97 protein-coding genes, 3 tRNA genes, 1 pseudogene and 1 riboswitch (2 of these 102 cut by a window edge) are annotated in these 114899 nt (G+C 66.5%); of the genes and pseudogenes, 28 read left to right on the forward strand and 73 right to left on the reverse strand.

The features are described 5' to 3' along the window. Together ACIP90_RS06455 and dxr are read right to left on the reverse strand one after the other, a co-directional pair. Window positions 1–46: the start of a M50 family metallopeptidase gene (locus ACIP90_RS06455; RefSeq protein WP_400577859.1), read on the reverse strand. The gene continues 1286 nt to the left of window position 1, outside the view; the window shows 46 of its 1332 coding nt (coding positions 1–46); its start codon is at window positions 44–46; the stop codon falls past the left edge of the window. Window positions 47–64: 18 nt separating this feature from the next. After that, the gene (gene dxr / locus ACIP90_RS06460; RefSeq protein WP_400577860.1) at window positions 65–1243 is read right to left on the reverse strand and encodes a 1-deoxy-D-xylulose-5-phosphate reductoisomerase; all 1179 of its coding nucleotides are present in this window, start codon (window positions 1241–1243) and stop codon (window positions 65–67) included. Between the two features lie 141 nt (window positions 1244–1384). Here dxr and ACIP90_RS06465 point away from each other — a divergent pair, with 141 nt between their 5' ends. Next, the gene (locus tag ACIP90_RS06465) at window positions 1385–2863 is read left to right on the forward strand and encodes a lipase maturation factor family protein (protein WP_400577862.1); all 1479 of its coding nucleotides are present in this window, start codon (window positions 1385–1387) and stop codon (window positions 2861–2863) included. A gap of 21 nt (window positions 2864–2884) precedes the next feature. Here ACIP90_RS06465 and ACIP90_RS06470 read toward each other — a convergent pair whose 3' ends face one another. Genes ACIP90_RS06470 through ACIP90_RS06500 form a run of 7 tightly spaced genes read right to left on the reverse strand, consistent with a single transcriptional unit; the run spans window position 2885 to window position 10888 of the window. Further along, window positions 2885–3724 carry an HpcH/HpaI aldolase/citrate lyase family protein gene (locus ACIP90_RS06470; protein ID WP_400577863.1) on the reverse strand — a complete coding sequence of 280 codons (840 nt, stop codon included), beginning with the start codon at window positions 3722–3724 and terminating at the stop codon, window positions 2885–2887. Window positions 3725–3728: 4 nt separating this feature from the next. Next, window positions 3729–4301, reverse strand: a complete 573-nt coding sequence (locus ACIP90_RS06475) for a MaoC family dehydratase (protein ID WP_400577865.1) — start codon at window positions 4299–4301, stop codon at window positions 3729–3731. Next, window positions 4298–5047 carry a CoA transferase subunit B gene (locus tag ACIP90_RS06480; protein ID WP_400577868.1) on the reverse strand — a complete coding sequence of 250 codons (750 nt, stop codon included), beginning with the start codon at window positions 5045–5047 and terminating at the stop codon, window positions 4298–4300. The genes ACIP90_RS06475 and ACIP90_RS06480 overlap by 4 nt, the downstream gene beginning before the upstream one ends. Window positions 5048–5049: 2 nt before the next feature. Beyond that, on the reverse strand, window positions 5050–5847 hold the full coding sequence (locus ACIP90_RS06485) for a CoA transferase subunit A (RefSeq protein WP_400578306.1): 798 nt from the start codon (window positions 5845–5847) through the stop codon (window positions 5050–5052). Between the two features lie 43 nt (window positions 5848–5890). After that, window positions 5891–7066 carry an acyl-CoA dehydrogenase family protein gene (locus ACIP90_RS06490; protein ID WP_400577869.1) on the reverse strand — a complete coding sequence of 392 codons (1176 nt, stop codon included), beginning with the start codon at window positions 7064–7066 and terminating at the stop codon, window positions 5891–5893. Between the two features lie 2 nt (window positions 7067–7068). Beyond that, window positions 7069–9273, reverse strand: coding sequence for a biotin carboxylase N-terminal domain-containing protein (locus ACIP90_RS06495; RefSeq protein ID WP_400577872.1), 2205 nt, complete (start codon window positions 9271–9273; stop codon window positions 7069–7071). A gap of 7 nt (window positions 9274–9280) precedes the next feature. Then, entirely contained in the window at window positions 9281–10888 is a 1608-nt protein-coding gene (locus ACIP90_RS06500) for a carboxyl transferase domain-containing protein (RefSeq protein ID WP_400577873.1), read from the reverse strand. 149 nt (window positions 10889–11037) lie between these two features. Here ACIP90_RS06500 and ACIP90_RS06505 point away from each other — a divergent pair, with 149 nt between their 5' ends. Continuing rightward, entirely contained in the window at window positions 11038–11727 is a 690-nt protein-coding gene (locus ACIP90_RS06505; protein ID WP_400577875.1) for a TetR/AcrR family transcriptional regulator, read from the forward strand. Window positions 11728–11892: 165 nt separating this feature from the next. Here the strand turns inward: ACIP90_RS06505 and ACIP90_RS06510 are convergent, their stop codons facing one another. The 3 genes from ACIP90_RS06510 to pdhA are packed head-to-tail and all read right to left on the reverse strand — an operon-like array spanning window position 11893 to window position 15520. Continuing rightward, window positions 11893–13335 carry a dihydrolipoamide acetyltransferase family protein gene (locus ACIP90_RS06510; RefSeq protein ID WP_400577877.1) on the reverse strand — a complete coding sequence of 481 codons (1443 nt, stop codon included), beginning with the start codon at window positions 13333–13335 and terminating at the stop codon, window positions 11893–11895. Beyond that, window positions 13332–14342, reverse strand: coding sequence for an alpha-ketoacid dehydrogenase subunit beta (locus ACIP90_RS06515; RefSeq protein ID WP_400577879.1), 1011 nt, complete (start codon window positions 14340–14342; stop codon window positions 13332–13334). The genes ACIP90_RS06510 and ACIP90_RS06515 overlap by 4 nt, the downstream gene beginning before the upstream one ends. Then, the gene (pdhA, locus tag ACIP90_RS06520) at window positions 14342–15520 is read right to left on the reverse strand and encodes a pyruvate dehydrogenase (acetyl-transferring) E1 component subunit alpha (RefSeq protein WP_400577880.1); all 1179 of its coding nucleotides are present in this window, start codon (window positions 15518–15520) and stop codon (window positions 14342–14344) included. The genes ACIP90_RS06515 and pdhA overlap by 1 nt, the downstream gene beginning before the upstream one ends. A 196-nt stretch (window positions 15521–15716) precedes the next feature. On the opposite strand from pdhA, the gene ACIP90_RS06525 reads away from it, so the two are divergent. Both ACIP90_RS06525 and ACIP90_RS06530 read left to right on the forward strand, forming a co-directional pair. Further along, a complete protein-coding gene (locus tag ACIP90_RS06525) occupies window positions 15717–16190 on the forward strand; it encodes an Lrp/AsnC family transcriptional regulator (RefSeq protein ID WP_400577882.1) in 474 nt (157 codons plus the stop codon). A gap of 49 nt (window positions 16191–16239) precedes the next feature. Next, window positions 16240–16734, forward strand: a complete 495-nt coding sequence (locus ACIP90_RS06530) for a hypothetical protein (RefSeq protein WP_400577883.1) — start codon at window positions 16240–16242, stop codon at window positions 16732–16734. Window positions 16735–16851: 117 nt separating this feature from the next. On the opposite strand, the gene ACIP90_RS06535 is transcribed toward ACIP90_RS06530, so the two are convergent. Continuing rightward, window positions 16852–18468, reverse strand: coding sequence for a cation acetate symporter (locus ACIP90_RS06535; RefSeq protein ID WP_400577884.1), 1617 nt, complete (start codon window positions 18466–18468; stop codon window positions 16852–16854). Then, the gene (locus ACIP90_RS06540; RefSeq protein WP_400577886.1) at window positions 18465–18878 is read right to left on the reverse strand and encodes a DUF485 domain-containing protein; all 414 of its coding nucleotides are present in this window, start codon (window positions 18876–18878) and stop codon (window positions 18465–18467) included. Before ACIP90_RS06540 ends, ACIP90_RS06535 begins: the two co-directional genes overlap by 4 nt. A gap of 170 nt (window positions 18879–19048) precedes the next feature. Between ACIP90_RS06540 and ACIP90_RS06545 the strand changes: the two genes are divergently transcribed. The 4 genes from ACIP90_RS06545 to ACIP90_RS06560 are packed head-to-tail and all read left to right on the forward strand — an operon-like array spanning window position 19049 to window position 22847. Beyond that, on the forward strand, window positions 19049–20239 hold the full coding sequence (locus ACIP90_RS06545) for a sensor histidine kinase (RefSeq protein ID WP_400577888.1): 1191 nt from the start codon (window positions 19049–19051) through the stop codon (window positions 20237–20239). Between the two features lie 58 nt (window positions 20240–20297). Beyond that, window positions 20298–21017, forward strand: a complete 720-nt coding sequence (locus ACIP90_RS06550) for a LytR/AlgR family response regulator transcription factor (protein ID WP_400577889.1) — start codon at window positions 20298–20300, stop codon at window positions 21015–21017. Next, window positions 21014–21361: a hypothetical protein gene (locus ACIP90_RS06555; protein ID WP_400577891.1), complete on the forward strand. Its 348-nt coding sequence runs from the start codon at window positions 21014–21016 to the stop codon at window positions 21359–21361. Before ACIP90_RS06550 ends, ACIP90_RS06555 begins: the two co-directional genes overlap by 4 nt. Window positions 21362–21368: 7 nt before the next feature. Beyond that, complete coding sequence (locus ACIP90_RS06560) at window positions 21369–22847, forward strand: cation acetate symporter (RefSeq protein ID WP_400577892.1); 1479 nt, start codon at window positions 21369–21371, stop codon at window positions 22845–22847. 87 nt (window positions 22848–22934) lie between these two features. Here the strand turns inward: ACIP90_RS06560 and ACIP90_RS06565 are convergent, their stop codons facing one another. The 6 genes from ACIP90_RS06565 to rpsB form a co-directional block, all read right to left on the reverse strand. Then, a complete protein-coding gene (locus ACIP90_RS06565; RefSeq protein WP_400578307.1) occupies window positions 22935–23522 on the reverse strand; it encodes a DivIVA domain-containing protein in 588 nt (195 codons plus the stop codon). A 58-nt stretch (window positions 23523–23580) separates the two neighbouring features. Continuing rightward, entirely contained in the window at window positions 23581–24513 is a 933-nt protein-coding gene (locus ACIP90_RS06570; protein ID WP_400577893.1) for a phosphatidate cytidylyltransferase, read from the reverse strand. After that, a complete protein-coding gene (gene frr, locus ACIP90_RS06575) occupies window positions 24513–25070 on the reverse strand; it encodes a ribosome recycling factor (RefSeq protein WP_400577894.1) in 558 nt (185 codons plus the stop codon). The genes ACIP90_RS06570 and frr overlap by 1 nt, the downstream gene beginning before the upstream one ends. A 99-nt stretch (window positions 25071–25169) precedes the next feature. Next, on the reverse strand, window positions 25170–25907 hold the full coding sequence (gene pyrH, locus ACIP90_RS06580; RefSeq protein WP_400577896.1) for a UMP kinase: 738 nt from the start codon (window positions 25905–25907) through the stop codon (window positions 25170–25172). Window positions 25908–26032: 125 nt separating this feature from the next. Continuing rightward, window positions 26033–26869: a translation elongation factor Ts gene (tsf, locus tag ACIP90_RS06585; protein WP_400577898.1), complete on the reverse strand. Its 837-nt coding sequence runs from the start codon at window positions 26867–26869 to the stop codon at window positions 26033–26035. A gap of 125 nt (window positions 26870–26994) precedes the next feature. Then, window positions 26995–27873 (reverse strand): 30S ribosomal protein S2, encoded by an 879-nt coding sequence (gene rpsB, locus ACIP90_RS06590; protein ID WP_400577900.1) that lies wholly within the window; start codon window positions 27871–27873, stop codon window positions 26995–26997. A 416-nt stretch (window positions 27874–28289) separates the two neighbouring features. Here rpsB and ACIP90_RS06595 point away from each other — a divergent pair, with 416 nt between their 5' ends. Beyond that, window positions 28290–28871: a M23 family metallopeptidase gene (locus ACIP90_RS06595; RefSeq protein ID WP_400577901.1), complete on the forward strand. Its 582-nt coding sequence runs from the start codon at window positions 28290–28292 to the stop codon at window positions 28869–28871. 2 nt (window positions 28872–28873) lie between these two features. On the opposite strand, the gene ACIP90_RS06600 is transcribed toward ACIP90_RS06595, so the two are convergent. The 6 genes from ACIP90_RS06600 to ACIP90_RS06625 all read right to left on the reverse strand — a co-directional run bounded on the left by ACIP90_RS06600 (window position 28874) and on the right by ACIP90_RS06625 (window position 34269). Further along, window positions 28874–30064: an acyl-CoA dehydrogenase family protein gene (locus ACIP90_RS06600; protein ID WP_400577903.1), complete on the reverse strand. Its 1191-nt coding sequence runs from the start codon at window positions 30062–30064 to the stop codon at window positions 28874–28876. A gap of 203 nt (window positions 30065–30267) precedes the next feature. Next, window positions 30268–30341 (reverse strand) — tRNA-Ile (locus ACIP90_RS06605). 151 nt (window positions 30342–30492) lie between these two features. Then, window positions 30493–31689 carry a glycosyltransferase gene (locus tag ACIP90_RS06610; RefSeq protein WP_400577905.1) on the reverse strand — a complete coding sequence of 399 codons (1197 nt, stop codon included), beginning with the start codon at window positions 31687–31689 and terminating at the stop codon, window positions 30493–30495. A 111-nt stretch (window positions 31690–31800) separates the two neighbouring features. Beyond that, window positions 31801–32709, reverse strand: a complete 909-nt coding sequence (locus ACIP90_RS06615; protein ID WP_400577907.1) for a DMT family transporter — start codon at window positions 32707–32709, stop codon at window positions 31801–31803. Next, complete coding sequence (locus ACIP90_RS06620; protein ID WP_400577909.1) at window positions 32709–33332, reverse strand: CDP-alcohol phosphatidyltransferase family protein; 624 nt, start codon at window positions 33330–33332, stop codon at window positions 32709–32711. Before ACIP90_RS06620 ends, ACIP90_RS06615 begins: the two co-directional genes overlap by 1 nt. Window positions 33333–33387: 55 nt before the next feature. Beyond that, window positions 33388–34269 carry a phage holin family protein gene (locus ACIP90_RS06625; RefSeq protein WP_400577910.1) on the reverse strand — a complete coding sequence of 294 codons (882 nt, stop codon included), beginning with the start codon at window positions 34267–34269 and terminating at the stop codon, window positions 33388–33390. Between the two features lie 181 nt (window positions 34270–34450). Between ACIP90_RS06625 and ACIP90_RS06630 the strand changes: the two genes are divergently transcribed. The 3 genes from ACIP90_RS06630 to ACIP90_RS06640 all read left to right on the forward strand — a co-directional run bounded on the left by ACIP90_RS06630 (window position 34451) and on the right by ACIP90_RS06640 (window position 36400). Further along, the gene (locus tag ACIP90_RS06630; protein ID WP_400577912.1) at window positions 34451–35671 is read left to right on the forward strand and encodes a multidrug effflux MFS transporter; all 1221 of its coding nucleotides are present in this window, start codon (window positions 34451–34453) and stop codon (window positions 35669–35671) included. A 12-nt stretch (window positions 35672–35683) separates the two neighbouring features. Continuing rightward, on the forward strand, window positions 35684–35863 hold the full coding sequence (locus ACIP90_RS06635) for a hypothetical protein (protein ID WP_400577913.1): 180 nt from the start codon (window positions 35684–35686) through the stop codon (window positions 35861–35863). Between the two features lie 129 nt (window positions 35864–35992). After that, window positions 35993–36400 (forward strand): hypothetical protein, encoded by a 408-nt coding sequence (locus ACIP90_RS06640; protein WP_400577915.1) that lies wholly within the window; start codon window positions 35993–35995, stop codon window positions 36398–36400. Between the two features lie 107 nt (window positions 36401–36507). On the opposite strand, the gene ACIP90_RS06645 is transcribed toward ACIP90_RS06640, so the two are convergent. The 6 genes from ACIP90_RS06645 to ACIP90_RS06670 all read right to left on the reverse strand — a co-directional run bounded on the left by ACIP90_RS06645 (window position 36508) and on the right by ACIP90_RS06670 (window position 42898). Beyond that, window positions 36508–36580: transfer RNA gene (locus ACIP90_RS06645), tRNA-Asn, on the reverse strand. 124 nt (window positions 36581–36704) lie between these two features. Beyond that, a tRNA-Asn gene (locus tag ACIP90_RS06650) sits at window positions 36705–36777 on the reverse strand. Between the two features lie 110 nt (window positions 36778–36887). Continuing rightward, the gene (gene dnaG / locus ACIP90_RS06655) at window positions 36888–38777 is read right to left on the reverse strand and encodes a DNA primase (RefSeq protein WP_400577917.1); all 1890 of its coding nucleotides are present in this window, start codon (window positions 38775–38777) and stop codon (window positions 36888–36890) included. 52 nt (window positions 38778–38829) lie between these two features. Further along, window positions 38830–40134, reverse strand: a complete 1305-nt coding sequence (locus tag ACIP90_RS06660) for a deoxyguanosinetriphosphate triphosphohydrolase (protein ID WP_400577919.1) — start codon at window positions 40132–40134, stop codon at window positions 38830–38832. Further along, window positions 40127–41308: a tRNA dihydrouridine synthase DusB gene (gene dusB, locus ACIP90_RS06665; RefSeq protein ID WP_400577920.1), complete on the reverse strand. Its 1182-nt coding sequence runs from the start codon at window positions 41306–41308 to the stop codon at window positions 40127–40129. The genes ACIP90_RS06660 and dusB overlap by 8 nt, the downstream gene beginning before the upstream one ends. Window positions 41309–41404: 96 nt before the next feature. Next, a complete protein-coding gene (locus ACIP90_RS06670; protein WP_400578308.1) occupies window positions 41405–42898 on the reverse strand; it encodes a YibE/F family protein in 1494 nt (497 codons plus the stop codon). 136 nt (window positions 42899–43034) lie between these two features. Between ACIP90_RS06670 and ACIP90_RS06675 the strand changes: the two genes are divergently transcribed. Both ACIP90_RS06675 and ACIP90_RS06680 read left to right on the forward strand, forming a co-directional pair. Beyond that, the gene (locus ACIP90_RS06675) at window positions 43035–43736 is read left to right on the forward strand and encodes an alpha/beta hydrolase (RefSeq protein ID WP_400578309.1); all 702 of its coding nucleotides are present in this window, start codon (window positions 43035–43037) and stop codon (window positions 43734–43736) included. Next, window positions 43733–43912, forward strand: coding sequence for a hypothetical protein (locus ACIP90_RS06680; protein WP_400577921.1), 180 nt, complete (start codon window positions 43733–43735; stop codon window positions 43910–43912). Before ACIP90_RS06675 ends, ACIP90_RS06680 begins: the two co-directional genes overlap by 4 nt. 44 nt (window positions 43913–43956) lie before the next feature. Here the strand turns inward: ACIP90_RS06680 and ACIP90_RS06685 are convergent, their stop codons facing one another. The 3 genes from ACIP90_RS06685 to ACIP90_RS06695 form a co-directional block, all read right to left on the reverse strand. Then, on the reverse strand, window positions 43957–44934 hold the full coding sequence (locus ACIP90_RS06685; RefSeq protein WP_400577923.1) for a GNAT family N-acetyltransferase: 978 nt from the start codon (window positions 44932–44934) through the stop codon (window positions 43957–43959). Between the two features lie 2 nt (window positions 44935–44936). Continuing rightward, window positions 44937–46322, reverse strand: coding sequence for a glycine--tRNA ligase (locus tag ACIP90_RS06690; RefSeq protein WP_400577925.1), 1386 nt, complete (start codon window positions 46320–46322; stop codon window positions 44937–44939). A 133-nt stretch (window positions 46323–46455) separates the two neighbouring features. Further along, window positions 46456–47457, reverse strand: a complete 1002-nt coding sequence (locus ACIP90_RS06695) for a DMT family transporter (protein ID WP_400577927.1) — start codon at window positions 47455–47457, stop codon at window positions 46456–46458. A gap of 33 nt (window positions 47458–47490) precedes the next feature. Between ACIP90_RS06695 and ACIP90_RS06700 the strand changes: the two genes are divergently transcribed. Further along, complete coding sequence (locus ACIP90_RS06700; RefSeq protein WP_205654439.1) at window positions 47491–47724, forward strand: RNA-binding S4 domain-containing protein; 234 nt, start codon at window positions 47491–47493, stop codon at window positions 47722–47724. A gap of 35 nt (window positions 47725–47759) precedes the next feature. On the opposite strand, the gene ACIP90_RS06705 is transcribed toward ACIP90_RS06700, so the two are convergent. Continuing rightward, window positions 47760–48410, reverse strand: a complete 651-nt coding sequence (locus tag ACIP90_RS06705; RefSeq protein ID WP_400577929.1) for an alpha/beta hydrolase — start codon at window positions 48408–48410, stop codon at window positions 47760–47762. 75 nt (window positions 48411–48485) lie between these two features. Here ACIP90_RS06705 and ACIP90_RS06710 point away from each other — a divergent pair, with 75 nt between their 5' ends. Both ACIP90_RS06710 and ACIP90_RS06715 read left to right on the forward strand, forming a co-directional pair. Next, the gene (locus tag ACIP90_RS06710; protein WP_400577931.1) at window positions 48486–49655 is read left to right on the forward strand and encodes a winged helix DNA-binding domain-containing protein; all 1170 of its coding nucleotides are present in this window, start codon (window positions 48486–48488) and stop codon (window positions 49653–49655) included. A gap of 62 nt (window positions 49656–49717) precedes the next feature. Then, window positions 49718–50296, forward strand: a complete 579-nt coding sequence (locus ACIP90_RS06715) for a hypothetical protein (RefSeq protein ID WP_400577933.1) — start codon at window positions 49718–49720, stop codon at window positions 50294–50296. A gap of 9 nt (window positions 50297–50305) precedes the next feature. On the opposite strand, the pseudogene ACIP90_RS06720 reads toward ACIP90_RS06715, so the two are convergent. The 3 genes and pseudogenes from ACIP90_RS06720 to mmsB form a co-directional block, all read right to left on the reverse strand. Beyond that, window positions 50306–51656: pseudogene (locus tag ACIP90_RS06720) on the reverse strand (HNH endonuclease). Between the two features lie 143 nt (window positions 51657–51799). Then, complete coding sequence (locus tag ACIP90_RS06725) at window positions 51800–53284, reverse strand: CoA-acylating methylmalonate-semialdehyde dehydrogenase (protein WP_400577934.1); 1485 nt, start codon at window positions 53282–53284, stop codon at window positions 51800–51802. Window positions 53285–53372: 88 nt separating this feature from the next. Then, on the reverse strand, window positions 53373–54275 hold the full coding sequence (gene mmsB / locus ACIP90_RS06730; protein ID WP_400577936.1) for a 3-hydroxyisobutyrate dehydrogenase: 903 nt from the start codon (window positions 54273–54275) through the stop codon (window positions 53373–53375). Window positions 54276–54414: 139 nt separating this feature from the next. On the opposite strand from mmsB, the gene ACIP90_RS06735 reads away from it, so the two are divergent. Further along, entirely contained in the window at window positions 54415–55314 is a 900-nt protein-coding gene (locus ACIP90_RS06735; protein WP_400577938.1) for a LysR family transcriptional regulator, read from the forward strand. Between the two features lie 55 nt (window positions 55315–55369). Here the strand turns inward: ACIP90_RS06735 and ACIP90_RS06740 are convergent, their stop codons facing one another. The 3 genes from ACIP90_RS06740 to ACIP90_RS06750 all read right to left on the reverse strand — a co-directional run bounded on the left by ACIP90_RS06740 (window position 55370) and on the right by ACIP90_RS06750 (window position 59373). Further along, a complete protein-coding gene (locus tag ACIP90_RS06740; protein ID WP_400577940.1) occupies window positions 55370–56488 on the reverse strand; it encodes an alcohol dehydrogenase catalytic domain-containing protein in 1119 nt (372 codons plus the stop codon). Between the two features lie 102 nt (window positions 56489–56590). Next, window positions 56591–57973 carry an MFS transporter gene (locus tag ACIP90_RS06745; protein ID WP_400577942.1) on the reverse strand — a complete coding sequence of 461 codons (1383 nt, stop codon included), beginning with the start codon at window positions 57971–57973 and terminating at the stop codon, window positions 56591–56593. 227 nt (window positions 57974–58200) lie between these two features. Beyond that, on the reverse strand, window positions 58201–59373 hold the full coding sequence (locus ACIP90_RS06750) for a homoserine O-acetyltransferase (RefSeq protein WP_400577944.1): 1173 nt from the start codon (window positions 59371–59373) through the stop codon (window positions 58201–58203). A 12-nt stretch (window positions 59374–59385) separates the two neighbouring features. Continuing rightward, window positions 59386–59501, reverse strand: a riboswitch (SAM riboswitch). A gap of 188 nt (window positions 59502–59689) precedes the next feature. Here ACIP90_RS06750 and ACIP90_RS06755 point away from each other — a divergent pair. After that, window positions 59690–60328 carry a VOC family protein gene (locus ACIP90_RS06755; protein WP_215050555.1) on the forward strand — a complete coding sequence of 213 codons (639 nt, stop codon included), beginning with the start codon at window positions 59690–59692 and terminating at the stop codon, window positions 60326–60328. A gap of 106 nt (window positions 60329–60434) precedes the next feature. On the opposite strand, the gene ACIP90_RS06760 is transcribed toward ACIP90_RS06755, so the two are convergent. Further along, on the reverse strand, window positions 60435–61214 hold the full coding sequence (locus tag ACIP90_RS06760) for a CPBP family intramembrane glutamic endopeptidase (RefSeq protein ID WP_400577947.1): 780 nt from the start codon (window positions 61212–61214) through the stop codon (window positions 60435–60437). A 97-nt stretch (window positions 61215–61311) separates the two neighbouring features. Here ACIP90_RS06760 and ACIP90_RS06765 point away from each other — a divergent pair, with 97 nt between their 5' ends. Further along, window positions 61312–61992, forward strand: coding sequence for a histidine phosphatase family protein (locus ACIP90_RS06765; protein WP_400577949.1), 681 nt, complete (start codon window positions 61312–61314; stop codon window positions 61990–61992). A gap of 12 nt (window positions 61993–62004) precedes the next feature. Here ACIP90_RS06765 and ACIP90_RS06770 read toward each other — a convergent pair whose 3' ends face one another. The 5 genes from ACIP90_RS06770 to tdh all read right to left on the reverse strand — a co-directional run bounded on the left by ACIP90_RS06770 (window position 62005) and on the right by tdh (window position 67575). Beyond that, window positions 62005–62814, reverse strand: coding sequence for a DeoR/GlpR family DNA-binding transcription regulator (locus tag ACIP90_RS06770; protein ID WP_400577951.1), 810 nt, complete (start codon window positions 62812–62814; stop codon window positions 62005–62007). A 102-nt stretch (window positions 62815–62916) separates the two neighbouring features. Next, complete coding sequence (gene hutI, locus ACIP90_RS06775; RefSeq protein ID WP_400577954.1) at window positions 62917–64131, reverse strand: imidazolonepropionase; 1215 nt, start codon at window positions 64129–64131, stop codon at window positions 62917–62919. A gap of 11 nt (window positions 64132–64142) precedes the next feature. Continuing rightward, window positions 64143–65246 (reverse strand): NAD(P)/FAD-dependent oxidoreductase, encoded by a 1104-nt coding sequence (locus tag ACIP90_RS06780; protein ID WP_400577956.1) that lies wholly within the window; start codon window positions 65244–65246, stop codon window positions 64143–64145. A gap of 27 nt (window positions 65247–65273) precedes the next feature. After that, on the reverse strand, window positions 65274–66470 hold the full coding sequence (locus ACIP90_RS06785) for a glycine C-acetyltransferase (RefSeq protein WP_400577958.1): 1197 nt from the start codon (window positions 66468–66470) through the stop codon (window positions 65274–65276). A 58-nt stretch (window positions 66471–66528) separates the two neighbouring features. Further along, a complete protein-coding gene (gene tdh, locus ACIP90_RS06790; protein WP_400577960.1) occupies window positions 66529–67575 on the reverse strand; it encodes an L-threonine 3-dehydrogenase in 1047 nt (348 codons plus the stop codon). A 138-nt stretch (window positions 67576–67713) separates the two neighbouring features. On the opposite strand from tdh, the gene ACIP90_RS06795 reads away from it, so the two are divergent. Next, window positions 67714–68622 (forward strand): LysR family transcriptional regulator, encoded by a 909-nt coding sequence (locus ACIP90_RS06795; protein ID WP_400577962.1) that lies wholly within the window; start codon window positions 67714–67716, stop codon window positions 68620–68622. Here the strand turns inward: ACIP90_RS06795 and ACIP90_RS06800 are convergent. The 5 genes from ACIP90_RS06800 to ACIP90_RS06820 all read right to left on the reverse strand — a co-directional run bounded on the left by ACIP90_RS06800 (window position 68619) and on the right by ACIP90_RS06820 (window position 74484). Then, the gene (locus ACIP90_RS06800) at window positions 68619–69305 is read right to left on the reverse strand and encodes a hypothetical protein (protein ID WP_400577964.1); all 687 of its coding nucleotides are present in this window, start codon (window positions 69303–69305) and stop codon (window positions 68619–68621) included. The genes ACIP90_RS06795 and ACIP90_RS06800 overlap by 4 nt on opposite strands. A 176-nt stretch (window positions 69306–69481) precedes the next feature. Beyond that, window positions 69482–70990 (reverse strand): Asp-tRNA(Asn)/Glu-tRNA(Gln) amidotransferase subunit GatB, encoded by a 1509-nt coding sequence (gatB, locus tag ACIP90_RS06805; protein ID WP_400578311.1) that lies wholly within the window; start codon window positions 70988–70990, stop codon window positions 69482–69484. Further along, window positions 70987–72591, reverse strand: a complete 1605-nt coding sequence (gatA, locus tag ACIP90_RS06810; RefSeq protein ID WP_400577966.1) for an Asp-tRNA(Asn)/Glu-tRNA(Gln) amidotransferase subunit GatA — start codon at window positions 72589–72591, stop codon at window positions 70987–70989. The genes gatB and gatA overlap by 4 nt, the downstream gene beginning before the upstream one ends. Before the next feature lie 6 nt (window positions 72592–72597). Next, window positions 72598–72894 carry an Asp-tRNA(Asn)/Glu-tRNA(Gln) amidotransferase subunit GatC gene (gatC, locus tag ACIP90_RS06815; RefSeq protein ID WP_400577968.1) on the reverse strand — a complete coding sequence of 99 codons (297 nt, stop codon included), beginning with the start codon at window positions 72892–72894 and terminating at the stop codon, window positions 72598–72600. A gap of 132 nt (window positions 72895–73026) precedes the next feature. Continuing rightward, window positions 73027–74484, reverse strand: a complete 1458-nt coding sequence (locus ACIP90_RS06820; RefSeq protein WP_400577970.1) for a CitMHS family transporter — start codon at window positions 74482–74484, stop codon at window positions 73027–73029. A 232-nt stretch (window positions 74485–74716) separates the two neighbouring features. Between ACIP90_RS06820 and ACIP90_RS06825 the strand changes: the two genes are divergently transcribed. Both ACIP90_RS06825 and ACIP90_RS06830 read left to right on the forward strand, forming a co-directional pair. Continuing rightward, window positions 74717–76477 carry an ATP-binding protein gene (locus tag ACIP90_RS06825; RefSeq protein WP_400577972.1) on the forward strand — a complete coding sequence of 587 codons (1761 nt, stop codon included), beginning with the start codon at window positions 74717–74719 and terminating at the stop codon, window positions 76475–76477. Window positions 76478–76532: 55 nt separating this feature from the next. Next, window positions 76533–77195 carry a response regulator gene (locus ACIP90_RS06830; RefSeq protein WP_400578312.1) on the forward strand — a complete coding sequence of 221 codons (663 nt, stop codon included), beginning with the start codon at window positions 76533–76535 and terminating at the stop codon, window positions 77193–77195. Between the two features lie 17 nt (window positions 77196–77212). Here ACIP90_RS06830 and ACIP90_RS06835 read toward each other — a convergent pair whose 3' ends face one another. The 19 genes from ACIP90_RS06835 to ACIP90_RS06925 form a co-directional block, all read right to left on the reverse strand. Next, window positions 77213–77596, reverse strand: a complete 384-nt coding sequence (locus tag ACIP90_RS06835) for a RidA family protein (protein WP_400577974.1) — start codon at window positions 77594–77596, stop codon at window positions 77213–77215. Between the two features lie 84 nt (window positions 77597–77680). Then, the gene (locus ACIP90_RS06840) at window positions 77681–78193 is read right to left on the reverse strand and encodes a GNAT family N-acetyltransferase (RefSeq protein ID WP_400577976.1); all 513 of its coding nucleotides are present in this window, start codon (window positions 78191–78193) and stop codon (window positions 77681–77683) included. 84 nt (window positions 78194–78277) lie between these two features. After that, entirely contained in the window at window positions 78278–79093 is an 816-nt protein-coding gene (locus tag ACIP90_RS06845) for an inositol monophosphatase family protein (protein ID WP_400577978.1), read from the reverse strand. Further along, window positions 79090–81327, reverse strand: a complete 2238-nt coding sequence (gene ligA / locus ACIP90_RS06850; RefSeq protein ID WP_400578313.1) for an NAD-dependent DNA ligase LigA — start codon at window positions 81325–81327, stop codon at window positions 79090–79092. Before ligA ends, ACIP90_RS06845 begins: the two co-directional genes overlap by 4 nt. A gap of 181 nt (window positions 81328–81508) precedes the next feature. After that, the gene (locus ACIP90_RS06855; RefSeq protein WP_400577979.1) at window positions 81509–82105 is read right to left on the reverse strand and encodes a hypothetical protein; all 597 of its coding nucleotides are present in this window, start codon (window positions 82103–82105) and stop codon (window positions 81509–81511) included. A gap of 91 nt (window positions 82106–82196) precedes the next feature. Next, complete coding sequence (locus tag ACIP90_RS06860) at window positions 82197–86657, reverse strand: FtsK/SpoIIIE domain-containing protein (RefSeq protein WP_400577981.1); 4461 nt, start codon at window positions 86655–86657, stop codon at window positions 82197–82199. Then, window positions 86654–87358 carry a hypothetical protein gene (locus ACIP90_RS06865; RefSeq protein ID WP_400577982.1) on the reverse strand — a complete coding sequence of 235 codons (705 nt, stop codon included), beginning with the start codon at window positions 87356–87358 and terminating at the stop codon, window positions 86654–86656. Before ACIP90_RS06865 ends, ACIP90_RS06860 begins: the two co-directional genes overlap by 4 nt. A gap of 53 nt (window positions 87359–87411) precedes the next feature. After that, window positions 87412–89022 (reverse strand): serine/threonine-protein kinase, encoded by a 1611-nt coding sequence (locus tag ACIP90_RS06870; RefSeq protein WP_400577985.1) that lies wholly within the window; start codon window positions 89020–89022, stop codon window positions 87412–87414. Further along, window positions 89019–90887 (reverse strand): hypothetical protein, encoded by a 1869-nt coding sequence (locus tag ACIP90_RS06875; protein ID WP_400577987.1) that lies wholly within the window; start codon window positions 90885–90887, stop codon window positions 89019–89021. Before ACIP90_RS06875 ends, ACIP90_RS06870 begins: the two co-directional genes overlap by 4 nt. Then, complete coding sequence (locus tag ACIP90_RS06880; RefSeq protein WP_400577989.1) at window positions 90884–91750, reverse strand: PP2C family protein-serine/threonine phosphatase; 867 nt, start codon at window positions 91748–91750, stop codon at window positions 90884–90886. Before ACIP90_RS06880 ends, ACIP90_RS06875 begins: the two co-directional genes overlap by 4 nt. Further along, window positions 91747–92856, reverse strand: coding sequence for an RDD family protein (locus ACIP90_RS06885; RefSeq protein ID WP_400577990.1), 1110 nt, complete (start codon window positions 92854–92856; stop codon window positions 91747–91749). The genes ACIP90_RS06880 and ACIP90_RS06885 overlap by 4 nt, the downstream gene beginning before the upstream one ends. 247 nt (window positions 92857–93103) lie before the next feature. Then, the gene (locus ACIP90_RS06890; protein WP_400577991.1) at window positions 93104–95605 is read right to left on the reverse strand and encodes a transglutaminase domain-containing protein; all 2502 of its coding nucleotides are present in this window, start codon (window positions 95603–95605) and stop codon (window positions 93104–93106) included. Next, a complete protein-coding gene (locus ACIP90_RS06895; RefSeq protein WP_400577993.1) occupies window positions 95602–96963 on the reverse strand; it encodes a DUF58 domain-containing protein in 1362 nt (453 codons plus the stop codon). The genes ACIP90_RS06890 and ACIP90_RS06895 overlap by 4 nt, the downstream gene beginning before the upstream one ends. Before the next feature lie 56 nt (window positions 96964–97019). Next, window positions 97020–97991, reverse strand: a complete 972-nt coding sequence (locus tag ACIP90_RS06900; RefSeq protein ID WP_400577995.1) for an AAA family ATPase — start codon at window positions 97989–97991, stop codon at window positions 97020–97022. 91 nt (window positions 97992–98082) lie between these two features. Next, on the reverse strand, window positions 98083–104205 hold the full coding sequence (locus ACIP90_RS06905) for an Ig-like domain-containing protein (RefSeq protein ID WP_400577997.1): 6123 nt from the start codon (window positions 104203–104205) through the stop codon (window positions 98083–98085). A 300-nt stretch (window positions 104206–104505) separates the two neighbouring features. Next, the gene (locus ACIP90_RS06910; RefSeq protein ID WP_400577999.1) at window positions 104506–105636 is read right to left on the reverse strand and encodes an adenylate/guanylate cyclase domain-containing protein; all 1131 of its coding nucleotides are present in this window, start codon (window positions 105634–105636) and stop codon (window positions 104506–104508) included. Further along, a complete protein-coding gene (locus tag ACIP90_RS06915) occupies window positions 105626–106225 on the reverse strand; it encodes a PH domain-containing protein (RefSeq protein WP_400578002.1) in 600 nt (199 codons plus the stop codon). Before ACIP90_RS06915 ends, ACIP90_RS06910 begins: the two co-directional genes overlap by 11 nt. Next, entirely contained in the window at window positions 106218–107189 is a 972-nt protein-coding gene (locus ACIP90_RS06920; protein WP_400578004.1) for a biotin--[acetyl-CoA-carboxylase] ligase, read from the reverse strand. The genes ACIP90_RS06915 and ACIP90_RS06920 overlap by 8 nt, the downstream gene beginning before the upstream one ends. A 59-nt stretch (window positions 107190–107248) precedes the next feature. Next, entirely contained in the window at window positions 107249–108136 is an 888-nt protein-coding gene (locus ACIP90_RS06925) for an SDR family oxidoreductase (protein ID WP_400578006.1), read from the reverse strand. A 245-nt stretch (window positions 108137–108381) separates the two neighbouring features. On the opposite strand from ACIP90_RS06925, the gene ACIP90_RS06930 reads away from it, so the two are divergent. The 5 genes from ACIP90_RS06930 (at window position 108382) to ACIP90_RS06950 (ending at window position 114413) form a co-directional block, all read left to right on the forward strand. Then, complete coding sequence (locus ACIP90_RS06930) at window positions 108382–109965, forward strand: acyl-CoA carboxylase subunit beta (protein ID WP_400578008.1); 1584 nt, start codon at window positions 108382–108384, stop codon at window positions 109963–109965. Further along, entirely contained in the window at window positions 109962–110219 is a 258-nt protein-coding gene (locus ACIP90_RS06935; protein WP_400578010.1) for an acyl-CoA carboxylase subunit epsilon, read from the forward strand. The genes ACIP90_RS06930 and ACIP90_RS06935 overlap by 4 nt, the downstream gene beginning before the upstream one ends. A 130-nt stretch (window positions 110220–110349) precedes the next feature. Then, on the forward strand, window positions 110350–112035 hold the full coding sequence (locus ACIP90_RS06940) for a DUF885 domain-containing protein (RefSeq protein ID WP_400578012.1): 1686 nt from the start codon (window positions 110350–110352) through the stop codon (window positions 112033–112035). Window positions 112036–112229: 194 nt separating this feature from the next. Next, window positions 112230–113675, forward strand: a complete 1446-nt coding sequence (locus ACIP90_RS06945; protein ID WP_400578014.1) for a dicarboxylate/amino acid:cation symporter — start codon at window positions 112230–112232, stop codon at window positions 113673–113675. 33 nt (window positions 113676–113708) lie between these two features. Further along, window positions 113709–114413, forward strand: a complete 705-nt coding sequence (locus tag ACIP90_RS06950; protein ID WP_400578017.1) for an alpha/beta fold hydrolase — start codon at window positions 113709–113711, stop codon at window positions 114411–114413. A 21-nt stretch (window positions 114414–114434) separates the two neighbouring features. On the opposite strand, the gene ACIP90_RS06955 is transcribed toward ACIP90_RS06950, so the two are convergent. Beyond that, window positions 114435–114899, reverse strand: the 3' portion of a protein-coding gene (locus tag ACIP90_RS06955; RefSeq protein WP_400578019.1) for a hypothetical protein. It continues 111 nt past the right edge of the window; the window shows 465 of its 576 coding nt (coding positions 112–576); its start codon lies off the right edge, out of view; its stop codon occupies window positions 114435–114437.

Here is a 114899-nt window from a genome sequence, read left to right on the forward strand (position 1 = left end):
CCGCCACGAAGGCCACACCGAGGATAAAGAGAATAACGGGACTCATGCTTTGATCTGCTGCTTCCTAGAGACTGCTCACTGCTAAACGTTCGTGGGTGCGCGCGCGTGCCCACCTTTCAGCATCCAGCACGGACTCGACCGTTAGCCGGGAGGAACCCGGATGTTCGCTGAGGACAGCTTCGATGGTATCCACAATGTCGGTGAACCGGATGCGGCCGCCATGGAACGCCATGACGGCTTCCTCGTTGGCCGCGTTGAATACAGCAGGGAACGTGCTCCCCTGCCTGGCCGCGTCCTTGGCAAGCCTGACGGCGGGGAATGCGACGCCGTCGAGTGGCTCGAAGGTCCAGCTCGTGGCCTGGGTCCAGTCACACGGCGACGCCGCGTTCGGAACCCGGTCCGGCCACCCCAAGCCGAGGGCGATGGGCAGACGCATGTCCGGCGGCGAGGCCTGGGCGATGACGGAGCCATCCACGAACTGGACCATGGAATGGACCACGGACTGCGGATGAACCACGACGTCGATACGGTCAAGCGGAATGTCGAACAGCAGGTGAGCCTCGATCACTTCCAGCCCCTTGTTTACGAGGCTGGCAGAGTTGGTGGTGACCATCAGGCCCATGTCCCAGGTGGGGTGCGCGAGGGCTGCCTCCGGGCTGACGCCTGCAAGCTGTTCGCGCGTGCGGCCGCGGAACGGACCGCCGGACGCCGTGAGGATGAGCCGGTCCACCTCGGCGGCGGAGCCTGAGCGCAGGCATTGGGCGATGGCGGAGTGTTCGGAGTCCACGGGCACAATCTGCCCGTCCGCGGCGGCGGCCTTGACGAGCGAGCCGCCAACGATCAGGGATTCCTTGTTCGCGAGCGCGAGTGTGGCTCCGGCCTCAAGGGCGGCGAGCGTCGGCGCCAGGCCGATGGAACCGGTAATGCCGTTAAGCACAACGTCGGCATCCATGGCCGCGATCCTGGTGGCGGCGTCCGGGCCGGCGATGATGTCCGGCCGGTAGGACGAAAGACCTGCCGAACGGGCGGCATCGTCGATCAGTTCCTGGAGCCGGCCCGGGTCGCCGGAGGCGATCCCCACTGCCAGGGCGTGCGTATGGACCGCCTGACGCGCGAGGAGTTCCAGGTTGCCGCCGCCCGCGCTCAGCGCCACCACCTCGAAAAGGTGCGGGGCGCCGTCGACGACGTCAATCGCCTGGGTGCCGATGGAACCGGTGGATCCGAGGAGGACGATTCTGCGCATTGCTTAAGTATCCCGCACCTCCAGCCGACGCCGGATCCAGCCGTTTGCCAGAAACGGCCACTCCTGGAGCCTGTGCTGCGGCCATTTTTGGCAATCGGTCGAGGATCTTGACGCGTTTCTTGCCGTGAGTAACGTGGAAGCGTGGACTGGGCCGCGTGGCTTGACTGGTTTAACGCGCCGGACTACGAATTCGCCCGGCAAGTGCTGCAGCGTGGCGTAGCGGCACTGTTCTTCGTCGCGTTTCTTTCATCGCTGAACCAGTTCCCGGCGCTGCTCGGCGAGCGCGGACTCCTGCCCGTGCCGGATTACCTGGAAGCGTTCACCAGGCTGCGCCGGCCCACACTGTTCCGCTGGCGCTATTCAGACCGGCTGCTGCGGGCGGTCTGCGCGTTGGGGATGGCCATCTCCGCCCTTCTGGTTGCCGGCCTTCCGCAGCTCGGTCCCCCGTGGCTGCCGCTCATAGCCTTCCTGGCGCTGTGGCTGCTGTATATGTCGATCGTCAACGTGGGGCAGACGTTCTACGGTTTCGGCTGGGAGATGCTGCTCCTCGAGGCGGGCTTTACCGTGGCGTTCCTTGGCTCGAACCAGACCGATCCGCCCCGGACCATCCTGCTCCTCGTGGCCTGGCTGGTGTTCCGCCTGGAATTCGGCGCGGGCATGATCAAGATCCGCGGCGGCCGCGAGTGGCGGGACCTCACGGCGCTGTACTACCACCACGAGACGCAGCCGATGCCCGGTCCGCTGAGCCGGCAGGCGCACCTTCTGCCCAAGCCGCTCCACCGGATGGAGGTGCTGGGCAACCACTTCGCCCAGCTGGTGGTGCCGTTCTTCCTCTTCGCCCCGCAGCCGATAGCCAGCGTCGCTGCCGGCATCATCATCTTCACCCAGCTCTGGCTCGTGGCCACCGGCAATTTCGCGTGGTTGAACTGGATCGCCATCGTGCTGGCCTTCGCGGCGGTCAGCGATCCGGTGGCGCATGCCGTGCTGCCCGTCCTGCCGCTGGACTGGCACGCGGCCGGCGGCATCGAGCAGCAGACGCCGCTGTGGTGGCTGGCCATCACGCTCGCGGCGACGGTGCTGCTCGTGGTGCTCAGCTACTGGCCCATCCGCAACCTGTTTTCACACCACCAGCTGATGAATGCCAGTTTCAACCGCTGGCAGCTCGTGAACACCTACGGCGCGTTCGGCACGGTCACCAAGCAGCGGATCGAGGTTGCGGTGGAGGGGACCCTGGATGAGGAACCGGACGATGCCGCGGACTGGAGGGAGTACGGCTTCAAAGGCAAGCCCGGAGACGTGCGCCGCCTGCCCCGGCAATACGCCCCCTACCACCTGCGGCTCGACTGGCTCATGTGGTTCCTGCCGCTCCGGACCGTCCATGAGGAGTGGTTCTACGCGTTCCTGGCCAAGCTGCTGGAGGCTGACCGGACAATGCTGCGTCTGTTGCGCCATGACCCGTTCGACGGCGAGCGCCCCCGCTGGGTGCGCGCCCGCACCTACCTGTACCGCTTCTCCAGCCGGGCAGAGTTCCGCGAGACCGGCCAACGCTGGATCCGCACGCCGCTGTACGAGGCCATCCCGCCGCTTTCGCTGCGGCACGCGCCAGGACGGCGGCAGTAGCAGGGCGGGAAGTAAATGCGCTTAGGTGCTGACGCCGGCGCGCCTGATGGTGGATTCCGCATGCCTGAGGATGGGCCCGTCGATCATCTTGCCGTCGTACTGGAATACTCCGCTGCCCGCCGCGTTTGCTGCGTCCAGCAGTTGCCGGGCCGCGGCAACATCCGCTTCGGACGGGGCGTAGGCACCCCGCACCACGGCCACCTGGGTGGGGTGGATGCACGCCTTCGAGCTGAATCCGGAAGCCACGGCATCACGGGCCTCGGCCCCGAGGCCCTCAAGGTCCGGGATGTTGACGTACACGGCGTCCACGGCTTCCTTGCCGAAGGCCCCTGCCGCCAGCAGCACCGACGACCGGGCGTGCAGCGCCACGGCGCGGTAGCCGCCGTCGTCCGTCCTGCTCGAGGTGCCGCCGAGGGACGCGAGGAGGTCCTCCGCTCCCCACATCAGGCCCACCACGTTGGACGCGGCGGCGATGGCAGGGGCGTTAATGATCCCGGCCGCCGTTTCGCACAGGGCAATGACGTGGAAGCCCTCCAGGGCCCGCAGCTGCTCCGCGCTTTCCGTCTTGGCGAGCATCACCGTGCGGTAGGGCGTATGCGCGAGGCAGTGGAGGTCCTTTTCGAAGTCCTCAGTGCCGGCCGGGTTGATCCGGATGATGGTCCGCGTGGGTTCAAGCTCGGGGACATCGCCTTGGGCACCAACCTGGGCGAGGATTGCGCCCCTGGCACGCTTTTTGTCTGCAGGGGCCACCGCATCTTCAAGGTCCAGGATGACGGCATCGGAGCGCTCAGCGGCTTTCTGGAAGCGTTCAGGGCGGTCGGCAGGGCAGAACAGCAGGGCAGGGCCCATGACGAAACTCATGGCTTCATTCTCCCCCTTGAACCGGGTTCTGTGCCGCCTCCGCCTGCAGATGCGCCTCCCGGGTCCACATCAGGCAGCTGCGCGTCGCCAGGGCCACCACCGCGCCGTCCTGGTTGCGGCCCGTGTGCTTCATGGTGACAATTCCCTGCCCCGGGCGGGAGCCGGAGAGCCTTTTTCCGGTGATGACGGTCTCGGTGTACAGCGTGTCGCCGTGGTACAGCGGACCGGGGAAGGACACGTCGGTGAGTCCCAGCTGCGCGATGATGGTGCCCTGCGTCAGTTGGGCGACGGACTGCCCGACGACTGTCGCCAGGGTGAACATTGAGTTCACCAGCCGCTGCCCGAACGGCTGCCCCGCGCTCCACGCCGCGTCCAGGTGCAGGCCCTGGGTGTTCATGGTCATCGTGGTGAACAGGACATTGTCCGTTTCCGTGACCGTCCGGCCCGGGCGGTGCGCGTACACGACGCCCTCCTCGAGTTCCTCGAAGTACAGCCCGCGCTGCTCGATCACGCGGGGGCCGCCGGTAGTTGAGCCTGTCGAAACCCCGTCAGCACTCCTTTCAGGATGCGCCGTCATACGGTCAGTTCCTGGTCTTCCTCAAACAGCTCGGCGCCGGTGGCCGCGGCCACGTCCTCGACGGACACGTTGGGGGCCAGCTCGCGCAGCACCAGCCGGGACGCCTCGCCGTCAGCGACCACGTCAATCACCGCGAGGTCGGTGATGATGCGGTCCACGCAGGCCTTCCCCGTCAGGGGCAGCGTGCACTGCTCGACAATCTTCGGCCTGCCGTTCCGGTCCACGTGCTCCATCATCACAATGACCTTCTTGGCTCCGAACACCAGGTCCATCGCGCCGCCCATGCCCTTGACCATCTTGCCCGGGATCATCCAGTTGGCCAGGTCCCCGTTGGCGGCCACCTCCATGGCGCCAAGCACGGCAACATCGACGTGGCCGCCCCGGATCATGCCGAAGGACAGCGAGGAGTCGAAGAAGGCCGCCCCCTTGTTCACGGTGACGGTTTCCTTGCCCGCGTTGATGAGGTCAGGATCGACCTCATCCTCGCTGGGGTAGGGCCCGACGCCCAGGATGCCGTTTTCCGAGTGCAGTACGACCTCCACCCCGGCAGGGATGTAGTTGGGAATCAGAGTGGGCATGCCGATGCCCAGGTTGACGTACTGCCCGTTGCTGAGCTCCTGGGCGACCCTCGCCGCCAGTTCGTTGCGGGTCCAGCCCTTGCCTTCAGGGTGCGACGTCGCCGCACGGTATTCGTGGCGGACGCCTTCGGGGCGGGGCGGTGCCCCCGGCGAGCTGATCGACTCCATGGCTACGCTCCTGCCTGATTGGTGGTGCCGGACGTGGGGGTGCCTGGGGCAGAGAGTGCCACAGTCCGCTTCTCAATGCGCTTCTCGCCCTGCGGCGCCACCACGACGCGCTGGACGAAGATTCCGGGAAGGTGCACGTGTTCGGGGTCCAGCTCCCCCGGTTCCACCAGCTCCTCGACCTCGGCAATGGTGATCCGCCCTGCCATGGCGCACAGGGGGTTGAAGTTCATGGCCGTGGCGTGGAAGACCAGGTTTCCGTGCCGGTCCCCTTTCCAGGCGTGGACCAGGCCGAAGTCGGGTGCAAGGGACTCCTCAAGGACGTAGTCCACCCCGTTGAAGCTGCGCACCTCCTTTGGAGCGGAGGCGACAGCAATGCCGCCGTCGGCGTCATACTTCTGCGGCAGGCCGCCCTCGGAGACCTGCGTGCCGACGCCCGCTTTCGTATAGAACGCGGGGATGCCGGCACCGCCGGCGCGCAGCTTTTCGGCGAGCGTTCCCTGCGGGGTCAGCACCACCTCGAGTTCACCGGCAAGGTACTGGCGGGCGAACTCCTTGTTCTCCCCGACATACGAGCTGACGGTCCGCCGGATGCGCCCGTCCCGGAGCAGTATTCCGAGGCCCCAGTCGTCAACCCCGCAGTTGTTGCTCACCGTTTCCAGCTCCCTGGTGCCGGCACGGTGGAGCGCATCGATGAGCGCCACCGGGATCCCGCACAGACCAAAACCCCCGACAGCCAGCGAGGCGCCGTCGGAAATATCGGCCACAGCCTCGTCGGCGCTGGCAACAACCTTGTCAATCATCATTGATCCTTTCAGGTCCCGACAGACTCGGCCACCGGGCCGTTTAGAGCCCGAGTTCCCGGGCGATCAGCATCAGCTGAACCTCCGTGGTGCCCTCCCCGACTTCAAGGATCTTGGAGTCGCGGTAGTGGCGTGCCACGGTGAACTCGTTGATGAAGCCATAGCCGCCGAATACCTGGGTGGCATCCCGCGCATTGTCCATGGCCGCCTCGCCTGCGACCATCTTAGCTATGGCCGCCTGGGTCTTGAACGGCTTGCCTGCAAGCATCCGGGCGGCCGCGTCGTAGTAGGCCAGGCGGGCCGTGTGGGCCCGTGCCTGCATCCGGGCAATCTTGAAAGCGATGGCCTGGTACTTGCCGATGTTGTTCCCGAAAGCGCTGCGGTCCTTGGCGTAGCGGACCGAGAGATCCACGCAGCCCTGCGCGGCGCCGGTGGCCAGGGCGGCGATGGCGATGCGCCCCTCATCGAGGATGGACAGGAAATTGGCGTAGCCGCGGCCCTGCACGCCCAGGAGGTTGGCTTCGGGAACGCGGACGTCCTTCAGCGTCAGGGGATGGGTGTCCGAGGCGTTCCAGCCGACCTTGTTGTAGGCCTTCTGCGCCGTGAAGCCGGGGGTGTCGGTGGGCACCAGGATTGTGGAGATTTCCTTCTTGATGCTCCCGTCCTTGCGCTCCTGTTGGCCCGTTACCGCAGTCACGGTCACGAGCCGTGAGATGTCCGTCCCCGAGTTGGTGATGAATTCCTTGTTGCCGTTGATGACCCAGGTCTTTTCATCTCCGGCGCCCTCCAGCCTGGCCGTGGTCTTCGTCCCTCCGGCGTCGGAGCCGGCCTCCGGCTCGGTCAGCCCGAACCCTGCGAGCGCTTTTCCGGAGGCGAGCAGCGGCAGCCACTCCTCCTTCTGCGCCTCGGTTCCGAAGCGGTGCACCGGCATGGCGCCGAGGGACACGCCGGCTTCCAGGGTGATGGCCACGGACTGGTCAACGCGGCCCAGCTGTTCCAGTGCGAGGGCAAGAGCGAAGTAGTCCCCGCCCATGCCGCCGTACTCCTCGGGGAACGGCAGCCCGAACAGCCCCATGTCCGCCATCTGCGAGACCACCTCGTACGGGAAGCTGTGTTCTTCATCGTGCTTGGCCGAGACGGGCGCCACGACCTCGTCGGCAAACTCGCGGACGGTGTTGCTGAGGTCCTGGTACTCCTCGCTGAGCTCAAAATCGGCCATAGCTAGGCTCCCTTACGTTCATTGGCTGGATCTGGGGTGGGTGGTTCGCCGTTGCGCGAGGCCCCTTCGGCGTGGATGGTAGCCAGCACCTGGTCTGCCTTGACCAGGTCCCCGGTCTTCACCGCGATGTGCACCGTGCCGGGCACTTCCGCCAGGAGCTGGTGTTCCATCTTCATGGCCTCCACCGAAAGGAGTACCTGGCCCGCCGTTACGGCGTCGCCGTTATCCACGGCGACCGAGACGACGGTCCCCGGCATGGGCGAGCGGACTTCGGGATCGGCCGCGCCGACTTCCCGCTCGACGGCGGCCAGCACGCGCGCGAGCCGGGCCTCCCGGCTGAGCACTTCCAGCCCGCAGCTCCAGCCGTCGCTGCCCACATGGACGGTCTGCGGGCGGCCCTCCGGGTGGCGGCCCTCTGGATGGTCCTCCCGCTCGTACCCCAGGGCGAAGATCCGCTCCTGGCCGTCGACGTCCAGGCGTATGGATTCGCCTGTCAGCCCCAGGACGCGGACCTCATGGTCAGGCCCGTCGTCGACGCGGACCAGGGCATGGCCGAGGTAACGGTCACTGAGCCACGTGACGGCAGTGGTGGCAATGGCCCCGCCGGGGAGGCCGAAGCTGATCCTCCTGGGAGCGGCCCGGCCCAGCCGCCAGCCGCGGACACTGTCCCAGGGAGAGGCGATGCCGCCGGGGCCCTCATCGCGGACCCAGAACTGCATGGCTGCCGCTATGAGCTCCGCATCGCCGGCGGTCCGAAACGACATCCCTGGCATTTTGCGGTCGATCAGCGTGGTGTCCAGGTGGCCGGCCCGGACGTCCTCGTCGTTGATCAGGAGCCTGAGGTATTCCACGTTCGTTCCCACCCCCAGGACCGTGTACCGGGCCAAAGCGGCGTCCAGCCTGTCGAGCGCCGACTGGCGGTCCTGGCCCCAGGCGATGACCTTGGACAGCATGGGGTCGTAGTCACTGGAGATATCCAGGCCCTGCAGCAGTGAGGAGTCGATGCGGACGTGCCGGTCCGCCGGAGCCCCGGCCGCTGCATCGGCACCGGCATCGGCCAGCGCGGCAAAGACTGTGCCGTGTTCGTCGAGCAGGACCACTTCGCCGGACGACGGCAGGAAGTTCCGTTCCGGAATTTCGGCATAGACGCGCGCCTCAACCGCGTGGCCGTCCAGCGCGACGGCGTCCTGTGCCACGGTGAGCTCCCCACCGGCGGCGATGCGCACCTGCCACTCCACGAGGTCCACTCCCGTGACCATTTCGGTTACGGCGTGCTCCACCTGCAGGCGGGTGTTCATCTCCATGAAGAAAAACTCGTCCGGGGCGTTGTCCGAGACGAGAAACTCGACCGTTCCCGCCCCGGTGTAGTGCACGCTGCGGGCCGCCTGGCAGGCGGCTTCACCGATGCGCGCACGCGTCGCGCCGTCGTCGTTCAGGGATTCCAGCAGCGGCGACGGTGCTTCCTCGATCACCTTCTGGTGCCGGCGCTGCAGGGAGCATTCGCGCTCGCCGAGATGGATGACGTTGCCGTGGGTGTCCGCCAGGACCTGGACCTCGATGTGGCGGGGAGCAGCAACCAGGCGTTCCAGGAAAAGCGTGTCGTCGCCAAATGCGCCGGCTGCAACGCGCCGGGCGGTGGCCAGGGCGGCGGGGAGGTCTTCCGGGCGCTCCACGATGTGCATGCCTTTGCCGCCGCCGCCGGCTGACGGTTTGATCAGCAGCGGAAAGCCGACGCCGGCGGCAGCCTCGACCAGTTGGCTGTCCGTCAGGCCGGGCATGGCGATGCCGGGAACAACCGGGACCCCGTAGCCTGCAACGTGGTTCTTGGAGCGGATCTTGTCCCCCATGACATCCAGGGACTCGACCCCCGGACCGATGAAGGCGATGCCGGCCGAGGCCAGCGCGCGGGCGAACTCGACGTTCTCGCTCAGGAATCCGTAACCGGGGTGCACCGCCTGGGCTCCGCTGTCTTTGCAGGCACGGATGATCGCCTCGATGTTGAGGTAGCTCTCCGTCGCGGCTGCCGGCCCGATCCGAACGGCGGCATCTGCTTCCCGCACGTGCCGGGCACCGGCGTCGGCATCGCTGTAGACGGCGACCGACCGGATACCCATGGCACGCAGGGTTCTGATCACCCGGCAGGCGATCTCGCCGCGGTTGGCCACCAGCACGGTGTGGAACAGATTGGCATTAACTGGATTGGTCACGGCTGGCTCACATCCGGAAGAGGCCGAAGGAAGTCTCCGGCAGCGGGGCGCGGGAGACGACGTCGAGGGCCAGGCCCAGCACGGTGCGCGTGTCCGCGGGGTCGATCACGCCGTCGTCCCAGATGCGGGCGGTGGAGTAGTAGGGGCTGCCCTGGTCCTCGTACTGCTGCCTGATGGGGGCCTTGAACGCTTCCTCATCCTCGGCGGACCATTCCTGGCCGGCAGCCTCATACTGGTCCCGTTTGACCGTGGCCAGGACGCTCGAGGCCTGGTTGCCGCCCATCACGGAGATGCGGCTCGCCGGCCACATCCACAGGAAACGCGGGGAGTAGGCACGGCCGCACATGGAGTAGTTGCCGGCGCCGAACGATCCGCCGATCACCACGGTCAGCTTGGGCACGCGTGCCGTGGCCACGGCGGTGACCATCTTGGCACCGTTCTTGGCGATGCCTCCCTGTTCGGAGTCCTTGCCCACCATGAACCCTGAGATGTTCTGCAGGAAGACCAAGGGGATGCCGCGTTGGTCGCACAACTCGATGAAGTGCGCCCCCTTGAGCGAGGACTCGCTGAAGAGTACGCCGTTGTTGGCCACGATGCCCACGGGATGGCCGTGCAGCCTGGCGAATCCGGTCACGAGGGTGGCGCCGTAATTCTTCTTGAACTCGTGGAACCTGCTGCCGTCCACAAGCCGGGCGATGACCTCACGGACGTCGTACTGCGCGTTGACATCGGTGGGGACGGCACCATAGAGCTCCGCCGGATCAACAACGGGCTCGACGGCGGTGTCCACATCCCAGGCGGGGGCAGCTGGCCGGGGCAGCGTGGCCACGATGTCCCGGACAATCTGCAGGGCATGCTCGTCGTTTTCAGCGAGGTGGTCGGACACACCGGAGATTCTCGAGTGGACGTCCCCGCCGCCCAGTTCCTCCGCAGTGACGATCTCGCCGATGGCGGCCTTCACCAGCGGCGGCCCGCCCAGGAAGATGGTCCCCTGGTTCCGTACGATGACGGTTTCATCGCTCATGGCGGGCACATAGGCGCCTCCCGCCGTGCAGGAGCCCATGACGGAGGCAATCTGCGGAATCTTGGCCGCGGACATGCGGGCCTGGTTGAAGAAGATCCGGCCAAAGTGCTCCTTGTCCGGGAACACTTCATCCTGCCTCGGGAGGAACGCTCCGCCGGAATCCACGAGGTAGATGCACGGCAGCCGGTTTTCGAGGGAGATCTCCTGGGCCCGGAGGTGCTTCTTCACCGTCATGGGATAGTACGTGCCGCCCTTGACGGTGGCGTCGTTCGAAATGACCAGGACCTGGCGTCCGTGCACCAGCCCTATGCCCGTGATCACTCCAGCGCCCGGCGAATCGTCGTTGTACATCCCGTTGGCGGCGAGCGGCGCGATCTCCAGGAAGGGGCTGCCGTCGTCCAGGAGCCGGTCGATGCGTTCGCGGGGAAGCAGCTTGCCGCGGGCCACGTGGCGCTCCCGGGACTTTGCCGGTCCGCCCAGGGCGGCCTCGGCGAGCCGCTTGCGCAGGTCGCCTGCGAGCGCCTGCTGCGCAAGGCTGTTGGCCTCGAACGCCTCGCTGGTGGGATCCAGCCGGCTGGCAAGTGTTTCCATTGACCGCTTTCCGTTCCCTGGCCAGTCCGAAGGACCGGGCCGCCTACTTTCGGTTAGTGCCGCGTAACTGAAATTCAGGTTAGTCTCTATTAACTGTGATGTCCAACACACCGGAGGCTTGTTAGAGTTTGCTGGTTCGAGGAGGAAATGTGCCGATCACAGAGCAGAGCAGGCTTCCCGGTGGCGACCCGGCCGCACCACCGGAAGCCTTAGGCGACGACGCCCGTCCCACCGTCGCTACGCAGCGCAGCCGCGCCAAGGAAACCCGGCGTCAGGCGCTGCTGTCCGCCGCCGCATCCCTCTTTGCCGTTAACGGTTTCAACAAGGTGTCCCTTGAGGATCTGGGCGCCGCGGCCGGGGTCAGCGGACCCGCCGTGTACCGCCATTTCCCCGGCAAGCAGGCTGTGCTGGGCGCCCTGCTGCTGAGTGTCAGCCAGAACCTGCTGGACGGCGGGCAGAGCGTGGTGGCGGAGGCCCGCGACCCGGCGTCAGCCCTGGCGCGGCTGGTGCAGTTCCACGTGGACTTTGCCCTGAGCAACCCGGACGTCATCCGTGTCCAGGACAGGGATTTCAGCAACCTCTCCGCCGAAGACCAGGCGCAAGTCCGGGCGCTCCAGCGCAGTTATGTGGAGCTCTGGGTCGATGTGCTTGCCGGCATCCACAGCGGAACGGACATGGCTGATCTCCGGATGCGGGCCCATGCGACCTTCGGCCTGATCAACTCCACGCCCCACTCCGTTCGGAACCATGGCCGCCGGATGGCCATCAAGTCGGCCCGCCCGCTGCTGGAGAACATGGCGCTGGCGGCGCTAACGGCACCGGACGCGCCCGCAGAGTAGCCATGGGCCGGGTAGGCCGCTCCCCCGCTCCGCCCGGGCCTAACGCCGCCATGAGCAGCCCCAGCCTGCACAGGCGACCCTGGCCCTCATAACCGCTGCCGGGCAACAGCGGCTATGAGGGCACGGGCCGCTTTTGTGCGGGGTTGGCCGGTCAGGGTTGGCCGGTCAGGCCATGGCCAGCGCCATGCCGGGATCCGCCAGGAGTGCGCCGACATCCGCAAGGAACCTCGAGCCCTGTTCCCCGTCAACCAGCCGGTGGTCGAAGGACAGGCTGAGGGTCATGACCTGCCTGAGAGCGATCTGGTCCTGGTATTCCCATGGCATCTTCCGCACGGCACCCATGGCCAGGATGGCTGCCTCGCCCGGGTTCAGGATGGGCGTGCCGGCGTCGATGCCGAAAACACCGATGTTGGTGATCGAGATGGTGCCCCCGGAAAGATCCGCCGGGCCCGTCTTTCCGGCCCGGGCGGTTTCGGTCAGCTCCGTCAGCGCAGTCGAGAGTTGGGCCAGGGTCATCCGGTCCGCGTCCTTGATGTTAGGGACCGTGAGGCCGCGCGGTGTGGCGGCCGCGATCCCGAGGTTGACGTAGTTGAACTGCACGATTTCCTGGTTGTCCTCGTCCCACTTGGAGTTCAGCGTCGGATTGCGGCGCAAGGCAAGCAGCGCAGCCTTGGCCACCAGCGTGAGGGGCGTGAGCTTGAGGCCGGCGAAGGCCTTGCCGGCCTTGAGCCGGACCAGCAGTTCCATGGCCGCCGTGACGTCGACGGTGAGGAATTCCGTGACATGCGGTGCGGTGAAAGCACTTGAGACCATGGCTGCCGCCGTGAGTTTCCGGACGCCCTTGATCGGCGTGCGCACTTCGCGTTCGCCCTGTCCGGTCGCGGGAAATTCCTGTGCCGCCGGTTCCTCCGCTGCGGCTGGCACGTCTTCGCCGCCCACGAAATTCCTCACATCCTCCCGCGTTATCAGTCCGCCGGGACCAGTGCCCCTGACCTCCTCGAGGGACACCCCCAGGTCTTTCGCCAGCTTCCGCACGGGCGGTGTGGAGCGGGGGCGCTCGTCCAGCATGGTTACGGCAGGCGCGGATTCGACAGGCCTGGTTTCGGCAGCGTCCACCTGCCGCCGTGCGGCAGATTCCCGCGGTGGCTCTGCGGCAGCGAAAGTACGCTGCCTGCGTACCGGATGCCCAGAGCTTTCGACGACGGCGCCGTACCCCACGAGGTTCGGTTCCCTTTTGGCAGCGGGAACCACCGTCTCTGCCGGAGCCGCCGCCTCCGCTGGCGCCACCGCCTCTGCTGGCGCCACCGTCTCTGCTGGAGCCACCGTCTCTGCGGCGTCGGGCTGTCCGCCGGCGTCGTTCTCCACCTCAAAGGACACGATCGGTTTGCCGACCTCCACGACGGTGCCCGGTTGCTCATGCAGGGCGGTGATCACGCCTGCGAACGGGGAGGGAAGCTCCACCACGGCCTTGGCAGTCTCCACCTCGGCAATGATCTGGTTCAGGCTTACGGTGTCCCCAACATTCACCTTCCAGCTGACGATTTCGGATTCGGTCAGGCCTTCGCCGAGATCCGGCAGCCGGAATTCCTTGATCATGGTGGCGGTCATCCTTCCAGCCCGCTCAGCGAATTCGGCCGCCCGAGCGCCCGGTCCACGCCGTCGAGGATGCGGTCCAGGTTGGGGAGGTGGTGCATCTCCAACTTGGACGACGGGTACGGCACGTCAAAACCTGTGATGCGGACGGGAGCCGCCTCCAGGTGGTAGAAACAGCGTTCGGTGATGCTGGCCGCCAACTCGGCGCCGAGCCCACCTGACTGCCCGGCCTCGTGCGTGACCACGAGCCTGCCGGTCTTGCGCACCGACGCCTCCACGGTGGCAAAGTCCACCGGAGCAAGTGAGCGCAGATCGATGACTTCCACTGACAGGCCTTCATCGGCGGCAGCCAGCGCGGCGTCGCGGGCTGTCTTCACGAGCGGCCCGTAGGCCACCAGCGTGACGTCCCGGCCATCCGCGACCACGCGCGCCTTTTCCATGGACAGCGCACCGGCGACGTCTGTGGACTCATCCACTTCGGCTTTGTCGTGATAGCGCCGTTTGGGCTCGAAGAACAGCACCGGATCATCGCACAGGATGGCCTGCTGGATCATGACGTGGGCGTCCTGCGGATTGGACGGGCTGATGACCCGCAGGCCGGAGGTGTGCGTGAAATATGCCTCCGGAGATTCGGAGTGGAATTCCGGGGAACCGATCCCGCCACCAAATGGGATGCGGACGGTGATGGGCATCTTGACCGCGCCTTGGGTGCGGTAATGCATCTTGGCCACCTGGCACACGATCTGGTCGAAGGCCGGGTACACGAAGCCGTCGAACTGTATCTCCACCACGGGACGGTAGCCGCGGTAGGCAAACCCCACCGCGGTGCCCATGATGCCGGACTCAGCCAGCGGCGTGTCAATGACGCGGTGGGTGCCGAAGTCTTTCTGCAGCCCGTCCGTTACCCGGAAAACGCCGCCAAGCGCTCCGATGTCCTCTCCCATGAGGATGACCTTCGGATCGTTTTCAAGGGATTTGCGGAGCCCGGAATTTATGGCCCGGGCAAAGGTCAACTGGGTCATCAGCGTGCACCTTCTTCAGAGGCGGCTCCTGCGGGATCACCGAAGGATGCCAGATAGCGGGAGTAATGGTCCTGCTGGCGGTCCAGCCACGAGTTTGGCGAGTTGTAGACGTGCTTGAAGACGTCAAGCGGCGCCGGGTCCGGCATGTTGATGCAGCCGGAACGCAACTCGCGGGCCACGGCGTCAGCCTTTTGCTGTACCGCGGCTTCCAGCTCCTGCGTGAGCAGGCCCTTGCGGTCCAGCAGCGCCTTGACCCTGCGGATCGGATCCTTCGCGGCCCAGTCCTCAAGTTCATTGGCATCGCGGTACCTGGTGGGATCGTCCGCGGTGGTGTGCGGACCCATCCTGTACGTGACGGCTTCGATGAACGTGGGTCCCCCGCCACGGCGTGCGCGGTCCAGGGCAACCCGGGTGGCGGCCATCACGGCGAGGACGTCGTTGCCGTCCACCCGCATGCTTGGAATGCCAAAACCGGCGGCACGGTCCGCAATGTGAATGTGGGACTGCAGCCTGACGGGTTCGGAAATGGCCCAGTGGTTGTTCTGGCAAAAGAACACGACCGGTGCCTGGAAGCTGGCTGCGAAGACCATGGCTTCGTTGACGTCGCCTTCGCTGGTTGCGCCATCGCCAAAGTAGGTGATGGCCACCGAATCAGCGCCGTCGTTCTGGATGCCCATCGCGTAGCCGGTGGCGTGCAACGTCTGCGAGCCAATGACGATTTGGGTGGTCGCCATGTTGACGGTGTAGGGATCCCACCCGCCGGCGGCGTTGCCGCGCCAGACGCGGACGATGTCCGTCAACTGGACTCCCCGGCAGTACGCAACTCCGTTGTCGCGGTAACTGGGGAAGACAAAATCGTCGTCCCGGAGCGTCCTCGCCGAGCCGATCTGGGATGCTTCCTGGCCGAGCAGCGGCGGCCACAGTGCCAGCTCACCCTGCCTTTGGAGTGCCGTGGCCTCCGTGTCGATCCGCCGAATGACCACCAGGTCCTCGTACAGCGAACAGAGCTGCTCGTCTGTCACATCCTGGACCCAGGGATCGTACTCGGGGTGGCTGACGCGTTCCCCTGCGGGGGTGATCAGCTGGACCAGGTTCCGTCCCGTCCCGCTTTGATGTTCTGCCCTGTTGCCCGGGCCTCCGGCGGGTGTACCGCCCTGGCCCGACTCGTCTGTCAACACAGTTGTGCAACCTTCTGACGTCGTGTCACCGCGCCGCGAAATGGACTCGTGATCCTTCCGCTTTACGGCCTTCCGGGCGCCGTTGCTCCGGATAATTGTGACCATACTCACAATGCTCAGGGGGTACAACCACCGCCGGGGAAACTGAGCATAATGCACCATCTGGCGAGCTCAGACCGTGCTAGCCTTGCGCATTATGCAAGCTTTGGATGGCACTGACACCCGCCTGCTCTCGGCATTGGCGAAGGACCCCCGCCGTACAGTCGTTGCCTTGGCCCAGAAGCTGGGCTTGTCCCGAAATACGGTCCAGGCCCGGATGGCGCAGCTTGAAAAGAAACATGTCTTCCTTTCCTTCGAGCGCCGGATTAATCCGGTCTCCCTGGGGTATCCGCTGATGGCCTTCATCTCCGTTCATGTCCAGCAGCGGAAGCTCGGCAGCCTCGCCGATGAGCTGGCCAGCGTCCCGGAGATCCTCGAAGGCTACGGGCTCACCGGACCGGCGGACCTGCTGCTGCGGGTGGTGGCGCTGGACGCCGAGGACCTGTTCCGGATCAACGGAAAAATACTTGCCTGCGACGGCGTGGAGAGAACTGACACCGCGCTGGCTATGGGAGAGCTGATTCCGTTCCGGATCCAGCCGCTCCTGGACCGTGGTTCGGCAGAAGAGTGATCGTTCGGCAGAAGAATGACCGGCTCCGCAGAAGAATGAAAGGCTCACCGTGAGCAACATCCAGAACCCTTTCCCACAGCGTCGGCGCCTGCGGCCGCCAAGCCGACTACCGGCGGAGAACCGCAAGGGACTCTGGATAGTCCTTGGCATCGTGGGAGGCGTCCTGTTGCTGGTGGCCGTGGGAGTCGCACTCCTGATGAACCTGGTGGGCGGGGCAACCCGCCAGGCCTCGGATCTGGCGGACAGTTTCACCAGGCTTGTCATCTCGGGCGATACGGACAAGGCTTACGACGACTTCCTGGATCCGGCGCTGAAAGAACAACTGCCGCGGGAGGACTTCACCTCCGGCGTTCAGAATCTGCATCTCGACCCGTCCTGCACCACAGCCTTCGACGACGTTAAGGCCAGCGGTGAGGATGGCTCCAACATCGCGGACGTTTCCGGCGTCATCCAATGCAACGGCAGGGACGTGGAGCTCGTCTACCGCTTTTCCGGAGAGGACGAGCTGAAGATGGTCACCATCCGGCTCAAACCAAAAGGCTAAGCTTCACCCGCCGCAGACGGGAGCCCCCGTCCTTCACGTTGAAGTGCGACTTCACGTTGAAGTGCGGGGGCTCCTGCCATGCCTGCCCGTAGTCGGCGGGTCATTGCTCCGCAACGGTCAGTGGTCGACGGCCTTTTCCGCGCCCACACCGGTCAGCGAGCGGACTTCCATCTCGGCCTGCTTGGCGGGGTCTTCCCTCCTCTTGTCCAGGACAGTACCCAGCCAGCCGAGGAAGAAGGCCAGCGGGATGGACACGATACCGGGGTTGCTGAGCGGGAAGAGCGCAAAGTTGACGCCCGGCATCATGGACGTCGCGGCGCCGGAAACCACCGGGGACAACGCGATCAGGAGGATGGCCGAGGCCAGGCCGCCGTACATGCTCCAGATGGCGCCCTGCGTGGTGAACCTGCGCCAGAACAGCGAGTAGATGATCGTCGGGAGGTTGGCGGAGGCCGCCACCGCGAACGCGAGCGCCACCAGGAAGGCCACGTTCTGCCCGTTGGCGAAGATGCCGCCCACAATCGCCAGGACTCCGATGACCACCACCGTGCGGCGGGCCACCCTGACCTCGGTATCGGCGTCGGCCTTTCCCTTGGCGATGACGCTGGCGTAAATGTCGTGCGCAAAGGACGCTGCCGCAGTGATTGTGAGTCCGGCCACGACGGCGAGGATCGTGGCGAAGGCCACCGCGGAGATGAAGCCCAGCAGCAGCGGACCGCCCAGGTGGAAGGCCAGCAGCGGAGCGGCCGAGTTGACACCGCCGGGAGCCGCCTTGATGGTGTCTGCCCCCACCAGGGCAGCGGCGCCGTAGCCGAGGACCAAGGTGAAGAGGTAGAACAAGCCGATCAGCCAGATGGACCAGACCACGGATTTCCGGGCTTCCTTGGCCGTGGGCACCGTGTAGAAGCGCATGAGCACGTGCGGCAGGGCGGCCGTGCCGAGCACCAGGGCAAGGCCGAGGGACATGAAGTCCAGCTTGGAGGTTTCCGTCTTGCCGTACTGCAGGCCCGGGTTGAGCACCGCAGGATTATTAGCAGTGTCCACCGCCGCACCCAGCAGGCTCGAGAGATTGAAGCCGTAGATGGCCAGGACCCAGAGTGTCATGACGGCAGCACCGGCAATAAGCAGGATGGCCTTGATGATCTGCACCCAGGTGGTGCCCTTCATGCCGCCGATGAGGACGTACATGATCATGAGTGCGCCCACGACGATGATTACGAGCGCCTGGCCTCCCCAGTCGCTGATGCCCAGCAGCAGCGAGATGAGGCTGCCGGCGCCGGCCATCTGGGCCAGCAGGTAGAAGAAGCACACAGCCAGCGTGGAGATGGCGGCGGCGATTCGGACCGGACGCTGCTTGAGGCGGAAGGACAGGACATCGGCCATGGTGAACTTGCCGGTGTTCCGCAGCAGCTCGGCCACCAGGAGGAGTGCCACGAGCCACGCGACGAGGAATCCGATGGAGTACATGAACCCGTCGTAGCCGTTGATGGCGATGGCTCCGGTGATCCCCAGGAATGAGGCAGCGGACAGGTAGTCGCCGGCAATCGCGGTGCCGTTCTGCGATCCAGTGAAGGAACGTCCGGCGGCGTAGTAGTCAGCGGCCGTCTTGTTGTTCCGGCTTGCCCGCAGGACGATCACCATGGTGACCGCGACGAACAGGCCAAAGATGCCCATGTTGAGGAGGGTTGTTTCCTTGAGTGCGGCGACGTCCACCGCTGTTGGAATGCTGATCATTTACCTGCTCCGCCCGCTGAGCTGCCGGACATTCCCGTGTCCGCCCCGTCAAACCTGTCTGCCCTGTCGAATTCATGGCCTTCAATGCCGTGCCGGATGTCGGCGGCGATGGGGTCCAGCTTCCGGTTGCAATAGCTGACGTACCAGCCGGTGATCGCAAACGTGGTGACGAACTGGAGCAGCCCCATGATCAGCCCGATGTTGATGTTGCCCCACACCTTGGTGGACATGAAGCCGACCGCGTAGTCGGCCAGCAGGACATACGCGAAGTACCACAGCAGGAACGCAACGGCCATGGGAAACACAAAGCTGCGGTGGCGCTTGCGCAGTTCCTTGAACTGCCCGGTGGTTTGGACTTCCTCGAAGTCCGCGGACGCCGCTGCGTCCCGAGTTCGGGCATCATTACCCATCTTTCCTCCTCGTTAAGAGTGTCTTCCACACCGGCTTTTTGCACGCTTCCTCGGCCAGTGTGACCCCCATCACTGTGCTCCACACCCGGGCGCGGTTCCAGTATTTGCGGTCCCCCGGGCGCCTAGCGGTGGCGATGCTGCGCCAAACGGCACACGATACGCTGGGCAGCATGCCGGACTCCCCGCTCTACGCCGCAGCCGCCTTTGCGGTGATCGCCTTGGCGATTGCCGTCGTCGTGGGCGTTGGACTCAAGGTTCTCCGGTCCTTCCGTGAGCTGGGCACCGATGCCGAGCGCGCCACCTACAACACCCTGCATGCGGCGTCGAAGGCCGGCCAGCACCTGCGGACGGGGCTCAATCCCTCAGGCGCCGCCAAGGCCAGCCGGCAGCTGCGGGGACTGCTGGGATGCGACGCCCTGGCCATTACCGACATCTCGGGTGTGCTGGCGTGGGACGGCGCCGCCGAGGAGCTCAAACCACAGCTGATGCCGCTGACCGCAGATGTCCTCGCCGGCGGGCGGACGCAGGTGATACACGCCGGGGAGTTTCCGGAGCTGACTTCCGGGCGCGTCAGTTCCGCGGTCATCGCACCGATCCGCGCCGGGTCCCGGGTGGTGGGCGTGGTGGCGGCCTTTGCGCCGTCGGCCGGTGCAGGACTGGTGCGGGCGACGAGCGAGGTGGCAGACTGGGTGGCGGCCCAGGTGGAGCTTGCCGAACTCGATGCGTCGCGGACGCTGCTGATGGAGGCGGAGGTGCGGGCACTGCGTGCCCAGATCAGCCCGCACTTTATTTACAACTCCCTGAATGCGATCGCCTCCTTCATCAACACTGACCCGGCCCGGGCACGTGAACTCGTCGTGGAGTTTGCGGACTTCACGCGCTACTCGTTCCGGCGGCACGGCGACTTCACCACGCTTGCCGAGGAATTGCGGTGCATCGACCGCTATCTCCTGCTGGAGCGGGCCCGCTTCGGTGAACGGGTCCAGGTCAGCCTGAGGATCGCTCCCGAGGTGCTGAGCACCGTCATTCCGTTCCTGAGCCTGCAGCCCCTGGTCGAGAATGCCGTCCGGCACGGCCTCGAAGCAAAGGAGGGACCCGGGCACATCACCATCACCGCCAATGATTCGGGCGCGTTCGCGGAGGTCACCATCGAGGACGACGGCGTGGGAATGGATCCGGCGCAGCTCCAGTCCATGCTCGCCGGACACACGGACGGGGAACACGTTGGCCTGCGGAACGTGGATGCACGCCTGCGCCAGGTCTACGGTGACGATCACGGCCTGGTGATAGAGACGGCGCCCGGCGAGGGGACGCTGATCACCATGCGGGTCCCGAAGTCCCAGCCCGGACACGACGCCTGAGGCGCCGGCACGACGGCGAGAAGGCCCGGGGGCAGACTCCTGCAGATAACCTTGAATCATGATTAACGTCCTCGTCGCCGACGACGAGTTGCCAGCCATTGAAGAACTCGCCTTCCTGCTGGGCAAGGATGACCGCATCGGCAGTATCCTCCGCGCTTCGTCAGGCGCAGAAGCGCTGCGGGCGCTGGAAACCCAGGCGGTGGACGCCGTCTTCCTCGACATCCACATGCCGGCTGTCTCCGGGCTCGAGGTCGCGGCGGTGATTTCCCGCAGCGCCCGCCCGCCCGCCGTCGTCTTTGTCACCGCCGACGACGACTGCGCGCTTGAGGCGTTTGAGCTGGCGGCGGTGGACTACCTCCTGAAACCCGTCCGCGCCGAGCGTCTGGCCCGGTCTGTGGGGCGGATCAGCGAGCTGATCGGCGACGGCGGCCCCGCACCGGAGATGATCACCGTGGACCAGGGCGGCACCACGAAAATGATCAGGCGCGACGACGTCACCTACGTCCAGGCGCAGGGCGACTATGCGAGGCTCCACACCGCTGATGCCAGCTACCTGATCCGGGTTCCGCTGGCGGACCTGGAACAGCAGTGGGCAGACGCCGGGTTCATCCGCACGCACCGTTCCTATCTCATTTCCCTGTCCCACGTCTCGCACCTAAAACTGGCAGCCGTGCGTCCCAGCGTCACGGTGGAAGCGGCCGAACTGCCCATCAGCCGCCGGCACCTGCCGTCCGTGCGGGAGAAACTGGAGGCCACCCGGATCAGGCCGCAGGCATGACACGGGTGAGGGTGACCGCCCCCCGCTCCGCGGCCCGGCCTGCCGCCGAGTCCCGGGAAGCGGCAGAGGAATCCGCGGTGGGGCAGGTCTTCGTTAGGTCCCTGATCCGCTCCCAGCTCCGGCTTGCCCTCGTGGTAGGAGGCGGTTTCCTGCTGGTCCTGGGGGCGTTTCCGCTCCTCGCTGCCATCCCGGGGCTGGCGGAGTCGCGGATCGCCGGCATTCCCCTCGACTGGCTGCTGCTCGGCGCCGGTATCTACCCCGTGATGGGGGTCAGTGCCTGGCTGTACATCCGAAGTGCCGCCCGTAACGAGGCCCGCTACCGCGACCTGGCAGGGGACAGGTGAAGGGCCGGTGAACCCGGCCGTCGGGATCGCGGCTTTTGCGGCGGTAACAGTCGCCACCGCGGTCATCGGCTTCTACGGGCTGAGGATTTCCCGGACCACCGGCGACTTCTATGTGGCCTCGCGCACGGTCCCGCCGTGGTGGAATGCATCGGCGATCGGCGGCGAGTACCTGTCCGCTGCGAGCTTCCTGGGCGTGGCCGGACTCATCCTGCTGTCCGGCACCGATGCGCTGTGGTTCCCTGTGGGTTACACCGCCGGATACCTGATGCTCCTGCTGTTCGTGGCGGCCCCGCTCCGCCGCTCGGGGGCCTACACAATTCCGGATTTCACCGAGTCCCGGCTGGATTCCCGTGCCGTGCGGCGGGTGACCAGCCTCGCGGTGGTCATCGTGGGCTGGTTGTACATCGTCCCCCAGCTGCACGGCGCGGCCCTCACGATCCGGACCACAACGGGCCTGCCCTCATGGGTGGGGTCCACCGCCGTCGTGGTGGTGGTGAGCCTGACCGTCGTGGCGGGCGGGATGCGCTCCATCACGTTCGTGCAGGCCTTCCAGTACTGGCTCAAGCTCACCGCACTGGCCGTGCCGTTCATTTTCATCGTCCTTGTCCTGGCGGAGAACAATTTCCCCGCCGTGGCCGCTGCTGCTGCTAACCCCACGGGGCTGGCACCCGCCGGCCCGTACCAGAACATCTCGCTGCTGGTTGCCCTGCTGTTCGGAACGCTCGGGCTGCCGCACGTGCTGGTCCGCTTCTACACGAATCCGGACGGGCAGTCGGCCCGGAGAACCACGCTGATAGTGCTGGGCCTGCTGTCCGTCTTCTACCTCTTCCCCACTGCCTACGGTCTCGCCGGACGGATGTTTGCGCCGGGACTTGCCGAGGCGGGGCAGGCCGACGCCCTCGTCCTGCTGCTGCCGGGACGGCTCATCGGCGGACCGGGCGGAGAACTGCTCTCCGCACTCGTGGTGGCCGGCGCCTTTGCCGCGTTCCTGTCCACGACCTCGGGGCTCGTGGTGTCGCTCGCCGGCGTGATCAGCCAGGATGTGCTGGGAGGCAGCGTCCGCGGCTTCCGGCTCGCTGCGCTCGTTTCCGCGGCGGTCCCGCTGGGCCTGGCGTTCATGACGGACTCGCTGGCCTTGGCCGGCAGCGTCGGCCTCGTTTTCGCTTTTACAGCCTCCACCATCTGTCCGGTACTGCTGCTGGGCATCTGGTGGCGGGGACTGACCGACGCCGGCGCCATCGCGGGCATGGCGACCGGCGGCCTGCTGTGCGGCGGCGCCATGGTGGCGGGCACCGTGCTCGGTGCCGGCACGCCCTTCTGGCTGGCCCAGCCGGCTGCTTGGACGGTGCCTGCCGCGTTCGCCGTCATGGTGCTGACGTCGCGGGCCACGAAGTCACGGGTCCCCCGCACAATCACGAAGGTGATGACCAGGCTCCACACGCCCGAAAGACCGCTGGCCATGGGCGCTGACATGACGCGGCGCTGAGACGGCGGCCGGCCGTATCGTTGGTCCGCGTAGTCTGCCTGCGTGTGCGTGTCAGGCAAAGCCAGCCCGCCTAGTCAGCCTGCGTGGTCAGTCGATGGCGGCCATCAGCTCGATCACGCGGTCCAGGAAGGCATCCACCTGGGTTTCCTCGTACCCGGCCTGGCCCACCGCCGGACGGAACACTGCGCGCCGGACGTTGTCCACGCTGAGCGGCTTGTCCTCTTCAAGGTAGCCGATCAGGTCCACGCACAGCCTGTCCACGTCCTTGGTGTTGTAGCTGCGGGTCTTCTTCCCTGCCGGGCGGCGGAACCGCTCTCCGTCGGGCCGGTGCAGGCGGCCCCGCAGGGTGGCCGAAAGCTGCCCGATCTGCCGCAGCCACGCCTCCTCCCCCTGCTCGGCGATGAGTTCGTCCCGCTCACGGCGGGCAAAGGCATCTTCGAGACGGTCCAGTGCCGCGTCCACAGTAGTGGCGGAATAGCCGCCTTTGACCGGGTCAAAGGACACCGCGCGGACGTCGAAGCTCTTGATGGGGTGGGCGGCGGCGTCGGGTGACTCCAGGGAAACGCGCGCCCGTTGCAGGAACTGGTCCACCTGCTTGGCGTTGTAGCCGTATTCGTTGCGGGGCACGCGCTCGAAAGCGGCCGGAATGTGCCGTTGGTTGTCCACTCTCACTATGTATCCTTCGATGCTTTTCAGCTGCGTTGTAACCGCAACATTCTATGGCGGGTGGTTGTCAGGCTCCGGAAAAGAGGACGAAGAGGAGATAAGCCACCGGGGAGGCGAACACAATCGAGTCCAGCCGGTCCATGACCCCGCCGTGCCCCGGCAGAATGCTGCTCATGTCCTTCATGCCGAGCTCACGCTTGACCATTGATTCCGCGAGGTCGCCTGCGGTGGCGGACGCCACCATCCCCACGGCAAGAACGACGCCCACCCACCACGGCTTTCCCAGCACGAAGGTGCAGGCCAGGACGCCGATGAGCATCGCTCCGGCGATGGACCCGGCAAATCCCTCCCACGATTTCTTCGGACTGATCTTTGGAGCCATGGGGTGCTTGCCCAATGAGGCCCCCACAATATAGCCGAAGGTGTCGTTGGAAACCACGAGCAACAGCAGGATGATCACCTGCCAGGCGCCCTCCGGCACCGTTCCTCCCGGCCAGGGGCCGACGGGCGTCACACCGCCCGCGACATGGAGCGGCAGGGCCGAGAAGCTTATCAGGAAGGGCACCCAGGCGAGGGTGAAGACCCCCGCGAAGATGCTGCGGGCCGAGCCTGTGGCGCTTTCGATGGAACGCCACAGGAGAACGGCCACGCTGCTGGCCAGCATGGCGAACAGCAGGCTTTCCAGCCCGCCGAAGTAAGCCGCAAAGGGCATCGCCACGGTGCCCACCATGACCGGGACGATGGGCAGCCGTGTGCCGTTGCCTTCCAGGGCGCGGAAGATCTCCCACACGCCGAACACGGCGAAGGTGGTGGTGACGGCGACGAAGCCGAGCGGCAGGAACAGCAGTCCGCCCAGGACCGCGAAAAGCATGGCAAGCCCGACGGCGGTGGCCGCCGGAAGGTTCCGCCCCGCGCCGGGAGTCGGGTTAGGCCTCGGCTGCCGTGGCTGGCGGGTCTGGGATCGGGCCCGCGCTCCGGGGGCCTGCTGTGCCTGACCCATCAGACTTCGAGCAGCTCTGCTTCCTTGCGCTTCAGCAGTTCATCGATGCCGTCGACGTGCTGCTTGGTGATGGCGTCCAGTTCCTTTTCACCACGGCTGCCTTCATCCTCGCCGGCCTCGCCGTCCTTGACCAGCCGGTCCAGGGTTTCCTTGGCCTTGCGGCGGATGTTGCGGATGGAGACCTTGGCGTCCTCACCTTTGGACTTCACGATCTTCACGTATTCCTTGCGGCGCTCCTGGGTGAGCTCCGGAATGGTGATACGGATGACGTTTCCGTCGTTGGACGGGTTGGCGCCGACCTCGGAATCGCTCAGGGCACGTTCGATGTCACGCAGGGCGGCCTTGTCATAGGGCGTGATGAGGATGGTGCGCGCATCGGGAACGGCAAAGGACGCCAGCTGCTGAAGGGGCGTGGGGGTGCCGTAGTACTCCACCATCACCTTGTTGTAGAGGCCCGGGGTTGCCCGGCCGGTCCGGATCGAGGCGAAGTCTTCCTTGGCTACCTCAACCGCCTTGTCCATCTTGTCCCCGGCTTCGAGCAAGGTTTCTTCGATCACGATCTCTCCTCAGCAATTGGTTCCCGGCAGAACCGGGGCATCTCACAATCCGGGTTCCGCCCGATGGACGGAACCTTCCTAGAAATATCCTAGCTGTAACTAGGGGGTGACCAGCGTTCCCAGCTGCTCGCCGAGGATGGCCCGGGTGACGTTGCCTTCACCTTCCATGCCGAACACCACCATGGAAAGGTTGTTGTCCTTGCACATCGTCATGGCGGTCTGGTCCATGACCCTGATGTCCCGGCGGAGGGCGTCGTCGTAGCTGAGCTTTTCGAGCTTCTCGGCGGCCGGGTCCTTCTTCGGGTCGGCGGTGTACACGCCGTCGACGCCGCTCTTGGCCATCAGGACTACGTCCGCGTGGACTTCCAGGGCGCGCTGGGCCGCGACCGTGTCTGTGGAGAAGTACGGCAGGCCGGCGCCGGCGCCGAAGATGACGACGCGGTTCTTCTCCATGTGGCGGATGGCGCGGCGGGGAATGTAGGCCTCGGCCACCTGCCCCATGGTGATGGCGCTCTGGACACGGGTCTCAACGCCCGCCTGCTCCAGGAAGTCCTGCAGGGCGAGGCAGTTCATGACAGTTCCGAGCATGCCCATGTAGTCAGCGCGTGAGCGGTCCATGCCGCTCTGGGACAGTTCGGCACCGCGGAAGAAGTTGCCTCCGCCCACCACAATGGCGACCTCGACCTCGGGTATGGCTGCGGCGATCTGCTTGGCGACTGCCCGGACGGTGTCCGGGTCGACTCCCAGCTTGCCGCCGCCGAAGACCTCACCGGACAGCTTAAGGAGGACCCGGCGCCTGCTCTTCTCTGACTGGACTGAAGTATTGACGGCTTCCATGATGCCTTCCGGTTGGTGGTTCTGAGCAAAGATTATCGTGCTGAGCGGCCAAAGCTCATATTCCGCCCTGGCCGGTGCATGCAAAAGGGGCGGCCACCGAAGTGACCACCCCATTGCTTGTTTGACTAGGAACCGACGCGGAAGCGCGTGAAGGCTGTTCCCTTGACGCCGGCCTCTTCGAGGACCTGGGCCACAGACTTCTTGGCATCCTTGGCGAAGGCCTGGTCAACGAGGACCTCACCCTTGTAGAAGCCCGTAACGCGGCCTTCCACGATCTTGGTCATGGCGGCTTCGGGCTTGCCCTCAGCCTTGGCGGTCTCCTCGGCGATGCGGCGCTCGGACTCGACCAGTTCAGCCGGAACGTCCTCGCGGGAGAGGTAGTTCGGGGCCATGGCGGCGATGTGGACAGCAACGTCGTGGGCTGCGGTGGCAGCAGCTTCGCCTTCGCCGTCAACAGCGAACAGGACGCCGACCTGGGCCGGAAGGTCCTTGGAGGTCTTGTGCAGGTAGGCGTCGACCGTGGCGCCCTCGATGCGGGAGATGCGGCGGACCACTACCTTCTCGCCGAGGACGGCGCCCTCTTCGACAACAACCTCGGACAGCGGCTTGCCGTCCACGTCGGTGGCGAGCAGGGTCTCGAGGTCGGCGGCACCGGACTCGACGGCCACGGCCAGGACCTTGTCGGCGAGCTGGATGAACTTGTCAGCCTTGGCGACGAAGTCGGTCTCGCAGTTGACCTCGATCATTACGCCGACGTTGCCGTCGACCTTCGCAGCAACCAGGCCTTCAGCCGTGGAGCGGCCTTCGCGCTTGGTGGCGCCCTTCAGGCCCTTGATGCGAATGATCTCGATCGCCTTCTCGGCGTCGCCGTTGGCTTCGTCGAGAGCCTTCTTGACATCCATCATGCCGGCGCCGGTGCGCTCGCGCAGAGCCTTGATATCAGCGGCAGTGTAGTTCGCCATGTGAACCCCTCTGTCTAGAAATTTATGTGGTGTACGGACTGACAGGACGGCAGCCCACGTGGTGAGCCGCCATCCTGTCAGTTGCCCCGGCGCCCGAGAGCGCCGGGAAATCCCGGTGGAGTTGTTTACTTGTCGGCGTCGGTAGCCTCGGCAGCTGCCGGGGCTTCCTCTGCAGCCGGAGCAGCCTCAGCGGCGGGCGCCTCAGCAGCCGGAGCTTCAGCGGCAGCGGCCTCAGCCTTGCTGCCCTCGAGGAGTTCGCGCTCCCACTCGGCCAGCGGCTCTTCCGGAGTCTCGGTGGTGCCGGTTGCACGCTGGTTGCGCGCGATCAAACCCTCGGCAACGGCGTCGGCAACAACGCGGGTCAGGAGGTTCACGGAGCGGATGGCGTCGTCGTTGCCCGGGATCGGGAAGTCGACTTCGTCCGGGTCGCAGTTGGTGTCCAGGATGGCCACAACCGGGATGTTCAGCTTCTTGGCCTCGTCAACAGCCAAGTGTTCCTTCTTGGTGTCCACGATCCACAGCACGGACGGTGCCTTGGTGAGGTTGCGGATACCGCCGAGGTTGGACTCAAGCTTGGTGAGTTCGCGGCGGAGGAGCAGCAGTTCCTTCTTGGTGTAAGCGGAACCGGCGACGTCGTCGAAGTCAATCTCTTCGAGTTCCTTCATGCGCTGGATACGCTTGGCAACCGTCTGGAAGTTGGTCAGCATACCGCCGAGCCAACGCTGGTTGACGTACGGCTGGCCAACACGGGTTGCCTGCTCGGCAATTGCTTCCTGGGCCTGCTTCTTGGTGCCGACGAAGAGTACGGTGCCGCCGTGGGCAACAGTGGCCTTGACGAACTCGTAGGCGCGGTCGATGTAGGACAGCGACTGCTGGAGGTCAATGATGTAGATGCCGTTGCGCTCCGTGAAGATGAAGCGCTTCATCTTCGGGTTCCAACGGCGGGTCTGGTGTCCAAAGTGGACGCCGCTGTCAAGCAGCTGGCGCATGGTTACGACGGGCATGCCGACGCTCCTTCCGGCAGGTCATTCATGAGAGCACCCGGAGGCCACTCTTACCCTGCCAATAGTTGACGGTTATTAGCTTCGCCCACGGCGGGCGACGCTCCTGGCATCCATTGCACTTCTCATCCGGGCTGTTGGCCCGGACCGCAAGAGGCACAATCCTCCTCCGGGAGCCTAAGGTTTCCGGTGGTGGAGGGCTGGATGCGCGTAGTCAGCTGCCGTTCCCCCGCACTCCTGAATGGGGCGTGCTGACGCTACCCAAGGGATTGGAATGCGTTGAGGGCACAGCAAACTGCTCCGTCAAGTGTACTACAGCGCTCCGCTGCCTCCGCACCATTCTTCCCGCCCATAACGGGTTTTCCACATAGCCACTGAGGCAGGTTCTCGTGGCGCGGCCTCACCGCCAGGCTGGAGGGATGAAGACCCACGCGCTCCCGGCCGTTCTCTTGCTCGCCGCCATGGCCGCCGCCCCGTCGGCACCGCCGCCAGCAGTACCGACGGCGTCGTCTTCAGTTGCGTCATCAGCTGCGCCATCAGCGCTGCAGGAAGAGCTGGTCGCGGCCTACGCTGCGCCCGCGGCGCCGTCGTGGAACTGGCCGCTTGCCCCGAGACCTCCAGTCCTGAGGCCCTTCGACCCGCCGGACAAGCCGTGGATGAGCGGCCACCGCGGCGTGGACCTGAAGGCAGCGTCCGACGGCGCCTCGGTCACCGCGCCGGAATCCGGCACCGTCAGCTTCGTCGGCGTGGTGGTGGACCGGCCGGTCATCACCATTGACCATGGCAATGGCCTGCGCAGCAGCTTCGAACCCGTGCACAGCAGCCTGGCAAAAGGCGACGCCGTAGCCAAGGGAGACGTCCTGGGTGCAGCGCTCATGGGACACTGCGGAGCCACACCGTGTGTTCACTGGGGCGTGCGCCGTGGCGACGAATACCTGAATCCGCTCGAATTTGTTCTGGATCTCAGGCCATCCATCCTGCTGCCGCTATACGGGAAATGAGCCTAAACGATGGCAGAGACCCCGGTGATTGCGCGTCCCGTGACCAGGGTGTTCACCTCGTGCGTGCCTTCGTAGGAGTAGATGGCCTCGGCATCGGCGAAGATCTTGGCCATCTCGAAGTCGGTCACGATGCCGTTTCCGCCTAGCAGGCTGCGGCCGATCGCCACGCTCTCGCGCATCCGCGCCGTGGTGAAGGCCTTTGCCAGCGCCGATTGTTCGTCCTTGGCGTCTCCGGCATCTTCCAGCTGGGAGAGGCGGACCATCATGCCCATTGAGCTCACGGCATTTCCCAGTATCTGTACGAGCTGGCTTTGGACCAGCTGGAAGGACGCGAGCGGGCGTCCAAATTGGTGGCGCTCAACGGCGTAGCGGCGGGCCACGTCGAACGCGGCCAGCTGCTGGCCCACAGCCTGCCAGGCCACGGCGAGGCGCGTGACTTTGAGGACTTTGTTGGTGTCCCGGAAGCTGTTGGCATGGGCCAGCTTGAAGAAGTCCGGAACGGCCACATCCCGGAGGGTGATGTCCGCATTCTGGACCGTGCGCAGTGAGATCTTGTTCTCGATCTTGGTGGCACTGAACCCGGGGAGGGTCGTATCTACCAGGAACCCCTTCACCTGGTTATCGGCGAGATCCCGTGCATAGATGACCACCCAATCCGAAAACGTGGCATTGCCAATCCAGCGCTTGGCACCGTTGAGGATCCACTGGTCGCCCTCGCGCCTGGCAGTGGTGCGCGTGCCGCCGGCGACGTCGGAGCCGCCCAGCGGCTCCGTCAGGCCGAAGGCGCCGATCTTCCTAAGGGAGTAAATGTCGGGCAGCCAGGCGTCCTGCTGCTCGCGCGATGCGAGTGCTTCGATGGACCCGGTGAACAGGCCGTCGTGAACGCCCATGAAGGTGGCAATCGAGGTGTCGGCACGGGTGACTTCAGCATGGACAATGCCGGCGAAGAGGTTCGAATGGCCCTGGCGCCGCACGGGGCTGACGAGATCGATTTCGGCCAGCTTGGGAATCAGCTCCATGGGGAACTCGCCACGGTTCCAGCAGTCCACGGCGATCGGCTTTACCTCGCGGGCCAGGAAGTGCCGGATCTCAGCCAGCCGGTCCTGTTCCTTGCTGCCGAGCAGCTGTTCGAAAGCGAAGAAGTCGCCGTCGGCGTAGGGAAGCTTGTTGATGTCGATTGCGGCTTTGGACATGGGATTCCTTCACGGTGAGGGGCAGTGACCTGACAGGTTCAGGCCTTGCGCAGGAGTATGTTACTGACGAGTAACATACTCCACTTGCCGCGCTAAAGAAAGCCGCCGACAGCTTCCAGGGAGTACAGCGCGTTCCATCCGAAAAACAAAAGGAGCCGCGGCCGACGTCGAATCGTCGGCCGCGGCTCCTGTTGCAGAACAGGTAGGGCTACTCGGACTTGAACCGAGGACCTTAGGATTATGAGTCCCGCGCTCTAACCAGCTGAGCTATAGCCCCTTGTACCTGGGAGGTGTCCCACATGCCTGGCGCCCGGACCCCGGGGCCATCATCAGCGGGGCAAAAACACTCTAGCAAACTGGCGAACGGCTTTTGGACAACCCCCGGTTGAGCGGCCCTTTCCTAAACGGCCCTCTCCCCTAAACGCCCCCTAAACGACTTTGTCCTCGTAGTTCGCGCCGCGGTACAGGTCCTCAAAGGTCTGCAGGGTTCCCTGGATGCTGTGCGGCTCCACCATGCAGCGGCTCGCCTCGCCCATGGCCTTACGTTCCGCTTCCGGCAGCCGCAGAATCCGGGTGATTTTCTGGGCGAGGTCGTTGCTGTCATTGGGTGTGAACAGGTAGCCATTCTCACCGTCCCGCACCAGGTGCGGAAGCGCCATGGCGTCAGCCAGCAGCACCGGCGTTGACGCGGACATCGCCTCCAGCGTGACGAGGGACTGCAGCTCGGCCGTCCCCGGCATGCAGAAGATGTCTGCCCTGATGTACGCCTTACGCAGATCCTCGTCGCTGGCGAGGCCCAGGAACTTCACGCGCTCCTGCAGCCCGAGCCGCTCCACGAGCGAATCCAGCTCCGGACGTACCTCCCCGCCGCCCACGATCTCCAGATGGACGTTCAGATCCGCCGGAGTGGCCGCCACCGCCTTGATCAGCACGTCAACGTGCTTCTCCTCAGCCAAGCGGCCGGCAAAGAGCACCGTAGGGTTGGCATGGGGCTCGATAACCTCGTCCGGCTGGAGTTCGTAGGCTGCAGAGTCGATGCCGTTGGACAGCGGCAGGACTTTCCGCAGGAAGGCGTGCTGGTGCATGGCCTTGGCAGCCAGCGGCGTGGGCGTCGTAACGACGTCTGCCTTGCCCATCACCTTGCCCATGTCCTTCCAGGAAATTTTCCCGATGATGTCCTTGAACCACTGCGGGAAGGGCAGGAACGGGTTGAGGTTTTCCGGCATGAAGTGGTTGGTGGCAACGATCCGGACACCACGCTTCAGTGCCTCGTACAGCACATGCTCGCCAATCATGTAGTGGCTCTGGATGTGCACCACGTCCGGCTGGACCTTGTCGAAGAGGAGGCTGATTTCCTTCTTGATCTCCCAGGGAAAGCAGATCCGGAAATACTCGTGCGTGAAGACCCCGTGTGAGCGAAGGCGGTGGACGGTGGCTTCCGCGCGGAACTCGGTGAAGCTCTTGCCTTTGTCCTGACGGCAGGCCAGGACGTGGACGTTGTGGCCGCGGCCGGTCATGCCCTTCGCCAGCCGGTAGCCGAACTGGGCGGCACCGTTGACGTGCGGCGGATAGGTGTCGGCGGCAATCAGGACGGTCAGTGGGCGCTGGGCATCGGGCATGGTCACGTGGAGAGCTCCTGGGGGTCACGGCGCGGTCAGCTGCAGCTGTCCACACCGGCTGGCACTGGCACATATAGCGCTGGCACGTTCGCGCCTGGCCCGCTTTGGAAAAGTCGGCTAGTGGGACGCCCTGCCCGCGGCTTTCCGAGCATCTTTCTTCCGTTTGGTCACCTCGGGGTGGTGCCGGGAGAGGGCGATTACCCCCACGATAGCAAGCGTTGCGGCTGTACCCATGGCTATCGCCATCACGGCGTGGACGTCAGGCCGCAACTCACCCAGGATGGCGATGCCGATCGCAATGCCCACCATCGGGTCGATCACGGTCAGCCCTGCGATGACGAGATCCGGCGGCCCCGTGGAGTATGCACTCTGCACGAACCAGGATCCGAGCCCTCCGGCCGCCACAATGGCGACCACGGAATACCACGGGACATTCAGGAGAGCCAGGCCGTTGGGATCGAGCAGGTGCTTGCCGATGATGCGGGTCAGGACCGCCACGAAGCCGAACAGCACCCCGGCCCCAAGAATGTAGATGAAGGCACTCATGCGGTGCTTGAACATGGCCGCCAGCGTGCCGAAGAGGCCCACTGCCAATCCAAGCAGCAGCACAATGGTGAGTTCGTCGTCGGAATTAACATGGTGGGTTTCCTGCGTGACAAAGACGGCGAGCAGGACGAACAGCGCAGAACCGGTGACGCAGGCTGAGATGGCCACCACCGTGGCCCGGTTGATGCTCAACCCCTGGTCCTTGGCATTGACCACGGTAGTGATCACCAGCGCGATGGCACCGATCGGCTGCACCACCGTCAGCGGGGCGGTCACCAACGCAACAGCGTTCAGGCCCATACCCATGCACAGCAGCAGGAGCCCGAACACCCACCGGGGATTCCGCAGGAGGCGCAGGAATCCGTTGGAACTCAGGGCCAGCCCGCCTGTATCCGCCTTGACGGCGCTCCCCTGGCGCTGGGCGCCGAAGGCCAGGCAAAATGCGCCCAGGACGGCCAGAAAAACCGCAAGCCACACCATCAGCTGCCCCCGTCGTCGCCGGCGGCCAGCAGTTTGCCCTTACGGCGGATGGCCCAGAAATAGTTGTAGGCCGCCACCCAATGACCGATCAGCCCCAGCCCGAGCACGATCCACGCAGCAACGAAACAGGCACCGGCGAACGGAAAGTCCAGTTTCGAGAGCACCAGGAGCGGCGTGCCCAGCAGCAGCAGGCCGGTGCGCACCTTCCCTATCAGGCTGACCGGAAGACCCGGATGGCTGTGGAAGTAGAAGAGCGACATCGCAAGCAGCACGGCGTCCGGAATGACGAGCGCCGCCAGGTACCACCAGTGGACCACTCCCGCGATGACAAGCGTCACCGCAACGGCGAGCAGGGCGATCCTGTCGGCGATGGGGTCCATGACCCTGCCAAGCTTGGACGCCTGGTTGAACCGGCGCGCAACGTAGCCGTCCACCCAGTCCGTACTGCCCATGATTGCCAGCACCAGCACGGCGTACCCATATTCTTTTTGCGCCAGCACCAGCCAGATGAAGATCGGCACGCCCATGAAGCGCAATACCGTGAGGAAATTGGGGACAGTGAAGATCAGGTCACGATCGACGTGCGGCTGGCCGGGGCGGGAACCAGCACCGATGAACCTCATCCGGTCCCCCTCTCCTCCGCCGGGGGCGTCTTCCTGTCAGAGTTCAGGACAACGCTCAGCTCTTGAACAATTTCCGTAGCAGGGCAAGCAGCACCGCGGTGGACGCGGCGAACGCCAGAAGGGGCTTCCACCGGGCTTCCAGCCGTTCCGGCAGTGACCCCATGCCGGCGTCCCCGGAGGACGAAGCGGACCGTGCCGCCAGCCTTTCACCGATCCGGTCCTTGCTGTCGTTGAGCTTGTCCTTGCCCTCATCCAGCCGGTGCCTGGCCACGCCAAGCAGAGCCTGCGTCTGGGTCTTGACGTCGATTTCTTCGCCAAGGTCGTCACGCACACTCGTGAGGTGTTCACGCCGCTGCTTCAGGCGGCGCTGGACTTCGGGCTCCGACACAGGCGGGACCTCGACGGCTTCCGCCGCTTTCTTGGACTCTTTCTCAGCCTTGGCCCTGGCCTTGGCCGCTGCCTGGGCTTCCTTGGCGGCCTTGGCCTGGGGCGAGTTGGGGTCCAGTACCGCGGCGTCGAAGTCAGAACCCTCTTTGGCAATCCCGAGGTCATGCTTCAGGCCCCGGATAGTGTCCTCCGGCATCAGCGGCATGGCTTGCTTGAACTTCCGGAGCCCTATGAGCCCGCCGATCAGGGCGATCAGCAGGAAGACGGCGCAGACGAGCAGCGCCGCGAGCCATGCGGGCATGATGGTGGCCAGTCCCATAATGGCGGCGACGATCAGTCCGGTGACCAGGAAAGCGAGGAACACCGCGGCCACTCCGAAGAACGCTCCGGCCACGCCGAGTTGCTTGCCCTTGCGCTTGACCTCAAACTTGGCCAGGGCAATCTCGTCATTGAGCTGCCGCGGCGCCAGTTTGAAGATGAGCCTCAACGTTTTTGGCAGCGCAGTAATGCGCAATCCCTGGTTGGCCCGCCCGCTGTGACGCCCGCTCATAGGTTCCGCCTAACTGGTTCCATAGTCGATTCTTCTTCGGTTGCGCAGGGCCTTATCCCGGCTCGGCGCGCCCACGCTGACAAAACTATCATTCAGGGTCGGCGGCAACTTCTGGATGTACGCCACGGCGCGCCCTCCAACGCTGTAAAAGTATGATCTGTCGGCCCTAGGATTGATCCCTGTGACCATCACCAACCCGGGCGATGCCCTGAGCCGACGCCAGAAATTCCTCTACATCCTCCTCCTTGGCGCCCTCACCGCCCTGGGCCCCTTCACCGTGGACCTCTACCTGCCGGCCTTCCCTGCATTGGAGACGAGTCTGAACGTGTCGGAGGCCGCGGTTCAGCTGACCCTGACCGGCACTACTGTCGGCTTCGCCCTCGGGCAGCTGGTGGTTGGCCCGTTCAGCGACAAGTTCGGCCGCCGGGTGCCCCTCATCCTGGCCACCGCTGTGCATATCGGCGCCTCGGTGGGGGCCTCGCTGTCCACTGACATCGGCACCCTGGGCCTGTTCCGTGTCCTGATGGGCATCGGCGCGGCGGGCGGGGGCGTCGTGGCCATGGCCATGGTGCGTGACCTCTTCAGCGGCTATGCCATGGTACGGATGTTCTCGCGCATGGCCCTCTTCAACGGACTGGCTCCCATCCTGGCGCCGGTGATTGGATCGCAACTGCTCCTGGTGATGGAGTGGCCCGGGATCTTCGTATTCCTGGCCTGTTACGGCACCATTGTGATCATCGCGGCCATGTTCCTGGTCCGGGAGACCTTGCCGCGCGGGCAGCGGGGCCAGTCCGGGATGACTGCCCGCCAGCGTTACAGGACGCTCTTCTCCGACCGGATCTTCGTTGGCCTTTTGCTGGTGGGCGGCATGAACTTCGGAGGCTTGTTCACTTACCTCTCGGCCTCCCCGTTCCTCTTCCAGGACATCTTCGGCTTCACGCCCCAACAGTACGGCCTGCTGTTCGGCGTCAACTCACTGGGCATCGTGGCCGGCGTCCAGACGAGTTCGCGGCTGATCAGGAAGGTGCCGCCGCAGTGGATCCTGGCCGGCTCCACCGCCTGGATGTTCCTGATGGCCCTGCTGATTGTCCTCTTCGACCAGCTGGGCTTCGGGCTCTGGGGCGTCCTGGTTCCCCTCTGGTTCTATATCCTCGGAACAGGCTTTACCTTCCCGAGCGTCCAGGTCCTGGCCCTGGCCAGCCACGGCGCCCAGGCTGGCACGGCCGCGTCACTGCTGGGAGCCTCCACGTTCCTGATGGCCGGCATCATCTCACCTGTGGTGGGCTGGGTGGGCGGGAGTTCCGCCACCCCGATGGGTGCCGTCCAGGCCTGCTGCATCTTCCTGGCGGCTGCTGCCCTGTGGCTCGTGGTCCGCCCCAAGACCGTGCCGTCCATTCACTAGTACGCTGGCCGCATGACGCGAAAACCGCACCGCAACGGCCGTGGGCTCTTCCTCGGCGCGATCCTTGGGGCCGTGGCCGGCTTCTTGGTCGGCCGGGCGGCCGGCAACGCAGCGGTGGGCATCATGCTGGGCGCCGTGGTGGGTTCGGCGCTGCTGTACCGGGTCAATCCGGGGCCCTGGAACCGCGGTTGAAGGCAGGAAACCGCGGTTGAAGACAGGAAACAGCGGTTGAAGACAGCGGACAGCGGTTGAAGACAGGAAACCGCGGCCGGGGAAAGCGGCATCTGTTCCGCACAGCCCGTTGAGAGTTAAAGTTGTTACGTGCCCCACTGGCAGGATCATCCTCCACTTCCGGCCACGTGGCAGCGGTGCGACACCGGCATACTGCCGTTGTGGTGGGACCGGCTGTGCACCCAGACCAGTGCGCAGTCGGCAGCTCTCTATGCCGCCGGACTCTTCACGGAGGACCGCCGGCGCCCGATAGCCCAGTGGTACAACCCGGCGTCCAACGCAGCCCTCCTGGTGGCCCCGGAGACCTCCCCGGAATGGCCTGTGCAGCGGTTCGGCATCTTCTACGCACCGCCCGACGGCGGCTTCACCCGCGTGCACTCCTCACCCCATGAGTGGCATCCGCGCCAGCCTCGCACGTCTCCCACCGAAAGCGAGGCCTTCGCGGCGGCCGTCGCCGAGGCCGAGCGGTTCCTCCAGGTTGAGATGGACTTCGTCTGAGGCGGACCGTCGCCCGGCAGAATGCTCTTGCAGGTCGTCCACCGACACAAAACACGACACAAAAAAGGTCCCGCAGCCGCCTGGTAGACGGCTGCGGGACCTGTGCGCTCCTCCTGCTGGACTTGAACCAGCAACCCTTCGATTAACAGTCGAATGCTCTGCCAATTGAGCTAAGGAGGAATGAAGCAGGTATGACATTAGCAAAGGTTTTGCCGGTATGGGAAATCGGTGCGGCCGCGGCAGGAAATACCCTGGCGGGGTATAAAAAAGTCCCCGTTCCGGAGGCCGGAACGGGGACGGTGCGCTCCTCCTGCTGGACTTGAACCAGCAACCCTTCGATTAACAGTCGAATGCTCTGCCAATTGAGCTAAGGAGGAATGAAGCGGATATAAGCCTAGCAAACACTCCGGCGGGAAACGAAATCGGGTGTTGAACAGCCCTGTTGCGGGACGCCGTCAGCCGTCGGACGCGTCGGCCCCCGGGACCGTCAGCTATCCGAACGCAGCGAGCGGCGTTCCATTTCGAGCATCATCAGTTCGCGGTTGAGCCGCTGGAACTCCTCCGGGTGGGCAGCCGCGTCCAGACGCTGCAGCTGCCCCATCTTGTCTGCCTTCACGCGCGTGATCTGCAGTTCGAAAAGCCTGGCCAGGATATCCCGGCAGTACTTCTGCACGGCCTCGGCGGTGTGTGCCGGCAAGGGAACCACCGCCAGTTCCGAAACAAGCGGCTGCAGCGGTTCGGGCACCTCCTGGCGCAGCTTCTCGACCCACATCACGGGGTCAGCGGCATAGGCCAGCCCGGTGGCGCGGATCGCGTCGTGGATGGCCTGGTAGGCGGGGGTGGCGAACTGCACCGCGGCGAACCGTTCCCAGATGCCGCCGCCCAGCATTCCCGGCTCCTGCAAAGCCACTTCCAGCGCTTGCCGCTCCATGGACGCCACCGGATCGCGGGGATCAGGGCGGTTATAGGACGGCATAACGCCCGACGCCGGCAGCGGGGCAACGCCGGGAGCAGAGTTCTGCGGGGGGCTCTGGGGACCCCGCTTGGCAGCAGCGGCCACGGCGCGGCCCACCTCCTCAATGGGCATGCCCAGCCAGCCCGCGAGCTCGCGGGCGTAGCCGGGCCGGATGCCGGCGTCCTTGATCTGTGCCACCACGGGCGCCGACTCGCGCAGGGCTGCGATGCGGCCTTCCACGGTATCCAGGTTGTGTTTCCTTAGCGCCGCCCGGATCGCGAACTCGAACAGGGGACGCCGCGTGCTGATCAGCTCCCGGACGGCCGCGTCCCCCCTCGTCTGCCGCAGGTCGCAGGGGTCCGCGCCGGTGGGCTCTACGGCGACGTAGGTCTGGGCCACGAAGCGTTGGTCCTCCTCGAACGCCCGCAGGGCGGCCTTCTGGCCGGCGGCATCGCCGTCGAAGGTGAAGATGACCTCTCCCCCGGTGCCGTCGTCGGACAGCAGCCGACGGGCGATCTTGATGTGGTCGGCGCCGAATGCGGTGCCGCAGGTGGCTACCGCCGTCGGGATTCCCGCGAGGTGGCAGGCCATGACGTCCGTGTAGCCCTCCACGACCACCAGTTGGCGTTCCTTGGCGATGTTCCGCTTGGCCAGGTCGATGCCGTACAGCACTTGGGACTTCTTGTAGAGCGTGGTTTCCGGGGTGTTGAGGTACTTCGGACCTTGGTCGTCCTCGTAGAGCTTGCGTGCGCCGAATCCGATGGTGTCGCCGGCGATGTCGCGGATGGGCCAGATCAGACGGCCCCGGAAACGGTCGTAGATCCTCTGCTGGTTTCCGGGTCCCCCGGCAGAGAACATTCCGGTGAGCTTCAGCTCAGCGTCGGTAAAACCGCGGCCGCGCAGGTGCTTGAGCAGCGCATCCCAGCCCTGGGGTGCGTATCCGACGCCAAAATGCTCGGCAGCACCGCGGTCGAACCCCCGCAGCTGCAGGAACCTGCGGCCTTCGGCTGCGCCGGTGGTCAGCAGCTGGGAGCGGAAGAACTCATCCGCCACCTTGTGGGCGTCCAGGAGGCGCTGGCGCTTGCCCACTTCCTCACGGTTGGGGCCCGTGCCGCCGTCCTCGTAGCGGAGCTCGTACCCGATCCGTGCTGCCAGCTTTTCCACGGCCTCATGGAACGACGTGTGGTCCAGCTTCTGCACGAACGAGATGACGTCGCCGTCTTCGCCGCAGCCAAAGCAGTGGTAGCGGCCCACCTGCGGGCGGACGGTGAACGACGGCGAGCGCTCGTCGTGAAAGGGGCACAGGCCTTTGAACGAACCCAGGCCGGCGCCCTTAAGCGTGACGTAGCCGTCAACGACTTCCTTGATGTCCGTGCGCTGGCGGACTTCATCGATGTCTTCGCGTTTGATCAGGCCGGCCACGAAGCCATCCTAATGGCGCGCACCGACAGGAATGCGCGGCCTATGGCCCGCATCACCACAGGGACGGCAGGCTTCCCACGAGCCGTTCGTACATGGCCAGGGCCGAGCCGTCAGTCAGCGATGCCACCTGGTCGATGACCACCCGCAGCCGGGCGCCGTCGTCGGCTGCATCGCGCCAGTCGGCTGCGAACATCGGTTCGAGGTGGCGGTCCCCGGAGGCGTTCAGCGACGTGACCAGGGCATGCAGGACTTCGCGCTGCCGCTCGTAGATGGGCTGCCGGTGGTCCGTGGTCATCACGAAGGTGGTGGCCAGGCCCTTCATCACGGCAATCTCCATGATGGTCTCATCCGGGACCATAAGCTCCGCGTTGTAGCGGGTCAGCTTTTCCGGCCCGTAAACAGCCCGGGTGGTCTCCAGCGCGCTCTGGCAGAACCTGCCGATCAGCTGGCTGGTCATGTTCTTCAGGGCGGCCATCGACTTGCGGCTGCCGTCAGCCTCGCGGACCCACACGTCCGTCGCTTCGAGCCGGGCCAGGGCGGCGTCAATGGCCGCGGGGTCGTTGTGCGGCAGGTACCACTGCTTGGCGTAGCCCACCACCCGGGCACGGTGGTCAGGGTTGTCCATCCAGCGCAGCTGGAAATGGCCGGCCACGATGGCGTCCTCGACGTCGTGCACGGAATAGGAAATATCGTCCGCGAGGTCCATGACCTGGGCTTCGAGGCAGGACCGCCGCGTGGGCGCTCCCTGGCGGATCCAGTTGAAGATGGGCAGGTCGTCCTCGTAGGCGCCGAACTTGCTGGTCCGCTGCCCGTGGATCACCGGGGCGTCCAAGGCGGACCACGGGTATTTCGCCGCCGCGTCGAGGCTCGCCCGGGTCAGGTTCAGTCCAGCGGGACGGCCTTCGGGATCCAGGACCTTCGGCTCGAGCCGGGTCAGCAGCCGCAGCGTCTGCGCGTTTCCTTCGAAGCCGCCGATCGCGTGCGCCATCTCGTTCAGGGCGGACTCGCCGTTGTGGCCGAACGGCGGGTGCCCGAGATCGTGGCTGAGGCAGGCGGTGTCCACCACATCAGGGTCGCAGCCCAGGGCACGCCCGAGTTCGCGGCCCACCTGCGCCACCTCGAGGCTGTGCGTCAGCCGGGTGCGGACAAAGTCGTCCGTATCCGGCGCCACCACCTGGGTCTTGGCGCCGAGCCGGCGGAGCGCCGAGGAGTGCAGTACCCGGGCACGGTCGCGCTCGAAGTCGGAGCGGTAGGTGCTTTTGGGGGGTTCCTCCACCCAGCGGGCGGAGTCGTGGGGTCCGTAGCCCGGCAGGGTGTGGGGCGTGGTACGGGGCTCTGCGAGCCTGCTTTCACCCACCGGACACGTCCAGTTCCGCGGCGGAAATGTCCCGGCTCTGGTCCTCGTTCAATTGGCGGCTCATCAGCCAGTCCTTGGGCAGGGCGGGCTTCTTGGGCGAGCCTGCGCGGCCGCGGGGCCCTTCGGAATCCGCGCCCGGGTACGGCAGGTCCAGGTCCAGCTGCTCCAGCAGTTCGCGGAGCACCTCAAGGGTGGGCACGGTCGCCAGCTTGGCGCGGAGTTCCCCGCCCACCACGTAGCCCTTGAAATACCAGGCCATGTGCTTGCGGATTTCGCGCAGGGCCTTGTATTCGTCGTTGCCGAAGGTCTCGACCATGAGCTCGGCATGGCGGTAGACGCCTTCGGCGACCTGGCGCAGGCCTGGCCGGTGCCGGTGGTCGCTTCCTTCGAAGGCGGCCTGCAGGTCGCCGAAAAGCCAGGGCCGTCCTTGGCAGCCGCGGCCCACCACCACGCCGTCCACGCCGGTTTCACGGACCATGCGCACGGCATCCTCCGCGGACCAGATGTCGCCGTTGCCGAGGACAGGGATGTCCGGGAGCGCCTCGCGGAGGCGGGCGATGGCTGACCAGTCTGCCTGGCCGGAGTAGAACTGCGCGGCCGTGCGGCCGTGGAGCGCGACGGCGGCGACGCCGGCATCCCGGGCGATGCGTCCGGCATCGAGGTAGGTCAGGTGGTCATCATCGATGCCCTTGCGCATCTTGATGGTGAGCGGGATGCCGCCCTTCGAGGCCTCTTTCACCGCAGTCTGCACAATCGAGGTGAAGAGGTCGATCTTCCAGGGCAGGGCAGAGCCGCCGCCGCGCCGCGTGACCTTGGGCACCGGGCAGCCGAAGTTGAGATCGATGTGGTCGGCACGGTCTTCCTCGACCAGCATGCGGACAGCCTGGCCCACCGTGACCGGGTCCACGCCGTACAGCTGGACGGACCGGACCTTTTCGTCCTCGTCGTGGGAGATGATGCGCAGCGACTCCGGGGTGCGTTCTACGAGGGCGCGGGAGGTGACCATCTCCGCCACGTACATGCCGCCGCCGTATTCACGGCAGAGCCTGCGGAAGGCGGTGTTGGTGATACCGGCCATGGGCGCCAGCACCACCGGGGTGTCCACGGTGATGGGGCCGAGCTTCAGCGGCGGAAGCTCCAGCTTGGGGGCAGGAGGCGTTGCTACAGCAGTCACCCGTCCATTGTCTCAAAGCCGGGCAAATCGGACAGAACGGCCGAAGGCGGGTTCAGCCAGGCGGGTTCAGCCAGGCGGCGATCAGCCCGACGGCGCTCACTCGCGCTCGGCGGCGCGGCGGCCGCGCCGGGTGCCGGCTTGCGGGCCGGCGGCAGGACCGGCCGGTGACCGGCCTGCGGGCCGTTCCGCCGCCGTCGTCCGTTCCGCCGCCGTCGTCCGTTCCCCGGCGACGGCGGCTGCCGCCGCAAGCGCACCGGTGTCCTCGACGTCGTCGGGCGTTATGGCGGTCTGGCGGCCGGCGCGGATCCCGGTGGCCTTCACCACGAGGACCGCGATGAGCGTAGTGACGGGGATCGCCAGCACCAGGCCGATGGAGCCGACCAGGGTGCGGATGACTTCCTCGGACAGTTCTGCGCTGGTGAGCGCTTCCCCCAGCGGACGGTCGTAGAGCATCACGATGATGAGGATCGGCAGCGCGGCGCCGGCGTACGCGAAGGCAATCGTGTACACGGTCGAGGCGATGTGGTCCCGGCCGATCCTCATGGCGGACGTGAACAGCTTGCGGGCGCTCGTGGCGGGCGCCAGTTCGTACAGTTCCCACACTGCCGAGGACTGCGTGATGGTGACGTCGTTGAGCACGCCCAGCCCCGAGATGATGAGGCCGCACAGGATGATGCCCGAGATGGAGATGTTGCCGGAAATGTTTGTGAGCGTGGCGGCGTCGTGGCTTCCCACTCCGGCGAGGTTGGCGGCGTCAGTGGCCCAGGCTGCCAGCACTGCGGTGATGCCCAGGCCGAAGATCGTGCCGAGCAGCGCAGTCGAAGTCCGGGCCGAGAAGCCGTGGGCGAAGTACAGCACCCCGATCATGATCACCGTGGAACCCACCAAAGCCAGCAGCAGCGGCGGCTTCCCCTCCACGAGGCCCGGCAGCATGAAGCTCACCAGGACGAAATAGGCGCCGACAAGGCCGATCAGGGCGCGCAGCCCCCGCCAGCGCGCCACTGCCACCACGACGAAGGCGTACAGGACCGCCAACAGAATGATGGGCATGGTCCGGACGAAGTCCACGAAGATGTATGTCGGGGCACCGTTGGCGGCCGGGGCGTTCGGGCCCGCCGCCGCAGCACCCTGCGCGTTGGTTAGGTTGAGGTAGCGGATGTTGTCGCCCACCTTCACGCCGTGCGACTTGGCGATGTCCGGGTTGATTACCACTTTGACCGGGTTGCCGCCCTTGTCCGGCTCGGTGAAGGCGAACGTGCACTGGGATCCGCCGTCGGACTCCCCGCCCGGCCGGGCTCCGGGGGCCACCTGCTGCGGCGCCTGGCTGGCCGCCGCCGTGCAGCTCTCGGTGACCACCCGCTGGATCTTCCCCGTGTCGAATGTCACACCGGGCGCGGCATTGTAAGGGTTCGCCAGTGTGAGGCCTTCTCTGCTGCCCGAGGGCCAGAGCGCCGCCATGGCGGCCAACGTCAGAAGGGTCAGCGGAATCAGCACGGCAGCCAGGATCCGGTTGGCCTTCCGCCGGGCAGCCATCGCTTGGGGCGTGGGCTCCGAATGACCCGTATGACCGTGGGAGTGACCGGCGCCCATCAGCAGCAAAACCTCATGCTTGAACTCTACGGCGGTCACCTTAATGTTGATAAATGGACGACAGGAAGTCGGAGGAACCGGAGTGAGCTACCGCAGGACCGCCAAACCTGAGACGCCAGGAGCCGCGCAGGAAGCCATGCTGACCGTCCTGACCGCGGCAGGCGTGACGCGCGGCGTGGCCTTGGTCCTCCACGGCGGACGGTCACACTCGTTCGAACCCGTCCAGGCCCGCCATCTCAGCCCCGCCCGGATGGTGCCCTTCGCGCGGCACCTGCACCGGGCAGGCCAAAAGTACGGCCTGGAAGTCTGGATCCTGCGGAACCGGGTCCGCGGCTGGAACGGCGAGGAAATGTCCCCGCTGAAGGACGCCCGGTGGGCCCTGGCCAAGATCCGCGAGCAGCATCCCGGCGTGCCGGTATACCTGCTGGGGCATTCTATGGGTGGCCTCACCGCCATCTGCACGGCCGACGATCCGCAGGTGGACGCCGTGGTGGCACTTGCCCCGTGGCTCGATAATGCAACACCGGCCACCCCTCTCGCGGGGCGGAAGGTCCTGATCGTGCACGGCGACCAGGACCGCTGGACAAGCCCGACGGCGTCCCTGCGGTTTGCGCGGCGGGCGGCGCCTGCCGCCGAGGTGCTGCAGTACGTGTCGCTCAGGGGTACCGGCCACTTCATGTTCCGGCGGGTGCGCCTGTGGCACACCCTGGCCACCGGGTTCCTGCTGAAGGCCTTCGGCGAACGGGTCGGAATCCCCGATGGCCGCACCGTCCGGCCTGCGGTTGCCTTTGACCGGCTGGTTCCGCCGGCCGCCGGGACGATGCCGGCCGTGCTGTGACGCCCTTCCCCCTCGAGCGCTTCCTGGCCGGCCTGCCGTGGACGGCGCTCGCCGTCCTCGTCGCCATCAGGGGCAACGGACACGTGTCGATCTGGGGTGCGCACCGGGGACCGGACCTGTCCGGTCCCCGTTACGGGAGTTTGCTGGCTACGACGGTCAGCCGGTACGGGAGTTAGCTGGCTACGGGAGCTGACTCCAGCTGACGGGGACTGTCCGCGAGCTAGTCCGAGACGACGAACGTCTCGGCACCCTGGCGGCGTGCCTTACCTTCTTCCAGAAGGGGCTCGACGACGGCGCGCAGCGCTGTCATGGAGTCGTCCAGTTCCATGAGGACCGGGTACTGGTACGCGATCAGGGCCAGGAGGTCACGGACGGCGGCCTGTGCCTCGTCGGCGGCGAGTTCCGGCTCATGGCCAAGGAACACATCCGACGGCTGGCTGTTCTGTCCCTGCTCCGCGTCGGGCTGGGCATAGCTGATGGCGAATGCCTGCAGCTTGCCCTTCTTCGACGCCGGCACGCCCTGGCCGAAAGCACTGGCCTTTGGCGCGCGCAGCACGATCGCCCCGTGGGCTCCGCTGAGCTCGTCCAGGAACAGCCGCTGGACTGTGGGAATGCCCAGTTCGCCGGGGCTGTCCCAGTCGTGGACGGACGTGTAGTAGCGGCCCACCACATCGGACAGCTCCACGGAGCCGGTAGCCAGATCCTCGATGCGTTCCGAGGCCGCTTCCTCGGAGCCGTCGCCGAACACCGGAAGCTTAAGGGCACCGGGTTCCACCACCACGAGCTGCGAGCGCTGGATCGGTGTGAGGCCTGCCGCCTCGGCGAACGCCGCGCCGGGGGTGCCCGGCTCCACCTTGCAGCGCAGCCGGGTGACGCCCGACGGCGACCCCTCGGCTTCACGGCGCAGCATCATGAGCAGCGTGGAGCCTATGCCGGAGCGGCGGTGGTCCCGGGCCACCTCCACATACACCCACAGGCGTTCCGGATGCAGCGTCGCCTCGTGGACCACGCCGGCTGCCACCGGGATCCCGACGCCGTCAACGACGTCCTCGGCCACGATGCAGCGCCGCCAGGGTGTGTTGCTGGATGGCGCCAGAGTCCCGCGGAACTGTCCGGCCTGGACGGTTTCCGGATCTCCCCAGATTTGCAGGAGCGTGAGGTCATCGCCCTCGCGCCATTCGCGATACTCGATCGCCACGGTCAGGCGCCGATCAGCCGTGCGGCCAGGTAGCCCTCCACCTTGTCCAGGGAGACGCGCTCCTGGCTCATGGTGTCGCGCTCACGGATCGTGACAGCCTGGTCATCAAGCGTGTCGAAGTCCACGGTGATGCAGAACGGGGTGCCGATCTCGTCCTGGCGGCGGTAACGGCGGCCGATCGCGCCGGCGTCGTCGAAATCGATGTTCCAGTTCTTGCGGAGCTGCACGCCGAGGTCCTTGGCCTTCGGGGAGAGGTCCTCGTTGCGGCTGAGCGGCAGGACCGCGGCCTTGACCGGTGCGAGGCGCGGGTCAAGCTTCAGCACGGTGCGCACGTCCACGCCGCCCTTGGCGTTGGGAGCCTCGTCCTCGGTGTAGGCGTCCACCAGGAAGGCCATGAATGAACGTGTCAGGCCGGCGGCGGGCTCGATGACGTAGGGAATGTAGCGCTCGTTGGTGGCCTGGTTGAAGTAGCTCAGGTCGGTGCCGGATGCCTTGGCATGGGTGGAGAGGTCGAAGTCCGTGCGGTTGGCGATGCCCTCAAGCTCGCCCCACTCGGAGCCTTGGAACCCGAAACGGTACTCGATGTCCGTGGTGCCCTTGGAGTAGTGGCTGAGCTTGTCCAGGGGGTGCTCAAAGAAGCGGAGGTTCTCCTCGCGGATGCCCAGGCCGGTGTACCAGGCCATACGTTCCTTCATCCAGTACTGGTGCCATTCCTCGTCCGTGCCGGGCTCGACGAAGAACTCCATCTCCATCTGCTCGAATTCGCGGGTACGGAAGATGAAGTTTCCGGGTGTGATCTCGTTGCGGAAGGACTTGCCGATCTGGCCGATGCCAAACGGCGGCTTCCTCCGGGACGTGGTGAGGACGTTGTTGAAGTTCACGAAAATGCCCTGGGCGGTTTCCGGGCGCAGGTAGTGCAGGCCTTCCTCGCTGGCAACGGGGCCGAGGAAGGTCTTGAGGAGGCCGGAAAATTCCTGCGGTTCGGTCCATTCACCGCGGGTGCCGCAGTTGGCGCAGGCGATGTCCTTGAGGCCGTTTTCCGCCGGGCGCCCCTTCTTTTCCTCGTATTCCTCCTCGAGGTGGTCCGCACGGTAACGCTTGTGGCAGGAGAGGCACTCCACCAGGGGGTCGGAGAAGACCTCGACGTGGCCGGAGGCTTCCCAGACCTGGCGGGGCAGGATCACCGAGGAGTCCAGGCCCACAACATCCTCACGTCCGCGCACCATGGACTGCCACCACTGGCGCTTGATGTTCTCCTTCAGCTCCGCACCCAGGGGTCCGTAATCCCAGGCGGAACGCGAACCGCCGTAGATCTCGCCGGCCTGGAAAACGAAGCCTCTCCGCTTGGAGAGAGAAATGACCTGGTCGAGGACGGATTTTGGTGCCATGGGAACTCCAATTTCTACAGGGCCGCTGGGTGCGGTCCGCGGTTTCTGGCCCCGAAACCCCGGCTGGTTGCCGGGCGGGGGTATGCGAAGGGGAAAACAGTGCAGGAAGCTGCGTGTCCTAGCCTACCGGGCGCTACCTCCGGAAGGCTCCCCGCGGCCACGGAAGGGTGGCGATCACGATGGCCGCAAGGGTCAGAACAGTGCCGAGGACCGTGGGTATCTCCACGACGCTGCCCGGCGCCGGCACCAGGAGGTCAAGCCCGAGCGAGCCCAGGAGCTGTCCCGCAATCATCCCCAGCCCGGTCACCAGCACACCCAGGCTGCGGACCAGCAGGGCTCCGAGACCGATGAACACGCAGCCCATGGGTCCGCCGAGGTAGTACCACCACTCGCCCGGCAGCGGGTTGCCCGTACCGGCCACAGCCACCTTGACGAGCCAGGCTACCCACAGCACGCACGTGCCGGCCACGAAATTCACCAGGGTTGCGGCGATCGGGGTGCCGTAGTGCATGGTGGCTGTACCGTTCATCGCCTGCTGGAAACTCATCAGGAAGCCGGCCAGGACAGGCAGCATGACCGGCAGGATGAGCTGGGCGGGGTCGCCTCCTGCGGCGGCCGCTCCGCCGTCGGACGCTGCGGAACCTCCGCCGAAACGAGGCGACACCGCCCACGCGACGGCTGCAATGGTGAGGATGCAGCCGATGACGCGGATGCCGGTCACCGCTTTCTTGCCGCCCGGGCCTATGCCCAGCCGGTCCACCAGCAGCCCGCTGAGCGTCTGTCCCGTGACAGTGGACACCGTGAACAGCGCAACCCCCAGCAGGCCGATGGTGAACGACTGGGCAAACACGAAGAAGGCGCCGATGCCGCCGGCTAGGACGTAGTAGGGCGGGAACTGCCGTGCGCGTACGGCAGGAAGGATCCGGGCCAGACCGGCCCTGCCGCGCGGCAGGACCAGCGAGACGAGAATCATCAGTACCAGGCCGGTGCTGAAACTGACCACGGCGGCGGCAATTCCGTCTCCGAGGCGGGCGCCGAGCGCGCCGTTAATCCGTCCCTGGGCGGGGATAGCGAGGCCCGCGGCCACGGCCATCGGAAGACCTGCGGCAAGGGGCAGCCGCGGTGCGTGGGTCATTGCGTTTACCTAACGTCAGGCATCATTGCTTGTATGAGCAACCAGGAAATCGAAGACATCCCCATCCGCGACGACATGATCCGCCTCGGTCAGCTCCTGAAGCTCGCGAATCTGGTGGAGGACGGCGTTGAGGCCACCGAACTGATCAAGAACGGCCTGGTCAAGGTCAACGGAGAAATCGACGACAGGCGCGGGCGGCAGCTCCATCACGGGGACACGGTCACGCTCAACAACCGCACCGTCCGGATCAGCGCGCCGGGCGCCTGACCGCCGGGGACGTCGGAAACAGTTACCGCGAGCGGCTACTTGTTCAGCACTTCGTGCGTCAGGAACTCTGACACATGGCCGATCTCCTGCGCATTGATCCCGTGCCACATTCCGGTGTACAGGACCTTCGTCAGCTTCACGTGGCTGCGGACCCAGCCCATCGTGTATTCGATCTTGTCCTCGGTGATTACCGGATCCTGCTGGTCACGGCCCCAGAAGAACGGCACCGTGCCGTCGAGTTCGGCGTCGCGGAACTCGCCGTCAGACCCGGCATCGACGACAAAACCGGAAAGTCCGACGACGGCGGCAAAGTCAGCGGGACGCTTCCGCAGCAGCGTGGTGGCCATGGCCATGCCCATGGAAAACCCGAGGAGCGTGATGGACGGATGGTTCGCTTTCACCGTGTCGAGCCAGTCGAGGACGTATCCTGCCGCGGACTTCACCGCCTCCAGGGAGTAATCGACGGCGCCGGTCAGCGGGAACCAGGAAAAGCCGGATCCCATGGCGAGGGGCGCACGGACGGAGGCTACTGCAAAGTCGTCCGGGAGCATGTCCGCCAGGCTGAGCAGATCCTGCTCGTTGGCGCCGTAGCCGTGCAGCAGGACGAGCAGGGGCTTGCCGGCCCGATCTTCCTCAGGCTTGGACCACAGGACAACGGGAGCGGGAAATGAGTCGGCTAAAGTCATGGCTCCATTCTTACAGTTACCCGCTGGCAACTGCCTACGCTGGCGCGGCTGGGCCGGGAAGGGCAGGATGTGAACGTGGACGCGGAGGCCGTTGTACCCACCCGGCTGGCAAGCCAGCAGCTGCGCGACCCCGTGGCAGCCTCGGTGGAGGATGCGCTGAAGAACCTGCTGGCCGTCCAGGCCCAGGAGTTTCCCTATGCCCGCTGGTCGCTTGCCCAGCGAACGGCCGGTGCAACCGCGAACGACGTCGAGCAGGCAGTCGCTGACGGACGGATCCTCCGGACCCACATCCTGCGGCCCACCTGGCATTTTGTACACCGCGATGATCTGCCGTGGCTTCGGGAGCTCTCCGCCCCGCGCCTGCACCAGGCCAATGCCGGAATGTACCGCCGGACCGGTATTGACCCGGCAGCAGCGGCCCGCAGCGGAGCAGCATTGGCAGCCGCCGTGGCGGGCGGCCGGCAACTGACGCGCGAACAGGTGGCGGCCGAACTCGAGCGCGCTGGTTTCGCGGCCAAGGGACCTGTCCTGGCCTACCTGATAATGCACGCAGAAATCAGTGGCGTGCTCGTAAGCGGAGCGCCGGTGCGGAGTGCCTCTGGCTCGGTCCGGCAGACGTACGCGTCCTTCGCTGAACGGGTTGGCCCGGACGCGGCCGGCGAACTGCCGAGGGAACAGGCCCTCGCCGCGTTGGCGGTGCGGTATTTCCGGAGCCGCGGGCCTGCCACCGTCAAGGACTGCGCAGACTGGTCCGGGATGACCATGGCCGACATCCGCCTGGGTGTGGCCCTTGCCCTGGAGAACGATCCCGCGGCGCTCGAGCAAGCGGTGATTGACGGCGTCGTTTTCTACCTCGCCCCTGGAACCGAAACCCCGGGCCATGCCAGCGCGGGACATCGCGGTTCCGCCCCGCGCATCGATCTGGTCCAGTGTTATGACGAATACATCATGGGGTACTCGGTCTCCCGCGGATACCTCGGCGGGACCGCGCCTGCCTTCCCTGTGAATGGCGCTCCCATCCATGTTGTACTGCTGGACGGCCGCATGGCCGGGGCCTGGCGGCACGGCTTTGTGCGGCCCGGGACGCCCGGCCAGCAGTGCCACCTCGACATCCGGATCAGTGGCCCCCTTGGCCCGGCGGAAGGCCTCACCGCGGGAGCCCTGCCGGACGGAGCCCTGGCCGGAGCGTTGGACCGCGCCGTGGCGGAGTATGAAGCGTTCCTGGGAATGCCGACAACGCGCTGACCGGCACACCCGGGGCTTCGGGGACTAAGCTGGATTGACACCCATGAGAGGCCCGCACTGCTATGAACAACCTGTTCTTCTGGATCATCATTCTGTCGTTCCTGATTCCCATCGGGTTGCGCATGTACCGGAGGTCGGTCCAACGGCGGGAGCAGGACGGGAACCTCTACGGGCAGAATCCGGGCGGGTTTCCGGGCCAGTTCCCTGGCCAGGGCAGGCCAAAGAACACGCCCCGGGACGGCTACACGCAGCAGGACTACATGAGCGGGGGCTTTGGCCTTCCGCCGGCCCGTGACCGGGAGCAGCTTCCGCCTCTGGACCAGCCGTACCCGAACACGCCGTACCCCCAGTTCCCCCAGGCCGGCCAAGTTCCCCAGCCCGGCCAGGTCCCGCCTCCTGGAACACCTTCCGGGCAGCCCGGGGGCGTTCCCTATGAGGACAGCCCTGAATACCGCGCCAACCCGCCGCAGCCGCAGCAGGCCCGGCCGCAGCCGGAAACCGGCCCGGCCACTCCCCCGCCGCCGGCCGCCCCGCAGGGTTACCGCGCACGCAAACTGGCCGAGCTCGACCAGCAATACAGCAACGGGGAAATCTCCATGGAGGAGTACATGTCCCGGCGCAACGACATCATGAACGGCTAGGCGCAGGCTTCAGGCCGCCCGCGCCGTTTCCGCCCGGAACCGTTTGCGTGCTTTAGCGAGGCGCCGGTGTTCACGTCGTTGCTCGCGTCTTTGCCGTACTTCTTCGGGGCCTACGCCCTCACTCTGGATTTCCGGTACCAGCAGTGTCCCAGGCAGCGGCGGCGCGGTGGAATAGTAGCTGCGCCCGGTGGGGGTCCGTACCTCGAGAGTGTGCCTCGTTCTCCCTGTGCCCGCTTCTCCATGGCCAGGGGCCCCGGAACGAGGTTTCACCGACCATCCGTGGGATTCTTTGGTGTGGTTGCAGGCCTCGCAGAGTCCGGCTCCGTTGCCCAAGCTGGTGGTCCTGCCGTCATGCCACGGGATGATGTGGTCGTGGTGCCGGATCGGGGCGGTGTACAGCCGCCGCAGCGACAGACCAAAGGCAGGGTCATCGGCGGCGGTGTCGCCGGCATACTGCAGGGTCTCCCTTGCCCAGGCTGCCGGGACCACGCCATAGCCGGGAAGGCGGGCCGGTTCACTGTCACCTTGGAAGAGGGCCCGGTCGGTCATGATCATCTGAATCTCGACGCCGGTGACTCCGCCGGGCGTGCCGGTGGCCCGCTCGACCAGGGCATCGGCCATGATCTGGCCCCGGGAACGCGCATCTCCATCAGAACGTGCTGTGTCGGCATATCGGCTCAGCGCCGCATACACTGCCACTCCTGCCTTTACGGGCAGCAGAGCGGTCAAGTAGGTCATCGTGTCCGGCGCTGGCCGCAGGCTGACTCGCCGCTCGGTTACGGCGTGACTGGCCCGCTTCACCACCGAGTGTGGCTCCAGCCGGTATGCTGCAGCCCGCACCGCCGCAATCAGGGCGCGGTCGCCCACGCCTGCAAGTGCCCCGGTGTCCGGGGCGAGCTCTTCATCCACAGCGCACCGGTCCGCCGCGGACAGCCACGCCGTCTCGCGCACCAGCAACGTAGCCCGCCACTCATTCAACTCCCCGGCCTCCAGGGCTCCGAGTACGTGGCATTTCCGTCACCAACGCTTTCGCAAGGCCCAGCAGCCGGCCGCCGCGGGCCGGAGACTCCCGCCGGGCGAGCGCGATCTGCGCCCCGACACCCTGACCCAGCTCATCCGCCGGCAGCCCGGCCCCGGCCTGCTCCCGGCGCTGCAGCACGTCAAACGCCACCGCAACGCGGGCCTGCAACGCGGCCGCAGCCGACTTCAGGTCCTCCAGCTCCCGCAACTGGTCAATCAGGGCGGCGCTGTCAGCGCACGGCCGGACAGTGGCGAGGAACGCGGCCAGATCCCTGACCGTGACCCCACCACCCGCTGCTGCCGTTGTCGGAGCCTGATCCGGCCCGCCGTTGCCTTCCATGCGGACAGTCTTTCAGCGGGCACCGACATTATTAGCGGCCGTGAAGCAGCGACAGCCCGCGTCCCGCCGCTGTCAGCGGAGGGACGCGGGCTGTCCTGCTGCGGGCTGTCCTGATCCAGGCCCGGTTGTGTTCCGCCTGCCGGCTAGTCCACCTGCGGAAACCCGAGATCGATGACGGACGTGGACGGATCGGGCCAGCGGGTGGTGACCACCTTGCCCCGCGTGTAGAAGCGGATGCTGTCCGGGCCGTACATGTGCGTGTCGCCGAACAGGGAGTTCTTCCATCCTCCGAAGGAGAAGGTGCCCACCGGGACGGGAATCGGCACATTGACGCCCACCATGCCGGCCTCGACGTCGAACTCGAACTGCCGGGCGGCGCCGCCGTCGCGGGTGAAGATGGCCACCCCGTTGCCGAACTCGTTCTCGTTAACCAGGCGGACGGCGTCGCTGTACGTGTCCACGCGCACCACCGAAAGGACCGGGCCGAAGATCTCGTCGTCGTACACCTTCATGCCGGGCTTGACGTGATCCACCAGGCTGACGCCGATGAAGAAGCCGTTCGAATCGAACTGCTGCGAGCGCCCGTCGACGACGACAGTTGCGCCTTCATCTTCCGCGCCGGCCACGTAGGAGGCCACGCGCTCCCGGTGCTCCGCCGTAATCAGCGGCCCCATCTGCGACGACGGGTCGGTGCCGGGACCGATCTTGAGGTCGGCCATCCGGCTCGTGATTGCCTTCACCAGGTCATCGGCGATGTTGCCGACAGCCACGAGCACGCTTACCGCCATGCAGCGCTCCCCCGCCGAACCGTAGGCCGCGGAGATGGCCGCATCGGCCGCCATGTCCAAATCGGCGTCAGGCAGCACCACCATGTGGTTCTTGGCACCGCCCAGTGCCTGGACGCGCTTGCCATGATCCGCGGCGCGCTTGTAGATCGACTGGGCAATGGGCGTTGAACCCACGAAGCTGACGGCCTTCACGTCCGGATGTTCAAGCAGCACATCGACGGCCTCCTTGTCGCCCTGCACCACGTTCAGCACGCCGGCCGGCAGCCCGGCCTCGGCAAAGACCTCTGCGATAAAGACGGCCGAGGACGGATCCTTCTCGCTGGGCTTCAGCAGCACGGTGTTCCCGCAGGCCAGCGCACTGCCGATCATCCAGAGCGGCACCATGGCCGGAAAGTTGAAGGGCGTGATGCAGGCGACCACCCCGACGGGCTGCCGGACCGAGTGAACGTCGACGCCGCTGCAGACCTGCTCTGACCGCTCACCTTTGAGCATGTGGGACAGTCCGGTGGCGAACTCGATGTTCTCGAGGCCGCGGGAGATCTCACCTTCGGCGTCGGAGACCACCTTGCCGTGCTCACTTGTCAGAATCGCCGCGAGCTCGGATTTGCGCTGCATCAGGATTTCGCGGACCCGGAAGAAGATATTGCTGCGCTTCGCGAGACTTGTTGCCCGCCACGCGGGCAGCGCGGCCTTGGCCGCTGCGATGGCCTCCTCGACCCTGGCGGCCGAGGCAAGCGCCACTTCCTTCTCCTGCTGTCCGGTGGCGGGGTTGAAGACGGGGCCAAATCGGTCGGCGTCACTGACACGGCTGCCGTTGATGAAATGGGGAATGGTTTCCATGGGTGTCTCTTTCTTACGCAGATTCTTGGGCACGGGAATAGGACGTGCCTGGTAAATACGGGGCGCCCGCTACTTTGGCGGGCTCGGGCTACTTGGCGGGCTGCAGGGAACCGTCCACGAGCTTGATGATCATGGAGCAGTCCTTGCCCGACTCCCCCGCGTCAATGAGCTGCTGGAACAGCTGCTGGACATGCTTGCCGATTTCCAATGGCGTTCCGGTGTCCTCCGCCGCGCTGATGGCCAGGCCGATGTCCTTGTTGGCAAGCTCGGTGGTGAACGTCGGCGCGAAATCGTTGTTGGAGGCGGCGGTGGAGACCACGCCGGGCACCGGATACCAAGTGCGCAGGGCCCAGCTGTCCCCCGAGGAGACCGATGCAATGTCCCAGAACACCTGCTTGTCGAGACCAAGCCGGTCCGCCAGCACAGCACCTTCAGCCGTGGACGCCAGGTTGATGAAGAGCATCAGGTTGTTGCAGATCTTGGCTGCCTGGCCGGTGGTGGCCCCGCCGGTGGGAATGATGTTGGAGGCCATCGGCCCGATGTAGCCGGTGGCGTCAGCCACCGCGCCCTCTTCGCCGCCCACCATGAACGTGAGGGTTCCGGCCTTCGCCCCGCTCATTCCGCCCGAGACGGGGGCATCCACGAAGCGGAAGCCCGCGGCAGCGGCGGCGTCGTGCAGTTCCTGGGCGGACGCGATATCGATGGTGGAGGAATCCACCAGGAGCGTGCGGGTATCGGCACGGGCCAGGACCCCGTCCGCGCCAAGGTAGACGGCCTTGGCGTGCTCGCCCTTGGGGAGCATGGTGAAGACGACGTCGGCGCCGCCCACCGCCTCGGCGATGCTCTGCACGGGTTTCACTCCGCCGGCCTCTGCGGCGGCGACAGCAGCCGGGTTGAGGTCGAATCCGCGCACCTCGTGCCCGGCCTTTGCCAGATTTGCTGACATGGAACCGCCCATGTTCCCCAGACCGATCCAACCGACTACTGCCATCGCGTAAGCTCCTTTGCTTTTGGGTCCGGCCTCCGGGCCGGAAGATCTCTGTCAACCATCACACCCTGCTAGAGTGCAATCAAGGGGAAAAATTACAGATGGTATGTGCACTGATGCACATTGGGTGAAAGGACGCCACGTGCGTCGGCTTCCAAGTCCGGACGATTTGCTGATTTTGCTGACCGTCGCCCGCCTGGGGCGGTTCAACGCCGTCGCGGAGACGCTGGGCACAACACACACCACGATTTCCCGCAGGATCATGGCGCTCGACAAACAGTTGGGCGGGCGGACGCTGGAACGAAGCCCGCATGGCTGGGAACTGACCGAGCTCGGAGCGTCAGCGGTAGCAGCGGCCGAAGCCATTGAAGAAACCCTGGGTTCACTCTCGGGCCTCATCGGCGAGGACAACAACGCGCTCTCCGGCCTGGTGCGGATCAGCACGTCGGACGGGTTCGGCGCCGAGTTCGTGGCCCCCGCGCTGGTCCGCCTCCAGCGCCGGAATCCGCAGCTGAATGTGGAGATGCTCAGCGCCACCCGGAAGGTCAGCCAGAACAGGTCCGGGGTGGATCTTGAAGTGGTGGTGGGCCGGACCGATGTCAGCAACGCCCAGCCGATCTTCCTGTCCAACTACTTCCTGCGGCTCTATGCCAGCCGCGCCTACGCCGCAGAGCGCGGCCTGCCTGAAACGCTCGACGCCGTTGGGCAGCACGGCTTTGTGTCTTACGTTGAATCGGCTCTCCAGGTGGCCGAGCTTGGCCACCGGGCCTCACAGCTGCCCATGCCGAAGTCCAGCTTCCAGGCAACGAGCATCTTTGCCCAGGTGGAGGCGGTGCGCCGGGGTGCGGGCATCGGCCTGCTGCCGAATTTCATGGTGGCAGGCAGGCACGACTTCGTGCCGGTGCTCCCGGACGACTTCCAGCGCCAGCTCGCCGTCTGGGCGGTGGCGCGGCCAGAGTCTCTGAGGTCCGGCAGGGTGCAGGCCGTCCTCGCGGCCCTCAAGGACGAGGTGCAGGAACGCCAGGACGTGCTCACCGCCTGACGCCAACTGCCTAACGCGGCCAGCCTGCAAAAAGGTGACAGGCGTGTGACAGCTGTCAGGCCCGGAACAGCCGCCTGACCACTTCTCCTGCGGTGAGCGCGTCCAGGCCCTCGTTGATCTCTTCCAGCGGCTTGGTATCCGTATGCAGCAGCTCAACGGGCAGGCGGCCTTCGCGCCAGTACCCCAGGTAGAGGGGGATGTCCCGCTCGGGCACGGCGTCGCCCATGTAGGAGCCCAGCAGACGCTTGCCTGCACCGGCGAACTGCAGGGCGGGCACCGTCAGTTCTGCGGAGGGGTGCGGCAGCCCCACGGAGACCACGGCTCCGCCGCGCGTCACGTGCTCCAGGCAGGAGGCAATCACGCGGGCGGAACCCACTGCTTCGATGGCAGTATCCACTCCGTCACCGGTGGCCTCCGCGATCAGCCGCGCAGCCTCCTCGGGTGTGCCGACGGCGGTGGCCCCGCAGTCCAGGGCGAGCTGGTGCTTGCTGGTGTTGGGGTCAATCGCAATCACGGCCGATACGCCGGCGAGCGCCGCCCCCATCACTGCGGAGAGCCCGACGGCCCCGAGGCCGAAAACGGCCACCGACTGGCCGTCGTCGACCGCTGCCGTGTTAAGGACCGCCCCCATTCCGGTGAGCACGGCGCAACCGAACATCGCGGCAACCGTGTCCGGGACGTCGTCGTCAATGACCACCACCGATTCACGGGCCACGACGGCATAGTCTGCAAAGGCGGAGACGCCCAGGTGGTGGTTGATCCGTTCGCCGGACGGAGCCCGGAGCACGGCCTCACCATGCAGGAGGTCGCCTGAGGCGTTGACTTCGGCGGCACGGTGACACAGGGCGGGACGCCCGGCCTTGCAGGCCCGGCAGGCGCCGCAGCTGGGGACGAAGACCAGCACAACGTGGTCCCCCACGGAAACGTCCGTGACGCCGTCGCCCACGGCTTCGACCCGCCCTACTGCCTCATGCCCGAGTGCCATGGGAAGCGGCCGGACCCGGGAACCGTCAACCACGGACAGGTCAGAGTGGCACAGGCTCGAATAGGTGATGGCGACGCCGAGTTCCCCCGCGCGGGGTGCGGGCCGGTCCAGCTCCTGCACGAGGAGCGGACGGGCTTCGGCGTAGCGGGTTCCGGAGGGAACGGTGGCATAGAGGACAGCTGCTCGCATGGAAATTCCTGCCTTCGGTGGATTGCCGGCACGCAGCTGCCCGGGCCTGCGTGATCGCGGGTCCGGGCAGCTGGGCTGGCTGTTGTGATTGCTTCCTGGTGGCTACTTTTTGCCGGCCGCCAGAAGGTCGGCGGTGCCCTGGGCGTCGGCGGCGTCGACGTCGTGCAGTGAAATGCCGCGGGTTTCCTTGAGGAAGTACACCGAGATCAGGGTCACGATGCAGGCCCCGAGAAGGTACAGCGCCACCGGGGTGGAGGACTTGAAGCTCCCCAGCAGGGAGGTGGCGATGATCGGGGCCATGGAACCGGCCACGATGGACGTCACCTGGTAGCCCAGGGAAACACCGGAGTAGCGCATGCGGGTGGGGAACATCTCGGCCATGATGGAGGGCTGGCCGGCGTACATGAGGGCGTGGAACATCAGGCCGATGGTGATCGCGGCGAGGATGATGAGGTCATTGGCGGTATCCATCATGGGGAAGGCGAAGAAGCCCCAGGTTCCGCCGAGGATGGCGCCGGCCATGTAGACGGGACGCCGGCCGAAGGCGTCGGACAGCTTGCCGACCAGCGGAACCGTGCAGAAGTGGATGAAGTGCGCCACCAGCAGGAGCAGCAGGATGCGGGACGTGTCGGTCTGCACGACGACCTTCAGGTAGGTGATGGAGAACGTCACCACGAGGTAGTACAGGATGTTCTCGGCAAAGCGCAGGCCCATGGCCGTGAACACGCCGCGCGGATAACGGCGGAAGACCTCGGCGACGCCGTAGCCCTTCTTCTCGACGGTGACTTCCTTGCGGGCCTCGAGGAAGATCGGCGCGTCCTGGACCTTGGTGCGGATGTAGTAGCCGATGATGACGATCACGGCAGACAGCCAGAAGGCCACACGCCAGCCCCAGCCGAGGAATGCTTCCTGGGAGAGCGTGGAGGAAAGGGTGAACAGCACGCCGGTGGCCAGCAGGTTCCCCATCGGAACGGCCGACTGCGGCCAGCTGGACCAGAATCCGCGGGACTTGTTGGGGCTGTGCTCGGCAACGAGCAGCACGGCGCCTCCCCATTCGCCGCCGACGGCGAAGCCCTGGACGAAGCGGAGGAACACCAGCATCGCCGGGGCCCAGTAACCTATCTGGGCGAAGGTGGGCAGGCAGCCCATGAGGAACGTGGAGACACCGACCAGGATGATGCTCAGCTGCAGCAGCTGCTTGCGGCCGAACTTGTCGCCAAAGTGGCCAAACACGATGCCGCCGATCGGCCGGGCCACGAAGCCCACGGCGTAGGTGACGAACGCCGCGATGATGCCGTCCAGCTCTGTCCCTGAATTGGGGAAGAACATCTTGCCGAACACCAGCGTGGCCGCGGAGGCATAGAGGAAGAACTCATACCACTCCACCACAGTGCCGGCCATGGAGGCCGTAACGACCTTCTTCAGGCCCGAGGCCCTGACATCGGTTTCCTCTACGCGGCTTGCGGCCGGGTTTTCCGTACTCATTTTGTGAACTCCTTCGGCGTCTTCGTCGACACCACATGGGACCAGGCTCTGGCGGACCTGTGATGTGTGCCACTGGCCGCCGTTTCCAACGAGTATGGTCTGCCCCTGCTGCAAGCTCAACGACAAATAGTGCAGGGCGCATCTGCATAAATGCACAGGCGCTTGGCCCTAAAGCCATTCCCTGCGGCGTCGGAGCCGGTCCCGGGAGTGGGAGTTCAGGCTGGGAATCAGGCTGAGAAATGCCCGCGGAGCTGGGCGCTGAGCTGCCCGATCTCGGTGAGGAAGCCGTCGTGGCCGATCGGCGCTTCGATGACATGAACATCCACGTCACCCGGGAGGGCATCCGCGAGTTCGCGTGACTGGGACGGGAAGTACAGCCGGTCCGAGTCGACGGCGGCGACAAAGAAGTCCGCCGTGGTCCGCGCCAGCGCTTCCTTCAGGGTTCCGCGCCCGCGGCAGATGTCATGGCTCATGAGGGCTTCGGTAATGGCGATGTAGCTGTTGGCGTCGAAGCGCTGGACGAGCTTGCTCCCCTGGTGGTCCAGGTAGCTTTCCACCTGGTACCGGCCGCGGTCCCCCAGGGCATCCGCCTGCAGCGGAGCTTCGCTGTCCTGGGCGTTCCGGCCGAACCGGAAGTCCAGCTCGTGCGCCGAGCGGTAGGTAATGTGGGCGATCCGGCGGGCGAGGGCCAGCCCGGCTTCGGGGATCGGGCCACCGTAGTAGTCGCCGCCGTTGAAGTTGGGATCCTGGCGGATGGCGAGGGTCTGCGCCTGTGCAAAGGCGATCTGTTCGGCGGTGCTGCTCGCGCCCGCGGAGATCACGCCGCAGCGGCGCACCCGGTCGGGGAAGGTGACGGCCCACTCCAGTGCGCGGGCGCCGCCCAGGGAACCGCCCACAACGGCAAACCAGCTGCCGATGCCGAGCTGGTCAGCCAGGCGCGCCTCGGCAACGGTGGAGTCCCGGAGGGTCACCAGCGGGAAGCGCGAGCCCCACGGCTTGCCGTCGGGGGCGGCCGACGCCGGGCCCGTGGATCCGTAACAACCGCCCAGGATGTTGATGGAGACGACAAAGAACCTGTCCGTATCCGCCGGCGCGCCCGGTCCGGCCAGCTGCTCCCACCAACCTTCCTCGTCCGCGCTGCCCCGCGTCACATGCGTGCTCCCGGTGAGTGCGTGCTCCACCAGGATGGCGTTGGAGCCGTCCGCGTTGAGCGTCCCCCATGTTTCGTAGGCCAGCGTGACGTCTGGGAGGAATCCGCCGGCCTCGAGCTCGATGCCGCCGATGTTGGCATACTGGACTGTGCCGTCGGGAACTCGGCCATCCAGAGTGCGGTTGTTCGGCACAGCGCCAGTGGGAACTTGCCCGTCCGGCACATCGGTGCGGGTAACGGAAATCGTCATCGGTATACCTCTTCTACGCGCTTGCCCGCCGCCAACTGGCCGGCAGGCCAGGTCTTCACCCGGGGCACCCCACCGCGGAAGGAGGGTTGCCGGCCAGCAAGCCGGGGCTGTCGCTGGCACTCATGACCTGGACCAAGCTTACGAAAGGGCCCACGCCCCGCGCGAAGATTGTGACGGCTATGTGACTCCGGGGGGCGGCCGAACGCTGGCGGCGGGCGCCGCGGCAGACCTCGGAAATCTGCTCTTCCGCAGACAGCACGAATGGGTTAGGCAACCCTTAGCTGAGAGCCGCGTCACAAGATGCCAAGATGAGGGCATGCGCATGGATCACGTCTCTTACGCCTGTGAACACGATGGCCTGGCGGCCACCACTGAACGAATTTCGTCCGCCCTCGGCGTTGAAGCCGTGAAGGGCGGAGTACACCCCCGTTTCGGAACGCGGAACATGATTATCCCGCTCGCGGGACACAAATACCTTGAGGTCGTGGAGGTCCTGGACCACCCGGCGTCGGACAAAGCCCCCTTCGGACAGGCCGTGCGCGCACGCTCTGCCGCCGGCGGCGGCTGGATGGGCTGGTGCGTCGAAGTGGACGACCTCGCCCCGTTCGAGGAGCGTCTGGGACGCGCCGCAGTCAACGGCAACCGCAAGTTTCCGGATGGCCGCGAACTCGTATGGAAGCAGATCGGCATCCTGGGCCTTATTGCGGACCCGCAGGTCCCGTACATGCTGAAGTGGGAGGGCGATCCTTCCCTGCACCCGTCCAACGCCTATGACAGCAACGTGAAGATGTCCAGCCTCACCATCGCGGGCTCCGCCGAGCGGGTCACCGAGTGGCTCGGCGAGCCTGTCGAACGGCCCCTGGAGGATGTCGCCGTCAACTGGGTGGCCCCGCACGGCACACCCGGCATTCTGTCCGTCACGTTTGAAACCGCAGCAGGCGCCGTCACCATCTGACGCGCGCGGCAGCAGGCTGCAACTGCGCAGCACGCTGCCACTACACTTCGGCCGCCATCAGCGGGTGCCAACGACGCCACCCACCGATGGCGGCCGAATTATTTCCCTACCCCAGCCCGATGCTCTTTCCGAACAGGCTGAAGCCGACAAAGGCCACTATGTCCAGCATCGCATGGGCGATGACCAGCGGCATCACCCGCCGGGTTTTGGTGTAGATCCAGGCGAACACCACGCCCATGACCGCATTGCCGATGAATGGCCCGAAGCCTTGGTACAGGTGGTAGCTGCCGCGCAGCATGGAGCTGGCGAAGATGGCCACCGGCACCGACCAGCCGAGCTTCCCGAGGCGGTCCAGCAAATACCCCACCACAATCACTTCCTCCACGATGCCATGGCGCACCGCGGAAAGAATCAGGACGGGAATCGTCCACCAGTACGCGTCCAGGGCGCTGGGGATGATCTCCGTCGTGATGCCCAGCGCCCGGCCCGCCGCATAGAGGCCCAGCGAGGGAATGCCGATCAGTGCAGCCAGCCCCAGCCCCTGGAGCAGGTCACGTCCGGGGCGGGCGAAGTTGAACCCGAGCTTCCGGAATGCCGAGCCGCTGTCATTGCTTGTCCCGGCCTTGGGCAGCCGCTGCTCCGTCATGAAGTACAGGACCAGCAGAACGGGCACCAGCGCGAAGATGATGTCCAGGAGCTGGTAGGTCAGATCGAAATATTCGCGGGTGCTTTGCGAACGGTTCAGCGTGGACGTGCCCTGGGCGAGCGGCGCCTGGCTCATCTTGTCCAGGAGCTGCACCACCGAGTAGGCGGCCGACTGCCCCAGGGACAGTCCCAGGACTATCCAGATTTCGATCCGCAGACGACGGCGGGAAGGAACCAACATGTTCCTATCTTGCCTGCAGTTGCTGGTACTTGCCTGTTTGGCTTCCGGTACGTATGTGCCGGTGTTGGGTATCAGGCTGGCCCTATGCTGGGAAACTATGAGTGCGCCCGGGAAAATCATCATGATCCGGCACGGCCAGTCCGCCGCCAATGCCGACACCTCCATTTACAACCGGGTGCCCGACTACCGCATTCCGCTCACCCCTTTGGGTGTGGACCAGGCCAGGGCCGCCGGCGAACGCATCCGGCGCGAGCTGGATGGCCAGCAGGTGAGTGTCTATGTCTCGCCGTACCTGCGCGCCTACCAGACGCTGGAAGCACTCGATCTGGGCTCGCTGACGGAGCGGGTGATCGAGGAGCCCAGGCTCCGTGAGCAGGACTGGGCCAATTTCCAGATTTCCGGCGACATCGAGGACCAAAAAGAGCTGCGGAACGCCTACGGCCACTTTTTCTACCGCTTCCGGGAGGGTGAGTCCGGCTCGGATGTGTATGACCGCATTTCGTCATTCATGGAGACCCTGTACCGGCACTGGGCAAAGCCCGACTACTCCCCCAACGCCCTGCTGGTCACACACGGCCTGACGATGCGCCTGTTCTGCATGCGCTGGTTCCACTGGTCCGTGGAGTACTTCGAGTCGCTGAACAACCCGGACAACGCAGAGATCCGGATGCTGGTGCGCACCGGAGACGGCAAGTACGAACTCGACCAGCCCTTCACGCAATGGGTGGAGCGCCGGGTGGACGAGACCGTCCTCGACGCCCCTCCTGTGGTGTTCTAAGGCGCCGGCTTCCTAGGCCTGCCGTGTCCGCGGCGTTTCCGGTGCCACGATGACTTCGGTGCCAATGGCTTCAAAGGCGGCCTTGTCCTTGGCGGAGATGCCGGAATCGGTGATCAGTCGCGTGAACGCGTAGCCGTCCATCGTGGCGAAGGCGCGGCGGCCCACCTTGGACGAGTCCGCAATCACGTAGGACACGCTGGCGCGGCTGGCCAGCAGCGCGTTGACGGACGCCTCGCCTTCCCCGGTGTTAGTGGGGCCCACCTCCGGATCAATGCCGTTGACGCCGATGAACGCGATGTCCAGCACCACTTTCTGCATGATGATGTCTGTGTACGGTCCCACGAGCTCGTACGAGCGCGGATTGAGGATCCCGCCGGTCACCATGACCTTGATGTTGGGCCGCACAGCCAGCTGGCCGGCGATATTGATGGCGTTGGTGACCACCGTCAGGGTGGGCTGGTTGGATGGCGAGTTGAGGTCCTCACGGGTTGCCAGGATCTGGGCCAGGGCGGTGCTGGTGGTGCCGCCGCAGAGCCCGATCACCATGCCCGGCGAGATGAGGGCCGAGGCAGCGAGGGCGATCTCCTGCTTGGCTGCCGCGTGGTCGTCGCGGTTGTAGCGTCCGGGGAGGTCGTAGGCCAGCGCGCCTGTGGTGGCGCCGCCCCGGGTCCGGGTCAGCAGCCGGCGCTTGGCCAGGCTGTCCAGGTCCCGCCTTGCCGTGGCCGGCGAAACTCCGAGCCGGGTGACGATTTCGTCCACCTCCACCTGCCCGGTTTTGGCAAGGAGATCCAGGATCGCCGTCAGTCGGTCGGTGCGGGTCATGCTAGCCTCTCGGTGATCAAACTGCCGTCAGAATGACGTTTTCTGATTCTAACAGACGGCAAACGATCACCTAACGTCACATGGACGGCTAGAGACGCGGTCCTACCGCGCCCGGACGCCGGCCCGCCAGACGGCGTGCGTCAGCGGCATTCCCGGGCGGTAGGCCAGGTGCGTCGCGGCCGGCGCATTGAGCACATGCAGGTCCGCGCGGTGCCCGACGGCGATCGACCCCACCGCACGTTCGCCGTCGGCGTCGTTCCCTGACTCACGCCCCAGCGCCAAGGCGCCGCCGTACGTCGCGGCTCGGACGGCTTCGTGCACGCTGAGTCCCATCTGCAGCACAGCGGTGGTCACACAGTATGCCATGGAACTCGTGTAGGACGTCCCCGGGTTGCAATTCGAAGCCAGCGCCACGGGCACTCCGGCGTCCAGGAGCCGCCGCGCGGGCGCGAGCGGCTGGCGGGTCGACAGGTCGCAGGCCGGCAGGCAGGTTGCCACTGTGCCGCGTGAATCTGTGCCGCGTGAATCTGTGCCCGCGCCGGACCAGCTTGCGGCCAGCGCGTCGACGTCGTCGTCGGACAGGTAGTTCACATGGTCCACGCTCGCTGCGCCGAACTCGACGGCGAGACGGACGCCCGCTCCGGGGCCCAGCTGGTTGCCGTGGACGCGCAGCCCGAGGCCAGCGGCGCGGCAGGCCTGCAGCACGCGGCGCGACTGCTCCTCGGTGAAGGCGCCCCGTTCGCAGAACACGTCGGCCCACTGCGCGTACGGGCGGACTGCTTCGAGCATCTCGCCGCAGACAAGGTCCGTGTACTCGTCGGCATCCATCCCGGCCGGCACCAGGTGCGCCCCGAGGTAGGTGACCTCGTCGGCCACCGTGGACGCAATCCGTGCACTCCGTGCCTCCTGCTCCACATCCAGGCCGTATCCCGTCTTGGTCTCAAGGTACGTTGTGCCCTGCGAGACCGCCTCCGCCACCCGGCCGAGTGCAAGCCGCGTGAGGTCATAGTCCCCGGTGCCGCGGGTTGCTCCGGTGGTGACGGCGATGCCTCCGGCGCTGTAGCTCTCCCCGGCCATCCGGGCCTCGAATTCCGCGGTCCGGTCACCGGCAAATATCAGATGCGTGTGCGAGTCCACCCAGCCGGGAAGCACGGCGCGGCCGCCGGCGTCGTACGAGTCATCCGCCGCCGGCGCGTCAGCCGCGGCTCCGAGCCAGGCGATCCGTTCCCCCTCGACCACCACGGCGGCGTTCCGTAATACACGGTGTTCGCGGTCCTGGGTCATCAGTTCGCCGATATTGGTAAGAAGGGTGCTCATGAATCCATTCTTCAGCGCCGGATGGACCACCGCGTCGCGGCGAGCGCCTCTGCTGTCCGGGATACCGGACCCGTCCCCGCGCCGGAGCTGTGTCCAAGTATCTGGGCAGCGGCGATTTCGGCCATCGCGGAAGATGTCTGGAACCCGTACCCGCCCTGGCCGGCGAGCCAGTAGAAGCCCGCAGCTTCGGCGTCGAAGCCTGCCACGGGAATGCCGTCGGCCGCTTCGGTGCGCAGGCCGGTCCATGCGGTCCGTACGGCGCTGATGCCCAGCGTCGTCAGGGAATTGAGCCGGGCGATCAGGCGCTCCAGGTCGCCGGGGAACGGCCGTGCGTCCTCTGCTGCGCTGGCCACGTGTTCCGACGGAGAGATCAGGACGTCCTCCCCCTCCCTGCGGAAGTAGAAGGAGTCGTCCGCTGCAGCCACCATGGGGGTTCCCTCAGGGAGGGAATGCGCGACGGCGGCAATCGCCGCGGTGCGCCGGTACGGCTGGAGGCCGAGCTTTTCCACGCCGCTGATGACCGCTACCTCGTCCGCCCACGCCCCCGCCGCGTTGACAAGGACGCCGGCCTGGAACGCCTCCTGCCCTGCACCGATCTCCCACCCGCTGCCGAGGCGCTGGGCCGAATGGAGCTGGGCACCCGTGATGATATCCGCGCCCGCCGCCTCGGCCCGCGCCCGGTGGTCCTCCAGGAGGACCGGCGCGTTGCAGGCGAAGGAGCCGTTGTCGAGGCCTGCCGCGGAGAAGCTTCCGGGCTTCAGGACCGGGCACAGCTCCAGCGCTTCGGCGTGGCTGATCATTCTCATCCGGCTGCTGGATCCCGACCTGACGGTTTCCTCGTCGCCGACCAGCATGAAGCTCCGCGGGGCCAGCACGGGCACCGAAAGGGCGGCGTCCCGCGCCGAGATCAGTTCCAGCGTACGGACCGTCAGCTCCTGGACCACAGGCGGGCCAAAACTGGGTATCAGCTGCCGGGCCGAGCGGGAGGACGTGTGGTACGCCAACTGCTGCTCGGCCTCGACCAGCGCCACGCTGCAGCTGCCTGCCAGGGTGGACGCCAAGGACAGGCCGGCGATCCCGCCGCCGACGATGACCACGTCATAGGTTGCTGTCATGGCTCCATCCTTGCAGACGGCCGGGAACTATCCGGCTACGGTGTTCCGGCTCTTCACGAACGCCCGGACGCACGTTTCGACGTCGTCGGAGCTGTGGGCCGCTGACAGCTGCACGCGGATGCGGGCGGCCCCGCGCGGCACCACAGGGAAGCTGAAGGCGGTGACGAAGACCCCGTTCCGGAGCATCTCGTCCGCCACCTTCGCCGCCTGGACGGCGTCGCCGAACATCACCGGGACAATGGCGTGTTCGCCGTCGAGCAGCTCAAAGCCCTCCTCTGTCATGCGGCGGCGGAACAGCGCTGCATTCTCGAACAGGCGGGCCCTCAGCTCGCCGGAGGTCTCCACGAGGTCGAGTGCCTTGATCGTGGCAGCCACGATGGCCGGGGCCACGGAATTGGAGAACAGGTAGGGGCGGGCCTTCTGCCGGAGCATCGCCACCACTTCGCGGCGGCCGGAGACATAGCCGCCCGACGCCCCTCCGAGCGCCTTGCCGAAGGTGCCGGTGTAGATGTCCACGCGGTCAGACACCCCGGCGTGTTCCGGAGTTCCGGCCCCGGTGGCACCCATGAAGCCCACAGCGTGGGAGTCATCCACCATGACGAGGGCATCGTGCTTTTCGGCGAGGTCGCAGATGGCCTCCAGCGGCGCCAGGTAGCCGTCCATGGAGAAAACACCGTCCGTGACGATGATCTTGCGCCGGGCTCCCGCGGCCTCCAGGAGCTTGGCTTCGAGGTCGGCCATGTCCTGGTTGGCGTAGCGGAACCGCTGCGCTTTGCAGAGCCGGATGCCGTCGATGATCGACGCATGGTTCAGGGCGTCGGAGATGACGGCATCCTCCGGACCGAACAGGGACTCGAAGACTCCGCCGTTCGCGTCGAAGCAGCTGGAGAACAGGATGGTGTCCTCCGTGCCGAGGAACTTGGACACACGGGCTTCAAGCTGCAGGTGGAGGTCCTGGGTGCCGCAGATGAACCGCACGCTCGCCATGCCGAAGCCGCGTTCGTCCATGGCGGACTTGGCCGCGGCGATGATGTCCGGGTGGTCGGCCAGGCCGAGGTAGTTGTTGGCGCAGAAGTTCAGTACCGGTGAGGCCTCGTGCCCTATTTGGCCTGCGGCGATACGGTTGGCCTGGGGGGAATCGATGTGCCGCTCGGTTTTGTAGAGGCCGGCAGTGCGGATCTCATCCAGTTCGCTGCGCAGCTGGTCCTTGATTGCTGAATACATGGGGGGCTCCTAGGCTCGTCGAAAGTCTCGTGGGGTGATGATGGGGATCAGGGGCTGCTCAGAATTGTGACCAGTCGAGCACAACCTTGCCGCCGATGCCCGCGCGGGCAATGTCGAAGCCCTTCTCCCACTGCGCGGCCGGCAGCACGTCCGTGACCACGGCGGAGATGTTGGCGTGCAGGCTGGGGTTGGAGGACAGCATGGCGCTCATGGCGTACCACGTCTCGAACATTTCGCGGCCGTAGATGCCCTTCAGGGTCAGCATATGGGTGACCACCTTGCCCCAGTCGATGTCGATCGGCTGGCTGGGCAGGCCCAGCATGGCGATGCGGCCGCCGTGGTTCATGTTGTCGATCATTTCCGGCAGCGCGGTGGGGTGCCCGGACATTTCGAGTCCGATGTCGAAACCCTCACGCATGCCCAGCTCGCGCTGCGCCTCCCGGACACGCGTCGTGGAGACGTCGATGGCCAGGTCGACGCCGAGCTGCCGGGCCAGCTCCAGCCGCGGTGCCGAGACGTCCGTAATGGCGATCTTGCGGGCTCCGGCGTGGCGGGCCACGGCGATGGCCATGAGGCCGATGGGGCCGGCGCCCGTGATGAGTACATCCTCCCCGACGAGCGGAAAGCTCAGGGCCGTGTGCACCGCGTTGCCGAAGGGGTCGAAGATGGCCCCGAGTTCCGGGGTCACGGAGGAATCGTGGTGGACCCACACGTTGGTTTCCGGGATGACCACGTACTCGGCGAACGCGCCGTCCCGCTGCACGCCAACGCTCACCGTGTGGATGCACATCTGCCGGCGGCCGGCACGGCAGTTCCGGCAGATGCCGCAGACAATGTGCCCCTCGCCGGACACCCGGTCCCCTACCTTGACGTCCCGGACGTCTTCCCCGATTTCGACGACTTCGCCATAGAACTCGTGCCCGGCAATGAGGGGTGCCTGGATAATGCTCTGGGCCCACGCGTCCCACGACTGGATGTGCAGGTCCGTGCCGCAGATGCCGGTGGTCAGAACCCGGATCTTGACGTCGTCGGAGCCGGCTGCGGGCTCCGGACGGTCAACGAGCTCGAACCCGGCTTGCGCGCCGGCCTTGTACAGAGCCTTCATTGGCATCCTTACGTTTGGCATGCGCTTTGGCTGCATGCGGGGTGGAATCTCCCTTCATTAGAGCCACTCCAACGCGTTAGCACAAGGGGATTTTTCTCAATCGACGATTTAGGAAAAGCTAAGGCATAAGATGGGGCCATGGAAATCCACCAGCTGGAAATGCTGCGTGAGCTCGGTGCTCTCGGAAGCGTCAAGGCCGTGGCAGACACGCTGCTGGTCACGCCGTCGGCCGTCTCCCAGCAGCTGGCACAGCTGCAGAAGAGCGTGGACGTTCCGCTCACGCGCAAGGAGGGCAGGAATCTGGTCCTCACGGAGGCCGGGCAGGTGCTTGCTGACGCCGGCGCCGCCGTCGTCAGCGCGATGGCCGATGCCCGCATGGCGATCGGCGCCTACCACGGCTCCACGGTGGCCCCGGTGACTGTCAGCGGCTTCCACAGCGCCGGGCAGGCACTGTTCGCGCCGCTCGCGCGGCTGCTGGACGGGCCAGACAAACCTAAAGTCCGGCTGTTCGATGAGGACGTGGCACAGCAGGATTTCCCCGCCCTCACGGCACGCTACGACCTGGTGCTGGCCCACCGCATGGACCACAGTCCGCGCTGGCCCACCGAGCGGGTGGCGGTGATACCCCTCGCGCATGAGCCCCTCGACGTGGCGCTTCCGGCAGGACACCGGCTCGCCGCCCAGCAGTCCCTGGAACCGGAGGACGTCGTGGGCGAATCCTGGGTGACCAGCCGCACGGGCTATTCACCCGCGGACGTGCTGTCCGCCGTGGCCGCCGTATCCAGCCGGGAACTGAACATTGTGCATCGCATCAACGACTACTCCACGGTGGCCGCGCTCGTGGCGGCGGGCGGCGTGATCGGTCTGCTGCCGAGGCATACCGCAAGGCCGGTGCTGAGTCCGGACATTGTGTTGCGCCCGCTCAGGGGCATCAGCACCCGCCGCAGGATCGATATCTTGGCCCGGCCTGAGAACCTGAAGCGGGCATCCGTGATGATGGTGTGCGAAGCGTTGGAGGACATCATGGCCCGGCTCGTCCACGACTAGGGCACGTCGTCGGCCTGGCCGCGGTCCCCGGCTTTGGCCTGGCCGCGGTCCCCGGCTTTGGCCTGGCCGTGGCCAAGTCCCTTGCCCTGGCCGAGTCCCATACCGCGTCCTTTGCCTTGGCCGAGTCCTTGTCCCTTGCCGCCGGCGCCTTCGATGATCGTCCTCGCGGTGATGGACGCGCCGTTCTTGACGCCCCTGATGCGCACGGTGTCCCCCTGCTTGAGGTCCGCTGCGGTGGCGGCCGAGGGCTTGACCCGTTTGCCGGCGTCGTCCTTGGGTGCGGTGCCGTCAGGAGCGGCCGCGGCCTGCTTGCGGATCCTGGTGTCGGCACCGATGGCATAGGCCAGGGTGAAGCCGTCCTCGCTCTTGACCGTGATGGACGTCTCGCTCACTGACTCCACGGTGCCGAACTGAGTGATCCGCGTTTCAAGGGTTCCGTCGCCCTTTTTGACAACGCTCTCGCTGTGAAGCTCACGCCCCTTGCCCTGGCCTCTGGCTTCCTCCGCCTTGCCCTGGCCGCCCGGCGCTGGCGGCGCCGGCTGTGAGGAAACCAAGGCGGCATCCTCGCTACCGGCGGTCTCGCCGGCGGCCCGGACCACCGCTGCTCCTGCCCCGCTCAGGGCGAGTACTACGGCGCCGGCCAACAGGGCGCGGCCCAAAATGTTCGGTTGCAAAGCCGGCATGGCATGTCCTTCCTCCGCACCGGCGGGACTCCGGCGCCCTCAGTCCACACTGTAGGGCCGGGACCTTATGGAGAGCATGGAGCCAAATGCCTGTTAACCCCCAACTGGGTCGCAGCCCACGCGGTTCTGAGCGTTCAGAACCGCGTGGGCTGCGACCCAGCGTGGAGAGGGAAGGGTCAGGCGCTGACGCCCAGCTTTTCCAGGATCAGTTCGCGGACGCGGCCGGCATCGGCCTGTCCCCGGGTGGCCTTCATGACGCCGCCGACGATGGCACCTATGGCCTGCACTTTGCCGCCACGGATCTTGTCCGCGACGTCGGGCTGTGCGGCGAGGGCTGCGTCGATGGCTTCCAGGAGGGGACCGTCGTCGGACACGACGGCGAGGCCGCGCTTCTCAACGATCTCGGCCGGAGTGCCTTCACCGGCGAGCACACCGTCCAGCACCTCAGTGGCCATCTTGTTGTTGATCTTGCCGTCTTCCACCATCTTGCTCAGTTCGACAATGGTGGCGGGCTGGACGCCGAGCTGGCCGGGGTCGACGTCGGCGTTCTTGGCACGGCCCACGATCTCACCCATCCACCACTTGCGTGCCACGGAGGCCGTGGCACCGGCGGCGATGGTTTCCTCAATTTCATCCATCACGCCGGCGTTGACGACGTCACGGAATTCGAGGTCCGAGTAGCCCCAGTCCGCCTGGAGCCGCTTGCGGCGGGCCGCCGGAGGCTCGGGCAGGGTGGCGCGCAGCTCCTCGACCCATTCGCGCGAAGCGACCACCGGAACGAGGTCGGGCTCCGGGAAGTAGCGGTAGTCGTCGGCGTCGGACTTTTCCCGGCCGGACGTCGTGGTGCGCGTGTCCTCGTGCCAGTGACGGGTTTCCTGGATCACTGGCTCGCCGGATTCCAGCACGGCGGCGTGCCGCTGGATCTCGTAGCGGACGGCGTGTTCGACGGCGCGCAGCGAGTTGACGTTCTTGGTCTCGGAGCGGATGCCGAAGCGTTCGCGGCCGTGCGGGCGCAGTGACACGTTGGCGTCGCAGCGGACATTGCCGCGCTCCATCCGGGCGTCGGACACGCCGAGGTTCTTGACGATCTCGCGGACTGCGGCCACGTAGGCCTTGGCCAGCTCCGGGGCGCGGGACCCGGCGCCCTCGATGGGCTTGGTCACGATTTCCACCAGCGGGACGCCGGCGCGGTTGTAGTCCACGAGCGAGTAGTCCGCGCCCTGGATGCGGCCCGCCGAGCCGCCGAGGTGGGTCAGCTTGCCGGCGTCCTCCTCCATGTGGGCCCGTTCAATTTCAACGCGGAACACGGTGCCGTCGGAGAGCTCGATGTCCAGGTGGCCGTCATACGCGATCGGTTCGTCGTACTGGGACGTCTGGAAGTTCTTCGGGGTGTCCGGGTAGAAATAGTTCTTCCGGGCGAAGCGGCAGTAGTCGGCGATCTTGCAGTTCAGCGCCAGCCCGATCTTGATCGACGACTCCACCGCGGTCTTGTTCAGCACGGGGAGCACGCCGGGCATGCCGAGGTCCACCTCGTTGACATTGGTGTTGGGCTCATCGCCAAAGACGTTGGGGGCGGAGGAGAACATCTTGGTCTTGGTGTTGAGCTCCACGTGGACCTCGAACCCCAAGACGGGATCGTACTTCTCCATGGCCTCGTCGAAGCTCAGGATTGCATCGGACATCAGTGTGAACCTCCGTGGCTCGAGGGGGCGCCAGCCGCAGCAACCGACGGTGAAGAAGTGAGGGAAAGAGCCGGCAGTTCCGGGGCTTTGTCCAGCAGCGGACCGCCCCATTTTTCCTCAAGCAGGGATTCCAGCACGGCGCCCACGCGGTACAGGCGCGCGTCCTCGCGGGCAGGAGCCAGGAGCTGGATGCCGACGGGCAGCCCGTCCTCATCGGCGAGGCCGCCGGGCAGGGACAGGCCGGGAACGCCGGCCATGTTGGCCGGAATGGTTGCGACGTCGTTCAGGTACATGGCCAGGGGGTCGTCCAGCTTTTCGCCCAGCTTGAAGGCCGTGGTTGGGGCCGTCGGGGAAATCAGGACATCCGCCTTGGCAAAGGCGGCCTCGAAGTCCCGCTGGATCAGGGTGCGGACCTTCTGCGCCGACCCGTAGTAGGCGTCGTAGTAGCCGGCTGAGAGGGCGTAGGTGCCCAGGATCACGCGGCGCTTGACCTCGTCACCGAAGCCGGCAGCACGGGTGGCCCCCATGACGCGCTCAATGGTCATGGGCGGCTGCTCGGGAAGCACGCGCAGGCCGTAACGGACGCCGTCGAACTTGGCCAGGTTGGAGGAGGCCTCGGAGGGCATGATGAGGTAGTACGCGCCGAGGGCGTACTTGAAGTTGGGGCAGGAGACCTCGACGATTTCCGCGCCCGCCTCCCTGAGCAGCTCGAGGGACTCGTTGAAGCGGTTCTCGACACCGGCCTGGTAGCCCTCGCCGTGGAGTTCCTTGATGATGCCGATCTTCATGCCCTCCACGTTGCCCAGCCGGGCGGCAGCGACGAGGTCTGCCAGCGGGTCGGGCAACGAGGTGGAGTCGCGCGGGTCGTGGCCGCCGATGACCTGGTGCAGCAGCGCCGAGTCCAGGACGGTGCGGGACACGGGGCCGATCTGGTCCAGTGAGGACGCCATGGCGATGGCGCCGTAGCGGGACACGCCACCGTAGGTGGGCTTCACGCCCACTGTTCCGGTAACGGCACCCGGCTGGCGGATGGATCCGCCGGTATCGGTGCCCAGGGCGAGCGGTGCTTCGAAAGCGGCAACAGCGGCCGCCGAGCCACCGCCGGAGCCGCCGGGGATGCGGTCCAGGTCCCAGGGGTTGCGGGTGGGGCCGTACGCGGAGTGCTCCGTGGAGGAACCCATGGCGAATTCGTCCAGGTTGGTCTTGCCCAGAATGGGCATCTTCGCGGCGCGGAGCTTCTGCACGACGGTAGCGTCGTACGGGCTGTGCCAGCCCTCCAGGATCTTCGACCCCGCCGTCGTGGGCTGGCCCACCGTGACAATGAGGTCCTTGACGGCGATGGGAACGCCGGCGAGCTCGTGCAGTTCGTCGGCGGCAGCGCCGCCGGCGGCGCGGATGGCGTCCACTTCGGCGGCGACGGCGAGCGCCTCTTCGGTGTTGACGTGGAGGAAAGCGTGGACGCCGCGGTCTCCGCCATCGACGGCGGCGATGCGGTCCAGGTGGGCCTGGACAACCTCGACAGCTGTGACTTCCCGGGCGGCAAGCTTGGCGGCCAGCTGGGCTGCGGAGAGGCGGATCAGCTCGGTGCTGTTGTTTTCAGTCATCTGTTTTTATGCCTCATCCAGGATTGCCGGGACCTTGAAACGGTTCTCATCGGAATCCGGAGCTCCGGAGAGTGCCTGCTCGGCGGTGAAGGTGTGCCCCACCACGTCCTCGCGGAACACGTTGTTCAGCGGAATCGGGTGTGAGGTGGCCGGAACGTCGTCCCCGGCGGCTTCGCTGACGGACTTCACCGCATCTACGATGACGGCCAGCTCGCCGGCCATCCTGTCCAGCTCTTCAGCACTCATCTCAATGTGCGCGAGCCGCGCGAGGTGCGCGACGTCGTCACGGTTGATCGCAGCCATGGATCTCCCCTGCAAAGTTCGAATTGTTTTCCGATCCAGTCTAGTGGGCAAACGTCAGTGCCCGCCTGACGACCCCCAGCGGGCTCCAGGCGGGCACATCCGGCCGCGCGGCGTGCCGCGGGCAGCTACAGGTTAGCCGATGCCGATGGCTCCGGTCAGCATCCCGACGGCAAGCATCACCAGGGAGACCACGGCGCTGCGCCACAGCACCTTCTTGTGGTGGTCGCCCAGGTCCACCTTGGCAAGCGAAACCAGCAGCAGGATTGCCGGAACCAGCGGGCTCTGCATGTGGAACGGCTGTCCGGTGATGGAAGCGCGGGCCATCTCGGCGGCGCTGATGCCGTAGTGGGCGGCGGTCTCACTGAGGACGGGCAGCACGCCGAAGTAGAAGGCGTCGTTGCTCATGAAGAACGTCATCGGGATGCTGAGGACGCCGGTGATGACGGCCATGAGCGGTCCCATGTCCGAAGGGATGATCTGCACGAGCCAGGCTGACATGGCCTCGACCATTCCGGTGCCGGTGAGGACTCCGGTCAGTACTGCGGCGGCCATGACCATGCTCACCACGGCAACGATGGACGGGGCGTGGGCGATGAGCTGGTTGGCCTGGTCCTTGACGTGGGGGAAGTTCACCAGCAGGGCGATGGCCGAGCCCACCATGAAGACGTACGGCAGGGGCACGAGGTCGGCGATGAGCATGCCCATCACCGCGACCGTGAGGCCAAGGTTGAACCACTGCAGCTTGGGACGCAGGCTCTTGCGGTTGGGGTCCAGGGCAGTATCTGCCATGGCGGTATCGCTGTCGTCAACCAGTGTCTCGGTGCGTTCCAGGACAGCTACGGAGGTGCCTCCGACGGCGGGAGCCCCACCGGAAGGGGCGGCGACCTTACCGCCGCCGGTTACCGGGCCGCCGCCGGCGGTCCCGCCGTCGAACGCTTCAGCAGTTTCAGGGACACCCCAGATTTCCGGCTGGGTGGCGCGAAGGCGGTTGCGCTCCTGGATGCCAAGCAGCCAGGCGAAGGCCAGGACGACGGCGATGCCGGCGAGCAGGGACGGGAGCATGGGGACGAAGACGTCGTTGACATCGATCTTCAGCGCGGTGGCGGCGCGTGCCGTGGGGCCGCCCCACGGCACGATGTTCATGGTGCCGTTGGCCAGGCCGGCCACGCAGGTGAGGACCACCGGGCTCATCTTCAGGCGGAGGTAGATCGGCAGCATCGCCGCCGTTGTGAGGATGAACGTTGTGGAGCCGTCGCCGTCCAGGGACACGGCGGCAGCCAGCAGGGCGGTGCCCAGGACAACCTTGGCGGGGTCATTGCCCAGCTTGCGCAGGATGAACCGGACCAGCGGGTCGAACAGCCCGACGTCGATCATCAGGCCGAAGTAGATGATGGCGAACATCAGCAGGGCGGCGGTGGAAGTCATGGACTTCATCGAGTCCATGACCATGTCGCCGATGCCGAGGCCGGCGCCTGCAAACAGCCCGAAAACGGTGGGGACGATTATGAGCGCCAGCACTGGCGTCAACTTTTTCGTCATGATCAGCACCATGAATACCGCGATCATGGCGAATCCAAGTAATACCAGCACGGCCGGCTCCTTTTTGATGAACGGCACCACCTCGATGTGATGCGCACTACAGACGTTAGAGTGGCCCCGGTCACGGCAGTGCCTTTGGCTCAATTGATTGGCATACTGCTTATTGGGAGCATTTTGCGCATTCTGCTCACGGCCCAGCCGGACCGCCTGCGCACAAGCCGGTAATGTCTACCCACGCCCTTGGCAGCCCTGCCTGCCCTATCCTGCCTCGAGGAGGAGCGCCATGACCGCACCGTCCCGGCGCCTGCCGCTGCGGTTCTCCACGCAGACCCTGCTGCTGCAGCTGGGCGTGGTGCTCCTCGTCGTACTCCTCAGCGCAGCCGTCCACGCCTGGCTGACCTACGAACGCCTGGGGCGCGAGGCGGAAAACCAGGCGCTCACGCTTGCCCGGACCGTGGCGTCGGACCCTTCAGTGCGCGCCGACGTTGCCCGGATCAGCCGGCTGGAAGGCACTCCCCCGCGGGACCAGCTGCTTGCCGGTCCGCTCATGGCGGCGGCGGAGGGAGCTCGCAACCGGACCGGTGCCCTGTTCGTGGTGATCACGGATGAAACGGGACTCCGGCTGGCCCACCCCGAGGCCGACCGGCTCGGCCAACGTGTCAGCACGGACCCCTCGGAGGCGCTGGCAGGACACGAGGTCACCACGCGCAACACCGGGACGCTGGGCCCGTCGGCCGGTGCCAAGGTGCCGGTTTTCGCACCGGGTGCGGAGCCCGGCGCCGGTGGTGCCGCTGGTGCCGGTGGTGGTGCTGGTGCCGGTGCCGCCGGCAAAGTCGTGGGCGAAGTCAGCGTGGGCTACTCCACCGAGACAATTGGCCAGAGCCTCCGGCGCGACATCGTGCCCATTGCCGTGACGGCGGCGGGATCCCTCGTGGCAGGTGTACTGGCCTCGTTCCTGCTCCGGCGCCGGCTGCAGCGGCTCACACTCGGCCTGGAACCGGAGGAGATCAGCACGCTGGTGCATGACCAGGTGGCCGTGCTGGAGGGTGTGGACGAGGGCGTGGTGGGCGTCTCGGCCGACGGCCGCATCAGCGTCTTCAACGCCGCCGCCCAGCGGCTCCTGGGGCAGCCCGACCTGACCGGCACGCTGTGGTCCGCGGCGCCGGTTCCCCCGCAGCTCAAGGCGCTGACCGAAGCCGACGCCAGGGAGGGCGAAGCCGTGGAGCTGATCGCCGGCGGCAGGGTCCTGGTGGCGAGCGCGCGCAAGGCCCTGCACCGCCAGGAGGACCTCGGCTGGGTGGTCATGCTCCGGGACCGCACCGAGCTGCAGCAGCTGACACGCCAGCTGGACGCCGTCGGGACCATGTCCACGGCGCTCCGGGCACAGCGGCACGAGTTCGCCAACCAGCTGCACACCATTGCCGGCTTCATGAGCATCGGCCAGCACCAGCAGGCACGTAAATATCTGGAGAAGCTTGCCGCCACCGGGCCGCTGAAATTCCCGGTGGACCAGGCCGAGCTCCTGCAGGACCCCTACCTGCAGGCGTTCGTCGGCGCCAAGGGCGTGGAGGCGGACGAGCGCGGCGTGGCGCTCCGGATCGGCCCCGAGACCCTGGTGCGCGGGCAAGTCACGGAACCGCAGGACGTGACCACTGTCCTGGGGAACCTGATCGACAACGCGGTGAACGCTGCCGTCGCCGGCTCGGCGGGCGAGCGGTGGGTGGAACTTGAACTCCTCGACGAACCGTCCGACGACGGCGGAACCCTGCACATCGTCGTCGCGGATTCAGGAGACGGGCTGCCGGGCGGAACTGATCCGGATGCCGTGTTTGCCGAGGGATTCACGACGGCAGGGGGACCCGTCCGCCCCGCAGGCGGCCCCGTCCGCTCCGCAGGGGGCCAGGGCCTGGGATTGGCTCTTGCCCGGCAGCTGGCGCGGCGCCGCGGCGGCGACGTCAGGGTGCTGGAGCCCGGGGGCGCGGGCGGACCCGGCGCCGTGTTCATGGCGACGCTCCCCGGTACCACCAATTCCGGCAAGGACTGACGGGGCCCGCATGACAGGGAAGCCCCCACATGAGAGACACGACGATAGGACGATGATGTCTGAGGATTTCCGGGTGCTGATCGTGGATGACGACTTCCACGTAGCAAAGCTCCATGCGGCCTACGTGGATTCGGTAGCGGGATTTCTAGCCCTCCCGCCGGCCGGTTCAGCCTCACTGGCGCTGCAATCCATCCACAGCCTGCGGCCGGACCTGGTGCTGCTGGATGTGTATCTGCCGGACGCCTCGGGCCTGGATCTCCTGCACCAGCTGGACGTTGACACGATGATCCTGAGCGCGGCGTCCGATGCCGCATCGCTGCGGACGGCGTTCCGCCGCGGCGCCCTCGGATACTTGCTGAAGCCGTTCACCGCGGAGTCTCTGTCCCAGCAGCTTCGGTCCTATGCCCGGTACCGGCGGATCCTCGGCCAGCCCGGGGCATTGGACCAGGACACGGTGGAACGGGCCAAACGCGCCCTGATCCCGGGGGACGTTTCGCCCTCGGCCAGGCCGCGCTCGGCTACTGAAGCGGCGGTGCTGGAATCACTGGTGCCGGGCGAACAGTATTCCGCAGCCGAGGTCGCCGGGCGCGTGGGGGTGTCCCGGGCCACCGCCCAGCGGTACCTCTCATCGCTGGCGGATGACGGCGCCGTCGAAATCCAGCTCAGGTACGGGACAACAGGCCGGCCGGAACACCGCTACGGCCTCCCCACGCCCTAACAAGCGGGGTGTAGGTGCTAGCTGGCGCTCTTCTGTGCGACCAGTTCGATTTCCACGAGCATCTCGGGATCGAGGAAGGGCAGCACGTGAACCAGCGATAGCGTGGGGCGGATCTCGCCGAAGACCTCGCCGTGGGCACGGCCGGCGTCTTCCCACTTGCTGATGTCCGTCAGATAGAGCTTGGACTGCACGACGTCGGCGAGGCCGAAGCCGGCGTCGGCAAGGACCTTTTCCAGCTTCTGCAGGATGTACTTGGTCTGCTCATAGAAGTCGCTGCCCACGATGCCGTTCTCGCCGCTTGACGAGGTGGCGGAGATGTACAGCGTATTGTCCACCTGGACCGCGCGGGAGTAGCCGAGGGTCTGCTCCCAGACGGAGCCGGTGCCGAAGGTCTTGCGCATGGTGCGCCTTTCACTGGGGCCGCATGCCCGCAGGCCGCGTTCGCAGCGGTGGGAAATGGGCCGGAGGAATGAGTCGGCACCACTCTAGGTCGGTTGGACGTCCAGCCGGAAAACCAGCAGCTTTATGTCGGTGTCCGGCACGAACCAGTCCCGCTCGGGAACACGACGGAATCCAGTCTTCCGGTACAACCCGTGGGCGCTCTCCCAGGTCCTGCCCGTGGTCAGGGCCACGGCGCGGATTCCGTCCAGCGACCTGGCGTGCTCAATGATGGCTTCGACCATGGCCAGGCCCGCGCCGCTGCGCTGCACTGCAGGGTCCACCACGAGCATCCGGAATTCGAGTTCGTCGTCGAGGGCAATGTCCGCATACGGCTCGCCGGCAACCGCCAGCGTCACCGAGCCCACGACCTGCCCGTTCCGCTCGGCGACCCAGATGGTTGCGTGCGCCGCGCGCCTGGCCACGTCCTGGATCTGCCTCATGTACGGATGGTCTGCGCTGTCAAAGTACCCCGCCGCCAGGTAGGAGTCGCGCGTAATGCGCGCTATCGCCTCGTAGTCGGCGGGGACGGCTGGACGGACAATGATCTGCGGCTGCACCTGTCAATGCTAGTTCCGCCTGCCGGATGCCCGCCGCGAAACAGCCGTTTCCGTGATTGAACTATCATCCCGTGTGCTGTCGTGTCAGAGCGGGAATTTGCCGGAAAGCTCCAGGGTGCCCGCGCACGTCCAGGCCGCAAGCCGCTCCTCGTCGGACGGTCCGCCGTCCAGCGGGCTGGTCAGCCGGGGCCTGCGTACCCAGCAACCCGCTTCCTCGGCGATCAGCGCCCCCGCCGAAAAGTCGTGCTCGTTGAGGCCCCGCTCACCAAAGGCGTCATGCGTGCCGTCTGCCACCAGGCACAGGTCCAAGGCTGCGGAGCCGAGCCTCCGGATGTCCGCAAAACCCTCCATGAGACCGCCGAGGAGACTGGCTTGGTCCTCCCGCGTGGCGGGGTCGTAACTGAAGCCCGTGGCGAGGATCTGGCCCTGGCGCCCAATCACGGGTCCGGTGAGCTGGGTCCGGCTGCCGTTGTGTTCGAGCCAGGCACCGTGGCCCCGGGAAGCGTAATACACGCGGCCCAGCGCCGGGGCATTGACGACGCCGGCCAGCCACACGCCGTCGGCGTCGGCAACTGCCACGGACGTGGCGTAGTAGACGATGTTGCGGATGAAGTTGGTGGTCCCGTCCAGCGGGTCAATGGACCAGCGGAGACCACTCGGATCCTCGGGGCGGGTGGTGCCCTGTTCCTCGCCGGTGATGGTGTCCTGCGGACGGGCGGACCGGATGGCATCCCGGACCGCTTTCTCCGCCGCAACGTCGAAGGCGGTGACCCAGTCCCCCGCGGCGCTCCTGTTGCTGATGTCAGCCAGGGCTGAGTCCTGGCGGGTGGACAGGACCGCTGCGCCGGCCGCAGCCGCTGCCTTGGCCACCTCAAGCAGCTCTTTCACGTCCTGGCTCATTCGGCTGCGTTCCCGTCCAGGCCGGCGGAGGCTTCCTCGGAATCACCGGCGGCACCGTCAGTGTCCCCGTCGCCGTGGGCGCCGCCGCGAGCGCCGTTCTGCCCGTTTGCCAGCAGTTCCCGGAATCCGTCCTCGTCGAGCACGGGCACGCCCAGCTGTTCCGCCTTGTCCAGTTTGGTCCCGGCGTTTTCGCCGGCGACGAGGTAGCTGGTGTTCTTGGACACCGAACCTGCCGCCTTGCCGCCGCGCACCAGGATGGCTTCCTTGGCCTCGTCGCGGCTGAAGCCTTCCAGCGTCCCCGTGACCACGATGGTCAGCCCTTCGAGGGTGCGCGGCGTGGATTCATCCCGCTCATCCTCCATGCGCACGCCGGCTGCCGCCCAGCGGTCGATGATCTCGACATGCCAGTCCTCGGCAAACCATTCCTTGAGCGCCGCGGCGATGGTGGGGCCTACACCGTCAACTCCCGCCAGTTCTTCTTCCGAGGCCTGCCGGATGGCGTCCATGGAGCCGAAGTGGTTGGCCAGGGCACGGGATGCGCGCGGGCCGACGTGCCTGATGGACAGGGCCACCAACACGCGCCACAGCGGCTGGGTCTTGGCCTTTTCGAGTTCCTTGAAGAGTTTCTCGGTGGTTGCGGTGGGCCTGGACGGGGACTTGGCCGTGCCCTTGCTGTAGAAGTAGGGCACGAGCTCGTACTCCCCCGTGCCGACACCCTTGGAGCGCTTTTCGCGCCGGATCCTCACCGGGGCGAGATCCTCCGGAGTCAGGTCGAAAAGGGCGGCTTCAGTGGTGAGCGGCGGGACTTCCGGCTCCGCCGGCTGGGTGAGGGCGATGGCGGCCTCCCAGCCCAGCGCTTCGATGTCGAATCCTCCCCGGCCGGCGAGGTGGAAAACCCGCTCGCGGAGCTGGGACGGGCAGGACCGGGCGTTGGGGCAGCGGATGTCCACGTCCCCTTCCTTCCCGGGCGCAAGCGGCGTGCCGCAGGACGGGCATTCCGTGGGCATGACGAAGTCGCGCACCGGCGGGTGCTGCTGGTCACGCAGCGCCAGCACCGGGCCGACGATCTCGGGGATGACGTCGCCGGCCTTGCGCAGGACCACGATGTCGCCGATCTTCACGCCCTTGGCCTTGACCACGTCCTGGTTGTGCAGGGTGGCCATGCCCACGGTGGAGCCCGCCACCTTGACCGGTTCCATGATCCCGAACGGGGTGACGCGCCCGGTGCGGCCCACGTTCACCGCGATATCCAGGAGCTTCGTGTGCACTTCTTCGGGCGGGTACTTGTAGGCCACCGCCCAGCGCGGAACGCGGGTGGTGAAGCCCAGGGCACGCTGGGTGGCGAAGTCATCCACCTTCACCACAATGCCGTCGATCTCATGCAGCAGGCTGTGGCGCTTGTCCCCGTACTTGGCAATGAACTCCAAGACTTCTGCCAGGCTGCCGAGCACCTCGAAGTACGGACTGACGGGCAGGCCCCACTCCGCCAGCAGCTTGTAGGTCTCGGATTGGCTGGCGCTCGGAAGGCCGTCGCGGGCGCCGATCCCGTGGACGAACATCTTCAGCGGCCGCTTGGCGGTCTCCGCGGGGTCCTTTTGGCGCAGTGAGCCCGCCGCCGCGTTCCGGGGGTTGGCCAGCGGGGCCTTTCCGGCCTCGATGAGCGCCTCGTTGAACTCAGCGAAGGCCTTGGAGGGTATGAACACCTCACCACGGACCTCCATCTCGGCGGGGAACCCGCTGCCGCTGAGCTGCTGCGGGATTTCCTTGATGGTGAGCACATTGTGCGTAATGTCCTCACCCGTGGTCCCGTCGCCGCGGGTGGCGGCCCGGACCAGCTTGCCGTCCCGGTACAGCAGATTGACCGCCAGGCCGTCGATCTTCAGCTCGGTCAGCCACGCCGCTGCGGGGCTTCCAATTTTGGCGATGCCCGCCTCCGCCTTGGCGATCCAGGCTTCCAGCTCCTCGAGGGAAAACACGTCCTCCAGGCTGTACATCCGCTGCAGGTGTTCGACGGCGGCAAACGCCGCCGACACTTCGCCCCCCACTTCCTGGGTGGGCGAGTCGTTGGACACCAGCTCCGGGTGGAGTGCCTCCAGCTCCTCCAGCCGCCGGAAGAGGGCATCGAACTCCGCATCGGAGACGAGCGGCTCGTCCTCCTGGTAGTAGGCGAACCGGTACTTCCTGACGAGATCCGCCAGGTTCTGGTATTCGTCGCGGACCGACTCAGACGGAATCGCTTCCGGCTCGAGCTGGTCAACTCCGGATGCCTGGTCGGTTCCGGATGCTGCCGTTTCTGCGGGACCTGATGCTGTGCTCACAAACCTATCTTGCCTTACACCCCGGACATTGGGCCGTTTCGGAACTGTGCCCAGTGGATGGTGACAGTGCGAAACGCCGGGGCTTGAACCGTCAGGCTCACCAGTGGCCCGCGAGGCGGTTTCTTGTCCACAGGGCGAGCACGAGTACGCCGAAGCCCACCAGCAGGACCCCTCCGGTGATGACGAAGACGCTCAGGGTTCCTGCGCCGGGGCCTTGATCGTCCGTGCTGACGGCAGCAGCGTGGCTCGCCTTCGTGGGCGATTCAATGGGCTTGTTCCAATTGGACTCGGCCGTCGGGCTCGAATCCGAACGGCTCGGCGCGGCACTGGCCGTGGTGGGGACTGCCGTCGTGGGGGCGGAACTGGCGGACGGTGCCGCAGCAGCCGTCGTTTGCCCCGTGGCCTGCGCGGTCGGAGCGGGCCTTGTGGTGGGGACAGCCGGAGCCGGATCCACGGAAGGCTGGGCCGGAGCCGCCGGCTGTGTCGGTGCGGGAACTGGCGGCTTCTTTGCACGCGGTGGTGCCGGCGAAGGCTCGGCTGTCGGCGTCGGAGAACCGGTCGCGCACGGTTGTGTGGGCAGGCACAGCAGACCGGCCTGAGCGGCCCCCGCACCGCCTGCCAGCGCGGCGAAGGCCAGCGCTGTGGCAGCGAGTCCGAGCAGGAGCGCGGTCGGCAGGAAATGAGTTCTAGTCATGGGTCACCTTTGCTGCCGCGCGCAGGCCTCCCCCGCGCCGAGCATCTGTCTTGGGTATCTTCCTACAGGCCTTTTGGGACAAACAAATCACTCACTGCCGGTTTTCCGGTGGCAGTGCGATCTGAAGCTTGCGCACCTTGCCCCTGCCCACGATGTAGCCCCTGCCGGGAATGAAGTCTGAGCTGACCCGCCCCAGCGATGTGTTGAGCAGGCTGTCGCCGTCAATGTCACCCGGGTTAATCAGGAGTCCGCGCCGTCCGGACTTGAAGGGCTGGGCCAGCGACCATGCCGAGGACCAGGTGGAGGTCTCGGATTCACCCACCACCCATTGATCGGCCTTGATCGAAGCCGTGACGAGCCGCTCCACGCCCGATTCGGCGAGGGTGCCCGTGAACTCCGTAAGTCCCTCGATGAAGATGGCCAGCTTCCCCGGGTTGGCCGAGGAGTGGTCGGTCAGTGCCTCGACCGCCTCCTCGACGTCGTCGGCCCCCACCAGCGAACGGTTCCAGACCGGCAGTGATGCCACCGCGGATCTTCGCGAGGCGATGTATACGAGCTCCGTGTCGGGGTTTGAACGCCGCACCGCATAGGCAAGCGTCACGAGCGCCACGGTCCGCCCGGAGCCCGGCGGCCCGGCAAGCAGCAGCGGGCCCTTGGCCAGGAGGACCGCGGGCTGAAGCGTCTCGTCGTCGACGCCGACCACGGGCTGGTCCGCCCGCCCGGCGGGCAGGATATCCAGGTCCACCTGCTCCGGCAGCCGTTCGATCCGCGGGGCCGGCTCCACGCCCTGGCGAAGCATGGCCTCGCTGAGCTTATGGACCTCGCGGGCCTGCAGCGCAAGGTTGGAGTTGCCGCCCAGAACGGCCAGCTGTACTTCGTGGTTGCCGAGAAGGCCGCGACCGGGAGGCGAGGCCTTGCCGAGAACGTCCTTCGGGACGTCCATGCTCATGTAGTCGTCCTCTGAGGACAGCCGCAGCACCAGCCGCCGCTGGATGGAGGCAAGCAACGACGGCGGGACGGAGTTGGGCCGGTCACCGGCAACAACGAGATGGATGCCCAGGGGACGGCCGTCGGTGGCCAGCTGCAGGAAGATGTCCCACAGCCCGGACAGCCGCGTGTATTCGTAGGCCTCCCGGAATGCGGACATACCGTCCACGAGCACGAAGATGCGCTTCTCATCCGGCATGCCGGCCAGCTTCCGGTATTCCACGATCGTGGATGCCCGGACTTCGGCGAAGCGGGAGGCACGGTCCTCGGCGAGGTCGCGAAGCCAGCGCAGGAGACGGCCCACCCGCTCGGCGTCATCGCCGTCGATGATCTCGCCCACGTGAGGGAGTTCCTCGAGCATCGTCAGGCCCGCAGAACCGCTGTCGATGCCGTACACGTGCACGGGCCCGCCGCGCGGCGTCACGGCAGCCGCGATGGCGATGCCCCGCAGGGCCGCCGACTTGCCCGAGCCGCCCGTGCCGTAAATGGCCATGTTGCCGTCCCGGTCCGGCTCGTAGAAGACCGTGGGCTGGTCCTGGCGGGCAGGATCGTCGGCGACGCCCAGCAGGAGCCGCTCGTCGGTGCGCGGGTTGGGCAGCAGCGAGAAGTCGTAGGTCATGGCCAGCTCGTTCAGCCACGGCTTGCGTGGCGGTTCGATGGCCAGCATGTCCGCGGCGCGGATGACGTTGGCCGTCATCCGGGCTATGTCATTGGGCCCTGCGGATTCTTCCCTGAGGGCTGTCTCCGGCGCCGGGGTTTCCCAGGCGGGGCCGGAACCAAAGGCCATCTCCACGATGTCGATCTGCGGGCGCTGCGGCCGTTCCGTGGTCCAGCCGCCGGCATAGCCGGTCTGGAAGCCCTGGATCCGGCCCGGACCGGTCTTCGCCGCGCCGCGCCCCGGAATGGAGGGATCGAAGTAGGCGGCGTCCGGTACCCCCAGTATGTCCGTGGCGTCGTCCTCATCGGCCATGCGCAGCGCCACGCGGAGGTTGGTGTTGGCGCGCAGGCTCTCCTTGATGACACCGGCCGGGCGCTGCGTCGCGAGGATCAGGTGCAGCCCGAGCGACCGGCCCCTGGCGGCGACGTCAACCACTCCGTCCACGAACTCCGGCACCTCGGTGGCCAGGGCAGCGAACTCGTCCACCACAATCACCAGGTACGGCGGCGCGTCCGGATCGGCGTCGCGCTGCAGGGCCAGCAGGTCCTTCGCCTTCTTCCTGTTGAGCAGGCGTTCGCGGTAGTGGAGCTCAGCCCGGAGCGATGTCAACGCCCGGCGCACCAGGTGCGGGGAAAGGTCGGTGACCAGGCCCACGGTGTGCGGCAGGTGCAGGCAGTCGGCAAAGGCGGCACCGCCCTTGTAGTCCACGAACAGGAAACTGACCCGGTCCGGGCTGTAGGCAGTGGCCATGCCCAGTACCCAGGACTGCAGGAACTCGGACTTACCTGCACCGGTGGTGCCGCCCACGAGCGCATGCGGCCCTTCGTTCTTGAGGTCCAGGTACAGCGGCTCGACGCCCTTGGATCCCACGAGGGCGCGCAGTGATCCGTTGTCCTTGCGGTTCGCGACGGCGGTGGACCGGACGGAGTTGTTCTCCTGCCAGCGTTCAACCACGGCGTCGGGGTTATCCAGGAAGTCCTTGCCGATCAGCGCCGCGTACGACACGGCCCGTGGCAGGTTGGAGTCGTCCTCAAGGGGTTTCCCGGCGTCGACCACGGGCGAAAGCATGCGGGCCAGCTGGGCGGCGAGGTCGGCATCGAGGCTCTCGCAGCTGACGGGGTAGGTATGGCGCCCCAGCCTCACCTGCCCGGTGGTGGTGCCGTGTTCGCCGTCGACCTCCATGAAGTCGCGGCATGCGGCCGGAATGGCCTCGACGCCGGTGGCCACCCACAGAACGTGCACGCCGGCGTCGGGCCCGCGCTCCACCAGGCGGGTGAGCCGTCCACGGTCCACGGGGGCGTCGTCCTCGATGATGACCAGGACAGAGGGCAACACCGGGGCGGGAACATCGCCGTCGTCGCCGTGGATGCCCGGCCGGAGGGCGGGGCCCTGCGACTGCAGCGCGGCTTCGCGGGATTCCACCAGATCCTCGAGGCGTGCCAGCAGGCTCGCCCCGCTGGCCGAGCCCGTGGCCAGATGGTCGCCGGGGAGCGGGCTGTGGCTCGAGCCGACGTGCGGAAGCCACTGCAGCCAGTTCCAGCGTTCCCGCGAACGGGTGGAGGTGATGGCCGCCACGGCAACCTCGGCGGGCGAATGGAGGCCCACCAGCTGCAGCACCATGCCGCGTGCCACATCGTCCACCAGTCCCCGGGGCCCGGCCAGGCCGAACGCACCGGAGGAGCGCAGCTGCGACACCACGGGAACGCCCTCAATCTCCCGGAACTGCTGGAGGCATTCCTGGATTTCGAGCCGGAACTCCGCCTCGGTCTCCGCGGTGTTCGGTTCCTCGAGCGGGATCCGCGACGGAGCCGTCCCCAGCCCGAAGCGAAGGCCGAGGAAGCCCGGGTGCTCAGGACGGTGGGTCCAGAGCAGCGGGCCGAGCTTGTAAATCGAGTCCACGGTGTCGCTGACCGACGGGGCCTCCTGCAGCCGGACCGCCCGCTCCACCTGCTGCAGGGCGGTGAGCTCCTGCCGGAACGCGGCCATGGACTCCCGGTACTCCTTGAGCTGTTCCTTACGTTCCCGCTGGCTCTGCAGTTTCTGGTCCACGTAGTGCCCGACGACGAACAGCGGCATCATCAGCACGAAAAGCATCGAGAGCAGGCTCTGCGTCACGGCGAACAGGACGGCCCCCATCATCAGCGGGGCAATCAGCATGATGTAGGGGAACGCGTGGTGGTCCGGACGTTTTGGTCCGGCCGGCGGGATCCGCCGCGCGGGTGCGAACCGGGGCACCACCCGCGGCGAACGGTTGAAATCCACCAGGGGCGACGTCGGTGCTGCCGCGCCGCTGCGGGCCAGCGGCACCACAGTAATCTCTGTGTCCCCGAGCGTCACCGTGTCCGAGGAGCTGAGCGTGGCCCGGGTGATGGGCAGCCCGCCCATCTGCAGTCCGTTGGCAGAGTTCGTGTCGACGATCTCGACGCTCTCGCCCACGCTGATGCGTGCGTGCCGCTTCGAGGTGAGAGGGTCCGTGAGCCGGATATCGGCGTCCCGGTCCCGGCCGATGTAACTGGCGCCCGACGGCAACGAAAACTCGCGCCCGACGTCGGGTCCGGACAGTACGCGGAGGGTGGCGGCGGCGGGGCCGCGGCCGGCCCCCTGGCCGCCGGCCCCCGGGATACCGAACTGGTCGCTGACCTGCGTCAGGGATACCACTGATCCGGGCCGCAGTCCCGATTCCAGCAGGTGGTCCCCGCGGTTAAGCACCAGGCCGCGCATGCCGCCGGCCACGAACGCCTCGTCGATGCGGAGGGAGAGGTTCGGCGGGGCCGGGTCGTTCCGCCGCCCCGGGTCGGCGGTCCAGAGTTCCCTCGCGATGTCGGCCACTGTGGCCAGACCATCCACGGTGACGGCGAGGTCTTTGGCTTCGGCGGGATCACGGCGCAGCGTCAGGCGGATTTTCATCCTTCGTCGACCCCTCTCATCTTTTCAATCAGGTACAGGTCAGCGGGGGTTACCAGGTGCGAGGTAACGGCGTGCTCCACAAGGCGGGCACGCCGGTTGGTGGCCAGTTTGCCGCCCCCTCCCCTGAGGCCGGCCACGCCGACGCGGTCCAGCTTGTCGCACACGTTGTCCAGCTTCCGGTTGAACCGGGTGAGTGCCCAGCCAAGGGTCTTGGCGGCGGCCGCGGACGACGGTATGGCGCTGAATCCGATGCCTTCCCTGCGCAGCATGGGCTCGGCGAGCGCGACGATGAGTGCCTTCTGGGAGTCAGTGAACACCACCGGGCCGATGGTCGTGTCGCCGGCCGTGTCATCCCCGCGGGTCTCCTGCCGGAACGCGGGCGTTTTCACGTGGACGCTGAATTCGTAGGTGGTGGGACCGGCCGTAAAGATGATGTTGGTGTGGCTGAAGACCAGGGGCAACCGGGCGCCCGGCGACAGCCAGGCCTGCATGCCGCCGGAGGCGTCGGCCACCGTGGCCGAGAGCATGCTGCCGACGTTGCTGAGCCACCAGATGCCGTCGTACCTGGCAATCTCGAGAAAGCGGCGGTGGAGGTACGGGTTGTCGTCCACCTCCAGGTCCCCTTCACGGCCGATGCTGAAGACGTCGTCGTCCGATGGCTCGTACCACTCCCCGCAGAAATCCACCGCAAGATCTCCCATTTTTCCGTGTCTCCTCATTAGCTGTTCAGGCTGTGGTAGCCGGGGGCCCGGCGTCAGACGCACGCAATGGAGTCCTCACCCGCCGGCGATGCCGAGCCGTCATTGCGCACGATGATCACCTGCACACATGTGGGTTCACCGGGATTGGCGCTGACGTCGACGCTCCGCGTGGCGGTTGACAGGTAGTTCCCGCCGCCTTTGACGGTCTTGATCCGCCACTTGTACATGTCACCCTGTTTCGGCTGCGGGTTGGTCCAGGTGAACCGCACCTTGCCGCCGGCCCTGGCACTGCCCGTGAGCTTGGCGACGTCCGGCACGGAGCCGTCGTCCAGGGCGTCGGCCGGCGGCTTGCTGGGCTGCTCACTCGGCAGGGCCTGGGGCGGTGGGGTGGCTGACGCGACAATGATGCCCACCACACTGGCCAGCGCCAGGAGCGTTCCGCCTGCGATGGCCAGCCAGAGGTTCCGTTTCCCGTGGTCCTCCGTGGATTCCGGGTCTTCCGGTCCTTCTGCCTGCCGGGTCCGGCTGCTCCGGAGGACAGTGGCACCCGCCCAGTCGCCCTGGTCCGGTTCCGCAGGCGGAAACCCTGCGGTCTGTGGGACCGCCTGTGGCGCCGGAGCCGGGGCCTGCTGCCCCTGCGGCATCCCATTCAGCGGCGTCACGCCGGCCAGGGGCCAGGTCCGTGACGGAAAGGTCGGGCCGCTCCCGGTTTTCTCGGGGTCGATGGAGGCAACGTTGCGGACCCGGGTCTCCTCCACGCCATCGTCGGAGTGGTCGTCCTCCGGGTGGCGCTCCTCCAGGACTTCGAACGGTGTGACCGAGAGGTTCAGCTCCGCCTGGATGCGCTGCAGTGCGAGGGCGAAGGCGTGGGCCGACGAATAGCGGGACGTCGCTGATTTTGCCATCGCCGTTGCCAGTGCGAGCTCAAGCGATTCGGGCACGTCAGCCCTGCCCAGGCGCGGCAGGGGCATGCTGGTGATCCGCGAGATCAGTTCGCGCTGGGAGTTGTCCGCGCCGGGCAGGACAAACGGGGACCGTCCGGCCAGCAGCGTGTACAGGGTTGCGCCGAGCGCCCACACATCCACCAGGACGCCGTCGACGTTTCCGTCGCGGAACTGTTCGGGCGGGGACCACGGTATGGACATCCCCGCATCTTCGTCCGCGTCACCGCCGAGCGTGCCGGAGATGCCGAAGTCCGTCAGCGCGGGACGGTTGTAGTCGGTGACCAGGATATTGGCGGGCTTGATGTCGCGGTGCGCAATGCCGGCCCGGTGGGCGGTCTCGACGGCGGAGGCCACCTGGATGCCGATGGCCAGGACCTCGTCGACGCTGAAGCGCTGCCGCCGGTACCGGACGTCCAGGCTGGGCCGCGAACAGTATTCCATGGCGAGGTAGGAGTGCCCGTCCTCGGTGACCTCGGCTTCGAAGATGGTCACGATGAAAGGGTGCGAGGACAGCTGGGCCATGAGGTTGGCCTCGGACTCGAACCTGCGCCGGGCGCCCTCCGTCTTGAGGCCGGACAGCAGGACCTTCACGGCCACCTTGCGGCGTGGACGGTCCTGTTCATAAAGGTAGACGTCGGAGAACCCGCCCGATCCGAGCAGGCTGACGTACGTGAAACCGGGGATGTAGGGCGGCGGGGCTGGCGGCCGCTTGGAACTCAAAGAATCTCCTCAAAACGCAACGAGACGTCGTCGCCAAGTTCTGCGATGTCCCCGTCCAGGACGATCGCCATTTCATTCTGGGCCAGGCGACGCGGCGGCTGGCCCTCGCGGACCAGCACAGTGCCGTTGGTCGCCTTGAGGTCGCACAGCATCACATGCCAGCCCTCGAGCCGGACCTCGATGTGGGACCGTGAGATGTCGCCGCCGGGGCTGGCCACCTGGACCAGCCGCGGCATGGCACCGCCCTGCACCCTGGAAACGGACGGCTGCCGGCCAATGACAAGTGACTCATCGAGTCCGATCACTTCACCGGTGGAGAGCCGCACCTGCCCCAACCGGGGACGGGGCACCTGCACACCGACGTCGGGAAGCGGCGCACCGCATGTGGAACACTGCCCGTTGGTGGGCGGGTTCGCGTGGCCTGCCGCGCACACCCTGGCCAGAACCAGCGGACCGGCGCCCAGCGGACCGCCGCCCGGCGCTGCCCCCGACGCGGTTTGTGGCTGGGCGGACGCAGCCCTGAGCTCACTCTTGAGAACCGTCTGGCCGTCGTGGTCGCCGTCGGCGGGAGTTGCCGGCGCCTCCGGATGGACCGGTTCGGGCTGCAGCTTGTCCGCGGCCGTTTCGGGGCGGGCGGACATTGGGGTGAACGACGGCGGCGCAGGCGGACGCTGCCCGCTGTCGCTGCGGGTGGCCCACGGCACGGAATCGATCAGCCCTCCCGCCGCGGCGTTTCCCGCCGGGCCGGCCTCCGGGTACTTGGTAGGGGGTGACTGGATCTCCGGTGACTGGGTCTCCGGTGACTGGGTCTCCGGTGACTGGGTTTCCGCTGACGGGCTTTCCGGTGGCAGGATTTCGTCTGGCCCGGTTTCCGGGGCACCCGCATCCGGAGCCTCAGCGGCATCGGGAATGTGAGGAGCACCGTGTGATGCGGCTGCAGCCTCCGGAAGGTCTTCATCAGCGCCTTCACCGGTCCGCACAGCGGCACCCTCGATGCTGCGCACCACGGTCTTGTCCCACAGATGGTCGTATGAACCGGTGAGTTCTCTGGCCGGCTGGAGCACCTCCGCGGATCTGCCGTCCTCTTCCAACGCCAGCTCGTCCGGCTGCGGCTCGTCCGGCACCACAGCATCCACGCGCGTCTGATCGAATACGGTCTCATCAGACACCGTCTCATCAGACTCTGCCTGCCCGGACACCGTCTCATCAGACACCGCCTGGTAGGACGTCTCATCAGACACCGCCTCGCCGGCCACGGCCGGTTCCGGGCCTGCGGCCGCTTCGACGGTTGCCACCGGCAGTGCCGCCATGGTTTCCGACGACGCTTCCACCGCCGCCAACGTCACTGCCGCGGCTCCGGCACCGCCACCGGCTCCTGTTCCGTCCCCGGCCATGGCGAGCCGCAGGGCCTGGAGAAGGAACACGCCCTCGCCAACTGGCAGTTCGAGGGCGGGCAGCTCAGGGGCCGTGGATGACCGAAGGCCCGCCTGACCCCCTGGCGCGCCGGGGATGGTCAGGCTGAACCACTCCGGAGAGTCCAGCCACCGCTCCGTCCATGTGGTGACATTTCGGCCGTCGAGCGCCACCATGCCGCCCTCCAGGTGAACCGTCAGGTCGAGGTCGCCGCGGAGGAAGACCCGCAGTGACTCGCGGAAGCCGATGATGCCGAACTGGGGACAGCGGGACAGCGGCGCCCCCAGACCGCCCGTCACCGCGTGCAGTACCTCGTGTACCTCCGGCTGGCCTTGCAGCAGGCCCCAGACTTTCCGGACGAGGGCAGGTTCCGACTCCGGGCCCAAAATAACTGCCGTCCCCGACCGGAGGATCCCGAACCAGCTGCCCGGAGCGTAACTAGCTGCGGTCATTCACTTTCCCCGTTTCCCGGGTGGCGCGGCAGCGTGTCCTCGTCCTCCGCTTCGGCCGCGGTCCTCGGTGTGGTGGAGACGCCGTCCTCGTTCAGGACATTCCGGGCATCGACGACAATCACCGTAACGTTGTCGCGGCCGCCGCTCCTCAGCGCAGCTTGGATCAGCTGGTCCACGGCTTCCTGGGGGTCCGGGAACGTGGCGAGGATGTCAAGCATCTGGTCGTCCGTGAGTTCGCCGTTGAGGCCGTCGGAGCAGACCATGATGCGGTCGCCCTCCTCGATGGGAAGCAGCCAGTAGTCAGCTTCCGTCTCGTCGCCCGTGCCCAGCGCCCGGGTGACGACATGGCGGCGGGGATGGACGGTGGCCTGTTCCGCGGTAATTTCTCCGGTGTCCACCATCTCCTGTACTTCCGAATGGTCCACGCTGACCTGCTCGAGCCTGCCCTGGCTCAGCCGGTATGTCCGGGAGTCACCGATGTTCATGACAAGCCAGTACGGGATGCCCATCTGTTCCACCACCACCACGCCGGTCAGCGTGGTGCCCGCCCGGGATCCTGTGGCGGTGCGGATGGAGTCGTCCGCGATGGCAAGGTACTGCTGCACCACAGAGGCTGTGGCTGTCCGCTCTCCGGTGGCCAGCTGCGGAAGTGTTGCCAGGGCACGCACGCACATGCCGCTGGCGACTTCGCCGGCCTCATGGCCTCCCATTCCGTCCGCGACGGCGAATACAGGGTCGGACGCAATGAAGGAGTCCTCGTTGAGCTCGCGGCGAAGGCCGCGGTCCGTTCCGTAGCCGTAGCTCAGGTGGAGGGCTGGCTTGCTGCCGGCCGATTCGGTGCGCGCCGCCTGCTGTGAGTTCATGCCTGTCCTACGTTGAAGGTGCGGTCCCCGAAATGAACGGTGGTTCCGGGGCTGACAAATGATGGGACGCCGGGCACTAACGCAGTGCGTAAGCCGTCCGGTGTGGTGATAGCGCTGCCGTTGGTCGAGTTGCGGTCGGTGACCCATACACCGGCGCCGTCGGTGAGCAGGTGCAGGTGCGTCTTTGAAATGGTCCGTCCTGGATCCGGGACGGCCAGCAGCTGTGCCTGGGACTCTCCGGCACCGGCGGCGGGATTGCGCCCGACCAGCACGCTGCGCTCCAAACGGAAGTCGCGGCCGTCGTCGAGCCTTATACGAAGCACGGCCACAGGCGGTGCCTCCTGCCGGGAACCGCGCAACTGCGTGCTGTCGAGGGCATCGTCAGGGTGGCCGGCATCCGGCGGGCCGGAGTTCGGCTGACCGGGCCCGGGCCGGTGTGCGGCGCCGGCCGCCACGGCTACGGGTGAAGTGACCTGCCGGACAGGAGGGAGGTCCAGCGGGGCGAAGCTGTACGGCCCCTGGATGCCGCCAGTCGTCACTGGGTTGCGTCCGGCATGCACGTCAAACACGAGCGTTTTGGCGGCCCGGTCCTGCCAACCCTGGAGCCCGCCGTCCTTGTCCCAGGAGTTGGAGACGACGACCAGGACGGCCCATGCGGCCCCCGCCAGGGCGAGCGGGCCGAGGATCAACGGGGCGGCATCGAACCACTTGAAAATCACCACGACGAGGGCAGCCGCAACGGCCAGCAGCACACCGGCGCCGGTGACAGCTCCGCGCAGGATGACGGCGCCCGTCCCCGGGGCGTACCCGTCCTTGTCTGTAGTGCGGATGCCCATGGCCCGGCTGCCAATGGTGCTGCCGGAACGGCCCTCAAGGCTGGCGAGGACAGCAATATAGATAAGGGTCAGGCTCACCGCGATGCCTCCCAGCAGGGCCAGCGTTCCGGTGTCGTAGACGATGAAGCCGCCGCTGCGGGAACTTGTCACGCTGGCGAAGCCGAGGGAAAAAAGAACCACGAGGACCACGGCCGGGGCAAGCCAGTCAAGCACCGCGGCGCCGAGGCGCTTTCCGGGCGCCGCCGGGACCAGCTCCAGTTTCGTTCCCATGTCCGTTCCTTCCCCCTGCAGCTCCCCCTGCCGCTCCCCCTGCCGCTCCCCCTGCCGCTCCCCGTTCGGAGCCCCCTGGCGCTCTCCCTGCCGCTCCCCCTGCCCTATGGGCTTGATGCTACCGGGAAACCTTACGGGCTGCGTTGCCGCCCCGCAGGCGCCACAATAGCTCGCCCCGGCACGGAGCGGCTGTCCGCAGTGGCCGCAGATCCTCGTGTGGGCGGGCCTCATGCCGCCAGTCTTCGGGTCAGTCATGATCGGCCCGGCCCCCGCCATCCATGAGTGCGCCCCCATCCTTGGGTGCGCTGCGGCGCAGCATCGCCGGCAGGCGCAGCCCCCGGACGAAGCCGGCCCGGGGAGCGCTGCGGCGGCTGAGCGCGGCGCGGGCGTCGGCCAGCAGCGACCGCGGCGAGAACCGCGCCTGCTGCCGTCGCCAGAAGCCGACCGTCGCCGTCATTTCCTTGAGCGAGCCGTCCACGATGGTCCAGTACTCCCGGACCTCTTCTTCGCTGGGCTGACCGGCTCCAAAAATGGAGGCATCCGCCTTGTGGGCCAGCAGTGTGGTGGCAGTACCCGTGGCGGGAAAAGCCCCGGCGATGACGGCGGCTGATTCCCTCCGGGTGGCGCGGCTGTCAACGGCCGCGCCCATGTCGGTTGCGAGGCTGAGGACCTCGTTCCATCCGCCGCCCACGCGCTGCGCAGGGTGTCCGTCGGTGAAGCGGGACTTGCGCCGCCGCGACTTCAGGAGCGCGATGAGCAGCAGCGGCAGCGCCAGGATTCCAAGCGGGATCATGGCGATGCCGACCGCGCTGAGGATGGGACCCCAGAACAGCCAGGGGTTGTTCTTCTTCTCATCGGCGTCCAGCGCGTCCGGAGAGGAGTCCGGCGGAAGGTCCGCCGGCTCCTGCGGCGGGGGCGGGGGCTGCAGCACCTGCGGCTTGGGCTTCGACTTGTTTTCGGGGTCCGGCGGGATGGGAACGTTGTCCTCGGGCGGAGTCGGGTCGAAGGCCACCCAGCCGACACGGTCGAAGGCCACCTCGACCCACGCGTGGACGTCCTTGCCCAGGATCTTGATTTCCCCGGCGCCGTTTTCGGGGCTCTTCGGATCGGGATAGAAGCCCATGACCACCCTGGACGGGATGCCCAGGTGGCGCAGCATGAGTGACATAGCCACGGCGTACTGTTCGTCGTCGCCAAGCATCTGTTTGGCCGTCAGCATGTCGCGGATGCGGGCAGCACTGTGGCCGGACACGCTCGGCAGCTGTCCATCGGCGATGAGCCCGTTGCTGAAGGCGCCTTTCTTTTGGAAATGGGCTTCGATTTGCCGCACCTGATCCACGGCAGTGGGGGCGTCGGCCGTCAGGTCGTTGGCCTGGGCACCGACAACGGGCGGGATGTCCGCGACGTCCGGGAGAGTCATCTGGGCGAAGTCGTACTGAGTCAGCTGCCCGTGTTCGAGCTTCACCGGCTCCGAGACCTGGACGCTGTACGAGTCACCCCTGGACAGGCCGTGCGTGGTGACGGCCGTGTCCGTTCCGGAGTTGAAGTACAGTCCCGAGGCCGGCGTGGAGGAACCGGGCGCGAAGCTGAGGCCGGTGGTCTTCCTGCCGCCGGGAACGAAGTAGCCCTGGTAGTCCTCGACCGTGATGTCCAGGGTGTATTCATTCGTCGGGACCGGTCCGGCGGAATCCGCCAGCGTGTTGATGGATTTGGCGTCACCCACCTTGCTGAAGTTGCCGGACCCGTTGGGATCCATGGTGTAGTTCGTCCCGTTGAAGGAATCCAGCGCCCCGAGCCGCACGCGTGCGTCCTTGGGAAGGCCCCTGACCGCAAACAGCGCGTCATCCTTCTTGTCCTTGACGAAGTTGCGGAAGCTCGCCAGGGGCGTGACGTAGTCCTTGGGGTCGAACGGCGGCACGACGACGTTGCGCAATACCCGCCGCTCGTCCCCCGCGGAGATCAGGGGCGAGACAGCGGCCGTGATGCCGACAGTGGCGGCGATGACCGCGGTCCCGGCGGCCAGCCGCCGCAGTCTGGCGCGGCGGGCTGTGTCGGCGTCGTGCTGTGGACGGTTGACGGACACCTTCAGGGTGTTGCTTCGCCGCAGGCAGTCCCGGCGGAAGGTCGCCCACGCGATGCCCACCACGGTCAGGCCAACGCCCCGCTCCACGGTCAGGAATCCCGCGTTCGTGCTGAAGACGATGCCGGTGACGAACAGGGCCAGTACAGGCAGCAACGGCCAGTAGGGGTTCCTGGTCCGCCAGGCCAGGATTCCGCCAGTGAGTGCGGCGATGAGCGAGCTGAGGAAGGGGACGATGAGCACTCCCCCGGCGGTGCCCACGGGAACGCCGACCGTGAGCATGTCCTTCCATGCGAACACGATGCCGAGCAGGAGCGTACGCAACGATTCAAGGCTCGGTATCACCCCGGCGATAGCCGCGCCTGGCACGGCGAGCGCGGTGCCGAGGATCAGGTATGCCCCGAGCGCGAGGGCGGTGGTGATCAGGAGCCCCAGTCGGAAGTGCGCGTTGCACGCGGCAATGGCCAGGCCGAGGAGGATTCCTCCGAACCCGGCGGCCAGGTAGTACGGGTCACCGCCGAAGCTGAGGCTGAAGCCCAGGACCCCCAACCCCAGCAGCACGGTGAGGGCTCCGGCGTCGAGCACAAAGTGCCACGGCGGCTGGCCGCTGGTGAAGGCCGAGGGCGGCGGAGCCTGCCGGCGCGGGCGGAGACCTGTTGCCTGGCTCATGCGGCTGCCTTTCGGAGGACCGCGGGAAGGTCGGAGAGTTCACCGAGGGTGAGTACGGTGAGGTCTCCGATGTTCGCGCGGGCAGGTGCAGCACCGGCGTCGACCCGGACTGCGAGGCTGCGGACACCCGGTGCCACCGAAGCACCCGCTGAGCGCAGCTGCGTGGGCGTCACCTGGCTGCCCACCACGAAGAAGACCACTGAGGCGTTGGGGACGGTGTCGGCCAGCGTCCGGGCGAGGTCGACGGCGGTCTTCCGCAGAGGGGTGCCGGTGATCCGGGTCATGCCGTCCAGCATGGTGCGGCCGGTCTCGCAGCGCAGCGGCCCCGATTGGGTGAGGACGTCCAGCTCGCGCTGTTCACGGATGGCCTGGCGTCCGATGGACGCGGCGGCGGAGATGGCCATTTCGAATTCGTGCTCGGATGCGTACTCATCGGTGTTGACGGACAGCGATATGGCGAGGTGGGCGCGGCGGGTCTCTTCGAACTGGCGCACCATGAGCTTGTTGGTCCGGGCCGTGGTCTTCCAGTGGATATGGCGCCGGTCATCGCCCGGCACATAGTCACGCAGCGCGTGGAATGAGACGTCTGCACTCGAGAGGTCGGTGGTGGGCATGCCCTCCAGGTCACGGATAAAGCCGGCGGCGGATCCTGCCAGTGCCACTGTCTTCGGGTGGACGTACAGGTCCTGGGGCTTCGTCCAGAGCACCTGGCGGCGCAGGAGGTGCAGCGGATCCGCCCGGACGGAACGCACCGGTCCGACGACGATCACCGCACGGCGTGCGGTGGGAATGGTGAAGAGGTCCTCATGCACCTGCTCCGGTTTCATGCGCGGCAGGTGGAAGACAGCCGTGGAAGCACCCACGGGCAGTTCAAGGTCTGCGGGCAGCAGCGGACGCGCCGAGGTGTTGGACACGGTGATGCTGCCCACCGCGTCGTCCCCCACCGCAACCCGGGTCCGGGCCAGGTCCAGCAGGACGCCGTAGGAGGATCTGCCGAGGATAAAGCCGACGGCGATGAGGAACAGCACCAGCGCCGCAAGGGCAGCGGCTTTGGCCTCCTGCCAGCCGTAGGCTTCCCCGGCTGCCCACAGCAGCACGGCCGCCCCCAGGACGGACCAGCCCAGGACGCTCACCACGCCCAGCACAGGCTGGACGTGCCATGACCAGCGGCCGCGGACGGCGTTCCAGGCCGGAGCAATGGCCTGCCCGGCGGTGTTGGCGGCCTCGGTCCATACCGCCGACGGGCGGAGCCGCACGTTCCTGCCGGTGGGGAGTCCGCGGTTGCGGAAGGGCCCGTCCGCGGAAAATGACCGGTGAAGGCGGCCAGCAAGCCGGGTGAAGGGAGAGCCGGTGGACATGTATGGAACCTTTTTGTTAGCGCTGGAAACGTAAATTCCGGGCCGAAGCCCGCGGTCTAGACAGCTGCGCGCTGCTGGGGAGCGGCGACATCGGCCAGGACGCGTGACAGGACCGCTTCCGCCGTGGCTCCGGAGAACTCCGCCTCGGGGTCCATGACGAACCGGTGTGTCCAGACGACCCCGGCCAGTTCCTTGACGTCGTCCGGGAGGACAAAATTCCGTCCCTGGGCAGCTGCCCAGACCTTGGCTGCCCGGACCATGGCCAGGGCCCCGCGGACGGATACGCCGAGCCGGGTCTCGGGGGCGTTGCGGGTCTCCTCGCACAGCCGTGAGATGTACTCAAGCACCGCGGTGTCCACGTGGGTGGTGGCTGCCAGGTCCGCCATGTCCGCCACGGCCTGCGTGGTGATGACGGGGCGCAGGTCTTTGGAGCGGTCCCTCAGGTTGGTGCCGCCCAGCAGTTGCACGGTGGAGGCGTGGTCCGGGTACCCGATGGAGGTTTTGATGAGGAAGCGGTCCAGCTGCGCCTCGGGAAGCCTGTACGTGCCCGCCTGCTCGATCGGGTTCTGGGTGGCCATCACCATGAACGGGCGGCCCGCCTCGTAGGTGGTGCCGTCCACCGTGACACGGGATTCCTCCATGACCTCGAGCAGGGCGGACTGCGTCTTTGGCGACGCGCGGTTGATTTCGTCGGCGAGGACAATGTTGCTGAAGATCGGCCCCTTGTGGAACTCGAACTTCTGCGTTTTCTGGTCGTAGATGGTTACGCCGGTGACATCCGAGGGCAGCAGGTCCGGCGTGAACTGGATGCGGTTGTTGGATCCCTGGACAGTGGCGGCCAGGGCACGCGCCAGCGACGTCTTACCGGTTCCGGGCGCATCCTCGAAGAGGACGTGGCCTTCGGCAAGCATGGCAGTGAACGTCAGCCGGATGACGTGGGACTTGCCCAGCACCGCCTGACCCACGTTGGCGACGAGTTTCTCGAACGTGCCCGCAAACCAGGCGGCTTGCTCGGTTGTCATGGTCATGGGAGGTTCCTCTTCCGTTTCGTGCAGTCTGTTGTTGTGCTCAGTTGTGCCCTAGGCGGTGTGCTCAAGGCGTGCGGAAAACACGCGGTCGTTACCGTCGAGGCATTCCAGCCGGCGGGTTTCCGCCGAGGGACGTGGTGTCGCTCCGCACGTAATTGCCCGCGGCAGGACCGGATGTCAGGTGGTACCACACGCCGGTGGGATTGTCGGTGGACCTGCTCCACACCACATAGTGGTCGCTCTGTGCGGTGATGCCGGTATCGAACCACCTTCCCGGGCTGACGCACTGGTCGGGATTGGAGTTCCGGTAGCTGTCGGTGGTCCTGCTGGGCTCCGTGCAGGAGCGGACCGGTGTGGCACTGATATTCCAGGACGTGGGCGGCGGCGGGGTCGGGTCAGCACCCGAGGTGGCGACAGCAGAATCCGCTTGTCCGCAGTCCCTGTCGCCGTCCGTTCCGTTGCAGGCACGGACCGCAAGCGTATGCCTCTCGTTCCAGCCCCCGACGTTGCGGCTGAACTGCCGGTCCAGGCCCACCGACCGGAAGCCGGTGCCGTCGAAGTTGACCTCGTAGCGGTTGATGACCCGGCCATTGTCGTTCGGCTTGCTCCACGTCCAGTGCACCTGGGAATCGCCCCTGGCCGACGTGCCGCCGGTCACCACCGGAGTACCCGGCGGACCGTAGGGAACCGCTGAACCAATGGCCTTCGCATCCCCGGAAACGTTGTTCTTCGTGGAGTAGGCGATGATGTTCACCGTCACGTTCTGGCCGTTCGGCTGCCCGTAAATGGTGCCGCCCGGGGCGTTGATCGGGCCGGAGCCGTAGGCCGTGGACCAGCGGTAGCCAATCTCCGAGGCCTGCGACCCGTTCCGCTGCGCCTGCGTCAGCGGTGTGAACGTGACCTTCAGCTGGCCGCTGTTTCCCGGCGCCGCCACCGTGCCGCCGCTGACAGTCCCGGGCTTTCCCGCGGCCCGGATGGGCGCGGACTGCGCGCTGGTTCCGGATGTGCCGGCTTTGTTAGTGGCTGAGACGGTGAAGGCGTAGTCGGCCTCGGAGTTGGACACCGTGACGTTCTGGGAGGTTCCCGAGACCTGCTGGCTGTTCACCACCGTGCCACCGCGCAGCGTGGTCAGTGTGTAGGCGGAAACGGCGTCGCCGTTGTTGTTCGGCGCGGTCCAGTTCACCTGCAGCTGGCTCTGGGTTCCCACTGATCCGGCGCCGGTAACGCTCGGCGCGGCAGGAGTCACCGGTGCACCGGCCGGGATCTCCGCGGCCGAGTACTGGCTCCATTCGGACGGGTCCTTGGCATCATTGCGCGCCAGGACTCGCACCTTGTACGCCACGCCGTTTGTGAGGCCCTTCCAGACATAGCTGGTGGCCGTCAGGTTCTGGATCTGCGCATTCTGGCCGCTCGGCGCCGGCGAGATTTCCAGGTCGTAGGACTTGACCGGTGACCCCTTGCTGGCGGGTGCTTTCCAGGTGACGGAGAGCTGCTTGTCGCCGAACTTCAACGCCGGAGCCAGTGGGGTGTCCGGCTTGACGTCGGGCCGCACCTCTGCCGAGGCGGGCGACCGCCCGGATTCGCCGAATTCATTCGTGGCCGTCACCTGGAAGTGGTACTTGGTGTTGTTCACCAGATTGTTCAGGGTGCACGAGTTGGCGGGGCAATCCTGTTCGAATCCGCCTTCGCCGTAGACCGTGTAGTGGGTGATGGGCGACCCTCGGTCCGCCGGTGCGGTCCAGTTCAGCAGCGCAGTGCTGTCACCCACGCTTTGTGCCTGCGGGGTAGTGGGGGCGAGCGGCTCGTCCTTCACCGTCAGCCGGATCCTGGCCGTCGCCTGGCGTGAAGCTTCCCCGGTCTTATCCGCGATGGTGTAGGCAACGACCATGGTTCCCGAGAAGCCGGAGGCAGGCGTGACCACAACGTTGTCCCCGTCAACGGCCACGTTCCCTGTTCCGGTCTCGGCCGTCGCAGCCACGATCTTCAGCGGCGTCTCCGGGAACGGGTTGGCGTCGTTCGCCAGGACCGGCACGGTCACAGGCTTTCCGGCCGCGGCGCTGGGTTCCAGGTCGTCGTTGGCCACGGGCTTGGGGCGGTTGGAGGCGGTGACGGAGAGCCGGTACGTGGCGGTTGCCTCGAGCCCCCGGGGGTCCCTGGCCTTCACCTGCACGGCCCCGTCCTCGCCCGGCCGCGCGCCGTCCTTGGCGGAGACCTTGAGCGAGGCGCCCTCGATCCTGGCATCGAAGCCGGCCGGAGCACCGCCGACGAGCTCGTACTTCATGTTCTCTGCATCGTCGCCGTCGGGGTCGGAAGCCAACCTGGCCAGGTCGGTCTGGGCGGACTCCCCCTGCGGCACGTCGACGGCCGCACCCAGCAGTGTGGGCGGGTTGTTGCGGTTCGGATCCGGCAGGACCTTCGTCCGGATGCTTAGCGTGGACTTCAGGCCTGCGGGGTCGTCCGGGCCGGTACCGTCGGTCACTTCGAAGGTGATGGAGCCGGGCCCCACGTAGTCCTTGCCGGCCGTGTACTTTAGCGCGGTGCCGTTGCCGGCCACGGGGTCGCCGGCATCCGCACCGATGAGCTTGATCCGGTCGGTCTGGGTCAGCCTGGGTGAGCGCCCTTCCCGGACCTTTACCCATTCGGCCAGGTTGGCCGTGACCGACTGGCCCGCCACGACTTCCAGGACATCGTCCTTGGCCAGCGTGGGGAGCTGCTGCCCGAGGCCCGGCACCCAGATGATCGCGGTGGACTTGTTTCCGTCCACGTCTTCCACGGTGTACGGCACCAGCTGCGGCTGCCCGGTCAGTTCCACGACCACGTTGCCGTCGGGGCCAGGGCGCGCGGTTTCGCTACCGCTGGTGACCTTAAGGTTCTCGCCGACGCCGTCGGGGTCCTCGTCGTTCTTGAGAACGGGAACGTCGACGGCTGTCTTGCCGAGGGTCTGGGCTGACGTCACGCGGTCGTCCCGGGCAATGGGAGCCAGCAGCGGGACCTTGCTGTCGACGACCATTTTGATGGCGGCCTGGGCGGAGGCGCCCCGCTCATCGGCGACGGCGTAGCGGACGTTGACCGTGCCCTCAGCGGCCGGGGCCTGCAGGAGGATGCGGCCGCTTTGCTTGCTGACTTCCGCCTTCAGGGCAGCGTCCGCCTCGATGCCGTCGGTGAGGATGCGGATCGGGTCGCCGTCAGGATCGGAGTCGTTGCCGGCGGCATCGACGGCGATCTGGCGGCCGGGGCGGACTTTGACCTCATCGTCTACGGGTGTGGGCTTCTGGTTCGTATCACTGCGGGGCGCGATCCCCACGGTGACCGTGCCGGTGTTCACAGCGCCCTGCCGGTCCACCACTTTGTAGCGGAAGGAATCTGTTCCGGCGCCGTCTCCGGCGGCGACAAAGTCGATGAAGTTGCTTCCGGCCGTCGCGGTCCCCATGGCGGGAGAGCTGTCGATGCCGGTCAGCTGGACGGAGTCGCCGTCGGGGTCTATGCCGTCCAGCGGAACCGGGATCCGCACCGCTCCGGCGGCCACCACCCGGGCCGTCAGGTTCCTGGGTTGCGGACGGGAATTTTCGGCGCCTTCGAGGGGCAGGATGTGGATGGTGACGGCCGCGGCACTTTTCTGCCCCTGCGGATCCACGGCGTTGTAAATGGCACGGACAGTTTTAGGCTCGCTGCCGGCGATGAAGCGGAGCATGTTCTCCGATACGAAGCTGGTGCCGTTCGCGGCCTCGACGGGCTGGGGAAGGACCGGATCAACGGTCAGCTTTTCGCCCTGCGGATGTGTGTCGTTGTCCAGCACGGGGATGGTGACCACGTCATTGACGCGGACGTTGACCTCGTCGGGTTTCGGCTGCGGCGCTTCCACGACGGGCGGGGCCGGGACCGGCACTACCGAAACGCTGCCCGTTGCGGAATCCTTGCCGTTGGACATGGTGTACCGGAAGAGGAACGGATCCTTCGTCCCGGCGATGTCCGTAATCCGCAGGACGCTGTGGTTGAGGACGCTGACCGAAGCCGTCGCGTTTTCCGGCAGGGAAACGGACTGAAGCACCAGCACGCCGCCGGACGGATCCGAGTCGTTGGCCAGGGGGTCGAGGAGGACGCTGCCGCCGACCGGCAGGAGTGCAACATCGTGGACGGCAACGGGTTTGCCCGCGTCCTTGCCCGATTCGACATCAACGCGGATCAGGCCCTGGCTGCTCTGGGGGCCATTGCTGGCGATATACGTCAGGTAAACGGGCCCCGGGGTGCGGCTGCGGAAGGTGAAGGTGCCGCCGTCGGTGACGGGACCGAGTTCGGCAGGCCCGCTGGCCTCTACCTGGGCGAGCCGGAGGGCGCCGCCGTTCGGATCGACGTCGTTCTTCAACGGTGCGATAACGAGGTCCTGGCCGGCGACGGCGGTCACGTGGTCCGCGTTGACGACGGGAGCCAGGGCGCCGGGGGGCTGGACGTTCACCGCCACTTTTCCCGTGGTGGTGGCGCGTCCGTCCCAGACGGTGACGGTCACGGTTTTCTTGCCTGCCGTGGCGCCGGAATCCTGGAAGGTCAGGAGCCCGTCACGGCGGATTTTCACCTGGTCCTGCTGGTTGTCGGCCGTCGCCGACATGAGGACGAGGTCGTCGCCGTCCGGGTCCACCCAGTCGGTCAGGATGTTCTGGCTGACTGTTTTCCCCTGCTCCACGAGCAGCGTGGTGGGATCGCCCCGCTTGAAGGCGGGCGGCCGGTTCTCGTCCGGCCCAACAACGTTCAGCGTGACTTTTCCGCTGGCGGACAGGCCGCGGCCGTCGGCAGCGCTGTAATCGAAAGACTCCGTGCCCGGCGTGGCGTCGGCCGGGACCGTGATCTGGAAGGCTGATCCGCCGTAGATGCTCTCGAGGCCTCCTGACCGGAGGCCTTCACTGCCGGTGGAGGCGGTGAGGACGTCCCCGTCGGGGTCGGAATCGTTGTCGAGGACGCTCAGGACCGTGGTGCGGCCGGGCCGGACGCCGACGACGTCGGGTTTGGTTTCCGGCGGACGGTTCGGTTTGGTGCGGTCCGGCAGGACGTTGATGGTGTTGTCGTCCGCGGATTCCTCATCCTGGTCATCGGCCTGGTTCTTCGGCGGCACCACATCGTCCCAGTTGTTGACCAGCTGCATGTTCTGGTTGACGAGCCACACATTTCCGGAGTTCACGTCGTTGAGCACCACGAGGTCGCGGTTGACGCGGAACACGTAGCTGGGCGAGGCGCTGGCTTTCGGAACGGCCACATTTTTGTCATCGCCGTCATTGGCGCAGTCGCGGACGTACTTGTTCACGCCGGACCATGCCGCGTGAATGCAGCCGCCCAGCTGCACAGGTGCGGCGGGAACGCCCTGGCCGCCAGGGGCGACCTGCCGCGCCGTAGAACCGTCCAGTGGCTGCTTCAGCAGCGCCTTGGGCGTGGCCACGGCCACTGCATCCGACGCCGGACCGGACTGCTGGAGCTTGGCATTCCGTGCGTCCGGCACAGGCACTTCCCGGCCGCCTGGCAGGAACAGGCTGCCCGCGGCCGCGTCCAGGACCACCGGCTGGTCCCCCACCACGGCCAGCTGGAGGTCACCGGCTCCCTTCAGCCCGTCCCAGGTGCTGGATTCCGTCTCGGTGGGCTCACCGTTGGCGTCCACGGAGGTGACCGTCACCTGGCCCGTCTTCGGATCCGCCGAGTAGATCCGGTCGTCGGCGCCGACGGCGGATACCAGGCCCTCGGAACCGTCAACGGCCGGCTCGCTTGATTCCTCATCGAAGGCGTTCACGGTCGACGGCGACATCGCCCACATCTTGCCGGCCACGGGGTCCGTGACGGAGATGACCGCGGAGCCGAAGCTGACCTGGGCGGCTCCCGGGAGCTGCTTGTCCCCGCCCAGCCGCATGTTGGCGGCAGAGACCTGGTTCAGGGTTGAACCGGATTCGTCGTCGACGAACACCTTGCCGGCGTTCTGCAGTACATCGAAGGCGGTGCTGGCCGGAGTCACGGCTCCGTCGAGTACGCGCGAGGGGTAATTCAGCCGGCCCACTGCGTTCCGGGACTTGCTGACCACCCATACGCCGCCGTCGTTGAGATCCACTTCGGTGGTCTTGAACCCCGGGTAGATGATCGCTCCGGCAACGAGTGCGAGGGCGGCCGCTGAAAAGGCGGTACCCGTGGTGAGCTTGTTGCGTCGGTTCCTTGGCCCCAGCCTGCCGAACAAAGTTGACACAGCGTTATTATTCCCTTGACATCACAGCCGCCTGAGCGCAGCTTACGGGCCCCTGGTGAGCACCAGGAGCCGTGACATTCCGCCACTCCCCCATAGAGACGCCGGAACAATTCTGAGTTCTGACTATTACATGGGCGCGGACGGCTTGTCCAAGAAGGGTCCGTAGAGGACCCTCCGTTTCCCCGGGCAAGACTACCCACCCGCCATGCGATCGGCGATGGGGAGGAGTCCCCCACCCGTGGCGGACCAGTCCAGTCGGCGGGACCAGTCCAGTTGACGGGACCAGTCCAGTTGACGGGACTAGTCCAGGACGAGGCCCTTGCCCTGGCCCCGGGCCAGCACCACCGGCAGGATCTCGCCGAAGCCGCGCACGTTTTCCGCGTCCTTCGGAATCAGGACAAAGCGCTCGTCCTGGTCAAGGGCTGCGGCGGTCATGGAGTCAATCAGCACGGTGCCCGGGTCTGCCAGCGTGGTCAGCCGGGCGGCCAGGTTGACGGTGGGTCCGTAAATGTCCCCGAGGCGAGACAGGATCCGGCCCCACACCATGGCCACGCGTGCCTCCGGAAGGATCTCGTCCCGGGTAAAGGCCTCGGCCAGAGCCAGCGAGATCTCCGCTCCTGCGGCGGGTGTCTCGGCGATGTACAGGACTTCGTCGCCCACCGTCTTCACCAGCCGGCCCCCGCCCACAGAGATGATCTCCGCGCACTTGTTCTCGAATCTCTGCACCAGCTTGGCCAGCGTTTTTTCGTTCATCCTCCGGGAAAGGCTCGTGTAGGACACAAGGTCGGCGAAACCCACGGCCCGGGCCAGGGGCAGCGGGGCGTCGTCCTCGTCGCCTTCCCGGCCTTCCTCGCTGGCCTGGAGTCCCGCCTCTGCCCGGACGGCAAGGCGCTGCACGGCCGCGTTCAGCTGGCGCCGCCATGAGTAGACGAGCATCTCCTCGAGCGGGTCAACGAGTGCGGGCAGTTCATTCACGAGACGCTTTCGGGCCACTGCGTCCGTGACGCCCTGCTCATGGACCATGTCCTCCACGAGCGCCTCGATCTGCCAGACGACCATGCGGTCGGTCATTTGGCCGATGGCGCGGGTGACCGAAATTGCGGCCTCTTCGGTGAGCTTTCCGGTACGGACCATGTCCACCGCGGTGCTCAGCGCAGCCTGGTCGCGTTCGGTGAAGGCAACATCGTCGTCTCCGAGGTTGGGGAACCCCAGGGCACGCCACAGCTTCCGGGCCGACAGCAGCGACAGCCCCGCACCGGCGGCCACCTCGCGGCGGCGCAGCTTTCGCTCGCCGCCAAGGAGCCTGGCCTCAAGGGCCTTCATGGCGATCCGCTCGACGGACATCGTGCCGGTGGAAGGAGCCTCTACGGCGGCGTCGGCCGCGTCGTCACTGCCCTCGCCCTGGCTCAGGCGGTGATCCTCATCGTTCATCTCTCCCACCTTCTCTCACATCCCGCGGAAATCCGGAGTCGGACCCGTCCTGCACATGACCCCATTCAAAAAACTCATCCTTCGGCAGCTCGTCCAGCGCATCCAGCACAAACCTGTGGAAGGTGGCGACTTCGGGCACATCCCGTAGTACGGCGCTGAATTGGTGCCCGGCATCCAAGGATATAGTCCCGGAGCGCAACATCCGCTGGAGCACCGTCTGGGTGACCGTGACGTTGCGCACCGACGCCAGGAAGACCTGCTGGTCCCGCCGCCGGAGCACGCCGTAGCGGGCCATAATCCGGCGGTTCGTCAGAAAGTACCGCGTGCCGTGCCACCGCAGCAGCCGCGGCAGGCAGTATCCGCAGAGCGCCCAGAGGGCAGCAAGCACACATCCCCCGACCAGCCAGATAGTCCAGTCGGCGGTATATGCCGGGTAGAGGGCACGGGGCCCGCCGCGGATGATCCACGCGCTGCCAAAGGCGGCCAGCGCAGGTGCCACAACGAACACCGCCGCCGGAATGAACAGCATCCTGGGCTGTGGGCGAGTCATTACAATGACCTGTTCCCCCGGCAGGAGGTCTTTACGCATTGCCGCTTTCCGCAGACTGCCCAGGCGGAGTCCAGGGCCGCAGGTGGATGACGTCCCCGGCCGTCACCACATGCTCGCGGGCAGAGGAATCCACCACCAGGAGGGAGCCTGAGTCGTCCAGCCTGGACGCGTGCCCGATGATTTCGTGGTCGCCGGGAAGGTGGGCACGCACCTGCTGTCCCAGCGTAACCATGACGGCTTCCACGCGCTTGTGCAGCGAGGGGCCGCCCGCCAAGCCCGCTGTGGGGTCGCCGTCGGCGTTGCAGAAGCTGCGGTACAGCGTGCAAAACCGGGACAGGTAGCTCTTCAGGAGGGCCGTGCGGTCCACGGTTTCGGCGCCTTCGAGCTGCACCGAGGTGGCCGTCGGAACGGGGAGCTCGGCCTCGGTCAGGGTGACGTTCAGCCCGGTGCCGAGGATCACGGGCGGCACGGAGCCGTCCCCCATCGGGCCGAGCTGGGCCAGGATGCCGGCGATCTTCCTGCCGCGGACCAGAACGTCATTGGGCCATTTGACGTCCGCGCGCAGCCCGGCCGTTTCCAGCAGCGCGTCACGGAGCGCGAGGGCGGCAAGGAGCGACAGCCAGGAGTAGGTCTGGGTGGGAAGCGGCCGGCCGTCGGCATTGACGGGGCGCAGGACGATGGAGACCAGGACGGAGCTGCGCTCGGGCGCCTCCCAGCTGCGGTCCAGCCTGCCGCGGGCAGCCGTCTGGTGCTCGGCGGTAAGGACGGCGAGGTCCTGCCATGCCTGGGGTTCGACGGTGACGGCGCGCAGGAGGTCGGCGTTGGTGGAGCCGGTGGCGTCCACCACCTTCAGCTGCGAAATGCCGTGGGCCGACAGAAATTCGGCGCTGCAGAGCGCTTCCCGGTCCAGAGCGGGCCGCTCCGGCAGTCCCCCCGATCCGGACAGATTTTCCTGCGCTTTTTCCTGTGCTTCGGGGCTTTCATCAGGGCGTGCGGCATCCATGCTTGCATCCTATCGAGTTGCCGGCCGTCGCAGCCGGTCCGGACAGGCGACCGGGAAAATCAGAGGAAGATATCAGGCACCAGCTGGTCCTCGTCGGCGCCCAGGCTATAGGGCCGGAAGTCCCCCACACCCGCGGCGGCGAGCACTTGCTCGTCCGTGTAGAAGTTCCCGGACGGCGCGTCAGAATCCGTGAGGTTGCCGCCGGTGAGCACGGCGTGGGCTGCATCCGCCATGATGTGGGGGCCGCGGGCCGCCCGGACCATCGACTCGCCACCGGGCATGTTCCGGATGGCAGCGGTATCGATCAGGGTGCACGGCCAGAGTGAGTTGACGCGGATGCCGTCCGCTTTGAGCTCCTCGGCCAGGCCCAGCGTGGTCAGGCTCATGCCGTATTTGGCCAGGGTGTAGGCGAGGTGTCTGCCTGCCCATTTCGGGTCCAGGTTCAGCGGCGGCGAAAGGGTGAGGATGTGGCCGCCGGTCGATTTGCGGAGCGCGGGCAGGGCGAGCTTGGACAGCAGGAAAGTCCCCCGGACGTTGATGTCCTGCATCAGGTCGTACCGCTTCATGTCGACGTCGTCGGTACGGGACAGGTCGATTGCGGAGGCGTTGTTGATGACGACGTCGATCCCGCCAAAATGTTCGACCGCGGCACCCACCGCATGGGCGACGTCGTCGTCGTTGCGGACGTCCCCCACCAGGGGAAGCGCCCTTCCGCCGGCGGCCTCCAGCTCATCTGCGGCGCTGAACACGGTGCCTGCGAGCTTTGCATGCGCCTGGCCGGTCTTGGCCAGCAGGACGATGTTGGCGCCGTCGCGGGCGGCACGCAGGGCAATGGCCAGGCCGATGCCGCGGCTGCCGCCGGACATCAGAATGGTCCGGCCGCGGAGCGATCCGGCGGCCCGGTAGGGGGTCTCTGGGAGTGCGAAAGCGTCGTTGCCTGAAGTCATACAGACACTCTAGCCGTTTGATGTTACTGATGAGTAACATAGACGACACTGCCGACACGTTCGATGAAAATTGTAGGATCCCTACAGCAGCTCCCGGATTATGCGTCACTAGACTAGCCATCAGGGCCTTTGATTTGTGTGGAAGCTACTTAAAGTGGCTCTCCATGCAAAGACGGACGCCCCGGATTACGCTGCTACAGCATGCATCAGCTGCAGCACAACAGCTACAGAGCCGGAGACACTTCATGAGCCATGACCTGACCACGACGGCGGGAAAGATTGCCGATTTCCGCGACCGCCAGGCCAGGGCAGAGCAGCCCTCCGGCCCGGAAGCGATCGAGAAGCAGCACGCGCGCGGCAAGAACACCGCCCGAGAGCGCATCGAGCTCCTCGTGGACGCCGACTCCTTCGTCGAGTTCGACGCGCTCGCGGTGCACCGGTCCACGGCCTTCGGCATGGAAAAGAAGAAGCCCCTCGGTGACGGCGTCGTGTCCGGCTACGGCACCGTGGACGGCCGCCTCGTGGCGCTGTACAGCCAGGACTTCAGTGTTTACGGCGGCTCGCTGAGCCAGGTCAACGGCGAAAAGATCGTCAAGGTGCAGGAATTCGCGCTGCGCAACGGCTGCCCGGTGGTGGGCATCAACGACGGCGGCGGCGCCCGCATCCAGGAAGGCGTGGCCTCGCTGGCCATGTTCGCGGACATCTTCCGCAACAACGTTCACGCCTCCGGCGTCGTTCCCCAGATCTCCCTCATCATGGGCCCCTGCGCCGGCGGTGCCGCCTACTCCCCCGCCCTCACCGACTACGTGGTGATGGTGGACAAAACCTCCCACATGTTCATCACCGGCCCCGACGTCATCAAGACCGTCACGGGCGAGGACGTGGACATGGAAACCCTCGGCGGCGCGCGGCAGCACAATGCAACCACCGGCACCTCCACCTACCTTGCCTCCGATGAAGCGGACGCCATCGAGTTCGTCCGGGAACTCCTGGACTTCCTGCCCTCCAACAACCTCTCGGAGGCTCCCGTGCTGGATCACCAGCAGGAGCTCGAGCTCGACGACGACGACCTTGCCCTGGACACCCTGATCCCGGACTCCGCCAACCAGCCGTACGACATGCGCAAGGTCATCGAGCAGGTCGTCGACGACGCCCACTTCCTTGAAATGCAGTCCCTGTACGCGCCGAACGTGATCATCGGCTACGGCCGGGTCGAAGGCCACACCGTCGGCATCGTGGCGAACCAGCCGATGCAATTCGCCGGAACGCTGGACATCTCTGCATCGGAAAAGGCAGCCCGCTTCGTGCGGCACTGCGATGCCTTCAACATTCCCATCATCACCCTGGTGGACGTTCCGGGCTTCCTGCCCGGCAAGGACCAGGAATTCCAGGGCATCATCCGCCGCGGTGCAAAGCTCCTGTACGCCTACGCGGAGGCAACGGTGCCCAAACTGACCGTGATCACCCGGAAGGCTTACGGCGGCGCCTACATCGTGATGGGCTCCAAGAAGCTCGGCGCGGACCTCAACCTTGCCTGGCCGACGGCCCAGATCGGCGTCATGGGCGCGCAGGGCGCCGTCAACATCCTCTACCGCCGCGACCTCGCTGCCGTGGCGGAGAACGGGGGCGATGTCGAGGCCAAGCGCGCCGAGGTCATCCGCCAGTACGAGGAGGAGCTGCTCAACCCGTACCAGGCCGCCGAGCTTGGCTACGTTGACGCGGTCATCGCGCCATCGGACACCCGCCTTCAAATCATCAAGGGACTGCGGGCGCTGCGCGACAAGCGCGCCAGCCTTCCCACCAAGAAGCACGGAAACATTCCGCTGTGAACGCGCAGGATCCTGTGGTTGAGCCTGGCGGAAACAAGCCGCCGGTTGCGCCTGTCGAAACGCCGCTGTTCTCTGTCGTCAAGGGGGATCCGACGCCGGAAGAGCTGGCGGCACTGACCGCCGTCGTGCTTTCGCTCGGGACAGCCGAAACGGCTGAACCCGGGAAGCCCACCGTCCGCCACTGGGTGCGGCGGCAGCAGCTGCGGCTCGCGCCGACGCCGGGTCCCGGGGCCTGGAAGCGCAGCCGGGGGTAGATCCCCACCGCCTCCCCAATCTCGCAAGCTCGACTGGGGCCCCTCGGCAGCGTGGGCCCTGGCGGCGGAGGCCCCTGCCGAAAACTCAGTAAGTCTTTCATAACTGGAGCAGCGCCGTTAGTCTCGTGGGGTGACTAGTGAACCTGCCGCCCCAGCGCGCCCCCGGACCGCAATCGACGCCGTCGCCGACGCCCACACCGACACCCTTGTTGCGTTGGATCCGAGCCTGGCCACCACGCTCGGCATCCCGGGCCACGACACCGAGTTTCAGGACTTTTCCCCTGCCGGGATCGCCAATTTCGCGGAGGCGGCCCGGACAACGCTTGCTGCCCTCGAGGGACTGGAACCTGTTGATGACGTCGACTCCGTCACCATCGATGCCTTGCGCGAACGCCTTGGCCTCGAACTGGAGATCCACGAATCGGGCTGGGATGCGGCAGAGTTGAACAACATCGAATCGCCTGCGCAGAATATCCGTTCCATCTTCGACCTCATGCCCACGGACACTGAGGAACACTGGGCCAACATCGCCGGCCGCATGCAAAGTGTGCCAGGGGCCATCGACGGCTATATCGAGTCCCTGCGGACGGCGCGGGACAGTGGCCGTGTCTCAGCCCGGCGCCAGGTGTCGATCGTCATCGAGCAGACCACCAAGTACGCGGCAGCGGACGGCTTCTTCGCGAAGCTCGCCGCGGGGGCCAAGACGCCCGAAGGCCCGCTGCCTGCCGGACTTCAGGAAAAGCTCGACGCCGGCGCTGCCGCTGCCAGGAGCGGCTACTCCGACCTGGCTGCCTTCCTGAGGAACGAGCTGCTGCCGGTGGCACCCGGGAAGGATGCCGTGGGACGGGACCGGTATGCCCTCGCATCGCGGCTGTTCCTTGGCGCCGCCGTCGACCTCGAAGAGACCTACGCCTGGGGCGTCGAAGAACTCGGGCGGATTATTGCCGCCCAGGAACAAGTCGCCGGGGAAATCAAACCAGGCGCCTCCATCGCGGAGGCCAAGAAGATCCTCAACAGCGATCCTGCGCGCCAGCTCAAGGGAACCGACGCCCTGAAGGCGTGGATGCAGGAGCTCTCAGACCGGGCCGTTTCTGATCTGGCCGGCGTGCACTTTGACATCCCGGACGTCATGAAGACACTTGAGTGCCTGATCGCGCCGACCGACGAGGGCGGCATCTACTACACGGGTCCGTCGGATGACTTCAGCCGTCCCGGACGCATGTGGTGGTCCGTACCGGCAGGCGAGGACACGTTCACCACGTGGGCGGAAACGACCACCGTCTTCCACGAGGGCGTGCCCGGGCACCATCTGCAGATCGCCACGGCCGTCTACCGGCGCGAACTCCTGAACAGCTGGCGCCGCAATGTCTGCTGGACCTCGGGACACGGCGAAGGCTGGGCGCTCTACGCGGAAAAGCTCATGGAGGAACTCGGCTACCTCAAGGATCCGGGCGACCACATGGGCATGTTGGACATGCAGCGGATGCGGGCTGCGCGAGTGGTCTTCGACATCGGCATCCACCTTGAGTTGGAGATGCCGGCCCGGTGGGGGTCGGGCACCTGGACGCCGGAAAAGGGCTTCGGCTTCCTCAAGGAAAACCTCGCCATCAGCGAGGGGCAGCTGCAGTTCGAGTTCGCACGCTACCTCGGCTGGCCCGGCCAGGCGCCGTCCTACAAGGTGGGCCAGCGGCTGTGGGAGCAGATTCGGGCAGAGCTCGAAGCCAGGCCCGGCTTCGACCTCAAGGCGTTCCACACCAAGGCATTGAATATCGGCTCCGTAGGGCTCGACACCCTCAAGCGCGCCATGCTCGGCTAGTCTCTTCGTGCTGCGCGGCGGCACGGCCGCCCAGTAATGGAGACCTTTGCCACACGCACTGCGGGAATAACTTCATAAAGTGCCGGTTCTTCGCTGGATTTCCGGGCATGTGGGCGGTTCCCTCGGGCTACTCCCGCGTAATATTTCTCAACGTCGGGTGGAAGCTGTATTTTATGCGGCCTAGCTTTGTTGGCGTGAGCACTCAAACCAGCACCCCGTCTTCGTCCGGTCAGACCGGCTTCCAGCTGCCCCGGTGGGCAGGCTCCTTCGGCTTCCAGATCATCGCCGCCCTCGTCGTGGGGCTCGGGCTGGGCCTGCTGGCCAAGTACACGGGCAGCACCAAGGCCAGCCCGAATGGGCTTGGCGCGACGCTGCAGACCATCGGCTCCAGCTATGTCTCGCTGCTGCAGACCGCCGTCGTGCCCCTGATCTTCACCGCCGTGGTGAGTTCCATCTCCAACCTCCGCGAGGTCTCCAACGCGGCCAGGCTGGCCTGGAACACCCTGCTCTGGTTCGCCATCACGTCCCTCGTGGCCGTGCTGATTGGCATCGGACTCGGCGTGCTGCTGCAGCCCGGCGCCAACACCGGCATTTCCGGCGAAACCAAGGAGTTCGCCGGAAAGTCCGGCGACTGGTGGGCGTTCCTGACCGGCCTGTTCCCCAAGAACTTCCTGGGCCTGGGCGCAAGCTCCACCGTGGCGGAATCCGGTGCCGTGACCACCGCCGTCAGCTTCAACGTGCTCCAGATCCTGGTGATCGCGATCGCCGTCGGAATCGCCGCCCTCAAGGTGGGCAAGCAGGCCGAGCCGTTCCTGGCACTCAACGCCTCGGCGCTTGCCGTCATCCAGAAAGTGCTGTGGTGGATCATCCGGATCGCGCCGATCGGCACGGTCGGACTCATCGGCAACGCTGTGGCCGTCTATGGCTGGGACACCATCGGTTCGCTGGGCAAGTTCACCGTTGCCATCTACGCCGGACTGGCCCTGGTCCTCTTCGGCGTATACCCCGCGCTGATCCGATCCCACGGCCTCTCCGTCAAGCAGTACTTCTCCGGCGTTTGGCCTGCAGTGCAGCTTGCCTTCGTCTCCCGGTCATCCATCGGCACGCTGCCGCTGACCCAGCGCGTCGCCGAACGGAACCTGGGTGTTCCCCGCGCCTATGCCTCCTTCGCTGTTCCGCTGGGGGCGACCACCAAGATGGACGGCTGCGCCGCCATCTATCCGGCCATCGCTGCCATTTTCGTTGCCCAGTTCTTCGGCATCCAGCTCGACGTCAGCAAGTACCTGCTGATCGCCCTCGTGTCGGTCCTCGGTTCCGCTGCTACGGCCGGCACCACCGGCGCCGTGGTCATGCTGACGCTGACCCTGTCCACGCTGGGCCTCCCGCTGGCCGGCGTCGGCCTGCTGCTCGCCATCGACCCCATCCTGGACATGGGCCGCACCGCTGTCAATGTGGCCGGGCAGGCACTGGTCCCAGCCATCGTGGCCAAGCGCCAGGGCATCCTGGACGAGGGGCTTTACAACGCGCCGCGGTCCGGGGATCCCTTCACGGATGATTCCCCGGCGGAAGAGGCCGCCGAGGGGCCGTCCGTAACCGGCGAAACGCCGACGGACCGGGACCTGGCCGACGCCAAAGCGTAGCCGCACGCCCAAGTTTCCGGTTAGGGTACCGTCATGGACGTCATTCTGGTTCCCGGATTCTGGCTGGATGCTTCTTCGTGGTCGGAGGTGACTCCCCCGCTGGTGGCGGCGGGGCACCGCGTCCATCCGCTCACGCTTCCTGGGCTGGAGGCGCCGGATGCCCCGCGCTCCGGCATAGGGCTGCGCGACCACATTGATGCCGTTGTCTCCGCCGTGGACGCCGTCGACGGCCCAGTGGTGCTCGTGGGCCATTCCGGCGGCGGGGCCATCATTCACGGCGCAGTCGATGCGCGGCCGGAGCGCGTGGCCCGGGCCGTTTACGTCGACAGCGGTCCGCTCGGTGAGGGCGGCGTCATCAACGACGAACTGCCCGCCGACGGCGACGAGGTGCCCCTGCCGCCGTGGGACGGCTTCGACGAGGAGGACCTCGTAGACCTGAACGACGAACTGCGGGCGATGTTCCGGGCGCGCGCCATACCGCAACCAAAGGGTGTGGCGTACGACCGGCAGCACCTCCACGATGAGCGCCGTTACGAGGTGCCAGCCACCGTCATCGCGTGCGAATTCCCGAGCAGCCTACTCACCGAATGGATGGATGCAGGCCACCCGTACGTTGAGGAACTCGCGCGCATCCGCGACCTCGACCTGGTAGACCTTCCCACCGGACACTGGCCGCAATTCACCAAGCCGGCCGAATTGGGTGCGGCCGTACTCGCGGCCGTGAACCGTTCGGCCTGAGCCCGTACCGGCACCGGAGTGCTAGTGCCGGCCGCCGCCAATCACACCCTGCTCCACTGCCTTGGTCACGGCGTCCGCTTCCGCCTGGGTGAGGGTGCCGTCTGCAACCGCCTGATCCAGGCGCGGCTTCAGCGCTGCCGCCCGGCGCTTCTGTGCTTCGCTACGCAGTTCTTCGAGGGCGGTCTTCACCTTGGCTTCATCCACGCCGAGGGATTTAGCCAGGGACGCGGCCAGTGCAGCCTCCTTCGCCGCGCGGTCCGGCTTCTGTCCGTCCGTCCCCTGCCCGCCCCCTCTCGGACCCGAAGGGCGGTTCGCCTCGCGGAATGCCCTGAGAGCGTCAACCAGCTTGGCCTCATCCACGCCCAGTTTGGCTGCAAGTTCCGCAGCCTGCACGCCGCGATCGCCGCGGCCGTGCCCGTGCTTTCCCCAGCCGAACCGGTGACCGTCCGGAGCGGGCGTCCCTGAAGGGCTGCTGGACGTGGACTG

The organism is Arthrobacter sp. NPDC093139 (genome assembly GCF_044754165.1).
Taxonomy (GTDB): Bacteria; Actinomycetota; Actinomycetes; order Actinomycetales; family Micrococcaceae; genus Arthrobacter.

Bases quoted from the DNA above. Each gene is read 5' to 3' on its own strand.
- dxr (WP_400577860.1), bottom strand. From the start codon at position 1,243: ATGCGCAGAATCGTCCTCCTCGGATCCACCGGTTCCATCGGCACCCAG.
- ACIP90_RS06470 (WP_400577863.1), bottom strand. From the start codon at position 3,724: ATGAGTTTCGTCATGGGCCCTGCCCTGCTGTTCTGCCCTGCCGACCGC.
- ACIP90_RS06475 (WP_400577865.1), bottom strand. From the start codon at position 4,301: ATGACGGCGCATCCTGAAAGGAGTGCTGACGGGGTTTCGACAGGCTCA.
- ACIP90_RS06480 (WP_400577868.1), bottom strand. From the start codon at position 5,047: ATGGAGTCGATCAGCTCGCCGGGGGCACCGCCCCGCCCCGAAGGCGTC.
- ACIP90_RS06485 (WP_400578306.1), bottom strand. From the start codon at position 5,847: ATGATTGACAAGGTTGTTGCCAGCGCCGACGAGGCTGTGGCCGATATT.
- ACIP90_RS06490 (WP_400577869.1), bottom strand. From the start codon at position 7,066: ATGGCCGATTTTGAGCTCAGCGAGGAGTACCAGGACCTCAGCAACACC.
- ACIP90_RS06500 (WP_400577873.1), bottom strand. From the start codon at position 10,888: ATGGAAACACTTGCCAGCCGGCTGGATCCCACCAGCGAGGCGTTCGAG.
- ACIP90_RS06510 (WP_400577877.1), bottom strand. From the start codon at position 13,335: ATGACCGCCACCATGATCAAGGAATTCCGGCTGCCGGATCTCGGCGAA.
- ACIP90_RS06515 (WP_400577879.1), bottom strand. From the start codon at position 14,342: ATGACCCAGTTGACCTTTGCCCGGGCCATAAATTCCGGGCTCCGCAAA.
- ACIP90_RS06525 (WP_400577882.1), top strand. From the start codon at position 15,717: ATGCAAGCTTTGGATGGCACTGACACCCGCCTGCTCTCGGCATTGGCG.
- ACIP90_RS06535 (WP_400577884.1), bottom strand. From the start codon at position 18,468: ATGATCAGCATTCCAACAGCGGTGGACGTCGCCGCACTCAAGGAAACA.
- ACIP90_RS06540 (WP_400577886.1), bottom strand. From the start codon at position 18,878: ATGGGTAATGATGCCCGAACTCGGGACGCAGCGGCGTCCGCGGACTTC.
- ACIP90_RS06545 (WP_400577888.1), top strand. From the start codon at position 19,049: ATGCCGGACTCCCCGCTCTACGCCGCAGCCGCCTTTGCGGTGATCGCC.
- ACIP90_RS06550 (WP_400577889.1), top strand. From the start codon at position 20,298: ATGATTAACGTCCTCGTCGCCGACGACGAGTTGCCAGCCATTGAAGAA.
- ACIP90_RS06555 (WP_400577891.1), top strand. From the start codon at position 21,014: ATGACACGGGTGAGGGTGACCGCCCCCCGCTCCGCGGCCCGGCCTGCC.
- ACIP90_RS06570 (WP_400577893.1), bottom strand. From the start codon at position 24,513: ATGGGTCAGGCACAGCAGGCCCCCGGAGCGCGGGCCCGATCCCAGACC.
- pyrH (WP_400577896.1), bottom strand. From the start codon at position 25,907: ATGGAAGCCGTCAATACTTCAGTCCAGTCAGAGAAGAGCAGGCGCCGG.
- tsf (WP_400577898.1), bottom strand. From the start codon at position 26,869: ATGGCGAACTACACTGCCGCTGATATCAAGGCTCTGCGCGAGCGCACC.
- rpsB (WP_400577900.1), bottom strand. From the start codon at position 27,873: ATGCCCGTCGTAACCATGCGCCAGCTGCTTGACAGCGGCGTCCACTTT.
- ACIP90_RS06595 (WP_400577901.1), top strand. From the start codon at position 28,290: ATGAAGACCCACGCGCTCCCGGCCGTTCTCTTGCTCGCCGCCATGGCC.
- ACIP90_RS06600 (WP_400577903.1), bottom strand. From the start codon at position 30,064: ATGTCCAAAGCCGCAATCGACATCAACAAGCTTCCCTACGCCGACGGC.
- ACIP90_RS06615 (WP_400577907.1), bottom strand. From the start codon at position 32,709: ATGGTGTGGCTTGCGGTTTTTCTGGCCGTCCTGGGCGCATTTTGCCTG.
- ACIP90_RS06620 (WP_400577909.1), bottom strand. From the start codon at position 33,332: ATGAGGTTCATCGGTGCTGGTTCCCGCCCCGGCCAGCCGCACGTCGAT.
- ACIP90_RS06625 (WP_400577910.1), bottom strand. From the start codon at position 34,269: ATGAGCGGGCGTCACAGCGGGCGGGCCAACCAGGGATTGCGCATTACT.
- ACIP90_RS06635 (WP_400577913.1), top strand. From the start codon at position 35,684: ATGACGCGAAAACCGCACCGCAACGGCCGTGGGCTCTTCCTCGGCGCG.
- ACIP90_RS06670 (WP_400578308.1), bottom strand. From the start codon at position 42,898: ATGGGCGCCGGTCACTCCCACGGTCATACGGGTCATTCGGAGCCCACG.
- ACIP90_RS06675 (WP_400578309.1), top strand. From the start codon at position 43,035: ATGCTGACCGTCCTGACCGCGGCAGGCGTGACGCGCGGCGTGGCCTTG.
- ACIP90_RS06690 (WP_400577925.1), bottom strand. From the start codon at position 46,322: ATGGCACCAAAATCCGTCCTCGACCAGGTCATTTCTCTCTCCAAGCGG.
- ACIP90_RS06695 (WP_400577927.1), bottom strand. From the start codon at position 47,457: ATGACCCACGCACCGCGGCTGCCCCTTGCCGCAGGTCTTCCGATGGCC.
- ACIP90_RS06700 (WP_205654439.1), top strand. From the start codon at position 47,491: ATGAGCAACCAGGAAATCGAAGACATCCCCATCCGCGACGACATGATC.
- ACIP90_RS06705 (WP_400577929.1), bottom strand. From the start codon at position 48,410: ATGACTTTAGCCGACTCATTTCCCGCTCCCGTTGTCCTGTGGTCCAAG.
- ACIP90_RS06715 (WP_400577933.1), top strand. From the start codon at position 49,718: ATGAACAACCTGTTCTTCTGGATCATCATTCTGTCGTTCCTGATTCCC.
- ACIP90_RS06725 (WP_400577934.1), bottom strand. From the start codon at position 53,284: ATGGAAACCATTCCCCATTTCATCAACGGCAGCCGTGTCAGTGACGCC.
- mmsB (WP_400577936.1), bottom strand. From the start codon at position 54,275: ATGGCAGTAGTCGGTTGGATCGGTCTGGGGAACATGGGCGGTTCCATG.
- ACIP90_RS06740 (WP_400577940.1), bottom strand. From the start codon at position 56,488: ATGCGAGCAGCTGTCCTCTATGCCACCGTTCCCTCCGGAACCCGCTAC.
- ACIP90_RS06745 (WP_400577942.1), bottom strand. From the start codon at position 57,973: ATGAGTACGGAAAACCCGGCCGCAAGCCGCGTAGAGGAAACCGATGTC.
- ACIP90_RS06750 (WP_400577944.1), bottom strand. From the start codon at position 59,373: ATGACGATTTCCGTTACCCGCACCGATGTGCCGGACGGGCAAGTTCCC.
- ACIP90_RS06755 (WP_215050555.1), top strand. From the start codon at position 59,690: ATGCGCATGGATCACGTCTCTTACGCCTGTGAACACGATGGCCTGGCG.
- ACIP90_RS06760 (WP_400577947.1), bottom strand. From the start codon at position 61,214: ATGTTGGTTCCTTCCCGCCGTCGTCTGCGGATCGAAATCTGGATAGTC.
- ACIP90_RS06765 (WP_400577949.1), top strand. From the start codon at position 61,312: ATGAGTGCGCCCGGGAAAATCATCATGATCCGGCACGGCCAGTCCGCC.
- ACIP90_RS06770 (WP_400577951.1), bottom strand. From the start codon at position 62,814: ATGACCCGCACCGACCGACTGACGGCGATCCTGGATCTCCTTGCCAAA.
- hutI (WP_400577954.1), bottom strand. From the start codon at position 64,131: ATGAGCACCCTTCTTACCAATATCGGCGAACTGATGACCCAGGACCGC.
- ACIP90_RS06780 (WP_400577956.1), bottom strand. From the start codon at position 65,246: ATGACAGCAACCTATGACGTGGTCATCGTCGGCGGCGGGATCGCCGGC.
- ACIP90_RS06785 (WP_400577958.1), bottom strand. From the start codon at position 66,470: ATGTATTCAGCAATCAAGGACCAGCTGCGCAGCGAACTGGATGAGATC.
- tdh (WP_400577960.1), bottom strand. From the start codon at position 67,575: ATGAAGGCTCTGTACAAGGCCGGCGCGCAAGCCGGGTTCGAGCTCGTT.
- ACIP90_RS06795 (WP_400577962.1), top strand. From the start codon at position 67,714: ATGGAAATCCACCAGCTGGAAATGCTGCGTGAGCTCGGTGCTCTCGGA.
- ACIP90_RS06800 (WP_400577964.1), bottom strand. From the start codon at position 69,305: ATGCCGGCTTTGCAACCGAACATTTTGGGCCGCGCCCTGTTGGCCGGC.
- gatA (WP_400577966.1), bottom strand. From the start codon at position 72,591: ATGACTGAAAACAACAGCACCGAGCTGATCCGCCTCTCCGCAGCCCAG.
- gatC (WP_400577968.1), bottom strand. From the start codon at position 72,894: ATGGCTGCGATCAACCGTGACGACGTCGCGCACCTCGCGCGGCTCGCG.
- ACIP90_RS06825 (WP_400577972.1), top strand. From the start codon at position 74,717: ATGACCGCACCGTCCCGGCGCCTGCCGCTGCGGTTCTCCACGCAGACC.
- ACIP90_RS06830 (WP_400578312.1), top strand. From the start codon at position 76,533: ATGTCTGAGGATTTCCGGGTGCTGATCGTGGATGACGACTTCCACGTA.
- ACIP90_RS06835 (WP_400577974.1), bottom strand. From the start codon at position 77,596: ATGCGCAAGACCTTCGGCACCGGCTCCGTCTGGGAGCAGACCCTCGGC.
- ACIP90_RS06845 (WP_400577978.1), bottom strand. From the start codon at position 79,093: ATGAGCCAGGACGTGAAAGAGCTGCTTGAGGTGGCCAAGGCAGCGGCT.
- ACIP90_RS06855 (WP_400577979.1), bottom strand. From the start codon at position 82,105: ATGACTAGAACTCATTTCCTGCCGACCGCGCTCCTGCTCGGACTCGCT.
- ACIP90_RS06860 (WP_400577981.1), bottom strand. From the start codon at position 86,657: ATGAAAATCCGCCTGACGCTGCGCCGTGATCCCGCCGAAGCCAAAGAC.
- ACIP90_RS06865 (WP_400577982.1), bottom strand. From the start codon at position 87,358: ATGGGAGATCTTGCGGTGGATTTCTGCGGGGAGTGGTACGAGCCATCG.
- ACIP90_RS06875 (WP_400577987.1), bottom strand. From the start codon at position 90,887: ATGACCGCAGCTAGTTACGCTCCGGGCAGCTGGTTCGGGATCCTCCGG.
- ACIP90_RS06880 (WP_400577989.1), bottom strand. From the start codon at position 91,750: ATGAACTCACAGCAGGCGGCGCGCACCGAATCGGCCGGCAGCAAGCCA.
- ACIP90_RS06885 (WP_400577990.1), bottom strand. From the start codon at position 92,856: ATGGGAACGAAACTGGAGCTGGTCCCGGCGGCGCCCGGAAAGCGCCTC.
- ACIP90_RS06890 (WP_400577991.1), bottom strand. From the start codon at position 95,605: ATGAGCCAGGCAACAGGTCTCCGCCCGCGCCGGCAGGCTCCGCCGCCC.
- ACIP90_RS06895 (WP_400577993.1), bottom strand. From the start codon at position 96,963: ATGTCCACCGGCTCTCCCTTCACCCGGCTTGCTGGCCGCCTTCACCGG.
- ACIP90_RS06900 (WP_400577995.1), bottom strand. From the start codon at position 97,991: ATGACCATGACAACCGAGCAAGCCGCCTGGTTTGCGGGCACGTTCGAG.
- ACIP90_RS06910 (WP_400577999.1), bottom strand. From the start codon at position 105,636: ATGAACGATGAGGATCACCGCCTGAGCCAGGGCGAGGGCAGTGACGAC.
- ACIP90_RS06915 (WP_400578002.1), bottom strand. From the start codon at position 106,225: ATGCGTAAAGACCTCCTGCCGGGGGAACAGGTCATTGTAATGACTCGC.
- ACIP90_RS06920 (WP_400578004.1), bottom strand. From the start codon at position 107,189: ATGGATGCCGCACGCCCTGATGAAAGCCCCGAAGCACAGGAAAAAGCG.
- ACIP90_RS06925 (WP_400578006.1), bottom strand. From the start codon at position 108,136: ATGACTTCAGGCAACGACGCTTTCGCACTCCCAGAGACCCCCTACCGG.
- ACIP90_RS06930 (WP_400578008.1), top strand. From the start codon at position 108,382: ATGAGCCATGACCTGACCACGACGGCGGGAAAGATTGCCGATTTCCGC.
- ACIP90_RS06950 (WP_400578017.1), top strand. From the start codon at position 113,709: ATGGACGTCATTCTGGTTCCCGGATTCTGGCTGGATGCTTCTTCGTGG.